Here is a 114,205-nt window from a genome sequence, read left to right as displayed (position 1 = left end):
CGTCGGCGGGCCGCCGCACGGTATTGCGCGGGTTGCTGGCCATCGGCGGCACGGCCTTCACCGGCTGGGCGGGCTACCGCCATGCGCCGTGGCAACGGCTGGCCGCGGACCTCAGCACCGGCGTCGGCGAACGTCTGGCCGTGGCGGTGGCCGATGGGCTGCACATCACCTTGAACAGCGACAGCGCGGTGCGCCTGCACTTGCAGGGCGATGCCCGTGGCATGGATCTGCTGCGCGGCGAAGTGCTGGTGCAGACCGAAATGCGGCCCGCCATGGCGGCGCTGCGCGTGGACACGGGGCATGGCGAGGTGCGCGCCGAACGAGCGCGCTTCGACCTGCGCCGCACCGCCGAAGGGGTGCGCGTGGGCGTGTACGAAGGCAGCGTGGTGTTGCTGCGCGCCGGCGTGGCCACGCATGCCGAAGCCGGTGAACGCCTGCAATTCTCCGAGAGCGGCGAGATTGGCCGTCACGCCTCCGATCCCGACAGGCTGGCCTGGACCGACGGGCTGGTGGTGGCCAAGGACTGGCGCCTGGACTACTTCGCGCAATACCTGGCGCGTCAGCGCCTGGGCATGATCCGCGTGGATCCGGCGGTGGCCGGCCTGCGGCTGTCGGGCGTCTTCCCGCTGGACGACGCCGAGCGCGCGCTCAAGGCGCTGGAGCCTGCCTTGCCCATCCGCGTCACGCGGCATACGCCGTACTGGCTGCAGGTGGGTCCGCGCGAGGCGTGAGCGTTACAAATTTTTCTGACCTGCGGCTTGCAGGTTTTCCGATCCCGTACGGAAGGCAGGGATAGATACCACCGTACAGGGAGAGTTTTGTGTCCGTTTCATCTCACCCGCGCTTGCGCGCCCCTTTGTTCGCCGGCCGCATCGCGGTGCTGGCCGCCCTATGCGCGGGCGGGCTTGCCGCTGGCATGCCGCAGGCCTGGGCCCAGTCGGCGCCCGCATCCGCGAATGCGCCGCGCGGCTACCAGATCGCTGCCGGCTCTTTGGCCGACGCCCTGACGCAGTTCGCGCGCAGCGCCGGCGTGGTGCTGTCGTTCGATCCGGCGTTGGTGCGCGGACGCCGCTCGGACGGGCTGGAGGGCGCCTACTCGGTGGGCGCGGGATTCGCCCGCATCCTGGCGGGCAGCGGCCTGCAGGCGCGAGCGCAATCGGGCAATACCTGGACGCTGGTGCAGGTTGCCGCGCCCGCGGGCGACACGCCCACGCTGGCGCCGGTGACGGTGTCGGGCATGTCCGACAGCGCAATCACGACGGTGGGCTATGTGGCCACGGTCAGCGCCAGCGCCACCAAGACCGACACGCCGCTGATCGAAACGCCGCAGTCGGTGTCGGTGGTCACGCGCGAACAGATCACGGAGCAGGGCGCGCAGACGCTGAACCAGGTGTTGCGCTACACCGCGGGCGTGGCCACGGAATCGCGCGGGGCCACCGCCACGCGCCTGGACCAGTTCAGCGTGCGCGGTTTTTCGGCATCGACCTATCTGGACGGCCTGCGGGTATTCGGCGGCCGCGACGCCTTGCCGCAGGTGGATGCCTATCGCCTGGAGCGCGTGGACGTGTTGAAGGGGCCGGCTTCCGTCATGTACGGGCAGGGCGGTCCGGGCGGCGTGGTCAACCAGGTCAGCAAGCGCCCGCTGGAAGAGACGCTGCGCGAGGTCGAGGTGCAGGTTGGCAACTATGACTACCGCCGCGCCAATTTCGATTTCGGCGGCCCGGTGGATGACGAGGGCAAATTCCTGTACCGCCTGGCCGGTTCGGGCTACATGTCCGACGGCCAGGTCAAAGACACCAAGGAACGCCGCTACTTCGTGTCGCCGGCCTTTACCTGGAAGCCCAGCAGTGACACGACGTTGACGGTGCTGACGAACTTCCAGCGCGATCCCGACATGGGTTCCTACGGCAGCGTGCCGGCCATGCGCACGCTGCTGTCCGCGCCCGACGGCATCCGCCTGCCGGCGGACTACTACGACGGCGACGCCAACTTCGAAAAGAGCGACCGTAAGAGCTACTCGCTGGGCTACGTGCTGGAACACCGCTTCAACGATACCTTCAAGGCCTCGCAAAGCCTGCGCTGGACGCGTTCGGAAGCGCAGTACCGCAGCATCTACGGCGCGATGACCAACAACTACGGCTACACCGACAAGACCTATCGCTACCAGCAGCGTGCGTCGATCGCGACCGACGTGGACGTGGGCGCGCTGGTCCTGGACAACAACCTGCAGGCGCGCTTCAACACCGGCCGTTTCGCGCATACCGCGCTGGTGGGCTTTGACTACCAGCACGTCAAGACCGACACGCTGTCCGGCTTTGGCACAGCGCCCGCGCTGGACGTGTTGAATCCGGACAATCACCAGAACATCCCCACGCCGGCGTTCTCGACGGACGCGACCAACAAGCAGTATCAGGCCGGCCTGTACTTCCAGGACCAGATCAAGATCGATCGCCTGTCGGTGTTGCTGGGCGGCCGCTACGACTGGTCGCGCACCGTGGGCGAGACCACCACGATCGCCACCGGACGGGTCGCGCCGTCTTCGCTGAATGCGGAGAAGTTCACGGGCCGCCTGGGCGTGATCTACAACTTCGACAACGGCGTGGCGCCTTATTTCAGCTACTCGGAGTCGTTCGAACCGCAGTCGGGAACGGGGTGGCAGAACGTGCCGTTCAAGCCGATCGAAGGCAACCAGTATGAGGTCGGCATCAAGTACCAGCCGCCGGGCAGCGCCACGCTGCTGTCGGTCGCGGCGTTCGACATCCGCCGCGAGAACATGACGACCACCGATCCGGATCCGACCCATATCTGCGGCACGGCCGGTGGACGCTGCTCCATCCAGGCCGGCGAGCTGCGCACGCAGGGGATCGAGTTCGAAGCCAAGACCGAGCCCCTGCGCGGGCTGACGCTGGTGGCCGCGTACTCCTTGATGGACAACGAGTACTCCAAGGGCTATCCCAACGCCGCGGGCCTGAACCTGAAGGGCAAGACGCCCGTGGGCGTGCCGTCGCAACAGGCGTCCGCGTGGGCCCGCTACCAGCTTCAGGAAGGTCCGCTGGCGGGCATGGGCGTGGGCGGCGGCGTGCGCTACATCGGTTCCTCGTATGGCAACGAGACCAACACGCTGAAGGTTCCGTCGGTCACGCTGTTCGACCTGATGCTGGACTACGACCTGGGCCGCGCATCGCCATCGCTCAAGGGCATGCAGGTGGCGCTGAACGTGCAGAACCTGTTCGACAAGGAATACATCGCGTCGTGCTCGGGCGATTCCTGGTGCTGGTACGGCTATCAGCGTTCCATCAAGGCCAGCCTGCGCTATCGCTGGTAAGGCTGTCCGCTATTTCGAAGTGAGAATGGTTATAATTTAAAACCCTCCGAATCGGGTCCTGGCCGCGGGGCTGGCCCGATCCGGTCCTCTAAAGGAAATCAACAATGACATTCGCAAGAACCTTGGCCGCCATCGCCCTCATGGGCGCGGCGGGCGCCGCGCAGGCGCATTTCGTTTGGCTGGAACGCAGCGCCGAGGGACCGGCCAAGGCGTATTTCGGGGAATGGGCGGACGACGTGCGCGAAAAGCGCGACGGCCTGCTCGGCAAGATCATGGTTGCGCCCGTCGTGACGGGCGCCGACGGCAAGGCGCTGAAGGCCTCGGGCGAGGGCGCGGACTTCCTCGAATTCGCGGCGGCGGGCAAGGGCGACGTGCGCCTGCGCCAGGCCTACCAGTTCAAGGACACCCTGGTGCAGTACGGCGCCAAGGCCGGCCGCGCCGACACCGAGGGCAAGCTGGACCTGGAACTCGTGCCGGTCGCGGCCGGGACCAACGCTTTCGTGCTGCAGTTCAAGGGCAAGCCGCTGGCCAAGACCGAAGTCACCGTGTTCGGCCCGCCCAAATGGGAAAAGCGCTTCCACAGCGATGAAAACGGCCGCATCGAAATCACCACGCCGTGGCCCGGCCAGTACGTGCTCGAAGCCGCCCACGTCGAAGACAAGGCGGGTGAGGCCGACGGCAAGGCCTACGCCAAGATCCGCTACGTTTCGACCACAACCTTCAACGTGTCCCAGTGAAAGCTCCCGCAGCCGGCGCAGGCATGATGCGCTACCGTCTGGCCGTCTTTTCCAGGGCGGCGGCCGCCATCCTGGGCGGCTACGTCCTGGCGTCGGCGGCCGCCGCCTGCCTGGCGATCTGGCTGCCCATGCGGCGGCCGGACGCCGTGGTCACGGCGCAGATGCTGTCCTTCGTGTTCTACGCCTGCGGCGTGATCTGGGTATTCGCCACGCGCAATGCCTGGCGCGCCTGGGCCGGCGTGCTATTGCCCGCCGCCTTGCTGGGCGCGCTGTTCCTGGCCGGCCGGACCATGGGGGCGGCATGAAGGCGAAAGTGGACAAGGCGCCGGGCGAAGAAGGCCTGCGCCAATCCATGTCCTGGCTGCACACCTGGTCGGGGCTGATCTTCGGCTGGGTGCTGTTCGCGATGTTCCTGACCGGCACGCTGGCATTCTTCCGCCCCGAGATCACGGCCTGGATGCAACCCGAGATCCAGGTGCGGCCCGCGCCTGCTGCGCAGTCCGTGGCCGCCGCGCAGCGCTACCTGAGCGAACATGCGCCGGACGCCACGCGCTGGTTCATCACGCCGCCGTCCGACCGCGAGCCGTCGATCCAATTGCTTTACCAGGTGCCCAAGCCCAAGCCCGGCGAACGCGGCTTCGTGCGCGTGAAGTTGGACCCGGCCAACGGCCAGGCCGTGACCGCGCGCGAGACGCGCGGCGGCGATTTCTTCTACCGTTTCCATTTCGAACTGGAAACCGCGTTTCCCTGGGGCCGCTGGCTCGCCAGCATCGCCGGCATGTTCATGCTGGTGGCCATCATCAGCGGCATCATCACCCACAAGAAGATCTTCACCGATTTCTTCACCTTCCGGCCCAGAAAGGGCGGACAGCGCGCCTGGATGGACGGCCATAACGCCTTGTCGGTGCTGGGATTGCCGTTCCATCTGATGATCACGTTCAGCGGGCTGGTGCTGTTCATGGCCATGCTGATGCCGGCCGGCATACTGGCCGTCTACGAGAGCCCGCGCCAGTATTCCGACGATGTCTTCAAGTCGTTCAAGATCACCCCCGCGCGCAACGAGCCCGCGCCGCTGCTGCCGCTGGCGCCGCTGGTGGAGCAGGCGCAGCAGCATTGGCAAGGCCGGGTGGGGCGCGTCACCGTCAACCATCCGGGCGATGCCGGCGCGACCGTGACCCTGGTGCGCGACGCCGCCGATGGCGTGTCGTTCGGCAAGCTGGCGCCATACATGCGCTTTGACGGCGTCACGGGCGCGCTGCAGGAAAGCGAGGACGAACTCGGCGCCACGGCGCGTACCGCCGGCGTCATCGTCGGCCTGCACCTGGGCCTGTTCGCCGAACCGTTCCTGCGCTGGCTTTATTTCCTGGTCAGCATGGCGGGCACGGCCATGGTCGGCACGGGCATGGTCCTGTGGATCGCCAAGCGGCGTCAGAAGGCCCGTCCGGGCGCGCGTGAAGCGTTCTCGCTGCGGCTGGTGGACGCGCTCAATGCCGGCACGATCGCAGGTCTGTTCATCTCGGTCGCGGCCTTTTTCTGGGCCAACCGCCTCTTGCCCGCCGATCTGCCGGGCAGGCAGTTCTGGGAGTCACGCGCCTTCTTCGCCGCCTGGGGGCTGTCGCTGGTCTACGCCTTCCTGTTCCAGCACCGCAAGTGGCGCGACCTGCTGGCCGTCGCGGCGGCCGCCTTGGCGCTGGTGCCGGTGGTCAACGCCCTGACGACCTCGCGCCATCTGGGCGTGTCGCTGCCTGCGGGCGACTGGGTCATGGCCGGTTTCGACCTGACCTGCCTGGTTGGGGCGCTGTTGCTGGCCTGGATGGCCCGCAAGGCCGCCCGCGCCGGCAAGGCGGCTGCCAGGGCGCCGATCAAGGGGGCAGCCAAGGCAAGCGCAGCCGCCAAGTCCGCCGTGCAGCCCCCGCCCCCGCCTGTCCAGCACGCCTACGAACCTAGAGGGGATACGCTATGACGCTAGCCGCCTTCTGCCTGGCCTATGCGGGTTTTTCCGCCCTGTGCCTGGGCATGGACCGTCACTACGAGGACCTGTTCGACCGCGCCTTGCCCCGGCGCCATCGCTTGCCCTTGCGCCTGTTCGGCTGGGTGGCGCTGGCCCTGTCCCTGTGCGCCTCGGCGGCGGTCTGGGGCTGGAGCTACGGCACGGTCGAATGGATAGGCATCCTCAGCATCGCCGGACTGCTGCTGATCTGGTTCCTGACGTTCCGGCCGCGCGCCGCGCTGACCGCCGGCGGCCTGTGCGCGCTGGCGGCGCCGGTGCTGGCCGTTCTGTAGCCGTCCGCCCGGCACGTTACACTGGGCGTTTCCCCTAGCAAACGCCTCTTCGCCTCATGAATACCCGCGTCCTTACCGGCATCACCACCTCTGGAACTCCCCACCTCGGCAATTACGCGGGCGCGATCCGTCCCGCCGTCCAGGCCAGCGCGCAGCCCGGCGTGGACGCATTCTTCTTCATGGCGGACTACCACGCCCTCATCAAGTGCGACGACCCGGCCCGCGTGGCGCGCTCGCGCCTGGAAATCGCCGCCACCTGGCTGGCGGTGGGCCTGGACCACGAGCGCGTGACCTTCTACCGCCAGTCGGACATCCCCGAGATTCCCGAGCTGACCTGGCTGTTGAACTGCGTCACGGCCAAGGGCCTGATGAACCGGGCGCATGCCTACAAGGCGTCGGTGGACCAGAACACGGAAAAGGGCCTGGAGCCGGACGATGGCGTGACCATGGGCCTGTTCTCGTACCCGGTGCTGATGGCCGCGGACATCGTCATGTTCAACGCCAACAAGGTGCCCGTGGGCCGCGACCAGATCCAGCATCTGGAAATGGCGCGCGACATCGCGCAGCGCTTCAATCACCTGTACGGCCGCGACTACTTCACGCTGCCGGAAGTCGTGATCGAAGAGGACGTGGCGACCTTGCCGGGCCTGGACGGCCGCAAGATGTCCAAGAGCTACAACAACACCATTCCGCTGTTCGAGGGCGGCGCCAGCGCGCTGCGCGCGGCGGTGATGCGCATCGTCACTGATTCGCGCGCGCCGGGCGAGCCCAAGGATGCCGAGAACTCGCACCTGTACACCATCTACCGCGCCTTCGCCACGCACGAGCAGGCCGCCGCGCTGCGCAAGCAGCTCGAAGAGGGCCTGGGCTGGGGCGAAGCCAAGCAGGCGCTGTACGACCACCTGGAGAACCTGCTGGCGCCCATGCGCGAGAAGTACGTCGACCTGATGGCCAACCCCGGCCGCATCGAAGAGATCCTGCAGGCCGGCGCCGCCAAGGCGCGCAAGTTGGCTACGCCGTTCATGCTGGAACTGCGCCAGGCCGTGGGCCTGCGCAATCTGGAAGCCGGTTCCGGCGCCAAGGCCGCGCAGCCCAAGAAGGAAAAGGGCAAGGGCGCGCGCTTCGTCAGCTTCCGCGATGAAGACGGCGGCTTCCGCTTCCGCCTGCTGGCCGCCGACGGCGAGGAACTGCTGCTGTCGCAGCGCTTCGCCGATCCGAAGGAAGCTGGCGCCGTCATGCGCCGTCTGCAGGCGGAACCGGCCGATGCCGCGCTGCAGGCCGACGGGCAGGGCTATGCGGCCTTGATCGACGGCGTGGCCGTGGCGACCGCGCCGGCGGGCGCGCAGGACGAATCCGGCGCCTTGCTGGCGCGCGCGCGCGCCGCGCTGTCGTCGCTGTCGCAGGAATAAGCCCAAGGGGCCGGCGCAACGCCGGCCCGGCTGCTTAGGCGGCGCGGGCGTTGGCCACGATGCGCCCGTCGCGTACCTGGAAGCGCTGGGCGCTGCCCTGGCCGGCGATTTCGAGCATGTCGCCTTCCGTGTAGCCCGTCACGTTCGGGCAGTCCAGCCATTCCGGATTGATGAACGGGAAGTACTTCAGCATGCCGCTGCCCTGGCTGGCGAAATCGAAAGTGGTGTTGGCGACCACTTCCGGATCCCATTGGCTGGCGTCGAAGGTCAGCGCGCAACCCGCGCCGATGCGGTAAGTGATGCTGGCCCCCATGCTGGCGAATCCCAGCGCGCCGACGTGCAACTGCGCGCCATTGCTCAACTCGATGACACGGCTGCCCAGCCGCTCCAGCGTGATGTGCTTGAAGCTCACTTCGGCGCCGTCGACTAGCAGGTGCGAATACTGGCCCAGGGTGATTTCGCTGTAGGCGCCGCTGGCGTTGGCTTGTTCGGCGGTGATGGTTGCCGTTTCATTGGCGGCAAGCGTGATGGTATGGGGCATGGCTGGGCAGATCTCCGGTCGTTCGGGGCAGGGCGCTGTCGTTCTTGTGCTGCTCCCCGGCAGGCGCTGCGCGCCATGGCTCGCCTGTTCGCGGGGGGCTTGTGTCGCTTTGCGGCCTGGCGCCGCCGGGTCTTATTATTTAGACACAATTAGATATTTTCTATCATTTTTGATAGTTGCGGCTTGAGCGAACACAAGTAAGGCATCGTTTTACGGGTAAGCCCTAGGTAAAAAAAACCGGCGCACCAGGCGCCGGTTTTTCGTGGAGCGACGGTCGCTCAGCGCTTGAGCTTGGCGAACGCGTCCGCCATGGCGCTGTTCATGCCGGCGGCGGCCCCGGAACCGCCGCGGCCGCCGTCGCCCTGCGGGCGGCGGTTGCGGTCGGCGCCCTTGGGCGCGTCGCCGCTGCGGCGGGCGGGAGCGGCGGTGTCGTTCATGCGCATGGTCAGCGCGACGCGCTTGCGCGCCGCGTCCACTTCCAGCACCTTCACGCTGACCGTCTGGCCCACGCGCACGACGTCGCGCGGATCCTTCACGAATTTCTCGGCCAGGGCCGAGATGTGGACCAGGCCGTCCTGGTGCACGCCGATGTCCACGAACGCGCCGAAGTTGGCCACGTTGGTCACGACGCCTTCCAGCACCATGCCCGGGTACAGGTCGTTCAGGGTCTCGACGCCTTCCTTGAACTGCGCCGTCTTGAACTCCGGACGCGGATCGCGGCCGGGCTTTTCCAGTTCGGCGAAGATGTCGCGCACCGTCGGCAGGCCGAAGCGCTCGTCGGTGAAGTCCGACGGCGACACGCCCTTGAGGGCTTCGCGCTGGCCGATGATCTGCTTCACCTCGGCCTTGATCTTGGCGACGATGCGCTCGACCACCGGATAGGCTTCGGGGTGGACCGACGAGGCATCCAGCGGGTTGTCGCCGTTGGGAATGCGCAGGAAGCCCGCGGCTTGTTCAAACGCCTTGTCGCCAAAGCGCGGCACCTTGCGCAGGATTTCGCGGGTGGGGAAGGCGCCGTTCTCGTCGCGCCAGGCGACGATGTTCTTGGCCAGCAGCGAATTCAGGCCGGACACGCGGGCCAGCAGGGCGGCCGACGCGGTGTTCACATCCACGCCCACGGCGTTCACGCAATCCTCGACCACGGCGTCCAGCGAACGCGCCAGCTCGCGCTGATTGACGTCGTGCTGGTACTGGCCCACGCCGATGGCCTTGGGATCGATCTTGACCAGTTCGGCCAGCGGATCCTGCAGGCGGCGGGCGATGGACACGGCGCCGCGCAGGGTGACGTCCAGGTCGGGGAACTCCAGCGCGGCGGTTTCGGACGCGGAATAGACGGAGGCGCCGGCTTCGGAAACCACCACGCGGGTGACCTTCAGGTCCGGGAAGCGTTCCATCATGTCGCCCACCAGCTTTTCGCTTTCGCGCGAGGCGGTGCCGTTGCCGATGGCGATCAGGTCGACCTTGTGGCGGGCCACCAGGGCGGCCAACGTGTTGATGGTGCCTTCGCGGTCGCGGCGCGGTTCAAACGGGTAGACGGTGGTGGTGTCCACGACCTTGCCGGTCTGGTCGATCACGGCGACCTTGCAGCCGGTGCGGATGCCGGGGTCCAGGCCCAGCACAGCCTTGGGGCCGGCGGGCGCGGCCAGCAGCAGGTCCTTCAGGTTGGCGGCGAACACGCGGATGGCTTCGGCTTCGCCGCTTTCGCGCAGGCGGCCGACCAGCTCGCTTTCGAATGCCGTCAGCAGCTTCACGCGCCAGGTCCAGCGGCAGACTTCGCCCAGCCAGCGCGCGCGCGGCGTGGCGTCCAGCGCGAATAGGCCATTGCCCAACTTGAGGAAGCCGGCGATGCGGGCCACGCAGGGATGCGGCGTCTGCGCTTCCAGCTCGGCTTCCAGCCCCAGGCGCAGCTCCAGCACGCCTTGCTGGCGGCCGCGCAGCAACGCCAGGATGCGGTGCGAGGGCAGGGTGCGCAGCGGTTCGTTGAAGTCGAACCAGTCGCGGAAATTGGCGCCCTCGGTTTCCTTGCCGTCGACCATCTTGGAATGGATCAGGCCGGTGGACCACAGGTGTTCGCGCATGTCGGCCAGCAGGTCCGCGTTTTCCGCGTAGCGCTCGGCCAGGATGTCGCGCGCGCCGTCGAGCGCCGCCTTGGCGTCGTTGATGGACGCTTCCGGATTGAGGTATTGCGCGGCCAGCGCCGCGGGGTCGCAGGCGGGATCGGCCAGGATGCCATCGGCCAGCGGCTCCAGGCCCGCTTCGCGGGCGATCTGGGCGCGGGTGCGGCGCTTGGGCTTGTACGGCGCGTACAAGTCTTCCAGGCGCTGCTTGGTGTCCGCCGTGGCGATTTCCTGCTGCAGCCCGGACGTGAGCTTGCCCTGCTGCGAGATGGATTCAAGAATGGCGCCGCGGCGCTCTTCGAGTTCGCGCAGATAGCCCAGGCGCACTTCGAGGTTGCGCAGCACGGTATCGTCCAGGCCGCCGGTGGCTTCCTTGCGATAGCGGGCGATGAAGGGCACGGTGGCGCCATCGTCCAGCAGTTCCACCGCCGAGGCGATCTGGGAGGCGCGCGCGCCCAGCTCGGTGGCGAGCTGCGCGACGATGCGGGCGTTGTCGACGCCGGCGGCGACGTACGTGATAGCGGAAGTTTCAGACATCTCGATACGACGACAAAAAGGAAAAACAAGGGGCGGATTGTGCCATAAGCCGCTGTTACAAAACGTGCCAGGGTGGGCGGATATGTCCCCCTTGCGGCGGCATGGCGGCCAATCCGCGGCCCGGCAGCAGGTATCATTTGGTCCTTTCCCACACAAGTGTCTGGCGCCCGAACCGCAACTGGCACCGGTTCACCGTTGACTCGCTATGCTGGACCTGGATATCTCCGAATTCTTCGACGCCGACGGCCCTTTGGCCACGGCCTTGCCTGGCTACAAGCCGCGACCTTCGCAGATCGAACTCTCGCAGGCCATAGGGCAGGCCATCCAGGACCGCTCCACCTTGGTGGCCGAGGCGGGCACCGGCATCGGCAAGACCTGGGCCTATCTTGTACCCGCCTTCATCCAGGGCGGCAAGGTGCTGATTTCCACCGGCACGCGCACGCTGCAGGACCAGCTTTTCGCCCGCGACCTGCCGCGCGTACGCGCCGCGCTGGCCGCGCCAGTGACCGCCGCGCTGCTCAAGGGCCGCGGCAACTACGTCTGCCATTACCACCTGGACCGTCTGCAGGGCGACGAGCGCGCCTTGAAGTCGCGCACCGAGATCCAGCAGCTGCGCCAGATCCAGGTTTTCGCCGGCATCACCAAGACCGGCGACCGCAGCGACCTGGCGCAGGTGCCTGAAGACGCCGACATCTGGCAGCGCGTGACCTCCACGCGCGAGAACTGCCTGGGCCAGGAATGTCCGCGCATCCGCGACTGCTTCGTGGTGAAGGCGCGCCGCCAGGCCCAGGAGGCCGACGTGGTGGTCGTCAACCACGCCCTCTTCATGGCCGACCTGGTGTTGCGCGAAGAAGGCGTGACCGATCTGCTGCCCGAAGCGGACACCGTGATCTTCGACGAAGCGCACCAGTTGCCGGACACCGCCACCCGCTTTCTGGGCAGCAGCGTGTCCACGCACCAGCTGCTGGATTTCGGCCGTGCGCTGGAAGCAGCCGGCCTGGCCTATGCGCGCGAAGCCGCCAAATGGAGCGACGTCAGCCGCCACGTGGAAACGGCGGCGCGCGAGCTGCGCCTGGTCTGTGCGCCGCTGGACCGGATGCCGGGCCGCAAGGCGACCTTCGAGGCCATCCCCAATCCCGAGGAATTCGACGAGGCGCTGATGGCGCTGCGCGAGGCCGTGGACGGCGCGGCGAAGGCGCTGGGCGCGGTGGCCGAAAAGCACCCGGACCTGATGGCCGCCGCGCGCAGCGGCGCCGAGATCTCGGTGCGCCTGAAGCGCTGGGCCACGCCGGGTCGGGCGGGCGCGGACTATTCCGAGGAAGGCTGGGGCCGCGACGACCAGGCGCCCGAGCCTGCGCTGCAATCGGCGCTGGGCGACGGGATGTCCACGCCTGTCGCCATCCTGGAGGGCGCAGCCGCGGCGGCACAATGGACCGGCCCGGCGGTACGCTGGGTCGAGCACGGGCAGCATCACGTGCGCCTGCATTCGGCCCCGCTGTCGGTGGCCCAGGCTTTTTCCAAGTACCGCAAGCCGGGCCAAGCCTGGATCATGACCTCGGCCACCTTGTCCGTGAACGGCGAGTTCACCCACTTCACCAGCCAGCTGGGGTTGGAAAAGGCGCGCACGGGCAAATGGGAATCGCCCTTCGACTACCCCGAACAAGCCCTGCTGTTCGTGCCGCGCGGCATGCCCGAACCGCAATCGCCGCAGTTCCTCGATCGTTTCGTGCAGACGTTGCTGCCCTTGCTGGAAGCCAGCCCAGGCGGCACGCTGGTGCTGTGCACGACGCTGCGCGCCGTGGACAAGGTTGCAAGCCTGCTGGCCGACGCCTTTGATGATGCCGGCCATGAATGGCCCTTGCTCAAGCAGGGCGAGGGCACGCGGCGCGACCTGCTGGACCGCTTCTGCAAGCTGGAGCATCCCGTGCTGGTGGGCAGCGCCAGTTTCTGGGAAGGCATCGACCTGCCCGGCGATGTGCTGACGCTGGTGGCGATCGACAAGCTGCCGTTCGCGCCGCCCGACGATCCGGTCATCGAGGCGCGGCTGCGCGCCTGCCGTGCGCAGGGCGGCAATCCCTTTTCGGAGTACCAATTGCCCGAAGCGGCGATTTCGCTCAAGCAGGGCGCCGGCCGTCTGATCCGCACGGAATCGGATTGGGGCGTGCTCATGGTGGGCGACGCGCGGCTGGTCGAAAAGCCTTACGGCAAGCGCCTGTGGCGCGGATTGCCGCCGTTCGCGCGGACCCGCGAACTGGAAGAAGTGCTGGCGTTCTACCGGCGCAAGCAGGAAGCGCAGGACTAGCAGCCGCCCGCGTCGGCGGGCGGCTCTGCCGGCCATGTCAGGCGGCCACCTGCTCCGTTCGACGCGATAGCGCCCACCATCCCGTCATCACCGCGGCCAGGCCTACGATGGGCAGCATGGCGGCATTCAGGGTTTCCCAGCCCATCCGCGCCAACGCCGGTCCGGCGGCCAGCGTGGCCAAGGCGGTGGTGGCATAGCGCAGCATTTCGGCGGCGCCTTGCACCCGCGCCCGTTCGGCGGGGCGGTAGGACTGGGCCAGCAGCGTGGTGCCGCCGACGAACATGAAGTTCCAGCCCACGCCCAGGCAGAACAGCGCCGCGTGGAAGGCCGCGAGCGAAGTCGATTGCATCGCGATCACCGAGCAGGCGGCGTTCAGCGCCATGCCCATGCCGAGCACGCGGGGCAACCCCAGCCGGTTGATCAGCGCGCCGGCGAAGAAGGCCGGCGCATACATGCCGATCAGGTGCCACTGCATGATGCTGGCGCCGTCGGCGATGCTGTGCTGGCAGGCCACCGCGGCCAGCGGCGCGGCCGTCATGACGAACATCATCGACACCGAACCCACGACGTTGTTGGCCAGCGCCGCCACGAAAATCGGCTGCCGCATGACCTCGCCCAAAGGACGTGCCGGCAGGCCCGCGGCCTGCGTGTCGGCGGGCTGGCCGCCATCGCCTTCCTGGTCGCGATAGGCGATGAGCAGCAAGGCGCTGGCCGCTCCCAGCAGGGCCACCATCAGATAGGCGCCGGAAAAGATCGCGGCGGGGAAAATGTCCTTGGCCCAGGCCGCCAGCGCCGGCCCCGCGATGGCGGCGATGACGCCGCCCGTCAGGACCACGGAAATGGCGCGGCTCTTGGCTTCGGCGGGCACCGCGTCGGCGGCGGCCAGCCGGTAGTACTGCGCGAAGGCCTGGAACACGCCGACCAGCGCCGTGCCCAGGCAGAAGAACCAGAAGTCGCTGGCGAAGACCGCGCCCACCGAAATCAGGCCGCCGGCCGCGCCCGCCAGCGATCCCAGCATGAAGCCCGCACGGCGGCCGATGCGCTGCATGAGCAGCGATGCATACCAGGTGACGGCGGCGCCCGCCACCGTGATCAGCGCGAAGGGCAGCGTTGCCAGCGCCGGATGCGGGGCCAGCATCTGGCCGGTCAGCGCCGTCAGGGTCAGGTCGATGGAGATCGCCGCGATGTACAGGCCCTGGCAGATGGCGAGAATGCGGGAATTGCGCAGGCCGCGCGAGGAGGAGGTCATGGCTGAGGGAGTCCGGAGGATTGACAGCCCCCACTCTAGCGTCGGACAATTTGGCAAGAATGACTATTTTCCCTCTTTTCATGCCATGACCCATCGCGTCTGCATCCTGCCCGTGCCCAACTTCCAGCTGCTCGACATGGCCGGGCCGCTGTCAGTCTTCCAGATCGCCGCCGAACTGGTGCCGGGCGCCTACGAGGTGGCGGTGGTGTCGGCCGAGGGCGGCCTGGTCCGCTGCTCGGCCGGCGTGCCCGTGCAGACGCGGCCCTGGCGTGGGCTGCGCGCCGATACCGTGCTGGTGCCTGGCGGGCAGGGCGCGCGCGAACCTCGGGCGGCCCCCGCCATGCTGGCTTATCTGCGCGCCGCGCATGCGCGCGGCCGGCGCGTGGCCAGCGTCTGCACTGGGGCTTTCGTGCTGGCGCAGGCTGGCATCCTGCAGGGGCGCCGGGTGACCACCCACTGGCGCCATGCCGCCGAATTGCAGCAACGCCATCCGGCCCTGGCGGTGGAGGCGGACCGCATCTATGTCGAAGACCGCGCGGTCTGGACCTCGGCGGGCATCACGGCGGGCATAGACCTGGCGCTGGCCATGGTGCAAGCCGACCACGGCGAGGCGGTTGCCCGCGCCACCGCCCGCGAGATGGTGGTTTATCACCGGCGCACGGGCGGGCAGTCGCAGTTCTCGGCGCTGCAGGATCTGGCGCCGGCCAGCGGGCGCATGCGCGAGGTGCTGGCCCATGTGGGCCAGCACCTGGACGAAGTCCTGGACATCGAACGCCTGGCCGGCGTGGCCTGCCTGAGTCCGCGCCAATTCTGCCGCCAGTTCAAGCTGGAAACCGGCCAGACCCCGGCCAAGGCCGTGGAGCGCGTGCGCGCCGAGGCTGCCCGCGAACTGGTCGAGGAGGGCGAGGCCGGCCTGGATGCGATCGCGCGCCGGGTGGGTTTTGGCGATACGGAGCGCATGCGCCGCGCCTTCATCCGCATTTACGGGCAGCCGCCGCAAGCCCTGCGGCGCGGCGCGCCGGCATAAAAAAAGCCCCTGCGCGGCAGGGGCTTTCTTCGATGCAGCGACCGTTACGTCAGTTGAACGGGTTCCACCAGCTCTTGTCGGCCTTCAGGCCCTTGGTCTTGAAGTCGCTGTTGGGGAAGTTCTTGTCGTACACGCGCTGCGAGTCGTTCTTCAGTTCGGTCAGGCCGAGCTTGTCGTAGGACTCGACCATCAGATAGAGCGCTTCCTCCGTGGCGGGGGCGCCTTCGAAGTCGGTGATGACGGTCTGCGCGCGGTTGGCCGCGGCCACGTAGGCGCCGCGCTCGTAGTAGTAGCGGGCGACGTGCACTTCGTTCATGGCGATGGTGTTGACCAGCCAGGCGACGCGCTTCTCGGCATCCACCGCGTACTTGCTGTCGGGGTAGCGCTTGATCAGCTCGTTGAACGCGTCGTAGGACGCGCGCAGGCCCTTGGGATCGCGCTCGGCGGGATCCTGGCCGGTGATGCTGCTCATGAAGGCGCTGGCCGGGGTGAAGTTGATCAGGCCCTTCAGGTAGAGGGCGTAATCGGTGCCAGGATGGTTGGGGTAGAGCTGCTGGAAGCGGTCGATGGCAGCCAGGGCCTGCTCGTTTTCGCCGTCCTTCCAGTTGACGTAGGCAAGCTCGAGCAGTGCCTGCTGTGCGTAGACGCCGAAGGGGTAGCGGCTTTCGATCGCGGTCAGGCGTTCGCGCGCTTCCTTCCAGCCGCCGGAAGACATTTCCGCCTTGGCGTCCGCGTAGAGCTGTTCGGCGCTCCAGTTGGTGGTCTTGTCATACTTGCTGTTGGTCGAGCCGCAACCGGCAATGACCATGGCGGCAAACAGCGCGATAACCACGCGCAAGACCGGCCCGCTTCGGGAGGCGGGATTCGAGGGAGCTGCGGAGTGGTGAATCACGAGAATCGTATCCTTGGTGTTAGCATGCAAGGCTGATTATATGATTTGTCTCCATGTCTGATATAGCCTCCGGCGCGGATCTCATTTCCGACGACGAACTCCTGGGTATTTCCGAAGAAAATCCCCGGGGGGAGCCGCAATTTGTAACAGTGCCTTCCGGCACGCGCGCCGACCGGCTGGACAAGGTGCTGGCCGGGTTGTTGCCCGAACATTCCCGCGGCCGGCTGCAGGGTTGGATCGAGGCCGGCAACGTCCACGTCAACGGCAAGCCCGGCAAGGTCCGCCAGACGGTCGGCCCCGACGATGAGCTCACCGTCTGGCCCCAGCCCGCACCCGAAGCCCTGGCTTTTGCGCCCGAACCCGTGGAATTCGCGGTCGTGGCCGAAAGCCCCGACTGGATCGTGGTGAACAAGCCCGCGGGCCTGGTGACGCATCCCGGCGCCGGCAACTGGAGCGGCACGCTGCTCAACGGCCTGCTGTACCGCTATCCCGAGCTGGCGCAGGTGGCGCGCGCCGGCATCGTGCACCGCCTGGACAAGGACACCTCCGGCCTGATGGTCGTGGCGCGCAACGAAACCGCGCAGACGCATCTGGTGCGCCAATTGCAGGCGCGCAGCATGGGCCGCGAGTACGTGGCGCTGGCCCATGGCTGGCTGGCCGCGGCCGGCAAGGTCGACCGTCCCATCGGCCGCGATTCGCGCGTGCCGGTGCGCATGAGCGTGGAGCGCCCGGTTGCGCCCAAGCCTGCCATTACCCATTACCTGCCCGCCCGCCGCGGCGAGGCGGATCCCGGAGGCCGCGTCACCGAAGTGGTGTGCCGCCTGGAAACGGGCCGCACGCATCAGATCCGTGTGCACATGGCCAGCCTGGGGCATCCGCTGGTGGCCGATACGATCTACGGCGGCAAGAACATTGCGGGCGCGCAGCGGCAGATGCTGCATGCGCGCGCGCTGCATTTCGAAGATCCGGGCGGCCGCGGCGAAGTCGAGTTCGCCGCGGCCGTGCCTCCCGACATGAGCTTGGTCCAGGAAGCGATTGCATGGAACGCGTAGCGGCCGGCCTGCCGGTGGTGACAGGCCCGGAATGGGCGGGCGTGAATTATTTCTGCACGACCCGGGCAGGGGGCGTCGGCGTCGCGCCGCACGACACCTTGAATCTGGGCCGCCGCGCCGGGGATGATCCGGACACGGTCGTTGAAAACCGGCGCCGCGTGCGCGCCGCGCTGCCGGCCGAACCCCTGTGGCTGCGCCAGGTCCACGGTAGCGAAGTGGTGGACGCCGATCAGGCGGACCTGCCGGACGAGCCGGCGGTCGATGCCAGCGTCACGGCGCGGCCTGGCCGAGTGCTGGCCGTGATGGTGGCCGACTGCCTGCCGGTGGTCATCGCCGATGCGCAAGGCACGGTGCTGGGCGCGGCGCATGCCGGCTGGCGCGGCCTCTCGGGCGGCGTGCTGGAACACACGCTGGCCGCCATGCGCGCCAAGGCGCCGCAGGCTTCCGGCTGGCGCGCATGGGTCGGGCCGGGCATAGGCCCGCAGGCGTTCGAGGTGGGCCAGGACGTGTTGGACGCCTTCTCCAAGGACGATCCGGCAACCCTGCGCTACTTCAACCCGAGGCCCGGACTTTCCGGAAAATGGCTGGCCGATCTCGCCGGATTGGCTGATTTCCGCCTGCGCCGCGCCGGGGTACAAGAGGTGTCCTTGAGCGGGATATGCACGGTGGCCGGGGCCGATCGGTTCTTCTCGTACCGCCGCGACGGCGAAACCGGACGCATGGCTTTGCTGGCCTGGCTCGGCCCGGTTTGATCTGACGCAAGGCCTGCGGCAGGCCTTGCGGCATACCCTGTCAGGCCTCCTTGTATACCCGCATTGACAGTCCCGGACCCGGAATGCAACATCAATCGCGTAGTTTCGATAACAAGGTGTCGAAGTGAATGCCAATCTCTCCGCAGGGCCCATTCCGGTGAGCGTGGCACCGGAAGTCCTGGCCGACATTCAGGCCGAATTTTCCCGCGAGTGGCAGCGCCTTTGCGATGACGCCCGCCGTGGCGCGCTTGCGCCGCTGTCAGACCGCCGCTTTTCGGGCGATGCCTGGGCCTCCCATCATTCGCATCTGTTGCTGGCGCATACCTATCTGCTGTCGGCCCGCGCCATGTCGCGCATGGTCGATGCGGCCCAGGTCAGCGAGCCCATGCGCGACCGCCTGCGCTTTTCCATCATGCAATGGGTCGACGCGCTGTCGCCGTCGAACTTCCTGGCGCTGAACCCGGATGCCCAGCAATCCATCGTCGAAAGCGCCGGACGCGCGCTCAACGAAGGGCTGGCCAATCTACTGGGCGACGTCAAGAAAGGCCGCATCACGCAGACGGACGAATCGCAATTCGAGATCGGCCGCAACGTTGCCGTCACGCCTGGCGAAGTGGTGTTCGAGAACCGGCTGTTCCAGCTCATCCAGTACGCGCCGTCGACCGCCACCGTGCACGAGCGGCCGCTGGTCATCGTGCCGCCGAACATCAACAAGTTCTACATCCTGGACCTGCAGCCCGAGAATTCCTTCGTGCGGCACGCGGTGGACCAGGGTTATACGGTGTTCCTGATTTCCTGGCGCAATCCGGTGTCCAGCGATACCGACGGCGTGGACCGCGCGACTTGGTCCGATTATCTGGACGACGCGGTGCTGCAGGCGCTGCGCGTGGCCAGCGACATCACCAAGCAGCCGCAAGTCAATGCGCTGGGCTTCTGCGTCGGCGGCACGATGCTGGCCTCCGCGCTGGCCCTGGCCGAGGCGCGCGGCGAGCATCCCGTGGCTTCGTTGACGCTGCTGACCTCGCTGCTCGATTTCCACGATACCGGCATCCTGAACGTCTTCGTCGACGAGGCCCACGCGCTGCTGCGCGACCACCAATTGGGCCAGGGCGGGCTGATGCCCGGGCGCGACCTCGCCACCACGTTCTCGTTCCTGCGGCCCAACGAACTGGTCTGGAATTATGTGGTCGGCAACTATCTGAAAGGCCAGAAGCCGCCCGCGTTCGACCTGCTATTCTGGAATGGCGACAGCACCAATCTGCCCGGACCGTTCTTCTCCTGGTACTTCCGCAATACCTACCTCGAGAACAACCTCAAGGTGCCGGGCCGTGCCCAGGCCGCGGGCCTGCCGCTGGACCTGACGCGCCTGGAAATGCCGGCGTACATCTTCGGGTCACGCGAGGACCATATCGTGCCCTGGGTCTCGGCGTATGCGTCCACCCAGGTGCTGCGCGGACCGCAGCGTTTCGTGTTGGGAGCATCCGGCCACATCGCGGGCGTGGTGAATCCTCCGGCCAAGAAACGCCGCAGCTATTGGGCGGCTGACAAACTCGAACAGTCGGGCCATCATCTGCCTGGCGACCCGAACACATGGTTCGCCCAGGCCGTCGAGACGCCGGGCAGCTGGTGGCCCGATTGGGCCGGCTGGCTGTCGGGACATTCGGGCAAGCAGGTCAAGGCGCGTGAAAAATTGGGCAATGCCAAGTACCGGCCGATAGAGCCGGCGCCTGGCAGGTATGTGAAAGTCCGGGCAGCCTGAAACCGCGATCAGCGGTGAGGCCCAGACAAGAAGAAGGTTAATCAACGAGGCGTCCGTCGCACACAGGAGGAAGTCCAATGAGCGGAAAACTGGCTTACGTTACAGGCGGGATGGGCGGTATCGGCACCTCTATTTGCCAGCGCTTGGCCAAGGATGGCTTTCGCGTGGTGGCAGGTTGCGGCCCTAGCCGCAACTACCAGCAATGGCTGGATGAGCAGGCAGCGCAGGGCTATACGTTCTACGCGTCCGTGGGCAACGTGTCCGATTGGGACTCCACGGTAGAGGCTTTCGAACGGGTCACGAAGGAACTGGGCCCGGTCGACGTGCTGGTCAACAATGCGGGCATCACCCGCGACGGCTTGTTCCGCAAGATGAGCGCCGACGATTGGCGCGCGGTTATCGACACCAACCTGAACAGTCTGTTCAATGTGACCAAGCAGGTCATCGAAGGCATGGTCGAGCGCCAGTGGGGCCGCATCGTCAACATCAGCTCGGTCAACGGGCAGAAGGGACAATTCGGCCAGACCAACTATTCCACGGCCAAGGCCGGCATCCATGGCTTCACCATGGCGCTGGCTCAGGAAGTGGCCAGCAAGGGCGTCACGGTCAACACGATTTCGCCCGGCTACATCGGCACTGACATGGTCCGCGCCATCCGTCCCGACGTACTGGAAAAGATCGTTGCCACCATCCCGGTTCGCCGTCTCGGCACGCCGGAGGAAATCGCGTCCATGACGGCGTGGCTGGCCTCGGACGAGTCCGGTTTTTCGACGGGCGCTGACTTCTCGCTCAACGGCGGCCTGCACATGGGCTGACGCATCGCGGGCCGCCCGCGGGCGGCCCGTCGGTACCGGAGGGCCTCAGGGAGAGGGCCCTCCGGATTACACTAACCCTATCCGAAGCCTTAGAGATCGCCCGATCCGGGGATGACCATGACGCAAGCACAAACCGGCGCCAGCCTGCGCCTGATTAAAAAGTACCCCAACCGTCGTCTGTACGACACCCGGACCAGCACCTACATCACCCTGGCAGATGTCAAACAACTGGTTCTGGCAAACGAGGAATTCCAGGTCGTCGACGCCAAGAGCAGCGAAGACCTGACGCGTAGCATCCTGCTGCAGATCATCCTCGAAGAGGAAAGCGGCGGCATGCCCATGTTCTCGTCGAACATGCTGTCGCAGATCATCCGTTTCTACGGCCATGCCATGCAGGGCATCATGGGTTCCTACCTGGAAAAGAACATCCAGGCCTTCATGGAAATCCAGCAGCGCATGGCGGAACAGTCCAAGGGCCTGTACGGCAGCCAATTCGGCCCCGAGGCCTGGACCCAGTTCATGAACGTGCAGACGCCCATGCTGCAGAACATGATGAACAACTACATTGACCAGAGCAAGAATCTGTTCGTGCAGATGCAGGATCAGATGCAGGATCAGACCCGCGCCATGTTCTCGACCTTCCCGTTCCAGCCGGGCGGACCGCAAGGTCCTGGACGCAAGTAGCGGCGGGGCTGCGCCAGGCGCGGCCTCATCGATCAGCACCCCAAAAGCCGGATAGCAATCCGGTTCTTGGGGTGTTTTTTCATCATCGCGCACCGGCCCTCGTTTGCGCGGCATTCAGAAGAACAGATTCCCAGGAGTGCAAGCATGAGACTGAACCAGGCTGTTTCCCGCTTGGCCTGCGCGGCATTGGCCGGACTGACCGCCCTGTCCGCGCCGTCTGCCGCTTGGGCTTGCACCCGCGTGGTCTTTCATGGCGCCAACGATCAGGTGGTCACGGCGCGTTCCATGGACTGGAAGAACGACATCACCAGCAACCTGTGGGTGCTGCCGCGCGGCATGGCGCGCAGCGGCGAGGCTGGTCCGAATTCCCTGCGCTGGACCTCGCGCTACGGCAGCGTCGTCACGTCCGGCTATGACGTCTCCACCACCGATGGCGTGAACGAAGCGGGCCTGAGCGCCAATCTGCTGTGGCTGGCCGAATCGCAGTACCCGCCATTCGATGCCAAGAGCAAGCCCGGCCTGACCATTGCCGCGTGGGCCCAGTACGTGCTGGACAACTACGCCACCGTGAAGGAAGCCGTGGCGGCGCTGGAGCAGGAGCCCTACACCATCGTCTCCGACAATGTGCCGGGCGAGGACCGGCTGACTACGCTGCATCTGTCCATTTCGGACGCCAGCGGCGACAGCGCCATCATCGAATACATCGGCGGACGCCAGGTGATCCACCACAGCCGCGACTATCAGGTGATGACCAACTCGCCTCAGTTCGAGCAGCAGCTCGCGCTCGATGCCTATTGGCAGCAGATCGGCGGCACCACCATGCTGCCAGGCACCAATCGCGCGGCCGATCGATTCGTGCGGGCCTCGTTCTACATCAACGCCATTCCCAAGGACCCCGATCCCAACAAGGCGCTGGCCAGCGTCTTCAGCGTCATCCGCAACGTGTCGGTGCCCTATGGCATCAGCACGCCCGGGCAGCCCAATATCTCGTCCACGCGCTGGCGCACCGTTTTCGACCACCAGCGCAAGCTGTACTTCTTCGAATCGGCCCTGACGCCCAACACATTCTGGGTGGATCTCAAGGCCCTGGATTTCAGTCCGGAAAGCGGCAAGGTGCTGAAGCTGGATCTTGGTCCGGACCAGCGCCACACGTTTGCGGGAGACGCCACGCGCGCTTTCCAGCCCTCGGCGCCGTTCAAGTTTCTCGGGCTCTGAAGGGGCGGGCCAAACCGCTTTCACCGCTTGATCAAACGCAATGATCCGCAGATTTTCCTGGCGTCAGGTTCAGGGTTCTGTCAGTTGATTTAGTTACATTAATGAAAACGGTTCTTGTTTGTATTTTACGAACCGTCGTCTCATTCGTGTCTCAAGGATTATGCACATGATCAAGAAAGCCTTGGCCCTGGCCATTGTCGCCCTGAGCGTTTCCGCCGCGAACGCGGCCGAATACCCCATCGGCAAACCGGTGGAAAAGGGCGGCATGGAAATCGGCGCGGTGTACCTGCAGCCGATCGAAATGGACCCCCCGGGCATGATGCGCCCGGCCAAGGATTCGGATGTGCACCTCGAGGCCGACATCCACGCCACCGCCGGCAACAAGACGGGCTTCCCCGAAGGCGAGTGGGTGCCTTATCTGGTCGTGAAGTACGAAATCCAGAAGGTCGGCAGCCAGAACGTGCAGAAGGGCACCTTCATGCCCATGGTCGCCAACGACGGTCCGCACTACGGCGAGAACGTCAAGCTGGAAGGCCCGGGCAAGTACAAACTGAAGTACACGGTGCTGTCGCCCACCGCGGACAAGATGAGCCACTTCGGCCGCCACATCGACAAGGAAACCGGCGTGGGTCCGTGGTTCGAACCCTTCGACCTCGAATATGAATTCGTCTACGCCGGCACCGGCAAGAAGGGCGGTTACTGATCGTGCGCAGCCTGCTACGCCTTGCCGCCGCGTTGCTGATCGGCCTGGCCGGCCTGGCCGGCGGGGCGCCCGCGCAGGCTGACGAACTGCCCACGTTCACGCTGAGGTTCAAGCCGGACGGCACGTTCGAGCCCGCCACGCTGGAAGTGCCGGCGGGCCGTTTCAAGATCGAGCTCATCAACGAGAGCAACGAGCCGGTGGAATTCGAAAGCATTCCGCTGCGCAAGGAAAAAGTCCTGGGACCGGGCGTGAAGTCCTTTGTCGTGATCACGATTTCCCGTCCCGGCGAGTATCCATTTTTTGATGACTTTCACCAGAGCGTGAAAGGCACCTTGGTCGTCAAGCCCAAGGACTAAGCGGTAGCAATATATGGAACAGGTCCTCTTTATCGTCTGGCGTGAAAGCGTCGAAGCCATGCTGGTGGTGGGCATTCTCTACACCTGGCTGCGCTCCACGCCCGAGGGCAAGCGCGGCCTGAACTACCTGTGGGGCGGCGTCGCGGCAGGCCTGGCGCTGGCCGTGGCGCTGGCGCTGGTGCTGCTGGGCGTGTCCAACTGGCTCAGCGACGAAGGCCAGGAATGGTTCCAGGCCATCATGTCGCTGGCCGCTTGCGCCTTGGTGGTGCAGATGGTCGTCTGGATGAAGAAGCACGGCCGCACGCTCAAGGGCGAACTCGAAGGCGGTGCGCGGGCTTCCGTCGCCAGCGACAACTGGTGGGGCCTGTTCGTGCTGGTGGCGATCGCCGTGGCGCGCGAAGGCAGCGAAACCGTCGTATTCCTGTACGGCACGGTGTCGGCGGGCGAGGGCGGCAGCGACATGCTGATGCTGGCGCTGGCCGGCGTGGCCGGTTTCGTGGTGGCGCTGCTGACATTCTGGCTGCTGCAATTGGGTGGCAAGCTCATCACTTGGCGCCGCTTTTTCCGCGTGACCGAAATCCTGTTGCTGCTGTTGGCCGGCTCGTTGCTGGTGGGCGGCCTGGACCATCTGATTTCGCTGGACGTGCTGCCGACCATCGTGGATCCGGTCTGGGACAGCTCCTGGCTCTTGAGCGACAGCACCGGCGTGGGCAAGATCCTGGCCGACTTCGCCGGCTACCGCGCCCTGCCTGCGCTGACCTCGGTGCTGTTGTGGGTGGCTTACTGGATCATCGTCTGGGCGCTGCTGCGCTGGGTGGGAGGCAAGCCTGCCAAGGCTGCCACCGCGGTCCGCAGCGCTTCCTGAACCCCGACTATCGCCGGACTGAATATTTGAAGGTTTGACCATGGCAGCTGCACTCGGGAGGGCAACCTCCCGTATCGCCGACTTCCTCCGTGACCATGCCCCGCTGTTGCGCAAGCTGCAGTGGGGCATTGTTGCGATGTACGCGTTCCTTTTGATCGTGCCCGCGATCCTGCCCTTGCCCGACAACGCGGCCTCGGTGTTCAACAACTTGACCATCGTTGCGCAGTTCGCGTTCTGGGGCGTGTGGTGGCCGTTCGTGCTCATCTCCATGCCCATCCTGGGCCGGGCCTGGTGCGGCTGGCTCTGTCCTGAAGGCATGCTGACGGAATGGGCCAGCGAACGCGGCCAAGGGCGCGCCATTCCGAAATGGATGCGCTGGGGCGGCTGGCCGTTCGTCGCGTTCGCGCTGACCACGGTCTATGGCCAGTTGGTCAGCGTGTACCAGTATCCGCTGGCGGTGCTGGCGGTGCTGGGCGGGTCCACGGTGGCGGCCATGATCGTCGGCTGGCGTTACGGCCGTAGCAAGCGCGTGTGGTGCAAGTACCTGTGCCCGGTCAACGGCGTCTTCAATCTGCTGGCCAAGCTGGCGCCCTGGCACTTCAAGGTTGACGAAGAAAAGTGGCGCCATCCGGTCATCCGCATCGAACCCATCAACTGTGCGCCGCTGGTGCCGCTGCGCCACATGAAGGGCGCGGGCGATTGCCATGTCTGCGGACGCTGCAGCGGCTATCGCGGCGCGATCGAACTGACGCCGCGCTCGCCCGAAGAAGAAATCGTGCATGTCACCCACGGCGACCCGTGGCAGACGGCGCTGCTGTGCTTCGGCCTGATGGGCATCGCGATCGGCGCCTTTCTCTGGAGCGCCAGCCCCTGGTATGTGACCGCCAAGCAGTGGGCCGCGACCTGGCTGGTCGAGCACGACATCATGTGGCCGCTGCTGGACAACGCGCCCTGGTTCATCCTGACGCACTACCCGGAAGTGAACGACAGCTTCTCGTGGCTGGACGGCGCGGGCATCCTGATGTTCGTCGTCGGCGCCACGATTTGCGTCGGCGGAGCGAGCTTCCTGTCGCTGTGGATCGCCGACCGCCTGGCGCCCGCCGCGCCCCTGCCCGGTGAGCCGGCCACGCGTTGGGGGCGTCCCGGCCTGCACAAGCTGGCGCAGGCCCTGATTCCTTCGGCCGGCATTGGCGTCTTCCTGGGCCTGTCGGCCACCACGGTCAATCTGCTCAAGCACGAAGGGATGCAGGCCGCCTGGGCCGCGCCCGTGCGCTTCACGCTGCTGAGCCTGGCGGTGCTGTGGACGCTGCGCCTGTATGCGCGCCTGCTCAAGCCGCGCGTGGCGAGCGGCTGGCGCAAGGGGCTGGCCTGGCTGGTGCTGGCGGCCGGCCTGGCGCCGTTCTGCCTGGCCTGGGTATTGTTTTTCGCGGTCTGGTAGCCCGGGTCCGAGGCTTGCGATAAAGTGAGGCGCGCGCCGGCCCAGGCCGGCGCAACGTTTTCAACTATCGCTACCGCCATGGCCTCCTACGCATTCCGACTGCTCAACGTCTTCGCTTCCTCCACCTTCAGTGGCAACCAGCTTTGCGTGTTCGAAGACGCGCGCGGCATGGACGACGCCACCATGCTGAACCTGGCGGCGCAATTCAATCTCTCCGAAACGACCTTCATTCTGCCTTCGACCAAGGCGGCGGCGCGGGTGCGCATCTACACGCCGGGTTTCGAGATGAAGTTCGCGGGCCATCCCACTATCGGCACGTCACAAGTCGTGCGGGACCTGCGGCAGACGGGCGACGCGTTGGCGCTGGAGTTCGCCGCCGGCGTGGTGCCGGTGACGGCGCGCGGCGATGCCTGGACCTTTACCGCGCCGTGTCCGGACGGCGTGCGCACCGCCGCGCCCGCGCTGGAACGTGCCGAGATCGCCAGCCTGCTGGGCCTGGATGCGAACGATCTGCTGGGCGATCCGATATGGCTGGACACCGGCGCCGACCAGTTGCTGGTGCCGCTGGCCAGCGTGCAAGCCGTGCGCCGCGTTGCCCCCGACGCGTCCCGGCTGGACCGCTGGCAGGCCAACAGCCTGGGCCGCAAGGTCATGTACGCGTTCGCTTTCGACGACAGCCGCCAGCAGGATGGCCGGCAGGTCGTGGTGGCGCGCTACTTTTACGTCAAGGCGGGTGGCGGCGTGAACGAGGACGCCGGCACGGGGTCCGCCTGCGCCAATCTGGGCGGGTGGCTGCGGCACCAGAAGCGTTCCTTGCCCGCCAGCATCCTGGTGGAGCAGGGCGACCAGATGGGCCGGCCCTGCCGTCTGCTGCTGGACGTCCTGGCCGATGGCCGGATCCAGGTGGGCGGGCGCGCGTTGGAGATAGGCAGGGGCGTGGTCGATATCTGAGTGTTGGGGCTACCGTCTGGAAGGCGGCCCAAAACCAAGCGGCGCCCGTGTCCGACACGGGCGCCGCTTGGTCTTTCAGGAAAGGGCTTGAGCAGCCCGGTCGGGCTTACTTCTTGTTCTTGGCCGGGTCGACCTTGATGTTGTTCATCACCTGTTTCACGCCTTCGACGCCGCGCGCCACGGTGGCGGCATGATCGGCTTCGGCTGCGGTGCCGACGGTGCCTGTCAGCTTGGTGACGCCCGCATTGGTCTCCACGGCGATGTCCAGCGCGCTCAGCTGTTTGTCGGCCACGATGGCGGCCTTGACCTTGGTGGTCACGGTGGCGTCGGACGCGTATTCACCCACGGATTGTTTCGGCTTGCCGTCGTCGGCGGCAAAAGCCATGGAAGTGAAGACGGCGCCCGTGCCCAGTGCGGCGGCGGCGATCAGCTTGCGGAATTCCATAGTCATGCTCCTTGTTAGTGGTTCAGCGCGTCGGGGCGCGAGGATTGCGTGGTGTCTTGGGTGCGAGTTCTATTTCTTGCGGAATGCGCCGCCGAGGATGGACAGCAGCGCCAGTACCAGAAAGACGAAGAACAGGATCTTGGCGATACCGGCAGCGCCGGCGGCGATGCCGCCGAAACCCAGGACAGCGGCGATGATGGCAATGACGAAGAAAACGACGGCGTAGTGCAACATGTCAGCTTCTCCTGGTGGTTGATCGGATCAAGGATTGCGGTCGAAGAAGTCGCGGACTTCCTTTTCCGCCTGTTCGCGGGTCTTGCCGTAGCGCTCCTGGATCAGGCCCGCCAGACGTTCGGCGTTGCCTTCGCTGCGGGTCAGCTCGTCGTCGGTGAGCTCGCCCCAGGCGACCTTGGCCTTGCCTGCCAGTTGCTTCCATTTGCCAGCGATGATGTCGTTGTTCATGGTGACCTCTCCTGTTGCTTGCGCCATCCGGTTTGCGGCCTGTAAACCGGGCTGTCGCGGTTGAGTGGGACACTGATCAGCTAGAGCCTGTCGATATAGAAGATGTCGTGCAGGCCATGCATTCACCGTACGAGCCATGCGGCATGGCCGTCAAACCAGGCTGTGGGCAAATGTAACGGCCGTCAGTCTGCAAAAAGCCCTGATTTCCGGCGAGGCGAGGTTGCAGGCGCACTAGATGTGGCAGTTACATTCCGGCAATGTCTTGTCCTCTTTTGAGTGGGGCTGGTAACCGGATCTGCGGCTGCCGCCGGGGCGGGCGCGGCTGGCTTGCGGGCGGGCGCGACGGTATAGTCATGGCGGAACCGGCAACCACGTTCGGCCGCAGAAAAAGGAAGAGGAACCCGCATGACGCAACGACTTTGCAGCGCTATCTTGCTGACGCTGGCCGCGATGACGGCGATGGGATGCACGCACGTGACGGACCGCTATCAGGCTGCCGCGCCCGTGGCGTCGTCCAGCAGCTGATCGGCGCGCGCTGACGCAAACGCAAACGGGGCGCCCAAGGGCGCCCCGTCTTCACTTCGGGAGCCGCGTACGGCTCAGGCTTGCGCGATGCGGCGCGCGATGTGATCCAGCGCCTCTTCGACCTGGTCGACCAGGATCAGGCAAAGGTCGCCGGCGCCCAGGCGCGTCAGCGCCGTGTCGATGGCGAGAAATTCGCCGTGGATCTCTTCGACATGCTTGCTGCGCGTGGCGTTGACCAGGCCCTGCTGCAGCAGCGCCAGCACTTCGCCATCGGCGCGGCCGCGTTGGCACTGGTCCTGGTAGAGCAGCACGTCGTCGAAGGCGTCGCCGAGGATCTCGGTCTGCATCCGGATGTCTTCGTCGCGCCGGTCGCCCGCGCCGCTGATGACAACGGAGCGCCGCTTGGCGGGCATGGCGTCCACCGCGCGCACCAGGGCCAGGATGGCGTCGGGATTGTGGCCGTAGTCGGCGATCACCGTGGCGCCGCGGTAGTCGAACACGTTGAAGCGTCCGGGCGCGGTCTGGGCATCGTTGACAAAAGTGGCCAGGCCGCGGCGGATGACGTCCGTGTCCAGGCCCAGGGCCCAGGCGGCGGCGATCGACGCCATGGCGTTTTCCACCTGGAAGGTGATGGCGCCGTTGCGCGTGAGCGGAATCGAGGCCAGCGGGTAGCGGGTCTCTTCGGCGCCTTGCGCGGTGACGATGGAGTCGCCGTCGCGGTACACGCAGCGCAAGCCTTGGGCGCGGTGCGTGGCCAGCACGGGATGGTTGCGGTCCTCGGCGAAGTAGGTGATCGAGCCCGGGCAGCTCGCGGCCATTTCGGCCACGATGGGGTCGGCCGCGTTCAGCACCGCGGTGCCGCTCGGATACACGTGCTGCACGATCACGCGCTTGACCACGGCCAGGTCTTCGACCGTGCTGATGTAGCCCAGGCCCAGGTGGTCGCCCATGCCGATGTTGGTGACGATGGCCACGTTGCAGCGGTCGAAGGCCAGGCCCTCGCGCAGGATGCCGCCGCGCGCGGTTTCGAACACGGCCGCGTCCACGTCGGGGTGCATCAGGACGCTGCGGGCGCTGCGCGGGCCGCTGCAGTCGCCCGTGTCGATGCGCAGGTTGTCGACGTAGACGCCGTCGGAGTTGGTCATGCCGACGCGGTTGCCGGCCACGCCCAGGATATGGGCGGTCAGGCGCACGGTGGTGGTCTTGCCGTTGGTGCCGGCGACGGCCACCACGGGGATGCGGCCGTCGTCGCCGTCCGCGTACATATTGGCGATGATGGCGTCGCCCACGGCGCGGCCCTTGCCGAACGAGGGATTCAGGTGCATGCGCAGGCCGGGCGCGGCGTTCACTTCCACCACGCCGCCGTGCTGGTCTTCCAGCGGATAGAGCACGCTTTCGGCCACCACGTCCACGCCGCAGATGTCCAGCCCGATCATGCGGGCCGCCGACACCGCGCGCGCGGCCATCTCGGGGTGCACCTCGTCGGTGACGTCGGTGGCTGAGCCGCCGGTGCTGAGGTTGGCGTTGTTGCGCAGGAAGATCAGGGTGCCGGACGGCGGCACGGAGTCGGCGTCGAAACCCTGCTTCTTGAGGGTCGCCAGGGCGATGTCGTCGAAGCGGATCTTGGTCAGCGAGGTCGCATGGCCATCGCCGCGCAGCGGGTCCGCGTTGACCTGGTCCACCAGTTGGCGGATGGTCTGCACCCCGTCGCCGGTGACTTGCGGCGGATCGCGGCGCGAGGCCGCGACCAGCGCGCCGCCCACCACCAGCAGGCGGAAGTCGTGGCCGGGAATGTAGCGTTCGACGATGACTTCGGAGCTGATTTCCTCGGCCACTTCAAAGGCCTGGATCACGCGTTCGCGCGTTTCGATGTTGACGGCGACGCCGCGGCCCTGGCTGCCGTCGCGCGGCTTGACCACGACCGGGCCGCCCAGCTCTTCGGCCGCGGCCCAGGCTTCTTCCGCGGTGGTCACCGAGCGGCCCATGGGCACCGGCACGCCGGCCGAGTCCAGCAGCATCTTGGTCAGGTCCTTGTCCTGGGCGATGGATTCGGAGATGGCGCTGGTCAGGTCGGTTTCGGCGGCCTGGATGCGGCGCTGCTTGCTGCCCCAGCCGAACTGCACCATGCTGCCCTGGGTCAGGCGGCGGTAGGGGATGTTGCGGGCGGTGGCGGCGTTGACGATGGAGCCGGTGCTGGGCCCCAGGCGCACGTCTTCGTCGAGCTCGCGCAGGCGCTTCAAGGCATCGGCGAGATCGAAGGGCGTGTCGTCCAGCGCGGCGCGCACCAGCACTTGCGCCAGTTCCATCGCCAGCATGCCGACTTCTTCTTCGCTGTACTCGACCACCACCTGGAACACGCCGGGCTCGATGGTGGAGGCGGTGCGGCCGAACGTGACGGGGCAGCCGGCGTGCGCCTGCATCGTCAGGGCCACGATCTGCAGCACGTGCGCGATGGAGACCGCGCCCTGATGGCCTTCCGGACGCAGCAGCCCGGTCTGGGGCAGCCGCGCGCGCAGGCGCGCTTCGAAGTCAGGCAGGTTGTCGATGGAGCATTCGGCGTCGGCGCAGGAAACAATGGCCTCGATCGCGGTGTTCTTGCTCCACAGATTGGGGCCGCGCAGTGCTCGGATACGGGAAACTTCCATGGCAGGTATTCCTGTCTAGCTCACGCGCGCCCGCGCTTGGGCGAGGGCGCGCGCAGATATTGTCAGTATTGCTGAATCCAGCGGCGGACCAGGTCGATGGTGGGACCGGAGAAGGCTTCGTCGGACTGCAGCAGGACGAAGTCGCCTGCGGCGATGCGGTCGAGCTGGCTCTGGATGGCCTTGCCGTGGTCGGGTTCGTCGTGGATGTCCTTGACGCGGGAGCCTTGCTCCAGGCCTTGGCGCAGCAGCGCGCGCGCCTCGCCCGCGGGGCGCTTGCTGCGCACGGTCAGGTCGTCGTAGAGCACCACGCGGTCGAAGGCGTCGCCCAGCAGCTTGCCCTGTTCGATCAGGTCCGCGTCGCGGCGGTCCGCGCCGGCCGAATAGACGGCGGCGCGCGTGGTCGACGGGAACTGGTCGATGGCGGCGATCAGGGGGCGCAGCGCCGAGGCGTTGTGCACATCGTCGACCACCACGGTGCTGCCGTTGCGTTCGAACAGCGTGAACTGCCAGGGCGCGTCGGCCTGGTCGATGTCGAAGGTTTCGATGCCGGCTCGGATCAGCTCCACCGGGATGTCCAGCGCCCAGGCGGCGCCCACGGCGGCCAGCACGTTCTCGACCTGGAAGGCCACGCGCCCGCCATGGGTCAGCGGGATCGAGGCCACCGTGGCCAGGCGTTCCTCGCGGCTGCCTTGCGCCAGCACGATGCCGCCGTCGCGCACGAACACGGCGCGGCCGTCCTGCTGCAGGTGGGCGGCGATGGCGGGCAGGGCGGGGTCGATGCCGAAGAAGATCACGGCGCCGTCGCTCAGCTCGGCCATTTCCACCACGCGCGGATCGCGCGCGTTCAGCACGGTGGCGCCGCCGGGCAGCACCACGTCCACCTGGGTGCGGAACACGTTGAACATGCGTTCCGTTTCGTTGATGTCGAAGTCGCCGAGGTGGTCGGCGTCGTCGATGTTGGTGACCACGCCCACCTGGCAGCGGTCATAGGCCAGGCCCTGGCCCAGGATCACGCTGCTGTCGTTCTCGATGACGGCGGCGTCCAGGTTGCGGTTCATCAGCAGGCGCGTGCCCGAGGCGAAATCGGCGCGGTCGCCCTTTTGCACCTGGCGGCGGTCCAGATAGAGGCCTTCGCTGCAGGCCAGGCCGGTGCGCTTGCCGGACAGGCTCAGCAGGCGGGCCACCAGGCGCGCCACCACGGTCTTGCCGTTGGTGCCGGTCACGCCCACGATGGGGATGCGGCCAGCGTCGCCTTCGGGGAACAGATGGTCGACGATGGCGCGGCCCACCGGGCGCGGGGTGCCGTCGGCCGGCTTCAGGTGCATCAGCAGGCCGGGGCCGGCATTGACTTCGACGATGGCGCCGCGCTGTTCTTCCAGCGGGCGGGAGATGTCTTCGGCCACCAGGTCCACGCCGGCGATGTCCAGGCCCACGATGCGCGCGGCCAGGGTCACCGTGGCGGCAATGCTGGGGTGCACGCGGTCGGTCACGTCGAAGGCGACGTTGCCGCTGCGCTGCACCAGCACGCGCTGGCCTTCGGGCGGAACGCTGTCTTCCGACAGGCCCTGGCGGGCGATTTCCAGCCGCGCGGCGGAATCCAGGCGCACCGGATTCAGCGGATGGTTCTCGGTGCGGCCGCGGCGCGGGTCGGTATTGATCTGGCTGTCGATGAGTTCGGTGATGGTGGACTTGCCGTCGCCCGTCACCCAGGCCGGTTCGCCGGCGGCGGCGGCCACCATGCGGTCGCCCACGACCAGCAGGCGGTGCTCGTTGCCCAGCACGAAGCGCTCGACGATCACGCCGCTGCCTTCGTCCACGGCCACGCGGTAGGCCGACACCACTTCCTCGCGCGTGGTCAGGTTGGTGAACACGCCGCGGCCATGGTTGCCGTCATAGGGCTTCACGACCACTGGCAGGCCGATGTCCTCGGCCGCTTCCCAGGCGTCGTCCTCGCTGCGCACGAGGCGGCCTTCGGGCACGGGCACGCCGCAGGTCGACAGCAGTTCCTTGGTCAGGTCCTTGTCGCGCGAAATGCCTTCGGCGATGGCGCTGGTGCGATCGGTTTCGGCCGTCCAGATGCGGCGCTGGGCCGAGCCGTAGCCGAACTGCACGAGGTTGCCCTCGAACAGGCGGATATAGGGGATGTCGCGGTCGTCGGCGGCGTCCACGATGCAGGCGGTGCTGGGGCCGAGACAGTGTTTGTCGATCAGGCTGCGCAGCTTGGCGATGGCGGCGGGCACGTCGAAGGGGCGGTCCTCGATGGCGGCCATGACCAGGTCGCGGGCTTCGTTCAGGGCGGTGCGGGTGACCTGTTCCTGCCAGGCGCGCACCACGACCTTGTAGACGCCGCGGGTGGAGGTTTCCCGGGCCTTGCCGAAACCGCCGCGCAAGCCGGCCAGGTTCTGCAGTTCCAGGGTGACATGTTCAAGTATGTGGCCGGGCCAGGTGCCTTCCTTCAGGCGCGACAGGAAGCCGCCCCGGACTCCCGGGCTGCAGCGGTGCTCGATCAGGGTCGGCAGCCATTCCGTCAGGCGTTCGTAAAAGCCGGGGATGGTGTTGGAGGGGTAGTCCTCCAATTCACCGATATCCACCCACGCTTCGAGTACCGGGCGATACGTCCAAATGTTCGGGCCGCGCAAAGCCACGACATCGAGAAATTCAATGTCTTTCTTTTTCATGTTTTAATTTACTGGAGAAGCAGGTTGGCACGCGCGGACGCCCCTATGCAAGACCGCGAATTTATTGGGGTTGCGCCCTTAGAATAATGCCAACGAGTGGGGGATCCCAGATATTCCTAATTAGAAAAATCGGCTGCTACTATACGACGCCTTCAAAGCGTGAAATCGTTATGTTGTAAGGAAGGGACACGTTTGCCGCCAGTCCAGGTTGCGAACCGGTTGCCGCCTAGTAGGGCAGAGTCCTGGCCCGGTATGCGTTCCAATGAAAAAACCAAACCTGCTTTCCGGCCTTGCCGAAGCCTTTCCTGCCCGCTGGCGGGATGAAATCCGCGCCGAACTGGCGGATGGCGAAACCTTGTTGGCCTGGGTTGAAATAGACCTGGATCAGCGCCTGAAGTTCCGCCCGGGGCTGGTCGCCGCTACCGACCGCCGGCTGTTGGCTCGCCATCCGGACGAGCCGCGCTGGGAATCCTGGGCATACGGCCCCCAATTAAAGCTGAGCCTGACCGACCACGCCGGCGCCGCGCTGCTGGAATTGCACGACGACGGCTCCCGCCTGGGCGCCTGGCGTTTCACGCTGGCGCGCAATCCGGCCGCGCTGCGCCTGCTGGCGCAGTTCGAGACCCAGCAGGCCATCCGTTTGTCCGGCCATCAGGACGAGGAACTGGCGGAGCGCACCTGCACCGTCTGTAATAACGTCATTCCGGCGGGCGAGGAAGAATGCCCGACCTGCAACCAGGAACAGGCGGCGCCATCCACCACGTGGGCGCTGCTGCGCCTGTGGCGTTTCGCCCGCCCCTACCGCGGGCCGCTGCTGGCGGGTTTCGTGCTGACCCTGCTGGGCACGGCCGCCACCCTGGTGCCGCCGTATCTGACCATGCCGCTGATGGACGACGTGCTGATTCCATTCCAGAACGGCGCGCCCATCGATTACGACAAGGTCCGCCTCTATCTGGGAGGGCTGCTGGCCTCGGCTTTCCTGGCCTGGGGCCTGGGTTGGGCCCGCACCTACATCCTGGCCTGGGTCAGCGAGCGCATCGGCGCGGACCTGCGCACCACTACCTATGAGCACCTGCAGCAGCTGTCGCTGGAGTATTTCGGCGGCAAGCGCACCGGGGACCTGATTTCCCGCATCGGCAGCGAAACCGACCGTATCTGCGTGTTCCTGTCGTTGCACTTGCTGGATTTCGCCAACGACATCCTGATGATCGTCATGACGGCGGTCATCCTGGTGTCCATCAACCCGTGGCTGGCGCTGGTCACGCTGGTGCCGCTGCCGTTCATCATCTGGATGATCCACGCGGTGCGCGACCGCCTGCGCCATGGCTTCGAAAAGGTCGACCGCATCTGGTCGGAAATCACCAACGTCCTGGCCGACACCATACCGGGCATCCGCGTGGTCAAGGCTTTCGCGCAGGAAAAGCGCGAAGTCGCGCGCTTTCGCGAAGCCAACAACCGCAACCTGGAAGTCAACGACCGCGTGAACACCACCTGGTCGCTGTTCTCGCCCACCGTCACGTTTTTGACCGAGGTGGGTCTGCTGGTGGTGTGGATCTTCGGTATCTGGCAGGTGTCGCAGAAGCAGATCACCGTCGGTGTGCTGGCCGCCTTCCTGGCCTATATCGGGCGCTTCTACATGCGCCTGGATTCGATGAGCCGCATCGTCTCGGTCACGCAAAAGGCCGCGGCCGGCGCCAAGCGCATCTTCGACATCCTGGACCACGTGTCCAGCGTGCCGGAGCCGCAGAACCCGGCCAAGCTGCCGCATATCAACGGCCGCATCGAATTGCGCGACGTGGGTTTCCGTTACGGCAACCGCCAGGTCATCCGCGGGCTGAACCTGAATATCGCCCCTGGCGAGATGATCGGCCTGGTGGGCCATAGCGGCTCGGGCAAGAGCACGCTGATCAACCTGATCTGCCGCTTCTACGACGTGTCCGAGGGCGCGGTGCTGGTGGACGGCGCCGACATACGCTCGGTGCGCGTGGCGGACTACCGGCGCAATATCGGGCTGGTGCTGCAGGAGCCTTTCCTGTTCTTCGGCACCATCGCCGAGAACATCGCCTACGGCAAGCCGGACGCCACCCGTGACGAAATCTTGGCCGCGGCGCGCGCCGCGCATGCGCACGAGTTCATCCTGCGGCTGCCGCACGGCTATGACTCGCTGGTCGGCGAGCGCGGCCAGGCCTTGTCCGGCGGCGAACGCCAGCGCATCTCGATCGCGCGCGCGCTGCTGATCGATCCGCGCATCCTGATCCTGGACGAGGCGACCTCGTCGGTGGACACCACCACGGAAAAGGAAATCCAGAAGGCGCTGGACAACCTGGTGCGCGGCCGCACCACGATCGCCATCGCCCACCGCTTGAGCACCTTGCGCAAGGCGGACCGCCTGGTGGTGCTGGACCGCGGCCAGATCGTGGAGCAGGGCCCGCACGAGGAACTGATGGCCCGCGAGGGCGCCTACTATCGCCTGTACCAGGCGCAGGCGCGCCAGGCCGAGGCCGACGCGCAGGCGTCGGGCAGCGAAGACATGGCCGCCGTGGCCTGACGCGGAACTGGAATTATCGTCATGACCTTGCCGTCTTTTCAGCTGCGCCGCAATGCCTTCGGGCGCCTGGAGTTCCAGTCCGCCGATGGCCAGAACCACGAGGGCGTGCTGCCCGTGCGGGCCTTTCCCATCAGCGAACCGGGCCGCGGCCTGTCGCTCGTGACGGCGGACGGGCGCGAACTGGTCTGGATCGAACACCTGTCCGATGTGCCGGCCCCGCAGCGCGCGCTGATCGAGGAAGAGTTGGCGAGCCGGGAATTCATGCCCGAGATCCGCAAGCTGGCCAGCGTCTCCACCTTCGCGACGCCGAGCACCTGGCAAGTCGATACCGATCGCGGTCCCACCTCGTTCACGCTGCGCGGCGAAGAGGACATCCGCCGCCTGAGTCCGCAGACCCTGCTGATCGCCGACAGCCACGGCATCTTTTATCTGGTGCGCGACATCCAGTCGCTGGACAAGCACAGCCGCAAGCTGCTGGACCGCTTCCTGTAGAGCTCAGCCTTCCTGCGGCCGCTTGAACGGGGAGTGCGTTTCCAGCTCTCCCAGGTAGTCCGTCACCGCTGCTGTTTCCTCATCCAGGAAGTTCTGGATCGCGTCCGCGAAGCCGGGGTGCGCGACCCAGTGGGCCGACCAGGTGGGCGTGGGCAGCAGCCCGCGCGCCATCTTGTGTTCGCCTTGCGCGCCGCCCTCGAAGCGCGCGATGCCGTGGGCGATGCAGTAGGCGATGGACTGCATGTAGCAGGTCTCGAAGTGCAGCCCCGGCACGTATTCGGCCGCGCCCCAGTAGCGCCCATACAGCGCGTCGCCGCCCGCCAGATTGAGCGCGGCCGCCACCGGCAGGCCGTCGCGCTCTGCTAGGATCAGCACGAAGGCCTCGGCCTGTTCGCGGTACGCGCGCCGGAAGAATTCGTGGCTCAGGTAGGGCGGATTGCCGTGGCTGAAATAGGTGCGGCAATAGCATTCGTAGAAGAAGTCCAGTTCGGCCGCGCCGATCTCCGCGCCGCGCAACCAGCGGTACGACAGCCCGGCGGCGGCGACCTTCTTGCGGTCCTGGCGGATCTTCTTGCGCTTGTCGTGGCTCATCGTGGCCAGAAAGGCGTCGAAGTCCGCATAGCCCGGATTGGTCCAGTGGAATTGCACGCTTTCGCGGATCATGAAGCCGGCGTCGCGCAGCACGCGCATATCGGTGTCCGAAGGGAACAGCAGATGCAGCGACGAAACCTTGAGTTCTTCGGCGAAGGCGATCAGCCCGCGCACCAGCGTGGCGCGGTCCTCATCGTTGCCTGCCAGCAGTCTGGGCCCTGTCACCGGAGTGAATGGAATGGCCGACAGCAGCTTGGGGTAGTAGCGCAGCCCATGGCGCTGGAAGGCGTCCGCCCAGGCGTAGTCGAACACATACTCGCCGCGCGAATGCGATTTCAGATAAAGCGGGGCGGCGGCGGCCAGCGCGCCGTCGCGCCACAGCGCCAGGTAATGCGGCGCCCATCCGGTCTGGGGCGCGGCGCAGCCGGTGTCGTGCAGCGCGCGTAGGAACGCATGGCGCAGGAAGGGCTGATCGCCCGCCAGCGCGTCCCATTGCTGGGCGTCGATGCGGGACAGGTCGGTTTCTATGGTCAGGCGCAGGGAATCCATGGCTGAATGATAAAGTCTCCGTGTATGCGCGAGGCTTGCAGCCACGGCGCTTTCACGGGATTTCGGGCTGGCGCGAGGCCGCCCGGCACAGAGAAGCATATGGACAGCAATACGATGCCCGCCGCGGCCGGGCATGGCCGGGATTGCCTGCGCGGGCAGGCGCTGGCGGCCCTGGCCGCCACGGCCTGGCAGGACAAGCTGGCGGCAGTGCGCGCCATGTCGGATGAGGCGCCGCTGGACTGCCAGCGGGAGTACACGCCCACGGCGGAGCTGCCGGGCCGCCCGGCACGGCCCGAGCTGGTGGCCCCCGCCCAGGTCAAGCAGCGCTCCATGGCCAGCGAGCAAGGGCGCGCGGCGCTGCTGCACGCGCTGGCGCACATCGAATTCAACGCCATCAACCTGGCGTTGGACATCATGTGGCGCTTTGCCGGCATGCCGGAAGCCTTCTACCGCGACTGGCTGCGCGTGGCGCGCGAAGAGGCCTACCACTTCGACCTGCTCAGGCAACGCCTGGCCGCGATGGGCCACGCCTATGGCGATCTCCCCGCCCACAACGGCCTGTGGGACATGGCGCAACGCACGCAAGAAGACCTGCTGGCCCGCCTGGCGCTGGTGCCGCGCACGCTGGAGGCGCGCGGCCTGGATGCCTCTCCCGCGATCCGCGCCAAGCTGGCGGGAGCGGGGGACGCGGAGAGCGCGGCCATCGTCGACATCATCCTGGCCGACGAAATCGGCCACGTGGCCATCGGCAACCATTGGTACAAGCAGCTGTGCGCGCAGACGGGCCACGATCCCGTTGCCTGCTATGCCGAACTGGCGCAGCGTTTTGATGCGCCGCGCCTGCGCGGTCCCTTCAACCTGGAGGCGCGCCGCGCCGCCGGATTCGACGATGCCGAGCTTGCCGCGTTGCAGGCCGGTTGATTGGAAAACATGAGCACCGACAATTTCATCAAAGCGCTGCGGACCCGCTGCCTGCGGCCGCTGACCATCCTCTTGGCCGGAGGCGCGCTCATTTCGCTGACGCCCGCCGCTTCGGCCGCCGACGCGTTCGCGGCCTGCCTGGCGCAACTGCGCGGCCCGGCGCTCAAGGCCGGCGTGTCGGGCGCCACGTTCGACACCCACACCGCGGGGCTCGTGCCCGACATGGCGGTGCTCGATCTGCTGGACGCCCAGCCGGAATTCAAGACGCCCATCTGGGACTACATGGCGGCCCTGGTCGACGACGAGCGCGTGGCCGACGGCCAGGCCGGCATGGCGCGCTGGCAGTCCGACCTGGACCGCGCCGCATCGCGCTACGGCGTGGACGCGGCCACCATCGCCGCAGTCTGGGGCGTGGAGAGCAACTACGGCCGCACCCTGGGCGGGCGGCCTTTGCTGACGTCGCTGTCCACGCTGTCCTGCTTCGGCCGGCGGCAGGCCTATTTCCGGGGCGAATTCTTTGCCACCCTGAAGATCATCCAGGACGAGCACATCGCACCCGAACGCCTGACGGGATCCTGGGCGGGCGCCTTCGGCCAGACCCAGTTCATGCCCTCGACCTACTTGCGGCTGGCGGTGGATTTCGACGGCGACGGCCGCCGCGACCTGGTCGACAGCGTGCCGGATGCACTGGCATCGACGGCCAACTTCCTCAAGCGCGCGGGCTGGAACAGCGCGCTGCAATGGGGTTACGAGGTCCGCCTGCCGGCGGGCCTGGACACCGCGGGCGCGGGCAGGAAGAACAAGCGTCCGATGTCGTACTGGGCCGGGCGGGGCGTCACGCGCGCCGACGGCCAGCCGCTGCCCGCGGGCGACACGCCGGCCGGCCTGCTGCTGCTGGCGGGCCGCGGCGGCCCCGCCTTCCTGGTCACGCGCAATTTCGACGCCCTGTATTCCTACAACGCCGCGGAAAGTTACGCGCTGGCCATTGCCCATCTGTCCGACAGGCTGCGCGGCGGCGGTCCCTTGGCGCAAGCCTGGCCGACCGACGATCCGGGGCTGTCGCGGGCGCAGCGGCGCGAATTGCAGCGCTTGCTGATTGCCCGCGGCTATGAGATCGGCGAACCCGATGGCATGATCGGCGCCCGTACCCGGCAGGCCCTGCAGGCGGTGCAGCGCGAACTGGGCCTGCGGCCGGACGGCCGCGCCGGCCTGAAGTCGTTGCAAGCCTTGCAGGCGGGGAAGGCCGCAAACTGACCGGACGCAATAGATAAGCTTTGTAAAGATCCCGGGTGTCATCCATTAGATGACAGGCAGCGCGGCGGGCATGGGCCTATACTGATTCTCCGATTTTTCAGGAGCACGATGATGAGCCTATTGGATACCTTGGCCTCGATGGCCGGCGGCGGTCAGCAAGGGGGCTCGGCTTCGCTGCTGCCCGCGCTGATCGAGCAACTGAACAAGTACCCGGGCGGCCTGACTGGCCTGATCGCAAGCTTCCAGAAGGGCGGCCTGAACGAGATCGTCGCTTCGTGGGTGGGCACCGGCCAGAACATGCCGGTCAGCGCCGACCAGCTCGGTTCCGTGCTGGATCCGGGCGTTGTCAATGAACTGGCCTCCAAGACCGGGCAGGACACGGATTCCGTGCTGGGCTCGCTGTCCTCGCTGCTGCCGCAGCTGGTGGACAAGGCCACCCCCAACGGCGAGGTCCAGGGCGAGCAGCAACTCAACCCGGCCGACCTGCTGGCGTCCTTGTCGGGCATCTTCGGCAACCGCGGTTAAGTCTTATCGCCAGGCAGCCCATGCAGGCATCGATGCCTGCTTCCACCGGCCGGCGGCGCTTGTTGCAAGGACTGGGCGCGGCGGCGCTGGCCGCCGGCCTGCCCGCGTGCGCGCCGGCGTGGTCGATGCAAAGCACCTTTTGGCAACTGTGGCCCAGCCATTTGGAATTGAGTCCAGAGGCCTGGCGCGAGCGCATCGCCGCCATGCATGCGCTGGGATTCCGCGAGATCATCATCCAATGGGTAGGGGCGAGCGGCGGTCCCCAACCGTGGCAATTGCCTGCGGCCACGCTGGCGCTGATCTTCGATGAGGCGCAGCGCCTGGGCATGGGATTGCAACTGGGCCTGCCCTACGACGAGCGCTGGTGGCGGCAACTGGGCAATCCGGATGACGCGGCGCTGGCGGCTTTCCTGCAGGCCGCGCAGGCGCAGGCGCTGGCCTATGCCCGGGCCTCGGGCGCAACCGGGCTTGCCGCGTTCCGCGGCTGGTATATCCCTTACGAGATCGAGCAGCACAGCTGGGCCGCGGCTGGCCGCCAGGCACGCCTTGCGCAATGGCTGCGCGAACTGTCCGATCCGCTCGCGCAACAGACCGGGCGCGCACCCGCCATCTCCACGTATCACAGCAAATTGCCGGGGTCGCTGAGTCTGGCAGATCTGTGGAGCGGACTGCTGGATGCCGCCAGGCTGAGGCCCATGCTGCAGGACGGGGTAGGCGTGTCCGGCATGGCGGCATACGAGGCGCTGGAGCCCTTGCACCGCATGCTGCTGGCGCGTCGCGCGCCGTTCGACCTGATCGTCGAACTGTTCGAGGAACTGCCGTCCGAACGCCAGGACGGCACCACCTTCAATGCCCGCTCCGCCGATGCGGCGCGCGTGCGGCGGCAGTTGCGCATCGCGCGGCGCTACCGCGCGCAAAGCGTGGTCGCCTTTGCCGCGGATCCCTGGCTGATCGGGCCCACGCCCGAGGCCGAGCGTCTCAGGCGGGAGTGGCCGCTTTAGGCGGCGGACTCGCGACCTGAAGCGGTGCCGCTATCGTGGTGGCGCAGCCGCCATGGCTTTGAGCTGCGCGCATCGTCGTCATGGGCGCTCAGTACGACAGCGTCATATTCATGAACCAACCCTTGGCGCGGTCGCTCTCGCCGCCGCCTATGCTGGTGCGGTACTGGACGCCGAAGTCCAGGTAGGAGCGCGGCGCGTTGTAGTGGTCCTCGCGGAACCAGTAGCGCACATTGAAGCCGGGCCCCACGCCCAGCGACCACGAGGTGTCATGGTCGGACAGGACCACCGACTGGCTGCCGTAGCCGGGCAGGTCGTCGAGCTTGGCCACGCTCTTCTGCCACAGCCAGTCCGCGCCCACCACCGCATAGGGAAACAGCACCAGCTTGTCGCTGATGCTGGTGGCGCGGAAGCTGCGGCCCACGCGCAGCTCGCCGGACAGGAAGGCCTGGTCGCGCTTGAGGCGGCCCGAGGAACTGCCCAGGTCCTGCTGGCGCTGGCCCTTGGAGTCCACCGAGTAGGCCGTGTAGCGGGCGCTGTTGTCGTCCCATGCGTAGCCGGCCTGCGCATAGCCTTCGATGGTGAGCCAGCTCGGCACGTCCACGCGCAACTCGCGGCCCTGGTAATAGCCGTAGGTGACGTAGGACATCCAGCCGCCGGCATTGCCGTTGAGCTTGTAGCGCGCCACGGCGCTCTGGTCCTGCAGATTGGGATAGGCGTTGTGGAAGGCCTGCTGCGCCGCGCATTGCACCGCGCTGGATTCGGGGTAGGCATAGCCCTGGCGGGTGGCGGACCCCAGGAAGAAACGGCGTTCGATGCCGAAGGTCACGCCGGTATCGGCCAGCAGATAGCGCAGGCCCAGCGCGCCGATGGTGCTGGGGATGCCGGATGCCGTGCTGTTGTTGCGGAAGCGTTCTTCGTTGGAGCGTTCGTCCGGGGTGCTTGCACCGGTGCAGGGGTCGACGTTCCTGCGCGACTCGTAGGTGCTGCCGCCGTCGTACAGCGTGTTGGAGCTGCGCGCATAGGCTTCGAGCATGCCCCAGCGGTTGTTCAGCTGCGGCGGACGCCAGAAGATTTCCGCAGTGCTGAATATCACGTCGCCAGGCGTGTTGATGGCGGCCCCGCCCAGGCTGGAGCTGGCCGGCCGCGCGCCGCGGTAGGACGCGGAGAACGAGCCGCCCCATTCGCGCGACAGGGCGGCGACGCCGCTGCGCGTGTTGTAGCGTTCCAGCGGCGTCAGGCCCAGTTGGCCGGCGTCGTCCATGTCGATGGCCTGCTTGAGCGAGTCCGTGGCGGCGCGGTTGTCGCCCATTGCGGACTGCGCATAGGCCTGGTCCAGGATCAGGCGCGGCGGCGCCTGGCCGGTCGCGCGCGCGGCCGCGAAGTCGGACGCCGCGCCCGCGGGCTGGCCCAGGCGCTGGCGCGCGTAGCCGCGCTGCGCCAGCAATTGGGCTGAGTCCGGCTGGCGAGCGATGGCGTCGCCGAGCCGGGCTTCCGCTTCGGCCGCTTGCGCCTTGGTGCCCGCGGCCAGCGTGGTCGTCAGCAGCTGGGCATGGCTTTCGTTGTCTGGCGCTTGCGCCACGGCCTGGCGGGCCAGCGCGATGGCTTCCTGGTAGGCGCCCCGGTCGTAGGCGGCGTAGGCGCCCGTGGCGGCCACGCTGCCCGGAGCCGGCGCGGCGGGCGCCTGGCTGGCGGCGATCTGCTTCTGAAAGGCCTGCTGCCTGGCGTGCAGCGCGGCTTGGTTGGGCGCGCCCAGCGCCAGCGCCGTGTCGACCGCCTGACTGGCGGCTTCATAGCGCTGCTGCGCGCCCAGCGATTCCACCCACAGCAAGGCCCATTCGTCTTGCCTGGGCGCGGCGCGGAAGGCGCGTTCGGCGCCTGCGGCGGCCGCGGCGTAGTCCTGGCGCGCATAGTCCGCATAGGCGCGCGCCGCCACGGGATAGGCCCGCTGGTACGGGGTTTGCGGCGCGGGCTTGCGGACCGGTGCGGGCGTTTGTGCTGGCGCTTGCTTGGAAGCTTGTTCGGGAGCGGGTTCGGACGCTTGCGCAGGTGTTTGCGCCGCGGGCTGCGCAGGCGTGGCGGCCACGGCCGGCGGGCGTTGCAGGTTGGCCCGGGCCTGGCGCAGCTCGGGCGAGCCCAGGCCGTCGGCGATGGCGGCGTCGGCGGCGCGCACGGCCTCCTGGCGCTTGCCTTGCTTCTCCAGGGCATAGACCAGCAGCAGCCGCAGGCGGGCCACGTCGGGCCGCAGCCGGATGGCGTTCTCCGCCATGACCTGGGCGGTTTCGTAATGCCCCGCGTCGTACTGCTTGTAGGCCTGGTCGGCCAGTTGGTAGGCGTCACCCTCCAATGGACGTTCGGTTGCGGCCGCGGCCTGGGCGGCGGCTTCGGGAGCCGCTGCCACGCACAGCAGCAGGGCGCTGAAAGCCAGCGAACGCGAAATGACGGTCATGGAGGAGAGGGCCTGTGCGATAGCGGGTCCGCGGGAGGTTCGGTTTGTGTTGGAGCGCCCTGCTGGAATGAAAGCGCTTCGCGCAGCGTCTTTTCATCGAGCCAGCCCCGTTCCATCAGGATTTCGCCCAGCGGCCGCTTTTCGCGCGCCTGGATCTCCAGCGCCTGCTCCAGCATCTGGTGGTCGATGGCCTGCCAGGACAGCAGCAGGTCGCCCAGGCGCTGGCGCTGCTGCGCCAGCTGGTCGGTGGAGGGGAAGTCATGCATGGTCTTGTCCCAGGCCAGCCGCTTGCCCGTGATCAGGTGGCCGATGAACAGGCGCCAGGCCCGCGCCGCCGCCATGGCGTTGATGAAGTTGCCGACGATCATGCGCGGCATGGACAGCAGGGCGTGCTCCCAGCCGTACATGTGGCCGACGAAATACGCGCGCTGCACCACGCGCAGCAGCAAGGCCCCCGCGTTCAGCCACATTAGCGTCACCAGCCAGCCGCCGGGGCGGAAGTAGGAGGGGTAGTAGACCTTCCACCAGCCGAAGCGGTCGGCCAGGAAGAAGAGAAAGAAGTTGGCCAGCAGCAGATAGGCCAGTATCGCGATGAACGAGGTGAACAGGCCCTTGCGGTCGCGGAACAGCAGATACTTGGTGGCCAGCGATCCCGTCCACCCCACCTGCTGCCAGCCTTGCAGGCCGATGCCCAGCGTCCAGCGGGCCTTCTGCCGGTAGGCGGTGCGGAAGGTGTTGGGGAAGTATTCGCGCACGCCCAGCGGCATCCTGATGGCGGAGATCTTCTCCGGACCCAGCCCGAACCAGGAGCGGCGCCGCGTCACGTACTCGACTTGGAACTTGCCGAAGATCTGGCGCATGCCGCGCTGGGCCAGGCGCGCGCCGATGTCGTAATCCTCGGTCAGCGTATCGGTATTGAAGGGTTGGTTGTTCGTCTCGGCCGCCAGCACCTCCAGCGCGTGACGCGAGAAGCAGGTGCCCACGCCGGCCGACGGCACCATCCTGGACAGGCTTTCGCGTACCACCAGGTCCTTGGTGTGCCATTCGGCGAATTCGTCCATGTAGGTGCCGGCGACCAGCTCGTGCCATTCCCGTTCCAGCGAGGTCACCGGCAGCTGGATGAAGTCGATGCGCGGCAGCAGATAGTTGTAGTACTTCAGTTCCAGCGGGTGCAGCACGTCCTCGCTGTCGTGCAGGATCACGCCGGCGTAGGGCTCGGGCTGAAGGGCGTTCTGCGCGAAGATGGCCTGCACGATCCAGTTCAGGCAGTCGGCCTTGCAGGTCGGCCCGTCGTGCGGCACTTCCACCCGTATCAGCTGGCGGTAGCGGCGCCGCATGCGCTCCACCTCCTTGATGGTGCGCTCGTCGTTCTGGTAGGTGCCCGCGAAGATCGTGTAGTTCTTGTATTCCAGCGTGGACACCATGTTTTGCAGCATGGGCGCGATCACGTCATATTCCAGCCAGGCGGGCACCATGATCGCCAGCGGCTGTTCCGGTTTGGCACGCAGCTGCTCCGCGGTCAGCGGCGCGTACTGGCGCTTGACCGTCAGCCCGCGGCGCAGTTCGCGCAGCCAGAACCAGCCGTCGATGAACAGGTCGTCCAGGCTGGACAGCAGGATGATGACGCCGACCACCGCTGTCACGATCTCCAGGCCGCGGTAGTAGTCGGCGATGAGGTAGGGCCAGTAAAGCGAGGACATGGCGCCTCCGGGTTACTTGCTTTCCTGGTTCTTCCTGCGCGTGACGCGCAGTGCGGCGATCAGGATCAGGAGCAGGACCAGCAGACCGACGCTCAGGGCCGGCACGCTCCACGACAGGTAATTGCGCCATTCGAAGAAGGCGCTTGCGCCCGCGCCCGGCGGCTGGCCGGCCGCGGGATTGGCGCTGTCGATCCAGGCCAGCGGCCCCGCCGCGCCGATGATGGCGATGTTGCCGCGGTTCAGCACGAAGGGCGCCTGCGGCATGACGGGACGCTGGCCCAGCGTGTGCCACAGCAGGCCGTCGTGGCCGCCCGCGCGCACGACTTCGGCCGTGCTCAGCTTGTCCAGGCCGGAAATGTCCAGCCAGGGCGCGCTCTTGCCGTCCACCGTCAACTGCTTGCGGTCCGTGACCTTGACCATGGGCTTGGCGCCGTCCACCGCCACTTCCATCGCCACGAAGGGGCCGGCGGGCTTGGCCGTCTGGCCCGCCGGCGTGAGCGACAGCGCCGCGCGCGTGGCCGACAGGCCGCTGGCCGTGGCGATGCCGATCACACGCTGCAGGTTGGCCGGCGCATCGGCCAGATAGGTGTCGGGGATGAGCAGTTGGGGACTGCCGGCCAGCAGCGGCAACAGTCCCACGAAGGTGCCGTCGGGCTGTGCACGGCCCGGCTTCACATAGCTGGTGGGCAGCACGTTGACGGGATAGCCTTGCGGGATCTCGTTGCAGTCCACCGATACCGGCTGGCGCTGGAAGGTGACGCGCACCGCGTTGGTGAGACCCAGCACATAGCCCGGCACGCGCGCCATCAGGCGTTCGGGATGGCCGTCGGCGTCCATCTGCTTGGCCGCCAGCAGGACGCCGTTCCAGAACACGGAGGCGACCGGGCGGGTCGCGGAGGCGCCCGGCGCGGCGGCCAGGTCCATGACCAGTTCGTCCGGCATGCTGCCGTCCGCCGAGACCGCGGCCAGCGGGAACGTGGCGTTCCAGTCGCCGCGCGCGACCACGTCGAAGCTGGCGGATGAGCCGCCCAGCGACGTCAGGCGCATGCCGTCCTCGTCGGAGGCCTGCGGCGGCTCGGCCGCCTTGACCTGCGCCTGGCGCGTGACCAGGATGCGGCGCCAGGCCGTGTCGAAGGCGCCTGCGCCCTGCGCGCCAGCGTCGGCGGCCACCGCGATCACCGCCTGCCGGCCCAGCGGCGCCAGGCGGATTTCCTTGGTTTGCAGGTCCTGGCCGGCCAAGGGCATGCGCCGCTGGCGCCAGGCCTTGAAGGCCTCGGCGGCATCGGCGTCCTGCGCCAACTGCGCCTGCAAGGCGTCCAGCGCCTCGTTGTAGCGGGCGCGCAGCGCGGCGTCCGCGATCACCACGTCGCCGCTGACCGCGGGAGCGCCCATCACCAGCAGCGCGCCGATCTCGGCGGGGCTGGCCAGCTTGTGCTTGTCGTTGCCCGCCAGGGCCGCGAACGCGGGCACCTGTCCGAGTCCGTTCGGGGCCTGCAGGCCGCGCGTGTCGATCTCGTCGCCGACGGCCGGGAAGGCTCGGACCGCGACCTGCTTGCCGCTGCGCGCCATGGCCACGCCCATGCGCCAGGCGCTGTCGAAGGCCTGCTGGTCGAGCTTGGCGCCCGCCACCATCAGCACGGGCTTGCCGGGCAGGGTGCTCCAGGCTTCGTCCAGGCTGCCGATGGCCGAGGCGTCGTAGCGGTAGCTCAGGCGCGTGCGCGGCGACACCATCAAGGCGTTGGCGGTGGCGCGGTTGCTTTCGCACTGACGCAGCGCGATCTCCGATTGCCAGTCCACCGCCAGCCGCACGAAGCCGGTGTCGCGCACGCGCTGTTCCACGTTCAGCTTGCGCGTGGCCGAGCCCTCGCCGTCGGCGATGCGCTGCGCGGTCTGCGGCACGCCGTCCACCCACAGCACCATGCTGGCGCGGCCTGGCTCGCCCTTGATGTAGCGGGCGTCAAAGTCCAGCGTGGCGTCGGCTATCGGCACGCCGCGGGGCACCGGCAGATAGAATTCCTGGCGCGCATCGCTATTGCTGAGCACCACCGGTTCGCGGATGCCCAGGTCTTCCAGGCTGGTGTCGCGCGTCACCCAGTCGTCGCCCAGCAAGCGCCGCAAGGCGTCGCCCGCGGGGCTGGCCATTGCTCCCAGGGGGAGCAGCAACCCGGCGGCGATGAGGGCGCGGCAGAGGCTGCGGGCGGCATGGGGATGCGGGACATGGGGCATGAGGGCTCCGGAAGGGGGGGGCGAGGGGCGGCTAGCGGACCGCGGCCGGCGCTTGAGGCGCAAACTCGGATAGGGCGCGGCCGCAGAGCGCATCGACGATGCGTTGGCTGGCGAGGCCGTCGCCATAGGGATTGATGCGGCGCGAGAAAGAGGCGTGCAGCTCCGGGTTGTCGAGCAGGCGGTTCACTTCGGCCAGGATGCGCTGCGTGTCGGTGCCGACCAGCGTCACGGTGCCGGCCTGCACGGCTTCAGGGCGCTCGGTGACGTCGCGCATCACCAGCACCGGCTTGCCCAGGTACGGCGCTTCTTCCTGCACGCCGCCCGAGTCGGTCAGGATCAGGTAGGCGCGCTGCATGAACCAGACGAAGTCCAGATAATCCAGCGGGGCGATCAGATGCACGCGCGACAGGCCGTCCAGCTGCGCCATCACCACGTTGCGCACCTGCGGATTCAGGTGCACGGGGTAGACGATCTGCAGATCCTCGCGCCGCGCCAGTTCGGCCAGGGCGGCGCAGATGTGCTGGAAGCCTTCGCCGAAGTTCTCGCGCCGGTGTCCGGTGACCAGCAGCAGGCGCCGCTGAGGGTCCAGCCAGCCGTAGCGCGCCGCCAGCTGCTGCGCGAGCGCGCCTTCGGCGGCGAGCTTGGCGCAGGTCATGGCCAGCGCGTCGATCACGGTATTGCCGGTGACCGTGATGCGTCCCGCCAGGTTTTCGCGCAGCAGGTTGGCGCGCGATTGCGCGGTGGGCGCGAATAGCCAGTCGCCCACCGCGTCGACCACGCGGCGGTTCATTTCTTCGGGGAAGGGCTGGGCCAAGTCGCCGGTGCGCAGGCCCGCTTCGACATGGCCGATGCGCGCGCGGCGGTGAAAAGAGGCCAGTGCGCAGGCCGATGCGGTGCTGGTGTCGCCATGGACCAGCACGCAATCCGGTTGCTCGGCCTCCAGCACGCTGTCCACCCGGCTGATCAGCCGCGCATACAGGCCGTTGAGCGTCTGGTTGGGCACCATGATGTCCAGATCGTGCTGCGCCCGCAGATCAAACAGGGCCATCACCTGATCCAGCATCTCGCGATGCTGGCCCGTCACGCAGACGACGCTCTGGATCCGGGGTTCGCCTTGCAGCGCGGACACCAGGGGCGCCATCTTGATCGCTTCGGGACGGGTCCCGAATATGGAAAGGACTTTCATCACAAGAGCGGGCCCCCTACGCCGGTGGCATTTTCTTGCGTAGATTATGGATTGAAAGTAATCGTAATATGTGACGGTTTATTTCAATAAAAGGGGGGTATCGGAAAATTTAGGGACAATCTGTTGCTTTCGCGCGATACCGGGGGCTATTTGCCCAAAGTCATGCCGCCATCGATAGTGACGACCGAGCCGGTCATGAACAGGAACGGTGGCCTGGTCAACGCGATGATCGACGCCGCGATTTCCTGGGTGGTCGCCAGGCGGTTCATCGGATGCATGGCCGCGAGCCGGGCTTCGTCCAGTTCGCCCGCATCGATCGAATGTTGGATCAGCGGCGTCTTGACGTAGCCGGGCGCCACCGCGATGACGCGGATGCCATCCTCGGCCCATTCGTTGGCGAGCGACCGCGTCAGCGTCGCCACGCCGGCCTTCGACACGGCGTAGTGGGCGCGGCCCTTCATCATGACCATGCCGGCGACCGATGCGATGTTGACGATGACGCCGCCGCGGGCGCGCAGCGCCGGATACAGGGCATGCGCGCAATGGAAGGTGCCGCTGAGGTTCACCGCCAGGACCTGGGCCCATTCCGCCGGGTCCTTTTCCGCGACCGGGGCACGGCTGCCGGCGATGCCCGCGGCGTTGATCAGCAGGTCTATTCCGTCCAGCTGCGCCGCCGAGCGGGCCACGCTGGCGTAGTCGGCAACGTCCACGGCCACGGCGCCATCCGCGGCGGTCCGGTCCCACACCACGACCTGCCAGCCTTCGGCGCGCAGCTGGCGCGCGCATTCCTGGCCGATCCCGCTTGCGCCGCCGGTGATGACGGCGATCTTTGCTTGAGTATTCGTGCTCATGTCTGACTCGCTTGTAGGTTGTATCGATTTCAGCTGTGCGAGGCCGCCGCTTGAGCGGCCGGCGCCGCGCGCCGGTTGCGCACGCACAGGATTGCCAGGCCCGCGCTCGCCAGCGTCGCCAGGGCGAACACCTGGGCCGCGAGTTTCCATTCGCCGCCGCTGGCCTGCATGACCGCGCCCGTCAGGGTCGGGCCGAAGAAGCCTCCCAGCGAGCCTATCGTCGTAACCAGCGCCAGCGGGCCGGCGTTGGCGCCGATGTAGTTCTGCACGGCGGCATTCAGGGGACCGTAGTAGGCGATGGTGTAGCCCGTGATGACGGACACCGCGGCCAGGAATGCGGCCAGGGATACCGTCGCCGCGCCGTGCAGCATCAGGAAGCCGCCCGCGCCCACCAGGCAGACGACCGCCAGGTGCCAGCGGATGTCGCCGCTGCGTTCGCTGCTGCGCCCGACCACATAGCTGAACACCAGCGCCGCCACGTTGGGAATCATCAGCAGCGTGCCGATCTCCAGCGGCGTGATGCCGTACAGCTGCTTGAGGATGGTGGGAAGGAAGTACGCCAGGGCGAAGGTCGCGGCGTAGGCAGCCAGCAGGATCAGCAGGATGCCCCACAGCATGGGCTGGCGGAAGACGGCAAATCCCTGCGTCCAGGAAGCGGATGGCGCGGCCGCGCGGGTGGGCGCCTCGTGTTCCATGAGGGCGCGCAAGCCCTGGCGCTGGCCATCGCTGAGCCAGCGGGCTTCCTGCGGCGTGCCGGGCAGGTAGCGCAGGATCAGCAAGCCCAGCAGCATGGTCGGCAGGCCTTCGATGATGAACAGCCAGCGCCAGCCTGGCATGCCGGCGTCGATCTTGAGCAGCGCGCCGGCCAGCGGCCCGCCGAAGATCATGGCCAGCGGCAGCGCCATGATGAAGATCGAATTGATGCGGCTGCGGTAGCGCGGCGGAATCCAGGACGCGATGTAGAAATTGACGGCGGGAATGAAGCCGCCTTCGGTCACGCCCAGCAGGAAGCGCAGCACGTAGAACGATTTTTCGCCATGCAGTGCGGCCATCAGGCAGGAGACCAGGCCCCAGGCCAGGAACATGCAGGCCAGCCAGCGCCTGACGCCGAAGCGTTGCAGCGCGAGGTTGGCGGGTACGCACACGCTGGCGTAGCCGATGAAGAACAGCCCCGCGCCGAAGCCGTAGGCCGCCAGGGAAATGTCCAGGTCCACACCCATTTGCAGCTGCGCGTAGCTGATGTTGGTGCGGTCCAGGAAGTTGAGCAGATATCCTGCGAACAGCAGGGGCAGGACGCGGTTGCGAAAGCCGGCGACGGCCTGTTCGGCGTTCGCCAGATCTTCATTGCGGATCATGGTTGGTCTCCTGTCGTCCGCCTTCGTGGCGGATCTCGCTAGGCTGGGATTGGAGCGGCGCCGGGCAGCGCACCGCCGGTCGTGGTGTCAGTGGCGCCCCGTTACCCGGGCGTACAGGTCGGCATCCGGCCAGGCGGCGCCGCGCCAGGCGACGTGCTGATCGGGCCGGATCAGGGTGAGCGGGGCGGGGTAGAGGTTGGCGACTCCGCCTTCGTCAGGGCGGATCAGAGTCAAGGGCACGCCCGCCGCCCGCGCCGCGGATACGGCGGCATCGATGTCGCGGGCGGCTGCCGCGGGCAAGGCCAGCAGCGTGAATCCCGGGCCGAAATGGTCGTACAGCGAGCTGCCGTCATGCAGCCAGGCATGCGGGGCGAGGGCCCCAGGACGAGACGTAGGGACATAGTTGATGAAGTCCCGGGCTGGCGCGGGGCTGCCGTCCGGCACGATGACGGGCGAGTCCGCGTACTGATAGCCCAGCACCACGCCCAGGGTGGAGAACTCGCGCATCTTGGCCGCGCGGATGCGCGCGCCGGTTTCCTGGCGCGCCCGCTCGCCCGCCGCGCCGGCCTCTTCCAGATGATCGGCCAGCAGGTGATTGCCGAGGATCGAATGGTTGTGCTCGGCCTCGTCCAGCACCCACTGGTGCACCGGCCGGCGCTCCCGTTCATAGCTGTCGATGAGGGCGGGGCCGCCCCAGCCTTGCAGCGCGGCCGCCAGCTTCCAGCCCAGGTCCACGCTGTCGGCCACGCCCATGTTCATCCCGTAGCCGCCGAAGGGCGGGTGCAGATGGCAGGCGTCGCCCACCAGGAAGACACGCCCCTGCCGGTAGCGGTCGCCCAGAAGCTTGCTGGCGGTCCACTCGTCGCTGCTGAGCACCTCGTAGGGCAGGTCGATGCCGGTGGCGCGGGCGATCATGGCGCGCGCATCGATGTCGCTGGCGCGCTGTTTCGGGTCCACGTGAGTGGGCATGAAGAACCAGGTGTCGCCACTGTCCATCGGGCCGATCAGGCTGGGCGCGTCGCCATTGATTTGCCAGTACATGATGGCAGGCCCGTGCGGATGGGCCTGGGCCAGTCCGGGGGCGCGGAATACGATGTTGTAGTTGCGGGACAGTCCATGGCTGCCTTCCATGCGCGTGCCGATCAGCTCCCGCACCAGGCTGCGGGCGCCGTCGGCGCCCACCAGGTAATCCACGTCCAGCTCGATGTCGCGGCCTTGCGCCAGGTCGCGCAAGCGGGCGCGCACGCCGTCGGCATCCTGCGTCAGGTCCAGCAGTTCGGAGCGGAACCGGATCTCGACGTCGGGCAAGGTAGCCGCATGGGCGCGCAAGACCTCTTCCACCGTGTACTGCGGAACCCATTGCGCGTGTTCCGAGTACAGCGGATTGCGGCCGGGGGCGCAATACATGGCGTTCTCGTGCCGTCCAAGTTCGAAGCCGGCCAGGCGGGTGCAGAACACCACGTTGGAGGGGTAGTAGGCGCCCAGCGGCGATGCCGCGCGCAGGCGGTCGGCGATGCCCCAGCGGCGCAGGTGTTCGCGCGTGCGCACGTTGGTCGTCTTGGCGCGCGGCGCGTATCCCACGCGGTCGTTGCGCTCGATGAGCAGGCACGGAATCTTCCTGTGCCCCAGTTCGATCGCCAGACTCAGTCCGGCCGGTCCGGCGCCCACGATCAGCACGCGGGGCGAGGCTCGCTTTTCCACCTTCGGTCTCCTCGGTTGCCTGCTTTCCTTGCAGGCTTTGGACGCATCCTAGGCCTATGCCACCGATGCTGAAAGATGGCAGAATTGGCTTACCGATATCAAATTTGATTCACTGCCATGAAGCTGAACACCCTGCGGGATTTCCTGGCCGTGGCCGAACGCGGCGGCGTCAGGGCTGCGGCCCGCCATCTGGACGCGCCGCAGCCGGCAATTTCACGCAGCATTCGCGAACTCGAGAAAGAGCTGGGGTGCGTCCTGTTCGAACGGCATGCCAAGGGCGTGCGCCTGACCCCCATGGGCGCCGTGTTCCTCAGGCGGGCCAACGCCATACGCCATGAGCTGCAGCGCGCACGCGACGAGATCGGCCAATTGAATGGCGAGTCCCGCGGGCGCGTCACGCTGTGCATGTCGACGGCGCCGCATCTGGGCCTGTTCGCCGAAGTGCTGCGCGAGTTCCGGGCGCGCTACCCGGACACCCATCTGGAGATCATCGACGGGGTCTACCCGCTGGTGGAAGCGTCCCTGCTGGACGGCACCGTGGACTTCTATATCGGGCCGGTGCCCGCGCGCACGCCTGGCGAACTACAGGTGGAAAAACTCTTCGACAACACCCGCGTGATCATCGGCCGCAAGGGCCATCCGCTGGCGCGCGCCCGCTCGCTGCGCGACCTGACCGGGGCGCAGTGGATCACGACCTCCATCACGCACAAGGCCGAAGAGGAACTGGGCCCGCTGTTCGACAAGCATGGCCTGCCGCCACCGCACCTGGCCCTGAAGGCCCAGTCCGCGCTGACCTTCATCACGGCGCTGAGTAATTCCGACCTGCTGATGATGTTGCCGGTGCAATGGCTGCGGTATCCGCTGCTGCAAGGCGTGTTCCAGGAAATCCGCGTCAAGGAGCCCTTGCCGGCGCCGCCGGTATGCATCGTGCAGCGCGCCGGCCTGCCGCTGACGCCGGCGGCCGAGTACTACTGCACGCTGGCGCGGCGGGCCAGCGCGCGGGCCCAGGGCTAGAGGCCGGCCGCCGGCCACTGGAAGCGTTGCGCCACCTTGTCGAGAAAGCGGCCGGCCGCCTCGCGGTGGTAGTCGGTGGACCGCGCCACGCCCTGGCCGGCCGCCTCCAGGTCCAGCATGGTGTTCAGGTCGCTGTTGAGCGAGGCGTTGAAGCCGCGCTTGGTGATCGCCAGCGCCGCCATGGGCAGCTCGGCCATGGACAGCGCGATCTGCCGCGCGCGCTCGTGGATCAATTCCTGCGGCTGGATCTCGAACACGATGCCCATGTCCCGGGCTTCCTGCGCCTGGAACTCGCGGGTAGAGAAGGCCAGTTCCTTGGCGCGCTGCAGGCCCACCATGCGCGGCAGGGTGTACAGGGTGGCGCAATCGGGGATGGCCCCCAGCCGCAGGAAGGACAGGCAGAAACGCGCCCGCGGCGAAGCCAGGATCAGGTCGGCGGTCAGGGCCAGGCCCAGCCCGGCGCCATAGGCCGGACCGTCGACCGCCGCGATCACCGGCCGGTCCAGCGTGATCAGGCCTTCTATCGTCAGCAGCAGGCTGGCCATGCGCTCGCGCGCTTCCTCGGCGGAGCCGCCGGAGCCCATGGTGGAGATGTCGCCGCCCGAGCAGAAGGCGCCGCCGGCGCCTGCCAGGATCACGACGCGCACGCCGCGGTCGCGCCGGATCTGGCCCACCAGGTGGGCCAGCTCTTCGCGCATGGCCATGTCCAGCGCATTGCGCTGGGCGGGGCGGTTCAGCGTGATCGTGGCGACGCCGCCCTCCACGGTATAGAGCAGGGTCTTGAACTCGCTAGAGATGACTTGCATCGTATCGGTCTCCATGTCTGCCTTCCAGGATGGCCGGGCCGCGCGATGCGGGCCAGGCCGCAAGCTGGCGCTGGCCCTCAGGCGATGGCGCCGCGTTCGCGCAGGGCCTGGATCTCGGTTTGCGCCAGACCCAGTTCCGCCAGCAATTCTTCCGTGTGCGCGCCCGGCGCGGACACCGCGCGGGCCTGCCCGGGCGTGCGCGAAAGCCGCGGCGCGGGCGCGGGGTGCAGGGTGCCGCCGGTTTCGATGAAGCTGCCGCGCGCCTGATGATGGGGGTGCCGCGGCGCTTCCTCGAAGTCCAGCACCGGCGCGAAGCAGGCATCCGTGCCTTCGAGTAGCGCGCACCATTGCTCGCGGGTCCGGCCGGCGATGATGCCCGCCAGCTTGGCGCGCAGCTGCGGCCATTGCGCGCGTTCCCATTGCTGCTGGAAGTCCGGATCGTCGATGCCGCAGCGTTCCAGCAGCAGGCGGTAGAACTGCGGTTCGATCGCGCCGATGGAGACGTACTTGCCGTCCGCGCAGGCATAGCAGCCGTAGAAATGGGCGCCGCCGTCCAGCATGTTGGACTGGCGCTGGTTGACCCAGCCGCCGTCCCGCAGCTTGCCGTGATAAGCGCTGGCCAGCAGGGACGCGCCGTCGCAGATGGCCGCGTCCACCACCTGGCCCTGACCCGTGCGGCCGGCTTCGAGCAGGCCGCAAAGCACGCCGAAGGCCAGCATCATGGCGCCGCCGCCCATGTCGCCGACCAGATGCAGCGGCGGCGCCGGCGGCAGTTCGGCATGCCCCATGGCGTGCAGTGCGCCGGTGATGGCGATGTAGTTCAGGTCATGGCCGGCCGCCTGCGCCAGCGGGCCGTCCTGGCCCCAGCCCGTCATGCGTCCGTACACCAGGCGTGGATTGCGCGCCAGGCACTCGTCCGGCCCCAGGCCCAGCCTTTCCATCACGCCCGGCCGGAAGCCTTCCAGCAAGGCATCCGCCCGGTCCAGCAGCCGCAGCACGATGTCGGTGGCGCCGGGCTGCTTGAGGTCCAGCGCAATCGTGCGGCGGCCCCGGTCAATGATGGTGCCGCCGCCGCCCAGGAACCCGGGCGTCAGCCGGTCGATGCGGATCACGTCCGCGCCCATGTCCGCCAACATCATGGCGCAGAAGGGGCCGGGCCCTATGCCGGCCATTTCCACCACCGTCAATCCGTTCAGGGGACCAGCCATGTCTATCGTCGCTCCATGATGTGTCGGGTTCTCAGGATTCGAAGAATTCGGCGCGCGCGTCCAGGATGACCTGGGTGTACTTCTCCATGTTGGCGTCCATGCGATGGGTCGGGCCGACGATGGACAAGGCGGTCAGCTGGCCGCCCACGCGCCCCGCGATGCCGATGGCGGAGACGCCTTCATTGCCTTCATCGCGGGTGTGGAAGTACTTCTTTTCCAGCTGCGACTCGATCTGCGTGCGCAAGGTGCCGGGATCGGTGATGCTGCTGGCCGTGACGTGTTCGAACGGCAAGGCATCGATCACGGCATTGCGTTCAGCGGCGTCCATCTCGCCCAGCAGGGCCTTGCCCAGCGCCGCGACCTGCAGGTCGAAGGTGGTGCCGGGCTGCACCACGTAGCGCAGGGCGCGCGGGCTTTCCTGGCTGGCGTAGATCTTCACCTTGTTGCCGTCGAGCAGGCCGCACATCGAGGACTCGCCGGATTGGCGCGTCAGGATTTCCAGCGCTTCGGAGGCGAAGGACTGCAGCGGGTCGGCCGCCGAGATGCCCTGGGCCACGTCGAGCAGCCTGCCCGTCGGATGGAAGTAGCGCGACTTCGGCGTGCGCAGCAGATAGCCTGCCTGGCGTAGCGTGTAGAGCAGGTCCGAGCAGCTGCTGTCGGCCAGATCGAGAAAGCGCGCCATTTCCGAATTCGTCAGGGGACGGCGTTCCCGCGCATAGACTTCGAAGACTTGCAGCACGCGCTGTGCGGTAGGGAGGATTTGCGGCATAGGATATCGGAGTGGATAGGGGAACCGGCCCGGGCGTTGGCGTAGTCGGTCATTTCAACGCGGAAATGCCTAGTACGCTCTGCGCCATGAGTAGGGCCTGGATCTGGTTGGTGCCTTCGGCAATGCTCAGGTGGCGGGCGTCGCGGTAATGACGCTCGACGGGGAACAGCGTGGTGTAGCCGGCGCCGCCATGCACCTGCATGGACAGTTCCGCCACGCGCAGCACGGCGTCGGTGGCATGGCGCTTGGCCATCGAACATAGCATCTGGCTGTCGGCGGCGTTGCGGTCCAGCGCGTCGGCGGCGCGCCAGCACAGCAGGCGCGAGGTTTCGACCAGCGTCATCATGTCGGCGATCATATGCTGCACCAGCTGGAAGCCGCCTATGGGCCGGCCGAACTGGACCCGGTCGCCGGCGTATTTTACCGCCGCCTCGTAGGCGGCCTCGGCGATGCCCAGCGCGGAAAACGCGACCACGCAGCGGCCGATGTTGAGGTACTTCTTGGCCAGCGCGAAGCCCTTTCCCTCGGCGCCGATCAGGTTGGCCGCGGGGATCTCCACGTCTTCGAACAGCAGCTCGCCCAGCGGGCAGCTCAGCATGCCCATCTTGCCGATGGGGCTGGACGAGAAGCCTGGCATGGCGCGCTCGAACAGCAGGCAGGACACGCCCCGTTCGCCGCTCTGCCGTTGGGTCTGCACGAACACCACGCCCAGCTCGCATACCGTGCCCAGGCTGATGTAGAGCTTGCGGCCGTTGACCCGCCAGCCGGTCGCGGTTTCCACCGCGCGGGTTTCGACGTTGGCGGCGTCGGAGCCGATGTTGGGTTCGCTGAGCGCGAAGCTGGCGATCGCATCGCCCGACAGGACGCGCGGCAGGTACTTTTCCTTGAGGTAGGGCGAGCCGCCGTCGCTCAGCACCGAGGCAGCGAGATTGCTGGTGCTGACGATGCTGCGCAGCGACGGCCAGACGCGCGCCAGCTCGGCTATCAGCATGCCGTAGGTGGTCATCGGCAGGCCGTAGCCGCCGTCCTTTTCCTGCAGCATGCCGCCCAAGAGGCCGAAGTCGCGCATGGCGCGGACCATGTCCTGCGGCACCACGCGGGCTTCGGCTTCGTAGCGGTTGACGATGGGCGCGACTTCGGCTGCCAGGTAGCGGCGCAGCGAATCGCGCAATTCGATCTGGGTGGAGTCCAGTGAGAAGTCCATGCGAGTCCTAGGCGGATAGAGTCGGAAAGAGCAGTCCGGCGGCGTTCATGGCTGGCGCAGCTCCAGGCCGGGATCGGCATTGGCACGCAAGCCGATCAGCGCGTCCAGCGGCATCGCGCCTTGCCCCGCGGCGCCGACCCAGACCGGGTTGAGCTCCATTTCCAGCAAGGCGTCGCGGTGGCTCCAGGCGAAGTCCGAGACTCGCAGGATCAGCTCCTCCAGGGCGGCACGGTCGGCGGGCGCCTGGCCGCGCACGCCGTCCAGCATGTCGGCGTAGCGGATTTCGCGCAGCAATGCGCGCGCATCGTCGCGCGACAGCGGAACCATGCGGTGGGCCACGTCGCGCAGCGTCTCGACGAAGATGCCGCCCAGGCCGAAGGTCAGCACCAGGCCGAAGGCCGCATCGTTGTGCACGCCGATCAACACTTCGCGGCCACCCGGCGGCAGCATGCGCTCCACCAGGATGCCGTCGATGACGGCTTCGGGATGATGGCGGGCAACGGACTCGTGAATGGCGGCATAAGCCTCGCGCGCCGCGCCGGCGCTGGCGATGCCCAGCTTGACGCCGCCCGCTTCGGTCTTGTGCGCGATCTGGGCGCTGACTACCTTCATCACCACGGGAAAGCCCAGGCGCTCGGCCTCATGAGCCGCCTGTTCGGCGCTGGCGGCCACCACGCCTTCGGGTATCGGCAGGCCGGCTGCGCGCAACATCGACTTGGCCACGGCTTCGCTAAGCATGCGGGCCTGGCCGGGCGCGGCATCCGCGTGCGCGGGCGCCGCCGCCGTTCCGCGTTCGGGCCGCTTCCACGGTATGGCCTTGGACAGGGCCGCGATCGCGTCCGACAACGACAGGAAGGGCAGCAGGCCGGCGGTTTCCAGCAGCTGGAAGCCGCCGCCCAGCCGCCGGCTCATCCATACCGGCACGATCAGGGTATCGGTTTCAGCCGCCACCGTGGCGATGGCCTGCGCCATGCCGTCGGTGATGGAACCGTAATCCATGGGTATGGGGAACAGCACCGTGCCCACCGCCGGGTCGGCGCATATGGCGCGCAGGCAGGCAGCCGAGGCCTCGGGGTTGCGCAGGATGTCGGCGGTGGTGTCTACCGGGTTGTCGATGCTGGCGAAATCCGGCAGCAGCTTGCGCAAGGCAGCCTTGGTTTCGGGCGCGAACACCGCCATCGGCAGGCCGGCGGCGCCGGCGATGTCGGCGGCCAGCGCGGCGGTGCCGCCCGAGAAGGTATGGATGCACAAACCGTTGCCGCTCTTGGGCGTGATGCGCGTCAGCAGGCGCGAGGCCGCCAACAGCTGGTCCAGATCGTCCACTTCGATCGCGCCGAACTGGCGGAACACGGCGCTGTTGACGGCGGCCGTGCCGGCCACCGACGCGGTGTGCGACTGCGCGGCGCGCACGCCGGCTTCGGATCGGCCCACCTTCAGCACCACCACCGGCTTGTTGCGGGCGCGCGCCAGCTCCAGCGCGGCGGTCAGGCGCCTGCCATCCTTCACGCCTTCCATCAGCAAGGCGATCACGCCGATCCTCGGATCGTTGGCCATGTGGGCGATGAAGTCCGGGATCTCCAGATCGACCTCGTTGCCGGCGGAAAACCACAGGCCCACGCCCTGGCCATGGGACAGGCCCTGCAGCAGGTTGCGGCCCAGCCCGCCGCCCTGGGTCGCCAGGCCGATGGAACCGGTGTTCAGATCGTCCTTGAAAGCAGGCGAGAAGGTCATGCCCAGGCGGTCGCGGACATTGACGAAACCCGGGCAGTTCGGTCCGTAGACATGCAGGCCGGTGGCCTCGCACAGCTGGGCGATCTCGCGTTCCAGGCGCTGGCCTTCCTCGCCCGCTTCCGAGAAGCCCGAGGTCATGACCACCGCGAAAGGAATCGCGCGCGCCGCGCATTGCCGCAAGGCATCCAGCACCAGCGAGGCGTTGACCATGATCAGCGCCACGTCGATCTCGGCCTGCCGAGGCAAGGCGCTGATGGAAGGCCAGCAGGGCCGCCCGCCGATCTCCTGGTAAGCGGGGTTGACCGCGTAAATCTCGCCCGGCACCGAGGAATGCAGTACCAGGTTGTCGTACAGGCGGCGCCCCTGGCTGGATTCGCGGGCGGACGCGCCGACCACGGCGACGTTGCGCGGATTGATGAAGCGCGTCAGGTCTGCGAAGGGTTTCATGCCGCGCCCTCCATGGACCGCAACACCATGGCGAAGTCGGCCTGGACCACCACCTCGCCGCGCTGGTTGACGGCTTCGCGCCGGAACACCACCTTGTCCTTGCCGGGCCGATACTGTCCGGTTTTTTCGGTCACCGTCACCCGCACGACGATGGTGTCGCCAATGAAGGTGGGCTTGGGAAAGCGGCAATTGATGTCGATCAGCGCCAGCACGTAGGGTTCCAGCTGGCGGTAGCCGCTGGACTGGGTGGTCAGTCCGGACAGCACGGACAGCACCAGCAGGCCGTGGGCGATGCGCTGGCCGAAAGGCGTGGCGCTGGCGTATTCATGGTCGACGTGCAGACGGTTGAAGTCGCCGGACAGGCAGGCGAAGTTGACGATGTCGCTCTCGGTAATGGTGCGGCCGGCGGATTCGAAGCAGTGGCCGACCTCCAGCGGCGGCTGGACGGGAAGCGGGGACTGGCTGGCTGGGCTTGCGCTTTGCATGGCTGATCGGATTCCGGATGGGAGGGGCGCTTTACGAAGCGTAGCGGCCGCCGGTCACGTGCAGCAGTTCGCCCGTGATGAAGGAGGACCGGCCCGAGGCCAGGAACACCACGGCGTTGGCGATATCCTCGACCGCGCCCAGGCGCGGCACCGGCTGGCGCGCCAGCGCGTTGGCGCGCAGGGTTTCGTAGGTGGACAGGCCGCGCACCAGCGGCGTTTCGATCAGGCCCGGGGCGATGGCGTTGGCGGTGATGTTGAACTTGCCCTGCTCCAGCGCCAGCGCGCGGGTGAAGCCGATCAGGCCGGCCTTGGCGGCCGAGTAGTTGGTCTGGCCGGGGTTGCCCCAGTGGGCGCGCGAGGCGATGTTGATGACGCGGCCCCACTTCCTTTCCATCATCGAGGGCAGGGCGGCCTTGGTGCAGTAGTAGGCGCCCTTCAGGATGGTGTCGACTACCGAATCCCAGTCCTCCACCGGCATCTTGAGCAGGTATTTGTCGCGCGTGAAGCCGGCGTTGTTGACCAGGATGTCGATGCCGCCGAACTTGTGCGCGGCCAGCTCGGCCATGGTCTGGACCTGCTCGGGATCGCAGACGTCGAGTACGGCGCCGATGGCCTCGTGGCCGGCCTGCTTCAGGCCGCCGACCGCCTGTTCCACCGATTCGGGGTTGATGTCGGTAATGACGATGCGGGCGCCTTCCTGCGCCAGGGCCAGTGCCGACGCATAGCCGATGCCGCGGCCGGAACCCGTGATGACAGCGACTTTACCGGTGAGTTGCAGGTCCATCTCCATTCCCCTTCTGTAGCTGATGGGTGCCCGGCGTCCTGGGCCCGAAATCCGATATCCCGGGATGTGCGCCTGGCAAATTTGAATTTATTCCGAGGTTCCGAACAAATATACACATCACCGGAAATCTTGACAATTAATATCGGCACGTCGTTATACTGTTCGGCATGTCGGAATAAGTTGGCCCGGCATTCCCATATCTCTAAAAAAATGGAAGGAGATCGACTCATGGCAATGTTGAAGGGATTGTTGGCCGCGGTACTGAGCCTGGCTGCCGCAGGCGCGGCCAGCGGGGCTGATACTTATCCGGACAAGCCGGTGCGGGTGTACGTGGGCTTCGCGCCCGGCGGTGCCACCGACCTGCTCGCCCGCCTCTACGCCAAAAAGCTCGGCGAACGTTTCAACCAGACATTCATCGTGGAAAACCGCCCGGGCGCCGGCGGCAATATCGCGGTCCAGGCGCTGACGCAGGCGCCGCCCGACGGCTACACCATCGCCATGGCGGCCAACTATGTGGCGGCCAACGCCGCCATGAAGCGCAACCCCTATGACTGGGAGCGCGACCTGATGCCCATCGGCATGGTGGCGTCCACGCCCAACATCCTGGTGGTGCCGCCCGGCTCCAGCATCCAGGGCGTTGACGACCTGATCAGCAAGGCCAAGGCCGGCGGCAACAAGCTGACTTTCGCCTCGGCCGGCATGGGCTCGTCCATCCACCTGGCGGGCGAGCTGTTCAAGGTCATGGCCGGGGTCGACATGACCCACGTGCCCTACAAGGGCGTGTCGCCGGCGGAGGTGGACCTGATGTCGGGCACCGTGGACATGATGTTCGGCAGCGTCTCCACCGCCATCCCGCTGGTGCAGTCCAAGAAGCTGAAGGCGCTGGCCGTGACCGGGCGCGAGCGCATGAAGGCGATGCCCGACCTGCCCACCATCGAGGAAGCCGGCCTCAAGGGCTACGACGTGGAAGCGGTGTACTTCATGGCGGCGCCCGCCAAGGTGCCGGCGCCAGTCCTGAAGAAGCTGGCCGACGCCGTGGCCGACATCAACAAGCAGCCCGATGTGCAGGAGTTCATGGACCGGATCTATGCCCGGCCCCTGACTGGTGGCCCGGACGAGGCGCGGGCCTTTCTGAAGAGCGAAGTGAAGAAGTGGCAGGGCGTGGTCGATGCCACCGGCATGAAGGTGGATTGACGCGCGGCAGCGGGTCCGCTCGCCGGATTCGAGACAGCGGGCGCCACAAGCCCGCGGGACACAAGACCAATCAGGAGACATACATGAACACACGCAGGCGATACACGCTGGCAGTGCTGGCCGGCCTGATGACCGCAGTAACCTTGGCGCCGATGTCGCACGCGGCCGATGGCTATCCGAACAAACCTCTGCGCCTGATCGCGCCCAGTTCGCCGGGCGGAATCCTGGACATCACCAGCCGGGTGATAGGCAAGAAGCTGTCCGAAAGGCTGGGTCAGCCGGTGGTGGTGGAAAACATGGCAGGCGCGGCCGGCATCCTGGGCATGCAAGGCTTGCTGCGCGCCGAGCCCGACGGCTACACGATGGTCATGGGCAGCAGCGGACCCAACGCGGTCAACTACACGCTGTACAGCAAGCTGCCCTACGCGATGTCCGACTTCGCTCCGGTGATCCGCATCATCACCATGCCGAACGCCCTGGTGGTCAACGCCAACGCGCCGGTCAAGACGCTGGCGGAGTTCCGCGACTATGCCCGCAAGAAGCAGGGCAGCTTGTCCATGGCCGTATCCATGATCGGCACGTCCGGCCATCTGGGCGGCGAGCTGCTGAAGAACCGCCTGGACTTCACCGCCGTCACCGTGCCCTACAAGGGCGCGGCGCCGGCGACCAACGACCTGGTCGCGGGCCAGGTCGACTTCACGGTCGAGAACGTCATCACCGTGGCGCCGCTGGTCAAGGCCGGCAGGTTGCGGGCGCTGGCGGTCACCACCCGCGAGCGCAGCCAGATCCTGCCCGACGTGCCAACGCTGGCCGAGCAAGGCTATCCCGATGTGGACGTCGGCGCTTGGTTGGGCGTGCTGGTCGCGGCGCGCACGCCGCCGGCCGTGGTCGCGCGCTTGAACACGGAGCTCAACGCAGTCCTGGCCGATGAGGAAGTGAAGAAGCAGCTGGCGCAGCAGGGCGGCATTCCGCTGGGCGGCACGCCGGCCGAGTTCGACAGCTTCATCCGGTCGGAAAAAGACCGTTGGGAAAAAATCATCAAGGCCGCCGGCATCAAGGCGGAATGATCCGCAAGCCGGCGGCCAGGCGCCGCCGGCTTGCACAGGGAGGCATGATCCATGGCAATCGATTATCAAAATCTGCGCAACTGGAAATTCGAGGACCGCGTCGACCGCTACAGCGCGCGCGACTGCATGATCTATGCGCTGGGACTGGGCTACGGCAGCGATCCGGCCGATGAAACCGAACTGCGCTACGTGCATGAAGAAGGGACAGCGGTGGTGCCGACCTTCCTGGCCACCATCGGCGCGCCCAACGGCTGGGCGGCTGATCCCGCCACCGGCATCGACTGGTTGAAGATCCTGCACGGCGAACACCGCATGACCTTCCATGCGCCGCTGGCCGCGGCCGGCGCGGTGCGCAGCCAGACCCGCGTCACGCGGGTGGTGGACAAGGGCGCCAGCAAGGGCGCGCTGGTGGTGACCGTGCGTGACATTTCGGATGCCGGCAGCGGTGCGCCGCTGGCCACGGTGGAGCACGTTTCGTTCTGCCGCGCCGATGGCGGCTTCGGGCCGGGCGACGAGCCACCCGAGGCCCTGCCGGCCACGCCGGAGCGCGAGCCCGATCAGATCGTGCTGCTGTCCACATTGGCGCAGCAGGCATTGCTCTATCGCCTGAACGGCGACCTCAATCCGGTGCACGCGCTGCCGCACATGGCGCGCGAGGCCGGCTTCGACCGGCCCATCCTGCATGGCTTGTGCACTTACGGCATGGCGGCGCGGGCCTTGCTGCAGGCCTGCGCGCCCGCGGCGCCGCAACGCCTGGGCGGCATCGCCGCGCGTTTTTCCGCGCCGTTCTTTCCGGGCGAGACGCTGCGCGTGGAAATCTGGCGCGACGGCGACCGCCTGCAATTCCGCGCACTGGCCCACGAGCGCGGCACGGTGGTGCTGAGCCACGGCGCCGCCAGCCTGGCGCATTGAGATAAACCAGAGGTGAACCATGTCTGTACTTGAAGCCCATGCACGGGAGATGCCCGATGGCATTGCCTACCGCATGATTCCGTCCGGCACCACGGTGACCTGGCGCGAGTTGGAACTGCGCAGCCGCAAATGCGCGGCGGCCCTGCTGGACGCCGGCTTGCAGCCCGGCGACGTGGTCGCGGTGTTCCTGGAGAACCACCCGCGCTTCTTCGAACTGTTGTGGGCCGCGCACCGCGTCGGCCTGTACTACACCACCATCAGCCGCCATCTCAAACGCGAGGAGGCGCGCTACATCATTGAAAACTGCGACGCGCGGGTGCTGTTCTATTCGGGCCACACCCAGGCCGAAACGGATGCGGACAGCCTGGATGCGCGCGGCGTGCTGCGCGTCAGCATGGACGGCGCGGACGCAAGCGCGATCCAATACGAGGCCTGGGCTGGCCGCTACGCCGATGACGTGGCCCTGCCTGAAACTCCGGAAGGCACGGACTTCCTGTATTCATCCGGCACTACCGGCCTGCCCAAGGGCATCAAGCGCCCGCTGTCGGTGGCCAACCGCTACTTCCGCGTCGGCGACGCGCCCAGCAGCGCCTGGAAGGCGTTCGACCGCGACACGGTTTATCTGTCCACGGCGCCGTTCTATCACGCGGCCCCGGTGCGCTGGAACATGGCGGCGCTGCGCGCGGGCGGCAGCTGCGTCATGATGGAAAAATTCGACGTGGCCGCGGCGCTGGAGGCCATCGCGGCCTATGGCATTACCCATTCGCAATGGGTGCCCACCATGTTCATCCGTCTGCTGCGCCTGCCGCCAGAAGAACGCGCCCGGCACGACCTGTCCACGCTGCGCTACGCGGTGCACGCGGCCGCGCCGTGCCCGGCCGACGTCAAGGAGGCGATGATCGCTTGGTGGGGGCCGATCCTGTACGAGTACTACAGCGGCACCGAACTGGTGGGGCGCACCTCGCTGGGGTCCGACGAGTGGCTGGCGCACCGCGGCTCGGTCGGCCGGCCGGAGTTCGGCCAGGCGCACATCATGAGCGAGGACGGGCTGAACGAATTGCCCCCGGGCCAACCTGGGGTCATCTACTTTTCCGGCGGCGGTTCCTTCGAATACCACAAGGATCCGGACAAGACGCGTGGCGCCTACAACGCGCGCGGCTGGGCCACCTATGGCGATATTGGCTACCTGGACCGGGACGGCTATCTGTACCTGACCGACCGCCTCTCCAACATGATCGTGTCGGGCGGCGTCAACATCTATCCCCAGGAAGCGGAGAACCTGCTGAGCACGCATCCCGCAGTGGCCGACGTGGCGGTGGTCGGGGTGCCGAACGCGGAGTTCGGCGAGGAGGTCAAGGCGGTGGTGCAACTGCGCGATCCCGCCGCCGCCAACCCCGACCTGGCGCAGCAGCTCATCGCCTACTGCCGCGACCGGATCTCGCCCATCAAGTGCCCCAAGAGCGTGGATTTTTCCAGCGACATGCCGCGCACCGAGACCGGCAAGCTGCTCAAGCGCCTGGTCAAACAGCGCTACTGGCCGCAAGCGTAGGCGGCCCGCCATGACAGATCAGGAGACAGCATGAACCGGCAGCGCAAGCTTTTCTCGGCGGAGCACGAACTGTTCCGCGACACCGTGGCGCGCTTCATTGCGCAAGAGATCACGCCCCACCACTACCAATGGGAACAGGAAGGACTGGTGCCGCGCGAGCTGTGGCGCAAGGCCGGCGCCGCCGGCATCCTGCTGCCCAGCACGCCCGAGGAGTACGGTGGGGGCGGCGGCGACTTCCTGCACACCATCATCGTGGTGGAAGAAATCGCCCGCGCGCTGGCCACCGGCGTCACGGGCTTCACGACCCATTCCGACATCGTCGCGCCCTACCTGCTGAACTTCGGCACCGAGCGCCAGAAACAGCGCGACCTGCCTGGCATGGCCCAGGGCGACATCGTGGCGTCCATCGCCATGACCGAGCCAGGCGCGGGCAGCGACGTCAAGGCGATACGCACGGCGGCGGCCCGCGCGCAGGGCGGCTACGTCATCAACGGCCAGAAGACCTTCATCACCAACGGCTTCCATGCCGACCGCGTGCTGGTGGTGGCCAAGACCGATCCCGCCGCCGGCGCGCGCGGCATCAGCCTGTTCTGGGTCGACACCGCGACGCCCGGATTCACGCGCGGACGTCTCCTGGACAAGATCGGGCAGAAGGCGCAGGACACGGCTGAACTCTTTTTCCAGGACATGTTCGTGCCGGACCAGGACATGCTGGGCGAGCCGGGGCAGGGCTTCGGCTATCTGATGAAGGAACTGGTGCGCGAACGCCTGATGATCGCGGTGCGCTGCGCCATGGCGCTGGAGAGCGCGCTGCAATGGACCGTCGACTACACCAAGGACAGGCGCGCCTTCGACCGTGCCTTGATCGACAACCAGCACATCCGCTTCAAGCTGGCCGACATCAAGACCCTGGCCGCCGCCACCCGCGCCTTCGTCGACGGTTGCGTGCAGCAGTACCTGGACGGCGAGCTCGACGCCGGCGGCGCGGCCATGGCCAAGCTGTGGGCTTCCGAAGCCACCAGCGCCATCGACGACCTGCTGCAGTTCCACGGCGGCTACGGCTACATGCGCGAATACCCCATCGCCCGCGCCTACACCGACGTGCGGCCCAACCGGATTTACGGCGGCGCCTCGGAGGTCATGCGCGAGCTGATCGCCCGGACGCTTTGAACCCTCTCTTCGACTTCGACAGGAACAGATCCCTACATGAGCAAGCATCTCTCGAAATCGGTCGCCATCGTCGGCGCCGCCGAATCGGACCTGGGGAAAGTGCCCGGGATGACCTCGCTGGACCTGCAGGCACAGGCAGCGGCCCGCGCCTTGCGCGATGCCGGGCTGACGCTCAAGGACGTCGACGGCGTGTTCGCGCACGTGGACGACAAGTTCGCCGGCCTGCACCTGGCGGAATACCTGGGCATACGGCCACGCTACGTGGATTCGACCAGCGTGGGCGGCATGTCCAGCGTCATGCACATCCGCCACGCCATGGCCGCCATCGAGGCCGGCATGTGCGAGGTGGCGCTGGTGGCTTACGGCAGTACCCAGCTGTCGGACGGCACGCGCAAGGTGGGCGGCACGCCCGAAGACATGCGCATGCCGCGCGGACAGTTCATCACGCCGTACGGGCAACTGAGCCCCATAGGCTATTACGCGATGGTGGCGCAGCTGCACATGCAGCGCTACGGCACCACGCACAAGGACCTGGCCGAAGTGGCGGTGGCGGCGCGCAAGTGGGCGCAGCTCAACCCCAAGGCCTACCGCCGCGAGGACACCTCGATCGAGGAAGTCATGGCGTCCAAGATGATTGCCGATCCCTTGCGCCAGCGCGACTGCTGCCTGGTGACCGACGCCGGCGGCGCCGTCATCATCACCTCCGCGGCGCGCGCCCGCGAGCTCAAGCGGCCGCCGGTCTACGTGATGGGCATCGCCGAATCCTTCTCGCACCACTACACGCCGTTCAATACCGCCGACTGGCTGGACACCGACGTGGCGCAAACCGCCGACGCTGCGCTGGCGATGGCCGGCGTCACGCGCGCCGACATCGACGTGGTGCAGATCTACGACCACTTCACCATCGGCGTGATCCAGTCGCTGGAGGAGCTGGGTTTCTGCAAGCGCGGGGAGGGCGGCGCCTTCGTGGCGGACGGACGCCTGGCGCCGGGGGGCGACTTCCCCATCAATACCTCGGGCGGGGGGCTTTCCTACAACCACCCCGGCCAGTTCGGCATGCTGCTGCTGCTCGAGGCCGTGCATCAATTGCGCAAGGAATGCGGCGAGCGCCAGCTGCCCCGCGCCGAGCTGGCCTTGGTGCATGCGCCCGGCCTGGTTTTTTCCTGCAATACCACCCTGATACTCGGAGTCTGACCATGGACCTAGCCCAACGCCCGCTGCCGCAACCGACCCGGATCACCCAGCCCTACTGGGATGCGGCGAAGGAAAGCCGCCTGGTCATCCAGCAATGCGGCTGCTGCAAGGCGCGCCAGTTCTTTCCGCGCGAATTCTGCACCGCCTGCCTGTCCGACAGCATCGAATGGATCGAGTCCGCAGGCCAGGGAACCGTCTATACCTACACCATCAACCGACGGGCGAGCAACGCGGCCCTGAGCGAAAAAGTGCCTTATGTCGTCGCCATGATCGACCTGGACGAAGGCGTGCGCATGATGGCCAACATCATCGATAGTCCGCCCGAGGCGGTCAGGATAGGAAGCCGGGTGCGGGTGTGTTTCGAGCGGGTGTCGGACGACATCGCTTTGCCGCAGTTCAGGCTGGAGGCTTGAATCCCGCGGAAGCTCTGCGGCCTAGCCTTCCGTATTAAAAAAACCGGTCCGACTTGAGGTCGGACCGGTTTTTGTCTTGCGTCTGCGGTATTTGGTGGAGCCGGGGGGAATTGAACCCCCGTCCGCAAGCCCTCTGCAATCAGTTCTACATGCGTAGTCGATTTATTTAGTTTTAACCTTGGACTTAGCCAACCGACAGGCCGGACCAAAGCGATTCACGTAATTTAAATTTGAACCGTGTGACCCCAGTTCAAACCGATTCCTTGTGAATGTCGCTGCTGCGGTTCGAGGGTTACCCCCCTAGGAAGTTGCCTTCCTCCGCCTGACCCAAGGACAGATCAGTGCAGCGGCTCACCGCTTAAGCGGCGAGAGCGAAACGCTCGTCGTTGGCGTTTGTAGTGTTTCCAGTGGTTTAACGAGCGAACTGGTGCTCGGCATGCCCTGAGTTGTTTCGCGACCCACGTCGAATCCGGATCGGCCCCAAGAACATCTATTGTACTGGTAAACGCCATAGCTTGCTGCGTCGTCTGCGCTGCCTTGCCCGGGCGTGGCGCAGACGATACATGCGGGCATCAGAGGGCGTTGGCGCAGACCGCCTTGGACTCCCGGCGCGGGCGCGAAGCCGCCATCAGCACGAAGGCCAGGATCACGGAGAGGCCGACGATGACGGCCGCGGCCCAGCCCAGCGAGGTCAGTCCGTAGTTGTCGATGACGTGCCCGCCGACCACGGCACCCAGGCCGATGCCGGTATTGGCGCCCGAGATATTCAGGGACGCGGCAAAGGCCGGCGCTTCGGGCGCGGATTTCATCAGCCGCACGTGGCAGACGATGAAGAGCGCGGCTTGTGCGATGCCCCAGGTGCCCAGCGCCACGGCCAGGAGGCCATGCGATTGCATCACGGGGGCGATCAGCGCCAATCCGGCCGCCATCAGCGCCGAAAAGAGCGCGGTCGCGCCCAGCGGGCTGCGGTCTACCATGCGGCCGCCCAGGGTATTGCCGATCAGGCCGACGGCGCCGAAGGCCATCATCGTCCAGCCGACGATCTGGCCGTTGAAGCCCGCCAGCCGCTCCAGCATGTCGGCCAGGTAGGTGTAGGCCGTGAACATGCCGGTGAAGACCAGCAACGACAGCAGCACGTGGCCCACCACGATCGGGTTGCGCAGGATGCGCAGCTGCGTGACGAGTCTGACGCTGTCGGCGCGGATGCGGGTGCTGGGGAAGGCGAACAGCAACAGCAGGGCCTTGGCGAACGCCACCGCCGACAGCACGCCAAAGGCGGCGCGCCAGCCGAATGCGTCCGAGATCAGCACGCCGATGGGGATGCCGAACACCGTGGCCGCGACGATGCCGAAGGCGACCATGGAGATGGCGCGGCCGGCGCGCGCCGGGCCGACCAGCTCCACGGCCGTGGCGCTGGCCAGCGACCAGAACACCGGCAGGGCCAGGGCAGGGACGAGGCGCGCCACGGCCATGACCCAGATGTTGGGCGCCGCAGCCGCCAGGGCGTTGGACAGGCCGAATAGCACCAGCACGCCGATGAACAGGCGCTTGCGCTCGATATTGGCCATGAGCGCCGTGAGCAGCGGACCGGTAGCCGCCACCGTGAAGGCGAACAGCGAGACCAGCAGACCGGCCTGGGACACGGTGACGTTCAGGTCACGGGCCAGGCCGGGCAGCAGCCCGATGATCAGAAATTCTGTCGTCAGGATGGTGAAACCGGCGGCGGAAAGTAACAGGATGGGCAATAGCATAGGCATTCCTCTGGCGCGACGCGGCAGGGCGGCGCGCGGGCGGCGTTGTGGGCGGTCTAAAAAGGTCAGGTGTGCGCCGGCTTGAGTGCCGGGCAGAGCAATGGGGCCGAAGGGCGCCGTTGCAGGGGATCAGTGGCGGACGGCGGTGTCCGCGACCTCCGGCTTCAGCCGGAAAAGGCAATCGGGAAGCACCCGCATGCCTTGCATAAGCCACACTTTAAATGGCTTTGGTTTCAGGATAAAGATCCTGACTCCGGAAAGATTGTTCGGGAAATTCAACTAATTTTCGCGAGCAAGCGCTAGGCGGGATGCGGGCCGCGCTGCGGCCCGGCCGAGCAGGATCAGCGCAGGTCGCTGGGCAGCAGCGGTTGGATGGCGGACCAGAGTTCCGCGGGGGAGTTGGCGCAGGTTTCCGCTTCCCAGGCCGTGATGTTGTCGTCTTCGCCGACGTAGCCGTAAGCAGCCGCCACCGCGGGCATGCCTGCCGCGTGCGCGGCCTGGATGTCGCGCAGGTCGTCGCCGACGTAGACGCAGCGGTCAACGGCGAAACCGGCTTCGCGCGCGGCGTGCTGCAGCGGCAGCGGGTGCGGCTTGGCATGCGCCGTGGTGTCGCCGCAGACCAGGACCGCGCTGTCGCGCGTCAGGTCCAGGTACTCGACGATGGGCAGGGTCAGGTAGGTGACCTTGTTGGTCACGATGCCCCAGGACAGCCCGCGGCCGCGGATGTCCGCCAGCAGCGCCTCGATGCCGGGAAACAGCTTGCTGTGGACCGTGGAGCCGGCGGCATAGTCTTCCAGGAACTGCAGGCGGGTGGGCTCGTAGTCGGCGTCGCCGGGTTTGAGGTCCAGCGCCACGCGCAGCAGGCCGCGCGCGCCTTGGGACGCGACCGGGCGCAGGGCCTCGTACGGCATCGGTTCCAGGCCCTTGCGGGTGCGCTGGCGGTTGGCCGCGGCGGCCAGGTCGGGGGCGGTGTCGGCCAGCGTGCCGTCAAAGTCGAACAGGATCAGGGCGCTCATTTGCGGGTAGCCATCAGGTAATTGACCGAGGTATCGGACGACAGGGTGTAGATCTGGGTGATCGGGTTGTATTCCATGCCGCGCATGCTGACCGGTTCCAGGTTGGCGCCGCGCGCGGCCGCCGACAGCTCGCTGGGCTTGATGAACTGGTCATAGCTGTGCGTGCCGCGCGGCAGCAGTCGCAGGACATATTCGGCGCCGACGATGGCAAACAGGAAGGACTTGGGATTGCGGTTCAGCGTCGAGAAGAACACCCACCCACCCGGTTTCACCAGGGTCGAGCAGGCGCGCACGATGGAGGCCGGATCCGGCACGTGCTCCAGCATTTCCATGCAGGTCACCACATCGTACTGACCGGGTTGTTCCGCCGCGAGTTCCTCCACGGGAACCTTGCGGTAGTCCACCTTCACGCCCGATTCCAGGCCGTGCAGGCGAGCCACCTTCAGGGATTTGTCGGCCAGGTCGATGCCGGTGACCTCGGCGCCGCCGCGCGCCATGGCTTCGGACAGGATGCCGCCGCCGCAGCCCACGTCCAGGACCTTCTTGCCCGCCAGGCTGCCCGCGCATTCCTGGATCCATTCCAACCGCAGCGGATTGATGGCGTGCAGGGGCTTGAACTCGCTTTCGGGGTCCCACCAGCGGCTGGCCAGGGCGCCGAACTTGTCGAGTTCGGCCTGGTCGGCGTTGATCGCGGGGCGGGTGGTGTCGTGCGTTTGCGTGGTCATGGGCAGGTCCAGCGTAAGGCGACTCTATATATATAGAGGGGGTCCGTCGCGCTAGGCGAGGGAAGGGCGCGGGGTTGCACCGCTTTGGTGCGTGGCCGGCGAAAAAAAGGGCCTCGCTATGCGAGGCCCCCTTATTGTAGCTAGTCCAGCAATTACTTGCGGCTACCCACGATTTCGATCTCAACGCGACGGTTTTGGGCGCGGCCTTCCTTCGTCTTGTTGGAAGCGATCGGATTCAGCTCACCCTTGCCTTCCGTGTAGATACGGTTCGGGTCGATACCCTTGCTGACCAGATAAGTCTTGACCGAAGCGGCGCGGCGCTCGGACAGCTTCTGGTTGTAGGCTTCGGTACCGATCGAGTCGGTGTGGCCCACAGCAATGATGGTTTCGAGATCGATACCGCGAGCTTGCTGGGCGACTTGGTCCAGCAGCTGACGGCCTTCGGGCTTCAGCGTCGACTTGTCGAAGTCGAAGAACGTGTCAGCATTGAACACGACCTTGGCCGCCATCGGGGCCGGCTTCGCCTTCTGTTGTGCAACCGGCACACCGTCGCAACCGGGGATACCGGTGGCCGGGGTCCAGAATGCATCGCGCCAGCACAGTTCGTTCGTGCCGTTCTTCCAAACGTCACCGAACGGGTTGCGCCAGTTGTCCACGGTTTGCGCGGAAGCTACACCAGAGGCCGTTACGGCGGCGAAGGCGAGCGCCAGAGCGAATTTGGAGGGTTTGTTCATGTTTCTCCTCGTTGAGCTTGAAGCTGGATAAGTGACTCGCAGCGAACCCCCGCCGCATATCAGGAAAACGGGGCCAGTATAGCAACGCCAAGAGCTGGTTCAAAGGAATAGCTACTGGGTTTCCTGCGTGCTGGAAACAATCTTAAGGCATTTGGGGGCCTTTGGCTTCCCTGGAGAGGCGCATTGGCGCTGGATATGACGTTTTCGGCGCTCCTTCCGTTTTCCCTGTTGGTTTTTGACAACAGGCCCACGGGACGGGGGCGGATACGCGGGTCCGTCGCCACCCCATATCTTCCGGTCCGGTCCGTCGAGGCGCTTCTTGGGGAGGACCTTCTGACCGCTCCGGGAATCGGATGATAGAATTTCCTGTTTACCCGGCCCGGGTTCCTCCTTACACGATTCTGTCGTTATATATATGGATTCCTTTGCCAAGGAGACGCTTCCGGTATCGCTGGAAGAAGAGATGCGCCGCAGTTACCTCGATTACGCGATGAGCGTGATCGTTGGGCGGGCGCTACCGGATGTGCGGGACGGCCTCAAGCCCGTCCACCGGCGCGTGCTCTACGCGATGCACGAACTGAACAACGACTGGAACCGCGCTTACAAGAAGTCGGCGCGTATCGTCGGGGACGTCATCGGTAAATACCACCCCCACGGCGACCAGTCCGTCTATGACACCATCGTCCGCATGGCGCAGGATTTCTCCATGCGCTACATGCTGGTCGACGGCCAGGGCAACTTCGGCTCGATCGACGGCGACAACGCCGCGGCGATGCGTTACACCGAAATCCGCCTGGCCAAGATCGCCCACGAATTGCTGGCCGACATCGACCAGGAAACGGTGGACTTTGGCCCCAATTACGACGGCAGCGAACAAGAACCGCTGCTGTTGCCGTCGCGCCTGCCCAACCTGCTGGTCAACGGCAGCTCGGGCATCGCGGTGGGCATGGCCACCAACATACCGCCCCACAACCTCCAGGAAGTGGTCGACGGCTGCCTGTACTGCCTGCGCAATCCGGCCTGCACGGTCGATGAGCTCATGGAGCTCATCCCGGCCCCCGATTTCCCCACCGGCGGCATCATCTACGGCATGTCCGGCGTGCGCGAAGGCTACCGCACTGGTCGCGGCCGCGTCATCATGCGCGCCAAGACCCACTTCGAGGACATGGAGAAGGGCAACCGCCAGGCCATCGTGGTCGACGCGATCCCCTATCAGGTCAACAAGAAGACGCTGCAGGAACGCATCGCCGAACTCGTCAACGACAAGAAGATCGAAGGCATCTCCGACATCCGCGACGAGTCCGACAAGGACGGGATGCGCCTGGTCATCGAACTCAAGCGCGGCGAGGTTCCCGAGGTTGTCCTGAACAACCTCTATAAGAACACGCAGCTGCAAGATACCTTCGGGATGAACCTGGTGGCGCTGGTCGACGGCCAGCCGCGCCTGCTCAACCTGAAGCAGATGATCGACTACTTCCTGCAGCATCGCCGCGAAGTGGTCACGCGCCGCACGGTGTTCCAGCTGCGCAAGGCCCGCGAACGCGGCCACGTGCTGGAAGGCCTGGCCGTCGCGCTCGCGAATATCGATGACTTCATCGCCATCATCAAGGCGGCGCCGACCCCCCCGGTCGCGCGCCAGGAACTGATGGCGAAGTCGTGGGATTCGTCGCTGGTGCGCGACATGCTGTCGCGTGCCGACGGCGACACGCCGGGAGGCCGCGCGGCTTTCCGTCCGGACGATCTGGGCACCGAGTTCGGCCTCCAGGGCGACGGCATGTACCGCCTGAGCGACACGCAGGCCCAGGAAATCCTGAACATGCGCCTGCAACGCCTGACCGGGCTGGAGCAGGACAAGATCGTCGGCGAATACAAGGACATCATGTCCACCATCGCCGACCTGCTGGATATTCTGGCCCGCCCCGAGCGCATCACCACGATCATTTCCGACGAGCTGCAGGCCATCAAGGCGGAATTCTCGACTGGCGTGAAGGACACGCGCCGTTCGGATATCGAACTGAACGCCACCGAACTCGACACCGAAGACCTGATCACCCCGACCGACATGGTCGTGACCCTGTCGCACGGCGGCTACATCAAGAGCCAGCCGCTGTCCGAATACCGCTCGCAAAAGCGCGGCGGACGCGGCAAGCAGGCCACGGCCATGAAGGAAAACGACTGGATCGACCAGTTGTTCATCGCCAACACGCACGACTTCCTGCTGTGCTTCTCGAACCGCGGCCGCGTGTACTGGCTGAAGGTCTGGGAAGTGCCGCAAGGCACGCGCAACTCGCGCGGCAAGCCCATCGTCAACATGTTCCCGTTGGCTGACGGCGAGAAGATCACCGTGGTGCTGCCGGTCAAGGAATTCAGCGAAGACCACTACGTCTTCATGGCGACCTCGCGCGGCACGGTCAAGAAGACCCCGCTGTCCGATTTCTCCAACCCGCGCAAGGCCGGCATCATCGCCGTGGACCTGGACGACGGCGACTACCTGATCGGCGCCGACCTGACCGATGGCAAGCATGACGTCATGCTGTTCTCGGACTCCGGCAAGGCCGTGCGCTTCGACGAGAACGACGTGCGTCCGATGGGCCGCAACGCCCGCGGCGTGCGCGGCATGATGCTGGAAGATACCCAGACCGTCATCGCGCTGCTGGTGGCTGGCGACGAAACGCAAAGCGTGCTGACCGCCACCGAAAACGGCTACGGCAAGCGCACGCCTATCATCGAGTACACGCGCCACGGCCGTGGCACCAAGGGCATGATCGCCATCCAGACCAGCTCGCGCAACGGCAAGGTCGTGGGCGCCGTGCTGGTCATGCCTTCGGACGAGATCATGCTGATCACGACCGGCGGCGTGCTGGTGCGCACCCGCGTCTCGGAAATCCGCGAAATGGGCCGCGCCACGCAAGGCGTCACGCTCATCAACGTCGACGACGGCAGCTCGCTGTCCGGCGTGCGCCGTGTCGTGGAAAGCGATGCGGACGATGACGGCGACCTGGGCGAAGATGGCCAGGACGCGGATGGCGGCGACGACAATGGCGCTGCGGACTCGACGGATTCGACGGAACCTACGGAGCAATAATGGCCCGCCCCTGGAACTTCTCGGCAGGCCCCTCGGCCTTGCCCGAGGTGGTGCTGCAGCAAGCCGCTGCGGAAATGCTGGATTGGCACGGCAGCGGCATGTCCGTGATGGAAATGAGCCATCGCGGCAAGCATTTCGTGCAGATCTGCGATGAAGCAGAGTCCGATCTGCGCGACTTGCTCGGACTGCCGGCGGATTACGCCGTCATGTTCATGCAAGGCGGCGGTTCCGGGGAAAACGCCATCGTCCCCATGAATCTCATGGGGCGCCGCGGCACGCCGGCGGCCGACTTCGTCGTGACGGGCCACTGGTCCAAGCGTTCGTACAAGGAAGCCGGCCGCTACGGCAGCACCCATGTGGCGGCAAGCAGCGAGCAGGCCATCCAGTTGGATGGCCGCGAGCAGGCGCCGCTGACCTGGGTGCCGCCGGTCGATACCTGGCAGGTGCGCCAGGATTCGGCCTATCTGCACCTGTGCAGCAATGAAACCATCGGCGGCGTCGAGTTCATGGACTGGCCCGACACCGCCGCGCTGGGCGCACCCGACGTGCCGCTGGTCGTCGATGCGTCCTCGCATTTCCTGTCGCGTCCGATGGACGTGACGCGCTGCGGCATGATGTATGCCGGCGCGCAGAAGAACGCCGGTCCGGCGGGCGTGACCATGGTCATCGCGCGCCGCGACCTGATCGGCCATGCCTTGCCGATCTGCCCGTCCGCGTTCGACTACGCCAACGTGGCCGCGGAGCATTCGCGCTACAACACCCCGCCCACCTTCGCCATCTACGTCGCCGGCCTGGTGTTCAAGTGGGTCAAGGCCCATGGCGGCGTGGCCGGCATGGAAGCCGCGAACAAGGCCAAGGCCGATCTGCTGTACGGCTACCTGGACAGCACCAGCTTCTACCGCAACCCCATCCACGCACCCGTGCGCTCGCGCATGAACGTGCCGTTCGTGCTGCGCGACGAATCGCTCAACGACGCCTTCCTGCAAGGCGCCGACGCGGCCGGCCTGACACAGCTCAAGGGCCACAAGAGCGTGGGCGGCATGCGCGCCTCCATCTACAACGCGGTGCCCCTGGCTGGGGTCGCCGCGCTGGTCGAGTACCTCAAGGAATTCGAGCGTCGCTATGGATGACGATCTGCAGCGCAAGCTGCTCCCCCTGCGTCAGCGCATCGACGCGCTGGACGCCCAGATCCTGGACCTTCTGACGCAGCGCGCGAGCGCCGCGCTGGAAGTGGGCGAGGCCAAGCACGCCGCGAATGCCGATGGCCCCGTGTTGCGCCCCGAGCGCGAAGCCGATGTCATCCGCCGCCTGCAGCAGACCAATCCCGGCCCGTTCCCGAACGCCGGGGTGGCCGCGGTCTGGACTGAAATCATCTCGGCCTGCCGCGGCCTGGAGCGCGGCATGACGGTCGCTTTCCTGGGGCCGCAGGGCTCGTTCTCGGAACAGGCCGCGCAGGAGCATTTCGGCCACGCCGTGCAGAAGCTGCCGTGCGCGTCCTTTGATGAAGTCTTTCGCGCCGTCGAGGCGGGGCAGGCCGACGTCGGCATGGTTCCGGTCGAGAACTCCACCGAGGGCGCGGTCAATCGCAGCCTGGACCTGCTGCTGAACACGCCGCTGAAGATCCTGGGCGAGCGTTCGCTGGTCATCCGCCATTGCCTGATGTCGCAGTCGGGCAGCATGGATGGCATCAAGACGATTTCCGCGCATCCGCAGGCGCTGGCCCAGTGCCAGGGCTGGCTGACGCGCAACTATCCCGACGTGGCCCGCGTGGCCGCGTCCAGCAATTCCGAGGCCGCGCGCGCGGCCGCGGGTGATCCGAGCATCGCGGCCATCGCCGGCGAAGTGGCCGCGCCCGCCTGGAACCTGCAGATCGTGGCTGCGGGCATTCAGGACGACCCGCACAACCGCACGCGCTTCCTGGCGATCGGCAACATCGAGCCGCTGGTCAGCGGCAAGGACAAGACCAGCCTGATCCTGGCGGTGCCCAACCGCGCCGGCGCCGTCTACGAAATGCTGGCGCCGCTGGCGGCCAATGGCGTATCCATGACGCGCTTCGAGTCGCGGCCGGCCCGTACCGGCCAGTGGGAATACTATTTCTATGTGGACGTCCAGGGTCACCGCAATGACCCGAACGTCGAACGCGCCCTTGCCGCCTTGCAGGCGCAGGTTGCCTACCTGAAAGTGCTGGGTTCCTACCCGGCGCCGTGAGCCCTTCCGACATGACCACCGCATCCAAGCCCCTCGTTGCTCCCGCGCACGTCAGCGCCATCGCGCCTTACCAGGCCGGCAAGCCCATCGAAGAACTGGCCCGCGAATTCGGACTGGATCCCGCCGGCATCGTCAAACTGGCGTCCAATGAAAACCCGCTGGGCATGCCCAAGTCGGCGCGCGAGGCGATGCTGGCCGCGGCCGAGTCGCTGGCGCGCTACCCCGATCCCAACGGCTTCGACCTGAAGGCGGCGCTGGCCGAACGCTATGGCGTGCCGATGAGCTGGGTCACGCTGGGCAACGGCTCCAACGACATCCTGGAAATCGCGGCGCTGGCGCTGCTGGAGCCGGGCGTGTCGGCGGTGTACGCGCAGCATTCGTTCGCGGTCTACCGCCTGGCCACCCAGGCGCGCGGCGCGCGCCACATCGTGGTGCCGGCCAAGGACTACGGCCACGACCTGGATGCGATGTTCGACGCCATTGCCGACGATACGCGGCTGCTGTTCATCGCCAACCCGAACAACCCGACCGGCACCTTCGTGCCGGGCGACCAGATCGCGGCCTTCCTGGAGCGCGTGCACGCCACCCACGGCGACCGCGTGACGGTGGTGCTGGACGAGGCCTATAACGAGTACCTCGATCCCGAGTTCCGCTTCGACAGCACCGCGCTGGTGCGCCGCTATCCCAACCTGATCGTGTCGCGCACGTTCTCCAAGGCCTACGGCCTGGCGGGCCTGCGCGTGGGCTTCGCGGTGGCGCAGCCCGTGCTGACGGACTTGCTGAACCGCGTGCGTCAGCCGTTCAACGTCAATACGCTGGCGCAGGCCGCGGCCATCGCCGCGTTGCGCGACGCCGCCTACCTGGAAGAGGCCTACGCCTCGAACAAGGCGGGCAAGGCGCAGCTGTGCGCCGCGTTCGATCGCCTGAAGCTGCGCTACGTGCCCAGCTACGGCAACTTCGTGCTGGTGCATGTGGGCGATGCCCCGCGCATCAACCTGGAGCTGCTCAAGCGCGGCGTGATCGTGCGTCCGGTGGCCGGCGACGGCTTGCCGGAGTGGCTGCGGGTGTCCATCGGGCTGCCGCAGGAAAACGAGCGATTCATCGAAGCTTTGACCGCCATCCTGTCCGCATGAACGACGCGTCACCGAAATTCGATCAGGGGGCCGCTGGCCCCCTGATTCCTGTATTGGCCGTCGTGGGCGTGGGCCTGATCGGCGGATCCTTCGCCGCGGCCTTGCGCCGGGCGGGGCAGGTGGGCCGGGTGCTGGGGGTGGGGCGCAATGCGCAATCGCTGGCCCGCGCCGTCGAGCTGGGGCTGATCGACGAGGCCGCTTCTCTTGAAGATGCCGCGGCGCGCGCCGATCTGGTCCTGCTGGCGACGCCGGTGGGCGGGCTGGCCGACGTGCTGTCGCGCATGCGCGCGCATCTGCGTCCTGCCACCGTGCTGACCGATGCGGGCAGTACCAAGGCGGAGGTGGTTGCGGCCGCGCGTGCGGCGCTCGGCGACCGGGCCGCGCAGTTCGTGCCCGGCCATCCCATCGCCGGCGCCGAACGCACCGGGCCCGAGGCGGCCGATGCCGATCTGTACCGCAACCGCACCGTCATCCTGACGCCCTTGGCCGAGAACGGCGAGTCTTCCCTGGGCCTGGTGCGCCACGCATGGCAGGCTTGCGGGGCGGACGTGATCGACATGGATGCCGACGCCCATGACCGGGTGCTGGCTTCGGTCAGCCATCTGCCGCATCTGCTGTCGGCGGTATACATGGAGCAGGTGGCCGAGGCCGCCGACGCCTCCACGCGCTTGGCTCTGGCGGGCAGCGGCTTTCGCGACTTCACGCGTATCGCCGCGGGTTCGCCGGAAATGTGGCGCGACATTTTTCTGTCCAACCGCGACGCGATGCTGGCCGAACTGGCCGACGTGCGCGCGGTGCTGGATCGTGCCGAACGCGCCATTGCCGACGGCGATGGCGCGGCTTTGCTGACGCTGCTGGACACGGCGGCCCGCGCCCGCCGCAACTGGCGCAAGGAGTAGCTGACATGGGCGCTTTGCCTTTTATCGACCTGCCGCGCGTGCGGCAAGCGCGGGGCGTGATCGCCCTGCCGGGTTCCAAGAGCATTTCCAACCGCGTGCTGCTGCTGTCCGCCATCGCCGAGGGCAGCACGGTCATCACCGGCCTGCTGGATTCCGACGACACTCGCGTCATGCTCGGCGCCTTGCGCCAGCTGGGCGTGCTGGTGTCGGAACTGGAGGCCGGCAGCGTCACGGTGCAGGGTGTGCGCCGCTTTCCCGTTGAAAGCGCCGACCTGTTCATGGGCAACGCCGGCACCGCGATCCGGCCGCTGACCGCCGCGCTGGCGCTGATGGGCGGCGACTACCGCCTGTCGGGCGTGGCGCGCATGCACGAGCGGCCCATCGGCGACCTGGTCGACGCGCTCAAGGGTCTGGGCGCCAGCATCGACTACCTGGGCCAGCCCGGCTACCCGCCCCTGCACATCGGCCGCGGCGACATCGCGGCCGACGCGGTCACGCGCGTGCAGGGCTCGGTGTCCAGCCAGTTCCTGACCGCCTTGCTGATGGCCGCGCCGCTGCAGGCTGGCCGCAGCGGCAAGCCGGTCACGATCGAGGTACTGGGCGAACTCATCTCCAAGCCCTACATCGAGATCACGCTGAACCTGATGGCGCGCTTCGGCGTGCAGGTGCGGCGCGACGGCTGGAGCCGCTTCGTCATCGACGGCGGGGCGGCCTATCGCAGCCCCGGGCAGATCGCCGTGGAAGGCGACGCTTCCACGGCTTCGTACTTCCTGGCGCTGGGTGCGATCGGCGGCGGGCCGCTGCGCGTGACCGGCGTGGGCGCCGACAGCATCCAGGGCGACGTCGCCTTTGCCGATACGCTGGCCGACATGGGCGCCACCGTGACCTACGGCCCCGACTGGATCGAAGTGTCTGGTGCGCGCGTCGCCCAGGGCGAACGCCTGAAGGCCTTCGATACCGACTTCAACCTGATTCCCGACGCCGCCATGACCGCGGCCGCCCTGGCGCTGTACGCCGACGGCCCGTGCCGCCTGCGCAACATCGGCAGCTGGCGCGTCAAGGAAACCGACCGCATCCATGCCATGCAGACCGAGCTGGAAAAGCTGGGCGCGCAGGTGGAATCGGGGCCGGATTGGCTGCGCGTGACGCCACCGGCACAAGATGCCTGGCGCGACGCGCACATCGGCACCTGGGACGACCACCGCATGGCCATGTGCTTCTCGCTGGCGGCTTTCGGGCCGGCGGCCGTCCGTATCCTCGACCCGGGCTGCGTCAGCAAGACCTTCCCGGGTTACTTTGATGTTTACGCGGGCCTGGTAGCGGCCTAGCGCAGAATTGCCCATGACTTCGATTCCCTCTGCAACTTCCTCTTCTGTCCCCGTCATCACCATTGACGGCCCCACCGCGTCCGGCAAGGGCACGGTGGCCCACCGCGTCGCCAAGGCGTTGGGCTGGGCCGTGCTCGACAGCGGCGCGCTCTATCGCCTGACCGCGCTGGCGGCGCTGAACCGCGGCTTGTCGGCCGAGGACGAGCCCGGCGTGGCGCGCGTGGCCGAAACCCTGGACGTGCGTTTCGAAGGCCCGCATGTCTACCTCGAAGGCGTGGACGTCGGCCACGAGATCCGCCGCGAGGAAGTCGGTAATTTCGCTTCCTGCGTGGCCGCCTTCCCGGGCGTGCGCCAGGCGCTGCTCGAACGCCAGCGCGCCTTCCGGGTGGCTCCGGGCCTGGTTGCGGACGGTCGCGACATGGGCACGGTGGTGTTTCCCGATGCGCCCCTGAAGGTGTTCCTGGTCGCCGATGTGGTCGCGCGGGCGCAGAGGCGCTGTAAGCAGTTGATCGAAAAGGGAATTTCTGCTAATCTTGATGACCTTCTACGGGATATGCGCGAGCGGGACGCCCGCGATACCGGGCGAACTACGGCTCCCTTGGTTCCCGCAGCGGATGCACACGTGCTGGATTCGTCTGATTTGACGATTGCGGAAACGGTGCAGGCAATACTGGATTTCTGGAAGAACGCCGCCGCGGACTGAGTTATCGGTCCCGGACTTTCCCCGCGAATCCTCCGCAGGTTTCTGTTTTTTTTATCGGCCCTGTTCAAGCCAGGCGCAACCCCCACGGGCCACCCCGCAAGGGCGAACCGGCAAACAGGCATTTTGACTCCACTGTGGCGGGCAATCCGCTGCGGTGTGTTTTTAACGGCCATTTCGGCCCAATGGATTTCAACCCCATGTCTTCCGTTTCCACTACCGTCGCCACCGGCGGCGAAAGCTTCGCCGACCTTTTCGCACAGAGCCTCAAGAGCCAGGACATGAAGTCCGGCGAGGTCATCAGCGCCGAAGTCGTCCGCGTCGACCACAACTTCGTCGTCGTCAACGCCGGCCTGAAGTCCGAAGCGCTGATCCCCCTGGAAGAGTTCCTGAACGACCAGGGCGAGCTCGAAGTGCAACCCGGCGATTTCGTCTCGGTGGCCATCGATTCCCTGGAAAACGGCTACGGCGACACCATCCTGTCGCGTGACCGCGCCAAGCGCCTGTCGGCCTGGCTGCAACTGGAAAAGGCCCTGGAAAACGGCGAGCTGGTTACCGGCACCATCACCGGCAAGGTGAAGGGCGGCCTGACTGTCATGACCAACGGCATCCGCGCGTTCCTGCCGGGTTCGCTGGTGGACCTGCGTCCGGTCAAGGACACCACCCCGTACGAAGGCAAGACCCTCGAATTCAAGGTCATCAAGCTCGACCGCAAGCGCAACAACGTCGTTCTGTCGCGTCGCCAGGTGCTGGAAGCCAGCATGGGCGAAGAGCGCCAGAAGCTGCTCGAAACCCTGCACGAAGGTGCTGTGGTCAAGGGCGTGGTCAAGAACATCACCGACTACGGCGCGTTCGTGGACCTGGGCGGCATCGACGGCCTGCTGCACATCACCGACATGGCCTGGCGCCGTGTGCGTCACCCCTCCGAAGTCCTGCAAGTGGGTCAGGAAGTCGAAGCCAAGGTGCTCAAGTTCGACCAGGAAAAGAGCCGCGTCTCCCTGGGCGTCAAGCAGCTGGGCGAAGATCCGTGGGTGGGCCTGGCTCGCCGCTACCCGCAAGGCACCCGCCTGTTCGGCAAGGTCACGAACCTGACCGACTACGGCGCGTTCGTTGAAGTCGAAGCCGGCATCGAAGGCCTGGTGCACGTCTCCGAAATGGACTGGACCAACAAGAACGTCGATCCGCGCAAGGTCGTGACCCTGGGCGAAGAAGTCGAAGTCATGGTCCTGGAAATCGACGAAGACCGTCGTCGCATCTCGCTGGGCATGAAGCAGTGCCGCCAGAACCCGTGGGAAGAGTTCGCCACCAACTTCAAGCGTGGTGACAAGGTCCGCGGCGCCATCAAGTCGATCACCGACTTCGGCGTGTTCGTCGGCCTGCCCGGCGGCATCGATGGCCTGGTTCACCTGTCCGACCTGTCGTGGGCGGAAACCGGCGAAGAAGCCGTGCGCAACTTCAAGAAGGGCGACGAGATCGAAGCCGTGGTTCTGGGCATCGATACCGACAAGGAACGCATCTCGCTGGGCATCAAGCAGCTGGAAGGCGACCCCTTCAACAACTTCGTTGCCACCTTCGACAAGGGCGCCGTTGTTCCGGGCACCATCAAGTCGGTCGAAGCCAAGGGCGCTGTTGTCACGCTGTCCGTGGACGTTGAAGGCTACCTGCGCGCTTCCGAGATCTCTTCGGGCCGCGTCGAAGATGCCACCACCGTTCTGAACGCCGGCGAAAACATCGAAGCCATGATCGTCAACATCGACCGCAAGACGCGTTCGATCCAGCTGTCGATCAAGGCCCGCGACAACGCCGAAACCGCCGAAACGATCCAGCGCATGTCCGACGCCAGCGCTTCGTCCGGCACCACCAACCTCGGCGCGCTGCTGAAGGCCAAGCTGGACCAACAGCGCAACGACGGTTAATTCGTGACCAAGTCGGAGCTGATCGCCGCCTTGGCGGCCCGCTATCCTCAGCTGGCCGCCCGCGACACCGATTACGCGGTCAAGACCGTACTCGACGCAATGACCCAGGCCCTGGCCTCGGGTCAGCGCATCGAGATCCGCGGTTTTGGCAGCTTCTCGCTGTCGCAGCGGTCTCCCCGCATCGGTCGCAATCCGAAATCCGGCGAACAGGTGCTGGTGCCTGGTAAACAGGTGCCGCACTTCAAGGCGGGCAAGGAACTGCGCGAGCGGGTGGACTTGGCCGGCGGCAATGACGAGGACGCTCAATCCTCTGGATCGAGTGAACCGATGCCGTCGATGGTGAGTCTGCACGCCATGCATTGACGGCACGGCAGTAAGGCCGCCTTCGGGCGGATCGGACCGAGAACCTAGCCCCTTGAGCAATCAAGGGGCTTTGTTTTTTGGCGCCAGGCGGGATCCGTCGCTTACAATTGACAGTCTTGAATTCTTTGGAGCATGCGCCATGCGCTACCTAGTCTGGGCCCTGCGATTGCTCGTGTTTGTTGCCGTATTGATGTTCGCATTGAAAAACACGGATCCGGTCGCCGTGAAGTTCTACGCCGATTACGTGGTGCAGGACGTCCCCCTCATCGTCGTGATGCTGGTCGTGTTCGTGTTGGGCGCCTTGTTCGGTCTGTTGCTGACCGTGCCCGCCGCCATGCGCCGCCGCCGCGAAGCCATGCGCCTGCGCCGCGAACTGGACCGCGTCCAGGCCGCCGTGGCCGGCACCACGCCTGCCGTGCCGCCGGAGGCCGTGGCCCCGATGTCGCCGCTGTAATGCGCGCCGGCCCTGTATCCCTTTCCGTACTGAATTACCGCAAGAGCCCGCACAGTGGATTTTGAACCTTGGTGGTTGATTTTCGTGCCGGTATTGTTCGCGCTGGGCTGGCTGGCCGCGCGCTTCGATATCCGGCAAATGCTGCGGGAAACCCGCAGCCTGCCCGACTCCTATTTCCGTGGGCTGAATTTTCTGCTCAATGAAGAGCCGGATCGCGCCATTGACGCCTTCGTCGAAGTGGCCAAGCTGGACCCGGAAACCACCGAGCTGCACTTTGCGCTGGGCAGCCTGTTCCGCCGGCGGGGCGAAATGGAGCGCGCCATCCGCGTGCACCAAAGCCTCCTGAACCGTTCCGACCTGCCCGCCGCCGAACGCGAGCACGCGCAGCACGAGCTGGCGCAGGACTTCCTCAAGGCCGGCATGCTGGACCGCGCCGAAAACGGCTTCGAGCAGCTCAAGGACACCCGCTACGCCTTGCCCGCGCTGCGTTCGCTGATCCGCATCTACGAATCCGAGCACGACTGGCCGCGCGCCATCGAGGCCGTGAAGACGCTGCAGGGCCTGGTCGACGAGCCGGTGCCGCAGCTCGTGCACTATTACTGCGAACAGGCGCAGACCGCGCTGTCGGCCAAGCCTGCCGACATCGAAGCGGCCCACAAGGCGCTGGACGCCGCCGATCATGCCCTGTCGACCATCGATCCCGGTGCGAGCAAGGGCGCCATGGTGCGCACCGCGATGCTGCGCGCTCGCCTGGCCCTGATCGAACAGGACCCGAAGCGCGAACGCCTGTACCTTGAATCGGTCATGACCGACGCTCCGGAGTACGCCGGCCTGGTGGCCGAGCAGGTGCTGGCGAACTATCGCGCCGCCAATCAGGAAGAAGCCGGGCTCGACGTGCTGCAGAAGCAGTATGCGCGCCACGCATCGCTGGACCTGTTCAACGTGCTGTTCCGTGAACTGCGCGCTCAGCAAGGCTCCGCGCCGTCATGGGCATTTGCCCGCAATGCCTTGCGCAGCCATCCGTCGTTGCTGGGGCTGGACCGCCTGCTGGAGGCCGAGCTGGCCAATCCGGAAGGCGGCGCCGAGCAAGCACCGGTGCCGGGCGCCGACCTGACGCTGTTGCGCAGCCTGATCCACAAGCATACGCAGCGGCTGGACCGCTACGCATGCCGCAGTTGCGGTTTTCAGGCGCGTCGCTTTTACTGGCAATGTCCCGGCTGCAACGCCTGGGAAACCTATGCGCCGCGCCGCTTGGAAGAACTTGAATGAATGCATTTCCCGCCGAAGCCATTTCGCATAGCCGCGTCCTCGTGGTGGGCGATGTGATGCTGGACCGATACTGGTTCGGCGAAGTCGAACGCATCTCGCCGGAAGCGCCGGTGCCCGTGGTGCGCGTGGCGCGTCGCGAAGACCGCCTGGGCGGCGCGGCCAACGTCGCGCGTAACGTGGCGGCCCTGGGCGGCCATGTGACATTGGTCGGCGTGCTGGGCGAAGACGAGGCGGGCGACAGCGTCCGCCGCCTGTCCGCCGAGGCCGGCATACAGGCCGAACTGGTCGCCGATCCGTCCTTGCACACCACCTTGAAGATGCGCGTGCTGGGCCGCCAGCAGCAGCTCTTGCGCGTGGACTTCGAGCAGCATCCGGCGCAGGCCGCGCTGGACAACGTTGAGGCCGCCTTTGCCCGCCATCTGGCCAACCACGACATCGTCGTGCTGTCCGACTACGCCAAGGGCGTGCTGACGCGGGTCGAATCGCTGATCGCCCTGGCCCGCAGCGCCGGCGTGCCGGTATTGGTGGACCCCAAGGGCCACGACTACGCCCGGTATCGCGGCGCCACCCTGGTCACCCCCAACCGCTCGGAAATGCAGGAGGCCGTGGGCCGCTGGAATTCCGAGGCCGAACTTACCGATCGCGCGCAGCGCCTGCGCGCCGACCTGGATCTGGAAGCCTTGCTCGTGACGCGTTCCGAGCAGGGCATGACTTTGTTTACCGACGCGGGGCGCGACCACATCGACGCCCAGGCGCACGAAGTGTTCGACGTGTCCGGCGCGGGCGATACCGTGCTGGCGACGCTGGCCGTGTCGCGCGCCATCGACCTGCCCTGGGTCGACGCGATGGGCTGGGCCAACAAGGCCGGCGGCATCGCCGTGGGCAAGCTCGGCACGTCCATCGTCACCGCCGCGGAATTGGCAGGAGAACTCTCATGATCGTCGTTACCGGAGCCGCCGGCTTCATAGGCAGCAACCTGGTGCGCGGGCTCAACCGCCGCGGCATCCAAGACATCATCGCGGTCGATGACCTGACCGAAGGCGATAAGTTCGTCAACCTGGTCGATTGCCAGATCGCCGACTACATGGACAAGGACGACTTCCGCCGCCGCGTCCTCGACGGCAGCCTGCGCGAAGTGCGCGCCGTGCTGCACCAGGGTGCGTGCTCGGACACGACCGAGCGCAACGGCCGCTACATGCTCGACAACAACTACCGCGTCACGCTGGAGCTGTTCGAGTTCTGCCAGGAGCGCCGCATTCCGTTCCTGTACGCCTCGTCGGCGGCGGTCTATGGCGGTTCCTCGATCTACGTGGAAGATCCCGCCAACGAAGGCCCGCTGAATGTCTACGGCTATTCCAAGCTGCTGTTCGACCAGGTCCTGCGCCAGCGCATGGACAGCCTGACCGCACAGGTCGTGGGCCTGCGCTATTTCAACGTCTATGGCCCGCACGAACAACACAAGGGGCGCATGGCCTCGGTGGCGTTCCACAACATGAACCAGTTCCTGGAGCACGGGCACGTGCGCCTGTTCGCGGGCTGGGACGGCTACGTGGACGGCGGCCAGAGCCGCGACTTCATCTCCGTCGAGGACGTGGTCGCGGTCAATCTGCACTTCCTGGACCACCCCGAGCAGTCGGGCATCTTCAACTGCGGCACGGGCCGCGCGCAGCCCTTTAACGACGTGGCGTCCGGCGTGGTCAATGCCTTGCGCGCGGAGCGCGGCGAAGCCGAGCTGACGCTGGCGCAACTGGTCGAACTGGATCTGATCCGCTACATCCCGTTCCCGGACGACCTGAAAGGGCGCTACCAGAGCTACACGCAGGCCGACGTCACGCGCCTGCGCGCGGCGGGGTTCCAGGCGCCGATGCGCGACGTGCGGACCGGCGTCACCGAGTACGTGCGCTACTGGCGCGCCCGCAAGTAAGTCCGGTACGTTGCGCAACCGCGCCGTGTCCGCAGGAAAGCCACCGTTCGCGGTGGCTTTTTTTCGCCCGGCGGTTTGCCGGGGCGGATGTTTGCGTTCACTGTGCCGCCGTGGATGGGCGTGCCGCCAGCATGATCCGGGCGTGGCGTGACAGCCGTTGCGCCAGACTCCAGGGAGACCTTCCATGAATCCGTTTCTTCAATCGGCCGCCGCTCGGCCAGTACCTTTTGCAAGATGGCGCAGGCCTCGCGCCGCCAGCGGCTCCGGCACCCCGTCGCACCCTTTGCGGCAGGCGTTGGGCGCGCTGCTGGTGACGGCGGGCCTGAGTCTTGCCGCGCCCCTGGCGCACGCAGTCGACGTCAACCAGGCCAACGTCCAGCAGCTGGAGGGCGTGCGGGGCATAGGTCCGCGCATGGCGGAAATCATCGTCAAGGAACGCGAGCGGGGCGGCAAGTTCGAATCGCTGAACGATCTGGCTGAACGTGTGCGCGGCATCGGTCCGAAAAAGGCGCAGGCCCTGCAAGAGGCAGGCCTGCAGGTGGGCGGTGCGGGCCCGCAGGCCGCGGCGGGCGATACGGCGGCCAAGCCGGCGCAGGGCAGGGCGGCGGCCAAGGCCGAAGCCAAACCCGAAACGAAACCGGCGGCGTCCCAGTCCGCGGCCCGCGCCCGGCCCTGAGACGGCCGGCGCGGGTAGCCATGGCGGGAGCGCGGCTTTTGGCGCCGCGCGCCGTCAGGCGAGGTTATTATCGTCCGCATGACTACTACCTATCCCACTATCGAGCAAACCGTCGGCAACACGCCGCTGGTGCGTCTGCAGCGCATTCCCGGGGCCGCGGGCGCAGCCCGGGGCAATGTCATCCTGGCCAAGCTGGAGGGCAACAATCCCGCCGGCTCCGTGAAGGACCGTCCGGCCCTGTCGATGATTGCGCGCGCCGAAGAGCGCGGCGACATCAAGCCGGGCGACACCCTCATCGAGGCCACGAGCGGCAATACCGGCATCGCGTTGGCCATGGCCGCGGCCATGCGCGGCTACCGCATGATCCTGATCATGCCGGACAACCTGTCGGTGGAACGCCGCGCCGCCATGACGGCCTATGGCGCCGAGCTGATCCTGACGCCGGCGGACAAGGGCGGCATGGAATATGCCCGCGACCTGGCTTCCGCCATGCAGGCGGACGGCCGTGGACTGGTGCTGGACCAGTTCGCCAATCCCGACAATCCCCGCGCCCACATCGAGACCACCGGGCCGGAGATCTGGAACCAGACCGAAGGCCGCGTCACCCACTTCGTGAGCGCCATGGGCACCACCGGCACCATCATGGGCGTGTCGACCTACCTGAAGTCGCGCAATCCCGCCGTGCAGGTGGTGGGCGCGCAGCCCGCCGAAGGATCGTCGATCCCGGGCATACGCAAGTGGCCCGAAGCCTATCTGCCCAAGATCTTCGATCGCAGCCGGGTGGACGCGTACGAATCCATCGAGCAGGCGGAGGCCGAGCAAATGGCGCGCCGGCTGGCGGCGGAAGAGGGCATCTTCGGCGGGATTTCCTCGGCGGGCGCGCTGGTCGCGGCCCTGCGCGTGGCCGAACGCGTCAACGACGCCACCATCGTGTTCATCGTGTGCGACCGCGGCGACCGCTACCTGTCGACGGGCGTGTTCAACTGAACGCCTGACCACGTTGCGCTGAACAAAACCGCCATGCCGGGTTTTCCGGGCATGGCGGTTTTTCATTGGAAGGGCGCAGCGAGCGCCCCGGCTTGTTGCGTGCTTACTCGGGCTGGATGCCCGCGTCCTGCATCACCTTGATCCAGCGCTTGCTTTCCGCGAGGTTGAAGGCTTCCGCTTCCTGGTAGCTCATGGCGCTGGGCAGGGTGCCTTGCGACTTCAGCGCTTCCACCACCTTGGGCGATTGAGACGCTTCTAGCATGGCCTTGTTCAGCTTGGCGATGATGGGCTGCGGCGTGTCCTTGGGCGCCCACATGCCGTACCAGGTGACGATGTCGAAGCCCGGCAGGACGCTTTCCGCGATGGTCGGCACGTCGGGCAGTTCGGCCAGGCGCGTCTTGGTCGTCACGGCGATCGGGCGGATCTTGCCGCTCTGGATCAGCGGCAGGGCCGGCGCCAGCGGCGCGTACATCAGGTCCACATGGCCGCCGGCGACGTCGGTCAGCGCCGGGCTGCTGCCACGGTAGCCGACGTGGGTGATCTTGGCCTTGGTGGAGGTGTTGATCAGCTCGCCCGCCAGGTGCGGCAAGGTGGCGACGCCGGGCGAAGCGAAGGTCAGCGAGCCGGGCTGGGCCTGGCCCTGCTTGATCAGTTCGCCGAAGGTCTTGAACTTCGAGTCGGGCGGCACGACGGCCACCATGGGCACCGTTCCCAGCACGCCCACCATCTGGAAGTCCTTGATCGGGTCAAAGCTCAGATTCTTGAATTGGGCCGGATAGATGCCCTGCACCGAAGGGTTCATCAGCAAGGTATAGCCGTCGCCAGGCGCCTTGGCGACCTGGGCCGTGCCGATGGTGCCGCTGGCCCCCGCGCGGGTTTCGATCACCAGCGGCTGGCCCAGGATTTCCCCCATCTGGACCGCGATCACGCGGCCAACCACGTCCGTCGGTCCGCCTGCCGCCCACGGCATGATCACGCGGATGGGCTTGTCCGGATAGGCCGACTGCGCGTAGGCGTTTGCCGCCGGCAGGGCCGCCGTGGCGAGCGCCGAGCATGCCGCGGCGAGGAAGGTGCGTTTGTTCATCTACTGTCTACTCCTACAAAGGTGAGATTGGCCGAGGGCAGCGCTGCCTGCAGCATCGCCTTGACCTCGGCCAGCTGTTTCCCCGTGGTGGCTTCGTTCTTCAGCATCCGGCTCAGCGGGCCGGCCACCACGATGGCAAAGGGTTGTTCGTATGCCCGGAATCCGAGCGAAATGGACATCACGTCCTCGACGTTCTCGCCCACCGAGCGCTGCCAGCCGCGCGCCACGCCCGCTTCCAGGTCGCGGTCGAAGGCCTCCTGGCTGGTGAGCGTGCTGTCCGTGTAGGCGGCAAAACCGCTGTAGGCCTTGAACCACTTCTGCCGTTCTTCCTGGGGCAGTACCGACAGCAGCGCCTTGCCGGAGCTGGTCGCATGCACCGCCTTGAAGCCGCCCGGCTGGTGCGAGAAGCGGATCGTCTGCTTGGACTCGGCGACGATCAGGTACACGACCTTGTCGTCGGCCAGCTTGGCCAGCAAGGCCGTTTCGCCCGTGAGGTCCCGTACCCGGGCCAGCACCGGCTCGATCACCGCGTTCAGCGGGTCGCTATGGCAGATCAAGGTGGCCACGTGGATCAGTTTCTGGGTCGGGTAATAGCCGTGCTTCTTGCCGATTTCATAGAGATAGCCGCGCGCCACCATGGTCTTCAGGAGCCCGTGGCAACTCGACAGCGGTATCCCCATCTGGGCCGCGATTTCGCTGTACAGCAAGGGCTTCTGCGCCTCGGCGAAGAGGTTCAGCACATCCAGCACTCGGCCTGCGGTTTTCACATCCATGATGTTAGTATCCTATACGTGATAAATTTATGTCAAACAGCATTCAATCGGCCAGGAGTTGCAACGCATGAGATGGAAGAACCGTCCTGAGGGATCGAACTGGGGAGATTTCGGGCCTGATGACCAGCGAGGTTGCCTGAATTACATCACCCCCGCGAACGTGCTGAGCGGCATACGCGAAGTCCGCGAGGGACTGAGTTTCTGCCTGTCGCTGCCGCTGGATTACCCAGGCGGGAACGGCGTGAACGTCCGGCGTCATCCGCCCAAGCTGCGTCCCACCGAAAGGGATGGCGACCAGTACCTGAATTTCCCGTTGGGGCGCCTGCGTCCGGGATGCGTCGACGTGCTCAGCGACGACATCGTCGAAATGAGCTTGCAGTACTCAACGCAATGGGATTCGCTGGCGCACGTGGGCGCGCTGTTCGACGCCAATGGCGACGGCTTGCCCGAACGCGTCTACTACAACGGCTACCGGCCCAACGAGCATGTGGTGGGGCCGGTGGATTACGACGTGGACAATGGCTACGCCAAGACCGACCTGGGCCAGGGGCCGGCCTCCAACGCCAAGAAGCTGGACATTACCCAACTGGCCGAATCGTGCCTGCAGACCCGTGGCGTGATGGTTGACCTGGCGCGCCATTACGGGCGGGAGCAGAAGTCGGTCGGCTACGACGACCTGATGCGCATACTGGAAGCAGACCGGATCGAGATCGAGCGCGGCGATATCGTGCTGTTCCATACGGAATTCGGCGACGCGCTGCTGGAAAAGAACCGCGAGCCGGACCCCCATACGCTGCACGAGATCTGCGCCGGCCTGGACGGCAGCGACGAGAAGCTGCTGCAGTGGATCACCGACTCGCAGGTGGCGGCCATGGCGTCGGACAACCATGCGCTTGAAATCTATCCCACGCAGAAGCCCAATGCCTGCTGCGCGGCGCTGCCCTTGCACCACCATTGCATCTTCAAGCTCGGCATGCCGATAGGCGAGATGTGGTACCTGGGGGCGCTGGCGCGCTGGCTCACGGCCAACGGCCGCAGCCGCTTCCTGCTGACGGCGCCGCCGTTGAACCTGCCTGGCGCCGTGGGTTCGCCCGCGACGCCGGTCGCGACGGTGTAAAGGCGTGCCGCGGCGTTGAACGCCGCGGCTTCAAGCGCTGTCAGCGGCCCACGCGCGCTTCGATCTCGTTGGCCAGATCCGCCACGGACGTCGCGTAGAAGTAGCTGCGGTTGTACTTCGTCAAGGCGAAGAAGTTGGGTGTGCCGACACGATATTGCGCCGTGCCCCTGGCTTCCTCGACCAGGTCGACGACCCCCAGCGGCTGGCTGCCCCAGCCAGCGGCAGAGGCGCCCGCCTGCAGGCGCGCGCCGGCCGCCGTGAGCGTGCCCCAGCTTTGCTTGGGTTCCAGTCCGCCGTCGACCAGCGCGGTAGGATCGGCGGGCAGCACCACGGGCGCGAACACCGGCAGGCCGCGCTGCCAGCCATGCTGCGACAGGAAGCTGCCCACCGACATGATGGCGTCGCGGGTGTTGTTGCTCAGGTCGATATGGCCATTGTCGTCGCCGTCCACGGCGTAATGCATGACGCTGGTGGGCATGAACTGAGGCATGCCGATGGCGCCGGCATAGGAGCCGCGCGTTTCCAGGTCCAGCTTGTCTTTCATGACCAGGGTCAGGAAATCGGCCAGTTGGCCGCGGAACATGGTGGCGCGCTCGGGCTTGGCGGGGTCCGGATAGTCGAAGGCCAGCGTGGTCAGCGCGTCCAGCACGCGGAAATTGCCCATATTGCGGCCGTACAGCGTTTCCACGCCGATGATGGAGGCGATCACCGGCGCCGGAACGCCGAAGCGCTGCGCCGCCTGGTTGAGCAGGTCGCGGTTCTCGTTGTAGAACTCCACGCCCCAGCCGATGCGCTTGGGTTCGACGAAGCGCGAGCGGTAGGTCAGCCAGCTGCGCCAGATCTTCTTGCCCGGCGGCGACGGCGCGATCAGGCGCGCGACGGTGGCGTTGTAGCGTGAACCGGCCAGCGCGGCGACCATGGGATCCAGCGGCAGCTGGCGCTCGGTGGCCAGGTTTTCCACGAAGGAGCGGACTTCAGGCCGCAGTGCACCATTGGCGCCCAGCGCGGCGGGAGCGTCGTCCGCCAGTTCGGATCCAGGTGTCGGCGCGCTGGGTCCGATGCGGATGGGGGCCGGGGTTGATTCGGCGGCCGGCTGGCCGGCGACGGTATTGGGGGCAGAGGGGGCGGTGGTGGAGCAGCCCGCCAGCAGGGCGGAGAGCGTTCCGAGTTGCAGTAATCGCCGACAGATGAACATAATCTTCCTTATGGAGACCATGTATCTTACCCACCCGGCATGCCGCCTGCATGAAATGGGCAGCTGGCATCCCGAAAGCCCCCAGAGGCTGGACGCCATTTCAGACCAGTTGCTGGCCAGCGGATTGATGCCTTACCTGGATGACCGCCAGGCGCCGCAGGCATCCCGCCATGACATATTGCGGGTGCACACTGTCCAGTATCTGAACAGTTTGCGCGAACATTTGCCGGAGCAAGGGTATTTCCCTATCGATCCGGATACCTTGATGAACCCCCACACCTACGAGGCCGCTCTGTACGCGGCCGGGGCAGGCGTGGCGGCTGTGGATGCCGTGATGGGCGGGGAAGCCCGCACGGCGTTCTGCGCGGTGCGGCCTCCGGGGCACCACGCCTGCCGTTCCCAGGCCATGGGGTTCTGCTTTCTGAACAACGTCGCCATTGCAGCGCAACATGCGCTGGACTTCCACGGCCTGTCGCGCGTGGCCATCGTCGATTTCGATGTGCACCACGGCAACGGCACCGAAGACATCTTCGCCGGCAACGACCGGGTGCTGATGTGCAGCTTCTTCCAGCACCCGTTCTTTCCCAACAGCGGCGCCGAGCATCCGGCCTCGAACATGCTGAACGTTCCCGTGGCCGCCTACACGGGCGGGGCCGCGGTCAGGACCATCGTCACCGACACCTGGCTGCCGGCGCTGGAAGCGCACCGGCCCGAGCTGATCCTGGTATCGGCCGGCTTCGACGCGCACCGCGAGGACGACATGGGCCAGATGGGCCTGGTCGAGGCCGATTACGCCTGGATCACCGAACAACTCGTGGCGGTGGCCGAGCGCCATTGCCAGGGGCGGATCGTCAGCACGCTGGAGGGCGGTTACAACTTGTCGGCCCTGGGCCGCAGCGTGGTCGCCCATATACGAGCGCTGGCGAAGCTGTAGAATCAAGAAAAAATTGTGCAATGCGATCCCGGCGCATGCCGGGTAATTATTTTTCCATTTGGAGGCAGCGGGATGAAGGTTTTGGTACCTGTCAAGCGCGTCGTTGACTACAACGTCAAGGTGCGCGTCAAGTCTGATCAAACCGGCGTGGATATCGCCAATGTGAAGATGTCCATGAACCCCTTTGACGAAATCGCCGTCGAAGAAGCGACCCGCCTGAAGGAAAAGGGTGCTGTCGCTGAAGTCGTGGCGGTTTCTTGCGGCGTTGCGCAATGCCAGGAAACGCTGCGCACGGCCATGGCCATTGGCGCCGACCGCGGCGTGCTGGTGCAGACCGACGCCGAACTGCAGCCGCTGGCCGTGGCCAAGCTGTTGAAGGCGCTGGTCGACAAGGAACAGCCGCAACTGGTGATCCTGGGCAAGCAAGCCATCGACGACGACGCCAACCAGACCGGCCAGATGCTGGCCGCGCTGCTGGACTGGCCGCAAGCCACGTACGCCAGCAAGGTCGAGCTGGCCGACGGCAAGGTCACGGTCACGCGCGAAGTGGATGGCGGCCTGGAAACGCTGACGCTCAAGCTGCCGGCCATCGTCACCACCGACCTGCGCCTGAACGAGCCGCGCTACGTCACGCTGCCGAACATCATGAAGGCCAAGAAGAAGCAGCTGGACACCGTCACGCCAGAAGAACTGGGCGTGGACGCCGCGCCGCGCCTGAAGACGCTGAAGGTCAGCGAGCCGCCCGCCCGCAAGGCCGGCATCAAGGTGGCCGATGTCGCGGCCCTGGTGGACAAACTCAAGAACGAAGCGAAGGTGGTCTGAACATGACGACGCTGGTTATTGCCGAACACGATAACGCCCAGCTCAAGGGCGCAACCCTGAACGCCGTCGCCGCCGCCGCCAAGATCGGAGGCGACGTGCACGTGCTGGTCGCTGGCGCCAACGCGCGCGCCGTGGCCGACCAGGCCGCCGCCGCCGCAGGCGTCGCCAAGGTCCTGCTGGCCGACGCGCCGCAGCTGGCCGACGGCCTGGCCGAAAACGTCGCCGCCCAGGTGCTGGCCGTGGCCTCGGGCTACAGCCACATCCTGTTCCCGGCGACCGCCTCGGGCAAGAACGTGGCCCCGCGCGTGGCCGCCAAGCTGGACGTGGCGCAGATCTCCGACATCATCGGCGTGGAATCGGCCGACACCTTCCAGCGCCCGATCTACGCCGGCAACGCGATTGCCACGGTGCAGTCGGTCGACGCCGTCAAGGTCATCACCGTGCGCACCACCGGCTTTGACGCCGTGGCCGCGCAAGGCGGTTCGGGCGCGGTGGAAGAAATTGCCGCCGTGGCCGATTCGGGCCTGTCCACCTTCGTGGGCCGCGAAGTCGCCAAGAGCGACCGTCCGGAACTGGCCGGCGCGCGCGTCGTCGTCTCCGGCGGCCGCGGCCTGGGCAGCGCCGAGAACTTCAAGATCCTGGATCCGCTGGCCGACAAGCTGGGCGCGGCGCTCGGCGCCTCGCGCGCCGCGGTTGACGCGGGCTACGCGCCTAACGACTGGCAAGTCGGTCAGACCGGCAAGATCGTCGCCCCGCAGTTGTACGTGGCGGTTGGTATCTCGGGCGCCATCCAGCATCTGGCCGGCATGAAGGATTCGAAGGTCATCGTGGCCATCAACAAGGACCCGGAAGCGCCGATCTTCGGCGTGGCCGATTATGGTTTGGTGGGCGATCTGTTCCAGGTCGTACCCGAACTGACCAGCGCGCTGTAAGCCGCAACGCGCAGCACGATTGAAGGCCCGCCAGCTTTGCGCTGGCGGGCTTTTTTTATTTTTTGACGCCAGGACTACACATCTTGTGATGTCGGTGTTCCAAATCTTTTGATTTCTCGAAAGATTCTGATAATGTGTTCCGCGCGCAGCTAGATTCGCGCAAGTGCTCGACCTGTACAGAACGAAGGAGATTCGGGATGGAATGGTTCTTTGACACTCTGCGAAAATATCCGGAACTTGCGATCTTCCTTACCCTGGGTGTCGGGTATTGGATAGGCGCCAAGAAGATTTTCGGATTCAATCTGGGAGCCGTGACCGGCACGCTGTTGGTGGGCGTGCTGGTGGGACAGCTCAATATCACGATCGCTCCCATCCTCAAGCAGGTTTTCTTCCTGCTGTTCCTCTTCGGTCTGGGTTACGGCGTCGGACCGCAGTTCTTCCGAGGCATGAAAAGCGATGGCCTTCCCCAGGTCATCTTCGCCGTCCTTCTATGCGTGATCTGCTTGTTGGTGACATGGGCGACAGCCGTGGGCTTCGGCTTCGATGCCGGCACCGGCGCAGGCCTGCTGTCCGGGGCTCAGACCATTTCCGCGGTCATGGGCGTGGCGACGGACACCATCAACGGCTTGGGCATAGACGCAGCCACCAAGAAGAAATGGATCGACAGCATTCCGGTCGCCTATGCGGTCTGCTACATCTTCGGCACGGTGGGAAGCGCCTGGATACTGGCTTCCCTGGGCCCGAAGCTCATGCGCGTGGACATCGTCAAGGAGTGCCAGGAATACGAGGCCAAGATGTCCGGCGGCGCCGATTCGATGGAATTGTCGGGTTACCGCAAGTTCATCGCGCGCGCTTATAAGCTGGACCGTCCGGAGTTCGCCGGCAAGACGGTGGGAGAGCTGGAGTCCCGCTTTGTCGAAGCCCGCGTGTTCGTGGAACGCATCCGGCGCGGCGACCAGATCATCGACAGCGATGCCAAGACGGTGCTGCAGCAAGGCGACGTGCTGGGCGTGACCGGCAGGCATGATGCGCTGGTCACGCAGGCCGCCGGCATCATCGGCACCGAAGTCGAGGACCGCGACCTGATCAACATGCCCGCCGAGGTCGTCGAAGTCGTCCTGACCAACAAGAACATTGCTGGCAAGACCATCAAGGAAATCGCGGACAGCGAAGCGGGCCGTGAGCTGGGACGCGGCGTGTTCCTGCGCAAGGTCGTGCGCGGCGGCCACGACATGCCGATCAACTGGGGCCTGAAGCTCGACCGAGGCGACCGCCTGTTCGTGCTGGGCGCCAAGCGCGATGTTGAACGCGTGGTTGGCAGGCTGGGCTATGTGGATCGCGCCACCAGCCAGACCGATATGGTCTTCGTCGGTTTCGGCATCCTGCTGGGCGGCCTGTTCGGCTCGTTGGTGATGACCGTGGGCGGCGTTCCCATCACCTTGTCGACCTCCGGGGGCGCGCTGATTTCCGGGCTGATCTTCGGCTATCTGCGTTCGGTGCATCCGACCTTCGGCCGGGTGCCGGAACCGGTGCACTGGTTCCTGACATCCGTGGGCCTTACGACCTTCGTCGCAGTCGTGGGCATATCGTCCGGGCCGGGATTCGTGCTGGGCTTCCAGCAATTGGGCGCCAAGCTCTTCATCGCGGGCATCATCGCGACAAGCGTGCCGATGATCGTGGGCGTATTCATCGCGCGCTATGTGTTCAAGTTCCATCCCGCCATCGCGCTGGGAGTCTGCGCCGGCGCCCGAACCACCACGGCGGCCATCGGCCAGATCACTGAAACGGCGAAGAGCCAGGTGCCCGCCCTGGGCTACACGGTGCCTTACGCCATCGGCAATACCCTGCTCATCATCTGGGGGATTGTCATCGTCATGCTCATGTCCTAGCAATGCGCCCCGCAAGCCCCGCTGCTTGCGGGGCGCATTGCAGGCGCGCCGGCCCGGCCGGCGACGCCCGCCTAGCGCTTGTCACCACGCAAACCAGGAGTACAGAACAATGGCTTCCACCGCGCCTCTTACCGTCAACCTGGCCTCGGCCCTGAAAACAACCCGTTCGCGCCAGCGCGACCTCGAACAGCTTTCCCCCTTCGAACTGAAGGACTATCTGATCACGCTGGCCAAGGACAACCAGCACACCGCCGCGATCACCATGCTGAACGCGGGCCGCGGCAACCCGAATTGGATCGCCACCGAACCGCGCGACGCCTTCTTCCTGATGGGCCAGTTCGCGATGAAGGAGGCGCGCCGCGTGCGCGACGAGTCCATTCTGGCGGGCATGCCAGCGAAGAAGGGCTGCGCCGACAGATTGCGCAAGTTCCTGTCCAAGCACAAGGGCATGGACGGCTATGACTTCCTGGCCGGCGTGCTGGAGTACGGCGTCAAGGTCAAGGGGTTCGACCCCGACGCCTGGATCCACGAACTGACGGACAGCATCATTGGCGACAACTATCCCGTGCCGCCGCGCGCGCTGGTTCACCTTGAACAGATCGTGCACGATTATCTGATCAAGGAAATGTGCGACGGCCGTCCGCCCAAGGGCAAGTTCGACCTGTTCCCGGTCGAAGGCGGCACGGCGGCCATGTGCTACATCTTCGACTCGCTGATGCAGAACGGTCTACTGAAGCAGGGCGACACCATCGCGCTGTTCCTACCGACCTTCACGCCCTATATCGAGATCTCGCATCTGGAGCGCTTCCAGTTCAAGATCGTGCCCATCAACGCCAGCAGCTTGCGGGCCGACGGCACGCACGACTGGCACTATCCGGCTTCGGAAATCGCCAAGCTGGAGAATCCCAAGATCAAGCTGGCGGTCACGGTCAACCCCAGCAACCCGCCGTCGGTGGCGTTCAGCCCCGTCGAGATGAAGCAGATCGTGCGCCTGATCCGCAAGAATCCGGACCTGGTGCTGGTGACCGACGATGTGTACGGCACCTTCGTGCCGAACTTCCGCTCGCTGATGGCTGAAGTGCCGCACAACACGATATGCGTGTACTCGTTCTCGAAGAATTTCGGTTGCACCGGATGGCGCCTGGGCGTGATCGCGACCCATGAAAAGAACACCATGGACCGCCGCATCGCCGAACTGCCGGCGTCCTGGAAACAGCGCCTGAACAAGCGCTATGGCGCCATGACGATGGAGCCCGAAAAGCTCAAGTTCATCGACCGGCTGGTGGCCGACAGCCGCAACGTCGCGCTGAACCATACCGCGGGCCTGTCCCTGCCGCAGCAGGTGCAGATGGGATTCTTCGCGCTGTCGCACCTGATGGACCTGAAGGACTCCTACAAGCACCTGACGATGAAGATCGTGCGCGCGCGCCGCGATGCGCTGTGGCGCGGCCTGGGCATACCCATGCCGCCCGAGGATCCGATGCGCGCCTGGTACTACGTCGAGCTGGACTTCATGGTCTGGGCCAAGATCACGTACGGCGAAGCGTTCTGCAAGTACATGATGTCCAACTACGAACCCGTCGACTTCCTGTTCCGCCTGGCCGAGAAATCCGGCGTGGTGCTGATGGACGGCGGCGGCTTCGGCGGCCCGCCGTGGTCGATCCGCGTGTCGCTGGCGAACCTGGACGACGGCGACTACGCCAAGATCGGCAAGCACATGGTCGAAGCCGCGACCGAGTACGTCGAAGCGTGGAAGGCCGGCGAGCTGGTGCGTTCGGGTCCCAAGGCCGGCAAAGGCCAGACGACGAAGGCGCCTGCGGCCAAGCGCAAGGCGGCGGGCAAGACCGCGGCGGCCAAGAAGGCGGTCAAGAAGACAGTGAAGAAGGCCGGCACGGCGGCGAAGTCCGCCAAGAAGGCCGCAGCGCGCAAGTAGGCAAGCCTGCCAGCAACCTCCAAGGCGACATGACGACATGACTTGCACGGTCGGGTTTTTCAATAGCGTTCCCATCGCAGTGCTGTTTGTGACGGTGGGATTGGGATACCTGATCGGCAAGCTCAAGGTCGGGCCGATCCAGCTGGGCGGAGTGTGCGGAACACTCATCGTCGCCTTGCTGATCGGCCAGACGGGTTGCCAGATGCGCGGCGACCTGAAGGAAGTCGCGTTCGCCCTGTTCATTTTCGCGATGGGGTACTCGGGCGGGCCGCAGTTCTTCGCCAATCTGAACCGCTCCAGCCTGCGCTACATTGCGCTGCCCGTCATCGAAGCCTTGCTGGTGTTGACGATCGTGTTGGCGGCGGTGCCGCTGTTCGGCCTGGATGCGGGGACGGCGGCGGGCCTTGCGGCCGGCGCGGCCACCGAATCGGCCGTGGTCGGCACGGCGGCCGAGGCGCTCAAGCACCTGGGCCTGGCCGACGCCGAGGTCCAGCGCATGGAAGCCAACATCGCCACGGCCTACACGCTGACCTACCTGGTCGGCCTGATCAGCATCGTGTTCTTCACCAGCCAGATCGCGCCGGCGCTGTTGCGCATGAACCTGCGCGAAGCCTCCAAGGCCCTGGAGGAAAAGTTGGGCGTGGCGGCCGGCGAAGGCGAAGAATCGAACATGCCCACCTTGCCGCGGCTCGTGGGGCGCTCGCATGTTGTCAAGGATGCGGACGGCAAGCGCGTGGCCGAGGTCGAGGCCGCGCTGGGCGGACGCACGGTCATCAGCCGCATCCTGCGCAACGGCGAGGCGGTGGACGCCACGCCGGACGACATGCTGGCCACGGGCGACATCGTGGTGGTGCTGGGCCTGCGGCGCTTCGCACTGCGGGCGGGCACGGTCATCGGGCCGGAGATCCAGCTGCCGGAGGCGCACGCCGACGACCTGCAACTGAGCGAACTGGCCGTCATCGTCAACAAGAAGGCCGTCAACGGCCATACCGTCGGCGAGCTGGCGAAGCGGCCGAACGCCCAGCGCGCGCGCGGCGTTTTCCTGCAATCGATCGTGCGGTCGGGGCATTCGCTGCCGATCACGCCGGCCACCGTGGTGCAGTACGGCGACCTGGTCACGCTGGTCGGCGCCGAACCTGAACTCTCCCAGGCCGGCGCGGCGCTGGGCAACGAGCTGCGGCGCAGCGGCGTGACCGATCTGGTGTTCCTGGCTTTCGGCATTCTGGCCGGCCTGCTGATCGGCAGCCTGAGCGCGCGGCTCTGGGGCATCCCCGTGTCGTTGGGCAGCGGCGGCGGCGCGCTGGTCAGCGGCTTGGTCTGCGGCTGGATCAACGCCAAGCGGCCCTCGATAGGCCACATGCCGGATCACGCCGTGCAATTGCTGAAGGACTTGGGGCTGGCGGTGTTCGTGGCCTGCGTCGGCTTGTCGGCGGGGCCGGAGGCTATCTCGCTGATCCGGGAGCATGGCGCGGTCTTGCCCCTCATTGGCTTGCTGGTTTCGCTGGGGCCGGCCTGCCTGTCGTTGTGGGTGGGCCACAAGATCCTGAAGATCGAAGGCCCCTTGCTGGTCGGCGCGATCGCTGGCCAGCATGTCAGCACGCCGGCCATCAGCGCCATCCTGACCTCCAGCGGCAGTTCCGTGCCGCTATTGGGCTACACGGTGACGTACGCCATCGCCAACGTGCTGCTGCCGGTGCTGGGGCCGATCATCGTGTCGCTGGCCCACCACCTGGGTTAGCGCGGACTCTGCTTCAGCAGCGCGCATCCCTGCCACGCCTGATCGTCGATCAGGCGTTTTATTTCGTCTTTGCACAAGGCCATGATCTGGCTCACCGCTGGCGTGGGAGGCAGGCTTTCGCTGGCGCATAGCACCAGTTCGCGTGACAGCGTGCCATCCAGCGCATGGGCCACGATCGACCCTTCCGCGATTTCGGGCTGCGCGGCCGAACAGGGCAGGATCGTGGCGGCCATGCCGCTGCGCACCGCGGGGACGAGGATGGCCGAGGTGCTGGCTTCGGCAAACAGATTGCAGGTCAGGCCGGCGGTCAGGAAGGCATGGTCCAGGCGCGCGCGCAGCGTGTTGGGCAGGCTGGGCAGCACCAGGGGCAAGGCGGCGAAGTCCGCGATGGTCAGGGTGCGGCGCGGCAGCGCGACGCTGGCGTGCGCCAGCAGGAACAGGCTCTCCCGCAGCAGCGGCGTGCGCAGCAGGCCCTGCATGGGCTGCTGGTCCGGCGACAGGGAAAAATCGATGCGCCCCTGCAGGACCAGCTTGGTCAGGTCCGCGCTGGGCACATCGACGATTTCCAGCACTACCGAAGGCAGCTCTGCCTTGGCCCGGCGCATCAGCGGCAAAGCCAGCATGCGCGCGGTGCTGGAAGCCAGTCCTATCGATACCGTGCCGGTGACCTGGTCCCCGGTCTTGGACAGCAGGCTGCGGGTGCTGTCGACCTGACGCAGGATGGTTTGCGCGTGCCGGTACAGCAACAGGCCTTCCGCGGTGGGCTGGGCGCCCTTGACCCCACGCACCAGCAATGCGACGCCCAGGTTTTCCTCCAGCAGCGCCATCTGCTGGCTCAGCGCGGGTTGCGCCACATGCAGGCTTTCGGCGGCCCGGGTCATGTTGCGCATTTCAACCACCCGGACGAAGTACTTGAGCTGACGCAGATTCATTGAATAAGAAAATCTTATGAATGGATCGGAAAACAGTATTTTCGGGACCTGTGAGGCGCTGCCTAGAATGGGCTTCGCATCACGGGAGGACGAACATGAGTCTGCCATTGGCAGGGCTGAAGGTGCTGGATCTGACTCGGGCCCTTTCTGGGCCTTTCTGCACGATGATTCTCGGAGACCTGGGCGCCGAGGTCGTCAAGGTGGAGCCCATGCCGGCGGGCGAGATGGCGCGGCAATGGGGCCCCTTCGATGATGACATAAGTGTTTATTATCTTAGCGCCAATCGTAGCAAGCAAGGCATAGGCGTGGACTTCCGCAAGCCGGAAGGGGTCGCGCTGCTGCGCAAGATGGCCCTGGCTTCCGACATCGTGGTCGAGAACTTCAAGGTCGGAACGATGGAGGCGATGGGCCTGGGATACGAGTCGCTGGCGCAAGAACACCCGGGCTTGATCATGGCGTCGATTTCCGGCTTCGGCAGCAAGGGGCCGGCGCGGGACTGGGCCGGATTTGATCAGGTCGCGCAAGGCTATTCGGGCTTCATGAGCCTGACCGGCACGCCGGAGTCGGGGCCGACGCGGGTGGGCGTGGCCGTCGGCGACCTGAGCGCGGGCATGTGGCTGACGATAGGGATCCTGTCCGCCGTCGCGCAGCGTGCGTCGACCGGCCGCGGGCAGCATGTGGAAACCTCGTTGCTGGCAGGCCTCATGGCGTTGCTCAGCGTGCAAGGCCAGCGCTATCTCAGCAAGGGAGAGATCCCGGAACCCTGCGGCAACGTGCATCCGGTCATCGCGCCCTACGGCACCTTCGAGACCGCGGACGGGCCGCTCAACCTGGCGCCCGCGACCCAGGCGATGTGGGTCAGGCTTTGCGGCATTCTCGGACTCTCCCATCTGGTGTCGGACGAGCGGTTCCTCACGAACGCGGAGCGCATGCAGCACCGCTATGCATTGAAGCAGGAGCTGGAGGCGGGGCTCAAGCGCAAGACGCGCATGGAGTGGACCGCGCTGATGATCGAGGGCGGCATTCCCGCCGGGCCCATCAATACCCTGGAGGATGTGTTCGCCGATGCTCAGGTGCAGGCTTGCGGGTTGGTCCGTTCGTTGACGCATCCGGTGCTGGGCGAATTGCGGCAGGTGGACCTGCCCCTGGGCCTGAGCGGCGCGCAGACGGCGAGCCGCCGCGCCCCGCCCGTGTTCGGCCAGCACACGCGCGAGGTCTTCGCCCGCTACGGGATGGCGGATGCCGAGATCGACCGGCTGCTGGCCGAGGGCGTGGCGCATCAGGCGGAGACGTACGCATGACGGCACCCGCAGAGACGCCCAGCCTTTCCGTCGACGGCCACGTGGCGACCATCCGCCTGCGCAGGCCCGGCCATGCCAACCGGCTCGGGCCGCAGGACCTGGCGGTCCTGAGAGAGCACCTGGACAGGGTGAACGCGGACGACGCGCTGCGGGTGCTGCGCTTCCAATCCGATGGCAAGTATTTTTGCAGCGGCTATGACATTTCGTCCTTGGCATCCGATAGTGCGCCCAGCTCTCTTTATTTTGGCCAGACGATGGACCTGATCGAGGCGGCGCGGCCGGTGACGATCGCGGCGGTGCAGGGCGGAGCCTATGGCGGCGGCACGGACCTGTGCCTGGCCTGCGATTTCCGCATCGGCACGCCGCAGTCCGACATGTTCATGCCGGCCACGCGCCTGGGCCTGCACTTCTACGCGGGCGGCATGTCGCGCTATGTGACGCGCCTGGGCCTGGACCAGGCCAAGCGCCTGTTCCTGACGGCGGAAAAAATCCAGGCCGAAGAAATGCTGCGCATCGGATTCCTGACCGAGCTGGTGCCGCAGGAAATGCTATCGGCCCGGCTGGATGCCTTGAGCGCGCAGATTGCGGCAATGGCCCCGATTCCGCTGTTCGGCGTGAAAGCGCACCTGAACCGCATCGCGCGGGGCGAACTCGATCTGGCCGGAATCGAACAGGCGGTGTTGCGTTCCGAGCAGTCCCGCGACCTGGCCGAGGGCGCGCGGGCGTGGAAGGAGAAGCGCGCGCCGGATTTCACCGGCCGCTGAAGCGGCCGGCGCATGTACCGAGAGCCGCGCCACAAGCGGCTCCGATTCCATCAAAGGAGACCCTGATGAAACCTGCTATTGCCGTCCGTGGTGTTTTGCTTGCTGCCATCGCCTTGTCCGCGACGCCGGGCGGTGCGCATGCCGCCGACCCTTATCCATCCAAACCCCTGACCCTGGTAATCGGATTCCCTCCCGGCGGCGGGGCGGATCAGGTGGGCCGGGTCTATGCGAATGCGCTGGCCAGGCAGTTGAAGCAGCCGGTGGTCGTGGAAAACCGCCCCGGCGCCGGTTCCACGATCGGCGCCAGCCTTGCCGCGCGCGCCGCCGCCGACGGCTACACGCTGTACTTGGGGAATTCCAGCGTCATGGGCAGCGACAGCGCCTTGTACAAGGTGGATTACACGCCGGACAACTTCGTGCCCGTGGCGCAGCTCACCACCGGTCCCATGGTCTTGATCGCGAATGCGAAGCTGGGGCTGAAAAGCGTGCAGGACTTGATAGACCGCGCCAAGAGCAAGCCAGGGTCCATCAATGTCGCCTCGTCCGGCAACGGCGTCATCACGCACCTGGCCGCGGTCGAGTTCATGACGCTTGCCAACGTGAAACTGATGCACATTCCGTTCAAGGGGGGCGCCGCGGCGGCGCAGTCCGTGGCGGCGGGCGACACCGATATCTCGTTCGCCACGGCGCCCTCGGCCAAGTCGGTGATCGATACGGGCAAGGTGGTGGCGCTGGCGGTGACGTCCGGGCAGCCCTCGCGCCTGTTGCCCTATCCGACTATCGCGCAGACCGTGCCCGGTTACGACGTGTCCAACTGGTGGGGAATCTTTGCTCCCAAAGGCACGCCGCCGCAGGTGCTGGACACGCTGTTCAAAGCCAGCAACGACGTGCTGGCGCTGGCCGATGTGCAGCAGGGCATGGCCGCCGGATACGAGGAAGTGACGCCGTCCGCGTCCCTGGCCGCGTTCGGGGACTATGCCCGCAAGGAGGGAAGCAAGGGTTTAAGATTGGCCAAAGAAAGTCTGGAAACGGCCAATTGATGGAGACCCCATGCCCTACGTAACCCCGCTGCAGGACTTCCGCTTTGCCTTGAAGGAGCTGGCAGGACTCGATGAAGTCTTGAAACTGCCCGGCTTCGAAGAGGTCACGCCGGATCTGGTGGACGCCATCCTGGAAGAGAACGGCCGCTTCGTCGAGCAGGCCGTGGCGCCGCTGAACGTGCCGGGCGACACGCAGCCGCCGGTCTGGAAGGATGGCCAGGTCACCACCACGCCGGGTTATGCGCAGGGCTTCAAGGACTACGCGGCGGGCGGCTGGCAGGGCTTGCAGCATCCCGCGCAGTGGGGCGGGCAGGGCTTGCCCAAGCTGGTCGCGGCGGCGCCGGGCGAAAACATCCAGGCGGCCAGCCTGGCGTTTTCCTTGTGTCCCATGCTGACGGACGGCGTGATCGAGGCCTTGCTCACCGTCGGGTCGGAAGCGCAGCGCAAGCAGTACGTGCCGCAACTGATCGGCGGCAAGTGGACCGGCACCATGAACCTCACCGAGCCGCAGGCTGGCTCGGACCTGGCGCAGGTCGCGACCCGCGCGGTGAAGCAGGGCGATGGCAGCTACCGGCTGACGGGCCAGAAGATCTTCATCACCTATGGCGACCACGACCTGGCCGAGAACATCATCCATCTGGTGCTGGCGCGCACGCCGGACGCGCCTGCCGGCGTGAAGGGCATCTCGCTCTTCATCGTGCCCAAGTTCCTGGTGCAGGCCGACGGCAGCCCGGGCAAGCGCAACGACGTCTGGTGCGCCTCCCTGGAGCACAAGCTGGGCATCCATGGCAGCCCCACCGCCGTGCTCATGTACGGCTCCGACAAGGGCGAAGTGGGCGAGGGCGCCATCGGCTATCTGGTCGGCGAGCAGAACCGCGGCCTGGAGTACATGTTCATCATGATGAATGCCGCCCGCTATTCGGTGGGGCAACAGGGCATAGGCGTGTCCGAACGCGCCTACCAGCATGCCCTGGCCTATGCGCGCGACCGCGTGCAGGGCCGCGCCGTCGAAGGGTCGGCCGGCCCCGTGGCCATCGTGCGCCATCCGGACGTGCAGCGCATGCTGATGACCATGAAGGCGCTGACCGAGGCGGCGCGCGCCGTGTCCTACGTGACCGCGGCCGCGCACGACAAGGGCACGCATCATCCGGATCCGGAGCAGCGCTCGCGCAACCGGGCGTTTTACGAATACATGGTGCCCATCGTCAAAGGCTACTCCACCGAAACCGCGGTCGAGGTTGCGTCCCTGGGCCTGCAGGTGCATGGCGGCATGGGCTACATCGAGGAAACCGGCGCGGCGCAGTATTACCGCGATGCGCGCATCCTGCCCATCTACGAAGGCACGACCGCGATCCAGGCCAACGACCTGGTCAGCCGCAAGACGCAGCGCGACGGCGGCGCCACGGCCCATGCCGCGATCGCGGCGATGCGGGAAACGCTGCGCGCGGTCGAGGCCGAGGCGACGCGCGCGTCGGCCGGCGAGCGCGACGGGCTGCGCCTGTTGCGCGACAACCTGGACAGCGCCATCCAGGCCTACGAGGCCGGGGTGGAGTTCATCCTGGAACAATCGCCGACCAATATCAGGGCGGTCTATTCCAGCAGCGTGCCTTATTTGATGCTGGCCGGCGTGGTGCACGGCGGCTGGCAGATGGCGCGCGCCGTGCTGGTCTGCCGGCGCCACCTGGCTGCCGGGTCCACCGATCCGTTCCATGCGGCCAAGCTGGCGACCGGATTGTTCTACGGCGCCCATATCCTGCCGCGCGCGCTGGCCCTGTCGGCCGCCGTGCGCGCGGGCGTGGTGGCGGACGCTTGCGGCGCAGGTTTGAATATTGCATAAGGTTATATGACTTGCGTATTTCCCCGGCTGCAGGTTTGATGGAAGAATCGTTTCATAGGCGGTAGCGTCCGCCAAGAAACGCTGTTCCTGCGCCGCCCGCCGCGACGGGCGGACAGCCCCCAACCTGCTTCCGCACACAGGAGACACCATGAGTCATCTACGCCTGGGCGACACTGCCCCTGATTTCGAACAGGAATCCTCGGCAGGACCGATCCGCTTCCATGAGTATCTGGGTAACAGCTGGGGTGTACTTTTCTCGCACCCGGCCGATTTCACGCCCGTCTGCACCACCGAGCTGGGCTACACCGCCAAGCTGGCCGATGAATTCGCCAAGCGCAACGTGAAGGTGCTGGCGCTGTCGGTCGACGGCACCGATTCGCACACCAAGTGGATCGAGGACATCAACGACACGCAGTCCACCAAGGTCAACTTCCCGATCCTGGCCGACAAGGACCGCAAGGTGTCCGAGCTCTACGACATGATCCACCCGAACGCCAACGCCACGCTGACCGTGCGTTCGGTGTTCATCATCGATCCCAACAAGAAGGTGCGCCTGACCATCACGTATCCGGCCAGCACCGGCCGCAACTTCAACGAGATCCTGCGCGTCATCGACTCCCTGCAGCTGACCGACAGCCACAGCGTGGCCACGCCGGTGAACTGGGAAGACGGCGACGACGTGATCATTGTTCCGTCGCTGCAGGACGAAGCCGTGATCAAGCAGAAGTTCCCGAAGGGCTACAAGGCCGTGCGTCCCTATCTGCGCATCACGCCGCAGCCGAATAAGTAAATTCGGAAATCGAAGGGGCGGGCCCCCGTTCGCAGCCGCCGCCTTCCCCCTGGGGAGGCGGCGGTTTTTCATTGGCGCGCGCATGGGGCCAGGGCAAATTCCCATTGCTGGGACACTGGTCCTATATGCCTGCGAGCGATGAGCAACCAAATAATGATTCGTTCCGTTCAGAACGCCCAGCCAGCACACTTGCTCCCACATTGCCGAACACAGGGAGCATGGGATGTCTTTCAGGAAAGCCGGTTGGTTGGCCGCCTTGGCCGCAGTGACGATGTCGTTTGCCGCGATTGCGCCCGCTCAGGCGCAGCAGAAGCAGACGCTGTTGAATGTCTCGTACGACCCGACCCGCGAGCTGTATCGCGCCATCGACGACGCGTTCATCAAACAATACAAGGACAAGGCGAACGTCGATCTGACCATCCGCCAATCGCATGGCGGTTCCGGCCGCCAGGCGCGCTCCGTGATCGACGGCCTGGAAGCCGACGTGGTGACCCTGGCTCTGGCCTATGACATCGACGCGGTCGCCGACCGCGGGCTGCTGCCGGCCGACTGGCAGGCCCGCCTGCCGCAGAACAGCTCGCCCTATACCTCCACCATCGTGTTCCTGGTGCGCAAGGGCAACCCCAAGCAGATCAAGGACTGGGACGACCTGGTCAAGGACGGCGTGCAGGTCATCACGCCCAACCCCAAGACCTCGGGCGGGGCGCGCTGGAACTACCTGGCCGCCTGGGCCTATGCCTTGGAGAAGAACGGCGGCAGCGAGGAAAAGGCCCGCGCCTTCGTGGGCGATCTGCTCAAGCACGTGCCGGTGCTGGACACCGGCGCGCGCGGCGCCACCACCACCTTCGTGGAGCGCGGCGTGGGCGACGTGCTGCTGGCCTGGGAAAACGAAGCCTTCCTGGCGCTCGAAGAGCTGGGCCCGGACAAGTTCGACATCGTGGTGCCGTCGCTGTCCATCCTGGCGGAGCCGCCGGTGGCCGTGGTCGACAAGGTCGTGGACAAGAAGGGCACCCGCGCCGCGGCGCAGGCCTACCTGGAGTTCCTCTACACGCCCGCCGCGCAGGAAATCATCGCCAAGAACTACTACCGGCCCATCGACAAGACCGTGGCCGCCAAGTACGAAAGCAAGTTCCCCAAGGTCAAGCTCGTGACCATCGACGACAAGATCTTCGGCGGCTGGCGCAAGGCGCAGAAGGACCACTTCAGCGACGGCGGCACCTTCGACCAGATCTACCTGCCGCAAAAGAAATAAGCACTTGACGATCGGACGACGGCCATGACGACAGCCTCGAACCCGGCGGCAAGCGGCGCGCAAGCGCCTTTTGCCTTTCGGCGCAACAGCCCGGGCGTGCTGCCCGGATTCGGCATCTCGATGGGTTACGCGGTGCTGTACCTCAGCATCCTCGTGCTCATTCCGTTGGCGGCCCTGCCGATCAAGAGCGCGGGGCTGGGCTGGCAGGGATTCTGGGACACGGTGACCGCGCCGCGGGTGCTGGCTTCGTACCAGCTGACCTTCGGCGCGTCGCTGATCGCGGCGCTGGTGAATCTGGTGTTCGGCACGGTGGTGGCCTGGGTGCTGGTGCGCTATCGCTTTCCGGGCAAGAAGATCCTGGACGCGCTGGTGGACCTGCCGTTCGCGCTGCCCACCGCCGTGGCTGGCATTGCGCTGACTGCGCTGTACTCGCAGAAGGGCTGGCTGGGTGGGCCCCTGGCCGACTGGTTCGGCTGGAAGGTGGCGTTCACGCCGCTGGGCATCGTCATCGCCCTGATCTTCATCGGCGTGCCCTTCGTGGTGCGCACGGTGCAGCCGGTGCTGGAAGACGTGGAGCGCGAGATCGAGGAGGCCGCGGCCAGCCTGGGCGCCAACCGCTGGCAGACCATACGCCGGGTGCTGCTGCCCATCATCATGCCGGCCTTGATGACCGGCTTCGCGCTGGCCTTCGCGCGCGCGGTGGGCGAGTACGGCTCGGTGGTGTTCATTGCCGGCAATATGCCGATGGTGTCCGAGATCACGCCGCTCCTGATCATCGCCAAGCTCGAGGAATTCGACTACGCCGGCGCCGCGGCCATCGCCACGGTGATGCTGGTGCTGTCCTTCGCGCTGTTGCTCGTCATCAATCTGCTGCAGGGCTGGCAGGCCCGCCGCAACCTCGGGAGGCTCGCATGAGCGCCGCGGACCGTCCCGCCCATTTGACCGAGCCGCGCTGGGTGCGCGGCGTGCTGCTCTTCATCGCGCTGGGATTCCTGACGCTGTTCCTGCTGGTGCCGCTGGCGGCGGTGTTCGCCGAGGCCTTCAAGAAGGGCTGGCAGCTGTACCTGGACGCCATCGTCGAACCTGATGCGCTGGCCGCCATCCGCCTGACGCTGCTGGTCGCGGCCATTGCGCTGCCGCTGAACCTGGTGTTCGGCGTGGCCGCGGCCTGGGCGATCACCAAGTTCCAGTTCCGCAGCAAGCAGTTCCTGATCACCCTGATCGACCTGCCGTTCTCGGTGTCGCCGGTGGTGGCTGGCCTGGTGTTCGTGCTGCTGTTCGGCACCCAGGGCTGGTTCGGCGGCTGGCTCCAGGCGCACGACATCAAGATCGTCTACGCCGTGCCGGGCATCGTGCTGGCCTCGCTGTTCGTGACGTTTCCGTTCGTGGCGCGCGAGCTGATTCCGCTGATGCAGGCGCAGGGCAGCGAGGAAGAGCAGGCGGCGCTGACCCTGGGCGCAAGCGGCTGGCAGATCTTCTGGCGGGTGACGCTGCCCAACATCAAGTGGGGTCTGCTGTACGGCGCCATTTTGTGCAACGCGCGGGCCATGGGCGAGTTCGGCGCGGTGTCGGTCGTGTCCGGGCAGATCCGCGGCCTGACCAACACCATGACCCTGCACGTCGAGATTCTCTACAACGAATACCAGTATTCCGCGGCGTTCGCCGTGGCGTCGTTGCTGGCCTTGCTGGCGCTGGTGACGCTGGTGGCCAAGAACGTCGTCGAGTGGCGCAACGCGCGCTTTCAGCAAGCGGCCGACCTGCCGGTCGAGTATCCCGGCCAGCCGGCCGCCATCAAGCCGGCCCTGGCCTGACGCGGCGGCCTGAAAGGAGACAAGCTATGAGTATCGAAGTCCGCAATCTATCCAAGCGCTTCGGCCAGTTCCGGGCGCTGAACGACGTCTCGCTGCACATCGAGACGGGCGAGCTGGTCGCGCTGCTGGGGCCCTCGGGCTGTGGCAAGACCACGCTGCTGCGCATCATCGCGGGGCTGGAGTCGGCCGATTCCGGCAGCGTGCTGTTCGCGGGCGAAGATGCCACCGCCGTGGACGTGCGCCAGCGCCAGGTCGGTTTCGTGTTCCAGCACTACGCGCTGTTTAAGCATATGACGGTGTTCGAGAACGTGGCCTTCGGCCTGCGCGTCAAGCACCGTTCGCAGCGCCCCTCGGAAGACGTGATCCAGCGCAAGGTGCATGACCTGCTGGGACTGGTGCAGCTGGACTGGCTGGCCGACCGCTATCCCGCGCAGCTCTCCGGCGGCCAGCGCCAGCGCATCGCCCTGGCGCGCGCGCTGGCGGTGGAGCCGCGGGTGCTGCTGCTGGACGAGCCGTTCGGCGCGCTGGACGCCAAGGTGCGCAAGGAATTGCGGCGCTGGCTGCGCCGCCTGCATGACGAGCTGAACGTGGCGAGTGTGTTCGTCACGCATGACCAGGAAGAAGCGCTGGAGGTGTCGGACCGCGTGGTGCTGATGAACTCGGGCCGCATCGAGCAGGTGGGCACGCCGCGCGAGGTCTGGGAAGAGCCGGCCACGCCCTTCGTCTACGGCTTCCTGGGCGACGTCAACCAGTTGCAGGGCTTTGCCACGCGCGGTGTCTGGAGCGGCGCCGGCCTGTCCTTGCCCGCGCCGGAACTGGCGCAGGCCGAAGCCCAGCGCGCTACCGCCTATGTGCGGCCGCACGAGTTCGAGGTCGAGCGCTACCGCGACGGCGCGGACGGCATTCCGGTGCGCCTGGCGCATGCCTTCCTCGCCGGTCCCAGCGCCTACCTGGAACTGACCAGCGAGGATTCCGACGCCATCATCGAAGCCGAGGTGCCCGAGTCCCTGTACCGCGAGCTAGGCCTGCGCGATGGCGAAATTCTGTTGGCGCGTCCGCGGCGGGCGCGCATTTTTGCGACGCAATCATGAGCACTACCGATCTTTTGCCTGAACTCGAACCGGGCCTGGCTGCGCGCTGGCGCGAGCTGGGCGCGCGCCTGGCCGACGTGCAGCAGCGCTACCCGGACGCCGCGCTGGCCTCCTCGCTGGCGGCCGAGGACACACTGTTGACGCATGCCATCTACAGCGCCGGCCTGGACCTGGAAGTCTTCACGCTGGACACGGGCCGATTGCACGCCGAGACCTTGGGCGTGCTGGACGCCGTGCGCGAACACTATGGCCGCGAGATCACCGTGTACCGGCCGGTGGCGGCCGCGGTCGAACAGCACGTGGCCGAACACGGCGCCTATGCGTTCTATGAAAGCGTGGAATTGCGCAAGGCCTGTTGCCAGATCCGCAAGGTCGAGCCGCTCAAGCGCGCGCTGGCCGGACGCGGCGCCTGGATCACCGGGCAGCGGCGGGCGCAATCCACCACCCGCGGCGTACTGCCGCTGGAAGAAGACGACCCGACCTTCGGCCTCTACAAGTTCAATCCACTGGCCGAGTGGAGCGAAGAGGAAGTCTGGTCCGTCATCCGCGCCCTGGGCATTCCGTACAACCCGCTGCATGACCAGGGCTACCCGTCCATTGGCTGCGAACCCTGTACCCGCGCCATCCGTCCCGGCGAGGACCTGAGGGCAGGGCGTTGGTGGTGGGAGTCGTCGGACTCCAAGGAATGTGGCCTGCATGCGGGCAACCGGGTCATCAGCATCGCGGCGCGCGCCGATTGATGCGG

General features: G+C 66.6%; 98 protein-coding genes and 1 other RNA gene (1 of these 99 only partly in view). 66 read left to right on the top strand and 33 right to left on the bottom strand.

What is annotated here, in order from left to right; translation table 11 throughout:
- The 7 genes from FOC84_RS04345 to FOC84_RS04315 form a co-directional block, all read left to right on the top strand.
- A protein-coding gene (locus FOC84_RS04345) for a FecR domain-containing protein (RefSeq protein ID WP_173143342.1) crosses the window boundary here: on the top strand, positions 1-731 show its 3' portion. 214 nt of this gene lie to the left of the window's left edge; only the last 731 of its 945 coding nucleotides appear in the window; its start codon lies off the left edge, out of view; the stop codon is at positions 729-731.
- Between the two features lie 185 nt (positions 732-916).
- A complete protein-coding gene (locus FOC84_RS04340; RefSeq protein ID WP_254241996.1) occupies positions 917-3,325 on the top strand; it encodes a TonB-dependent siderophore receptor in 2,409 nt (802 codons plus the stop codon).
- Positions 3,326-3,429: 104 nt separating this feature from the next.
- A complete protein-coding gene (locus FOC84_RS04335; protein ID WP_173143340.1) occupies positions 3,430-4,062 on the top strand; it encodes a DUF4198 domain-containing protein in 633 nt (210 codons plus the stop codon).
- Positions 4,063-4,085: 23 nt separating this feature from the next.
- Positions 4,086-4,367, top strand: a complete 282-nt coding sequence (locus FOC84_RS04330) for a DUF3649 domain-containing protein (protein ID WP_173143339.1) — start codon at positions 4,086-4,088, stop codon at positions 4,365-4,367.
- Positions 4,364-6,025, top strand: coding sequence for a PepSY-associated TM helix domain-containing protein (locus FOC84_RS04325; protein WP_173143338.1), 1,662 nt, complete (start codon positions 4,364-4,366; stop codon positions 6,023-6,025). The genes FOC84_RS04330 and FOC84_RS04325 overlap by 4 nt, the downstream gene beginning before the upstream one ends.
- Entirely contained in the window at positions 6,022-6,345 is a 324-nt protein-coding gene (locus FOC84_RS04320; RefSeq protein WP_088139125.1) for a DUF3325 domain-containing protein, read from the top strand. The genes FOC84_RS04325 and FOC84_RS04320 overlap by 4 nt, the downstream gene beginning before the upstream one ends.
- Before the next feature lie 56 nt (positions 6,346-6,401).
- Positions 6,402-7,754, top strand: a complete 1,353-nt coding sequence (locus FOC84_RS04315) for a tryptophan--tRNA ligase (protein WP_173143337.1) — start codon at positions 6,402-6,404, stop codon at positions 7,752-7,754.
- A 34-nt stretch (positions 7,755-7,788) separates the two neighbouring features.
- Here FOC84_RS04315 and FOC84_RS04310 read toward each other — a convergent pair whose 3' ends face one another.
- Both FOC84_RS04310 and tex read right to left on the bottom strand, forming a co-directional pair.
- Positions 7,789-8,295: a hypothetical protein gene (locus tag FOC84_RS04310; RefSeq protein WP_173143336.1), complete on the bottom strand. Its 507-nt coding sequence runs from the start codon at positions 8,293-8,295 to the stop codon at positions 7,789-7,791.
- Positions 8,296-8,573: 278 nt separating this feature from the next.
- Complete coding sequence (tex, locus tag FOC84_RS04305; protein ID WP_173143335.1) at positions 8,574-10,949, bottom strand: RNA-binding transcriptional accessory protein Tex; 2,376 nt, start codon at positions 10,947-10,949, stop codon at positions 8,574-8,576.
- 205 nt (positions 10,950-11,154) lie between these two features.
- Between tex and FOC84_RS04300 the strand changes: the two genes are divergently transcribed.
- Positions 11,155-13,251: an ATP-dependent DNA helicase gene (locus FOC84_RS04300; protein ID WP_173143334.1), complete on the top strand. Its 2,097-nt coding sequence runs from the start codon at positions 11,155-11,157 to the stop codon at positions 13,249-13,251.
- 37 nt (positions 13,252-13,288) lie between these two features.
- Here the strand turns inward: FOC84_RS04300 and FOC84_RS04295 are convergent, their stop codons facing one another.
- A complete protein-coding gene (locus FOC84_RS04295) occupies positions 13,289-14,500 on the bottom strand; it encodes an MFS transporter (protein ID WP_173143333.1) in 1,212 nt (403 codons plus the stop codon).
- 85 nt (positions 14,501-14,585) lie between these two features.
- Here FOC84_RS04295 and FOC84_RS04290 point away from each other — a divergent pair, with 85 nt between their 5' ends.
- Positions 14,586-15,527, top strand: coding sequence for a GlxA family transcriptional regulator (locus FOC84_RS04290; RefSeq protein ID WP_173143332.1), 942 nt, complete (start codon positions 14,586-14,588; stop codon positions 15,525-15,527).
- Positions 15,528-15,576: 49 nt separating this feature from the next.
- Here the strand turns inward: FOC84_RS04290 and FOC84_RS04285 are convergent, their stop codons facing one another.
- The gene (locus FOC84_RS04285; protein WP_254241995.1) at positions 15,577-16,335 is read right to left on the bottom strand and encodes an outer membrane protein assembly factor BamD; all 759 of its coding nucleotides are present in this window, start codon (positions 16,333-16,335) and stop codon (positions 15,577-15,579) included.
- Positions 16,336-16,472: 137 nt separating this feature from the next.
- On the opposite strand from FOC84_RS04285, the gene FOC84_RS04280 reads away from it, so the two are divergent.
- From FOC84_RS04280 to FOC84_RS04230, 11 genes are all read left to right on the top strand, one after another.
- Positions 16,473-17,471, top strand: a complete 999-nt coding sequence (locus tag FOC84_RS04280; RefSeq protein ID WP_173143331.1) for an RluA family pseudouridine synthase — start codon at positions 16,473-16,475, stop codon at positions 17,469-17,471.
- Complete coding sequence (pgeF, locus tag FOC84_RS04275) at positions 17,459-18,223, top strand: peptidoglycan editing factor PgeF (RefSeq protein ID WP_173143330.1); 765 nt, start codon at positions 17,459-17,461, stop codon at positions 18,221-18,223. Before FOC84_RS04280 ends, pgeF begins: the two co-directional genes overlap by 13 nt.
- A gap of 124 nt (positions 18,224-18,347) precedes the next feature.
- Positions 18,348-19,982 (top strand): class I poly(R)-hydroxyalkanoic acid synthase, encoded by a 1,635-nt coding sequence (gene phaC, locus FOC84_RS04270; RefSeq protein ID WP_173143329.1) that lies wholly within the window; start codon positions 18,348-18,350, stop codon positions 19,980-19,982.
- A gap of 77 nt (positions 19,983-20,059) precedes the next feature.
- Positions 20,060-20,797 (top strand): acetoacetyl-CoA reductase, encoded by a 738-nt coding sequence (gene phbB / locus FOC84_RS04265; protein WP_173143328.1) that lies wholly within the window; start codon positions 20,060-20,062, stop codon positions 20,795-20,797.
- Positions 20,798-20,914: 117 nt separating this feature from the next.
- Positions 20,915-21,481, top strand: a complete 567-nt coding sequence (gene phaR / locus FOC84_RS04260; RefSeq protein ID WP_173143327.1) for a polyhydroxyalkanoate synthesis repressor PhaR — start codon at positions 20,915-20,917, stop codon at positions 21,479-21,481.
- 144 nt (positions 21,482-21,625) lie between these two features.
- Positions 21,626-22,696: a linear amide C-N hydrolase gene (locus FOC84_RS04255; protein WP_173143326.1), complete on the top strand. Its 1,071-nt coding sequence runs from the start codon at positions 21,626-21,628 to the stop codon at positions 22,694-22,696.
- Between the two features lie 166 nt (positions 22,697-22,862).
- Positions 22,863-23,399 carry an iron transporter gene (locus tag FOC84_RS04250; protein WP_173143325.1) on the top strand — a complete coding sequence of 179 codons (537 nt, stop codon included), beginning with the start codon at positions 22,863-22,865 and terminating at the stop codon, positions 23,397-23,399.
- Positions 23,400-23,401: 2 nt separating this feature from the next.
- Positions 23,402-23,755 carry a cupredoxin domain-containing protein gene (locus tag FOC84_RS04245; RefSeq protein WP_173143324.1) on the top strand — a complete coding sequence of 118 codons (354 nt, stop codon included), beginning with the start codon at positions 23,402-23,404 and terminating at the stop codon, positions 23,753-23,755.
- Between the two features lie 13 nt (positions 23,756-23,768).
- Positions 23,769-24,620, top strand: coding sequence for an FTR1 family iron permease (locus FOC84_RS04240; protein ID WP_173143323.1), 852 nt, complete (start codon positions 23,769-23,771; stop codon positions 24,618-24,620).
- A 40-nt stretch (positions 24,621-24,660) separates the two neighbouring features.
- Positions 24,661-26,058 (top strand): 4Fe-4S binding protein, encoded by a 1,398-nt coding sequence (locus FOC84_RS04235; protein ID WP_173143322.1) that lies wholly within the window; start codon positions 24,661-24,663, stop codon positions 26,056-26,058.
- A gap of 78 nt (positions 26,059-26,136) precedes the next feature.
- Entirely contained in the window at positions 26,137-27,009 is an 873-nt protein-coding gene (locus FOC84_RS04230; RefSeq protein ID WP_173143321.1) for a PhzF family phenazine biosynthesis protein, read from the top strand.
- Positions 27,010-27,115: 106 nt separating this feature from the next.
- Here FOC84_RS04230 and FOC84_RS04225 read toward each other — a convergent pair whose 3' ends face one another.
- The 5 genes from FOC84_RS04225 to cphA (FOC84_RS04205) all read right to left on the bottom strand — a co-directional run bounded on the left by FOC84_RS04225 (position 27,116) and on the right by cphA (FOC84_RS04205) (position 33,764).
- The gene (locus FOC84_RS04225; protein ID WP_013392352.1) at positions 27,116-27,454 is read right to left on the bottom strand and encodes a BON domain-containing protein; all 339 of its coding nucleotides are present in this window, start codon (positions 27,452-27,454) and stop codon (positions 27,116-27,118) included.
- Positions 27,455-27,523: 69 nt separating this feature from the next.
- Positions 27,524-27,688 (bottom strand): DUF1328 domain-containing protein, encoded by a 165-nt coding sequence (locus FOC84_RS04220; RefSeq protein ID WP_006389411.1) that lies wholly within the window; start codon positions 27,686-27,688, stop codon positions 27,524-27,526.
- Positions 27,689-27,715: 27 nt separating this feature from the next.
- The gene (locus FOC84_RS04215) at positions 27,716-27,916 is read right to left on the bottom strand and encodes a CsbD family protein (RefSeq protein WP_173143320.1); all 201 of its coding nucleotides are present in this window, start codon (positions 27,914-27,916) and stop codon (positions 27,716-27,718) included.
- 599 nt (positions 27,917-28,515) lie between these two features.
- Entirely contained in the window at positions 28,516-31,086 is a 2,571-nt protein-coding gene (gene cphA / locus FOC84_RS04210) for a cyanophycin synthetase (protein ID WP_173143319.1), read from the bottom strand.
- A 62-nt stretch (positions 31,087-31,148) separates the two neighbouring features.
- Complete coding sequence (cphA, locus tag FOC84_RS04205) at positions 31,149-33,764, bottom strand: cyanophycin synthetase (protein WP_173143318.1); 2,616 nt, start codon at positions 33,762-33,764, stop codon at positions 31,149-31,151.
- A gap of 262 nt (positions 33,765-34,026) precedes the next feature.
- On the opposite strand from cphA (FOC84_RS04205), the gene FOC84_RS04200 reads away from it, so the two are divergent.
- Complete coding sequence (locus FOC84_RS04200; protein ID WP_173143317.1) at positions 34,027-36,312, top strand: ABC transporter ATP-binding protein; 2,286 nt, start codon at positions 34,027-34,029, stop codon at positions 36,310-36,312.
- A gap of 21 nt (positions 36,313-36,333) precedes the next feature.
- Positions 36,334-36,804 carry a DUF1854 domain-containing protein gene (locus tag FOC84_RS04195; RefSeq protein ID WP_173143316.1) on the top strand — a complete coding sequence of 157 codons (471 nt, stop codon included), beginning with the start codon at positions 36,334-36,336 and terminating at the stop codon, positions 36,802-36,804.
- Between the two features lie 3 nt (positions 36,805-36,807).
- Here the strand turns inward: FOC84_RS04195 and FOC84_RS04190 are convergent, their stop codons facing one another.
- Positions 36,808-37,944: a GNAT family N-acetyltransferase gene (locus tag FOC84_RS04190; RefSeq protein ID WP_173143315.1), complete on the bottom strand. Its 1,137-nt coding sequence runs from the start codon at positions 37,942-37,944 to the stop codon at positions 36,808-36,810.
- A gap of 99 nt (positions 37,945-38,043) precedes the next feature.
- On the opposite strand from FOC84_RS04190, the gene FOC84_RS04185 reads away from it, so the two are divergent.
- The 4 genes from FOC84_RS04185 (at position 38,044) to FOC84_RS04170 (ending at position 41,645) form a co-directional block, all read left to right on the top strand.
- Positions 38,044-38,865 (top strand): ferritin-like domain-containing protein, encoded by an 822-nt coding sequence (locus tag FOC84_RS04185; protein WP_173143314.1) that lies wholly within the window; start codon positions 38,044-38,046, stop codon positions 38,863-38,865.
- Positions 38,866-38,874: 9 nt separating this feature from the next.
- A complete protein-coding gene (locus FOC84_RS04180) occupies positions 38,875-40,119 on the top strand; it encodes a lytic murein transglycosylase (protein WP_173143313.1) in 1,245 nt (414 codons plus the stop codon).
- 111 nt (positions 40,120-40,230) lie between these two features.
- Positions 40,231-40,644, top strand: coding sequence for a YidB family protein (locus tag FOC84_RS04175; protein WP_173149946.1), 414 nt, complete (start codon positions 40,231-40,233; stop codon positions 40,642-40,644).
- Positions 40,645-40,676: 32 nt separating this feature from the next.
- Positions 40,677-41,645: a DUF4434 domain-containing protein gene (locus FOC84_RS04170; RefSeq protein WP_254241906.1), complete on the top strand. Its 969-nt coding sequence runs from the start codon at positions 40,677-40,679 to the stop codon at positions 41,643-41,645.
- Positions 41,646-41,733: 88 nt separating this feature from the next.
- On the opposite strand, the gene FOC84_RS04165 is transcribed toward FOC84_RS04170, so the two are convergent.
- The 7 genes from FOC84_RS04165 to FOC84_RS04135 all read right to left on the bottom strand — a co-directional run bounded on the left by FOC84_RS04165 (position 41,734) and on the right by FOC84_RS04135 (position 53,110).
- Positions 41,734-44,091: an NfrA family protein gene (locus tag FOC84_RS04165; protein WP_173143311.1), complete on the bottom strand. Its 2,358-nt coding sequence runs from the start codon at positions 44,089-44,091 to the stop codon at positions 41,734-41,736.
- Positions 44,088-45,791 carry a glycosyl transferase family protein gene (locus tag FOC84_RS04160; protein ID WP_173143310.1) on the bottom strand — a complete coding sequence of 568 codons (1,704 nt, stop codon included), beginning with the start codon at positions 45,789-45,791 and terminating at the stop codon, positions 44,088-44,090. Before FOC84_RS04160 ends, FOC84_RS04165 begins: the two co-directional genes overlap by 4 nt.
- Before the next feature lie 12 nt (positions 45,792-45,803).
- Positions 45,804-48,017 (bottom strand): cellulose biosynthesis cyclic di-GMP-binding regulatory protein BcsB, encoded by a 2,214-nt coding sequence (locus tag FOC84_RS04155; protein WP_173143309.1) that lies wholly within the window; start codon positions 48,015-48,017, stop codon positions 45,804-45,806.
- Positions 48,018-48,048: 31 nt separating this feature from the next.
- The gene (gene wecB, locus FOC84_RS04150) at positions 48,049-49,203 is read right to left on the bottom strand and encodes a non-hydrolyzing UDP-N-acetylglucosamine 2-epimerase (protein WP_173143308.1); all 1,155 of its coding nucleotides are present in this window, start codon (positions 49,201-49,203) and stop codon (positions 48,049-48,051) included.
- A 146-nt stretch (positions 49,204-49,349) separates the two neighbouring features.
- Positions 49,350-50,054 (bottom strand): SDR family NAD(P)-dependent oxidoreductase, encoded by a 705-nt coding sequence (locus FOC84_RS04145; protein WP_173143307.1) that lies wholly within the window; start codon positions 50,052-50,054, stop codon positions 49,350-49,352.
- A gap of 29 nt (positions 50,055-50,083) precedes the next feature.
- Positions 50,084-51,409: an MFS transporter gene (locus tag FOC84_RS04140; RefSeq protein ID WP_173143306.1), complete on the bottom strand. Its 1,326-nt coding sequence runs from the start codon at positions 51,407-51,409 to the stop codon at positions 50,084-50,086.
- Positions 51,410-51,496: 87 nt separating this feature from the next.
- Positions 51,497-53,110: an FAD-dependent monooxygenase gene (locus tag FOC84_RS04135; RefSeq protein WP_173143305.1), complete on the bottom strand. Its 1,614-nt coding sequence runs from the start codon at positions 53,108-53,110 to the stop codon at positions 51,497-51,499.
- A gap of 117 nt (positions 53,111-53,227) precedes the next feature.
- Here FOC84_RS04135 and FOC84_RS04130 point away from each other — a divergent pair, with 117 nt between their 5' ends.
- Entirely contained in the window at positions 53,228-54,124 is an 897-nt protein-coding gene (locus FOC84_RS04130; protein ID WP_173143304.1) for a LysR family transcriptional regulator, read from the top strand.
- On the opposite strand, the gene FOC84_RS04125 is transcribed toward FOC84_RS04130, so the two are convergent.
- The 7 genes from FOC84_RS04125 to fabG form a co-directional block, all read right to left on the bottom strand.
- Positions 54,121-54,945 (bottom strand): enoyl-CoA hydratase/isomerase family protein, encoded by an 825-nt coding sequence (locus FOC84_RS04125; RefSeq protein ID WP_173143303.1) that lies wholly within the window; start codon positions 54,943-54,945, stop codon positions 54,121-54,123. The two genes, FOC84_RS04130 and FOC84_RS04125, sit on opposite strands and share 4 nt — an antisense overlap.
- A 62-nt stretch (positions 54,946-55,007) precedes the next feature.
- Positions 55,008-56,138, bottom strand: coding sequence for a CaiB/BaiF CoA transferase family protein (locus tag FOC84_RS04120; RefSeq protein WP_173143302.1), 1,131 nt, complete (start codon positions 56,136-56,138; stop codon positions 55,008-55,010).
- 31 nt (positions 56,139-56,169) lie between these two features.
- Positions 56,170-56,907: an IclR family transcriptional regulator gene (locus FOC84_RS04115; protein ID WP_173143301.1), complete on the bottom strand. Its 738-nt coding sequence runs from the start codon at positions 56,905-56,907 to the stop codon at positions 56,170-56,172.
- A gap of 49 nt (positions 56,908-56,956) precedes the next feature.
- Entirely contained in the window at positions 56,957-58,111 is a 1,155-nt protein-coding gene (locus FOC84_RS04110) for an acyl-CoA dehydrogenase family protein (protein WP_173143300.1), read from the bottom strand.
- Between the two features lie 45 nt (positions 58,112-58,156).
- Positions 58,157-60,289 carry an acetate--CoA ligase family protein gene (locus tag FOC84_RS04105; RefSeq protein ID WP_173143299.1) on the bottom strand — a complete coding sequence of 711 codons (2,133 nt, stop codon included), beginning with the start codon at positions 60,287-60,289 and terminating at the stop codon, positions 58,157-58,159.
- A complete protein-coding gene (locus tag FOC84_RS04100) occupies positions 60,286-60,774 on the bottom strand; it encodes a MaoC/PaaZ C-terminal domain-containing protein (protein WP_173143298.1) in 489 nt (162 codons plus the stop codon). Before FOC84_RS04100 ends, FOC84_RS04105 begins: the two co-directional genes overlap by 4 nt.
- Before the next feature lie 31 nt (positions 60,775-60,805).
- The gene (fabG, locus tag FOC84_RS04095) at positions 60,806-61,558 is read right to left on the bottom strand and encodes a 3-oxoacyl-ACP reductase FabG (protein WP_173143297.1); all 753 of its coding nucleotides are present in this window, start codon (positions 61,556-61,558) and stop codon (positions 60,806-60,808) included.
- 228 nt (positions 61,559-61,786) lie between these two features.
- Between fabG and FOC84_RS04090 the strand changes: the two genes are divergently transcribed.
- The 7 genes from FOC84_RS04090 to FOC84_RS04060 all read left to right on the top strand — a co-directional run bounded on the left by FOC84_RS04090 (position 61,787) and on the right by FOC84_RS04060 (position 69,057).
- Positions 61,787-62,752 (top strand): tripartite tricarboxylate transporter substrate binding protein, encoded by a 966-nt coding sequence (locus tag FOC84_RS04090; protein ID WP_173143296.1) that lies wholly within the window; start codon positions 61,787-61,789, stop codon positions 62,750-62,752.
- Positions 62,753-62,835: 83 nt separating this feature from the next.
- Positions 62,836-63,819, top strand: a complete 984-nt coding sequence (locus tag FOC84_RS04085) for a Bug family tripartite tricarboxylate transporter substrate binding protein (RefSeq protein WP_173143295.1) — start codon at positions 62,836-62,838, stop codon at positions 63,817-63,819.
- Positions 63,820-63,870: 51 nt separating this feature from the next.
- Positions 63,871-64,731, top strand: coding sequence for a MaoC/PaaZ C-terminal domain-containing protein (locus tag FOC84_RS04080; RefSeq protein WP_173143294.1), 861 nt, complete (start codon positions 63,871-63,873; stop codon positions 64,729-64,731).
- 19 nt (positions 64,732-64,750) lie between these two features.
- Positions 64,751-66,280: an AMP-binding protein gene (locus FOC84_RS04075; RefSeq protein ID WP_173143293.1), complete on the top strand. Its 1,530-nt coding sequence runs from the start codon at positions 64,751-64,753 to the stop codon at positions 66,278-66,280.
- Positions 66,281-66,310: 30 nt separating this feature from the next.
- On the top strand, positions 66,311-67,450 hold the full coding sequence (locus FOC84_RS04070) for an acyl-CoA dehydrogenase family protein (protein WP_173143292.1): 1,140 nt from the start codon (positions 66,311-66,313) through the stop codon (positions 67,448-67,450).
- Positions 67,451-67,486: 36 nt separating this feature from the next.
- A complete protein-coding gene (locus FOC84_RS04065) occupies positions 67,487-68,644 on the top strand; it encodes an acetyl-CoA acetyltransferase (protein WP_173143291.1) in 1,158 nt (385 codons plus the stop codon).
- Positions 68,645-68,646: 2 nt separating this feature from the next.
- Positions 68,647-69,057: a Zn-ribbon domain-containing OB-fold protein gene (locus FOC84_RS04060; protein WP_173143290.1), complete on the top strand. Its 411-nt coding sequence runs from the start codon at positions 68,647-68,649 to the stop codon at positions 69,055-69,057.
- Positions 69,058-69,149: 92 nt separating this feature from the next.
- Here the strand turns inward: FOC84_RS04060 and ssrA are convergent.
- From ssrA to ompA, 5 genes are all read right to left on the bottom strand, one after another.
- Positions 69,150-69,539, bottom strand: a transfer-messenger RNA (tmRNA) gene (gene ssrA / locus FOC84_RS04055).
- A gap of 90 nt (positions 69,540-69,629) precedes the next feature.
- A complete protein-coding gene (locus tag FOC84_RS04050) occupies positions 69,630-70,808 on the bottom strand; it encodes an MFS transporter (RefSeq protein WP_173143289.1) in 1,179 nt (392 codons plus the stop codon).
- A gap of 341 nt (positions 70,809-71,149) precedes the next feature.
- A complete protein-coding gene (locus FOC84_RS04045; protein ID WP_173143288.1) occupies positions 71,150-71,824 on the bottom strand; it encodes an HAD-IA family hydrolase in 675 nt (224 codons plus the stop codon).
- Positions 71,821-72,549, bottom strand: coding sequence for a bifunctional 2-polyprenyl-6-hydroxyphenol methylase/3-demethylubiquinol 3-O-methyltransferase UbiG (gene ubiG, locus FOC84_RS04040; RefSeq protein ID WP_173143287.1), 729 nt, complete (start codon positions 72,547-72,549; stop codon positions 71,821-71,823). The genes FOC84_RS04045 and ubiG overlap by 4 nt, the downstream gene beginning before the upstream one ends.
- Before the next feature lie 152 nt (positions 72,550-72,701).
- Complete coding sequence (gene ompA / locus FOC84_RS04035) at positions 72,702-73,283, bottom strand: outer membrane protein OmpA (RefSeq protein ID WP_013392385.1); 582 nt, start codon at positions 73,281-73,283, stop codon at positions 72,702-72,704.
- 415 nt (positions 73,284-73,698) lie between these two features.
- Between ompA and gyrA the strand changes: the two genes are divergently transcribed.
- From gyrA to cysM, 15 genes are all read left to right on the top strand, one after another.
- Complete coding sequence (gene gyrA, locus FOC84_RS04030) at positions 73,699-76,368, top strand: DNA gyrase subunit A (protein WP_173143286.1); 2,670 nt, start codon at positions 73,699-73,701, stop codon at positions 76,366-76,368.
- The gene (gene serC, locus FOC84_RS04025; protein WP_173143285.1) at positions 76,368-77,498 is read left to right on the top strand and encodes a 3-phosphoserine/phosphohydroxythreonine transaminase; all 1,131 of its coding nucleotides are present in this window, start codon (positions 76,368-76,370) and stop codon (positions 77,496-77,498) included. The genes gyrA and serC overlap by 1 nt, the downstream gene beginning before the upstream one ends.
- Positions 77,491-78,576 (top strand): prephenate dehydratase, encoded by a 1,086-nt coding sequence (gene pheA / locus FOC84_RS04020; RefSeq protein ID WP_088139176.1) that lies wholly within the window; start codon positions 77,491-77,493, stop codon positions 78,574-78,576. The genes serC and pheA overlap by 8 nt, the downstream gene beginning before the upstream one ends.
- 11 nt (positions 78,577-78,587) lie before the next feature.
- Entirely contained in the window at positions 78,588-79,709 is a 1,122-nt protein-coding gene (gene hisC / locus FOC84_RS04015) for a histidinol-phosphate transaminase (protein ID WP_173143284.1), read from the top strand.
- The gene (locus FOC84_RS04010) at positions 79,706-80,608 is read left to right on the top strand and encodes a prephenate dehydrogenase (protein WP_173143283.1); all 903 of its coding nucleotides are present in this window, start codon (positions 79,706-79,708) and stop codon (positions 80,606-80,608) included. The genes hisC and FOC84_RS04010 overlap by 4 nt, the downstream gene beginning before the upstream one ends.
- 5 nt (positions 80,609-80,613) lie before the next feature.
- Entirely contained in the window at positions 80,614-81,936 is a 1,323-nt protein-coding gene (gene aroA / locus FOC84_RS04005; protein WP_173143282.1) for a 3-phosphoshikimate 1-carboxyvinyltransferase, read from the top strand.
- Positions 81,937-81,949: 13 nt separating this feature from the next.
- Positions 81,950-82,639 (top strand): (d)CMP kinase, encoded by a 690-nt coding sequence (cmk, locus tag FOC84_RS04000; protein ID WP_173143281.1) that lies wholly within the window; start codon positions 81,950-81,952, stop codon positions 82,637-82,639.
- Positions 82,640-82,836: 197 nt separating this feature from the next.
- Positions 82,837-84,552, top strand: coding sequence for a 30S ribosomal protein S1 (gene rpsA / locus FOC84_RS03995; RefSeq protein ID WP_173143280.1), 1,716 nt, complete (start codon positions 82,837-82,839; stop codon positions 84,550-84,552).
- Between the two features lie 3 nt (positions 84,553-84,555).
- Positions 84,556-84,915 (top strand): integration host factor subunit beta, encoded by a 360-nt coding sequence (locus FOC84_RS03990; RefSeq protein WP_013392394.1) that lies wholly within the window; start codon positions 84,556-84,558, stop codon positions 84,913-84,915.
- 139 nt (positions 84,916-85,054) lie between these two features.
- A complete protein-coding gene (locus FOC84_RS03985; protein ID WP_013392395.1) occupies positions 85,055-85,369 on the top strand; it encodes a LapA family protein in 315 nt (104 codons plus the stop codon).
- Positions 85,370-85,423: 54 nt separating this feature from the next.
- Positions 85,424-86,638 carry a lipopolysaccharide assembly protein LapB gene (gene lapB / locus FOC84_RS03980; RefSeq protein WP_173143279.1) on the top strand — a complete coding sequence of 405 codons (1,215 nt, stop codon included), beginning with the start codon at positions 85,424-85,426 and terminating at the stop codon, positions 86,636-86,638.
- Positions 86,635-87,576, top strand: coding sequence for a D-glycero-beta-D-manno-heptose-7-phosphate kinase (gene rfaE1 / locus FOC84_RS03975; RefSeq protein ID WP_173143278.1), 942 nt, complete (start codon positions 86,635-86,637; stop codon positions 87,574-87,576). Before lapB ends, rfaE1 begins: the two co-directional genes overlap by 4 nt.
- Complete coding sequence (gene rfaD, locus FOC84_RS03970; protein WP_173143277.1) at positions 87,573-88,562, top strand: ADP-glyceromanno-heptose 6-epimerase; 990 nt, start codon at positions 87,573-87,575, stop codon at positions 88,560-88,562. The genes rfaE1 and rfaD overlap by 4 nt, the downstream gene beginning before the upstream one ends.
- Before the next feature lie 184 nt (positions 88,563-88,746).
- Positions 88,747-89,238: a ComEA family DNA-binding protein gene (locus tag FOC84_RS03965; RefSeq protein WP_173143276.1), complete on the top strand. Its 492-nt coding sequence runs from the start codon at positions 88,747-88,749 to the stop codon at positions 89,236-89,238.
- Positions 89,239-89,316: 78 nt separating this feature from the next.
- Complete coding sequence (cysM, locus tag FOC84_RS03960) at positions 89,317-90,225, top strand: cysteine synthase CysM (RefSeq protein ID WP_041655288.1); 909 nt, start codon at positions 89,317-89,319, stop codon at positions 90,223-90,225.
- Between the two features lie 103 nt (positions 90,226-90,328).
- Here the strand turns inward: cysM and FOC84_RS03955 are convergent, their stop codons facing one another.
- Both FOC84_RS03955 and FOC84_RS03950 read right to left on the bottom strand, forming a co-directional pair.
- The gene (locus tag FOC84_RS03955) at positions 90,329-91,309 is read right to left on the bottom strand and encodes a Bug family tripartite tricarboxylate transporter substrate binding protein (protein WP_173143275.1); all 981 of its coding nucleotides are present in this window, start codon (positions 91,307-91,309) and stop codon (positions 90,329-90,331) included.
- Positions 91,306-92,082 carry an IclR family transcriptional regulator gene (locus tag FOC84_RS03950; RefSeq protein ID WP_173143274.1) on the bottom strand — a complete coding sequence of 259 codons (777 nt, stop codon included), beginning with the start codon at positions 92,080-92,082 and terminating at the stop codon, positions 91,306-91,308. Before FOC84_RS03950 ends, FOC84_RS03955 begins: the two co-directional genes overlap by 4 nt.
- A gap of 67 nt (positions 92,083-92,149) precedes the next feature.
- Here FOC84_RS03950 and FOC84_RS03945 point away from each other — a divergent pair, with 67 nt between their 5' ends.
- Positions 92,150-93,199, top strand: coding sequence for a cyclase family protein (locus FOC84_RS03945; protein ID WP_173143273.1), 1,050 nt, complete (start codon positions 92,150-92,152; stop codon positions 93,197-93,199).
- 40 nt (positions 93,200-93,239) lie between these two features.
- Here the strand turns inward: FOC84_RS03945 and mltB are convergent, their stop codons facing one another.
- Positions 93,240-94,394: a lytic murein transglycosylase B gene (gene mltB / locus FOC84_RS03940; protein ID WP_173143272.1), complete on the bottom strand. Its 1,155-nt coding sequence runs from the start codon at positions 94,392-94,394 to the stop codon at positions 93,240-93,242.
- A gap of 10 nt (positions 94,395-94,404) precedes the next feature.
- Here mltB and FOC84_RS03935 point away from each other — a divergent pair, with 10 nt between their 5' ends.
- The 6 genes from FOC84_RS03935 to aspT (FOC84_RS03910) all read left to right on the top strand — a co-directional run bounded on the left by FOC84_RS03935 (position 94,405) and on the right by aspT (FOC84_RS03910) (position 102,642).
- Entirely contained in the window at positions 94,405-95,328 is a 924-nt protein-coding gene (locus FOC84_RS03935) for a histone deacetylase family protein (RefSeq protein ID WP_173143271.1), read from the top strand.
- Between the two features lie 72 nt (positions 95,329-95,400).
- Positions 95,401-96,150 (top strand): electron transfer flavoprotein subunit beta/FixA family protein, encoded by a 750-nt coding sequence (locus tag FOC84_RS03930; protein ID WP_173143270.1) that lies wholly within the window; start codon positions 95,401-95,403, stop codon positions 96,148-96,150.
- A 2-nt stretch (positions 96,151-96,152) separates the two neighbouring features.
- On the top strand, positions 96,153-97,082 hold the full coding sequence (locus FOC84_RS03925; RefSeq protein ID WP_173143269.1) for an electron transfer flavoprotein subunit alpha/FixB family protein: 930 nt from the start codon (positions 96,153-96,155) through the stop codon (positions 97,080-97,082).
- 197 nt (positions 97,083-97,279) lie between these two features.
- On the top strand, positions 97,280-98,971 hold the full coding sequence (gene aspT, locus FOC84_RS03920; RefSeq protein WP_173143268.1) for an aspartate-alanine antiporter: 1,692 nt from the start codon (positions 97,280-97,282) through the stop codon (positions 98,969-98,971).
- A gap of 109 nt (positions 98,972-99,080) precedes the next feature.
- Complete coding sequence (locus FOC84_RS03915; protein WP_173143267.1) at positions 99,081-100,904, top strand: bifunctional aspartate transaminase/aspartate 4-decarboxylase; 1,824 nt, start codon at positions 99,081-99,083, stop codon at positions 100,902-100,904.
- A gap of 37 nt (positions 100,905-100,941) precedes the next feature.
- Complete coding sequence (aspT, locus tag FOC84_RS03910; RefSeq protein ID WP_173143266.1) at positions 100,942-102,642, top strand: aspartate-alanine antiporter; 1,701 nt, start codon at positions 100,942-100,944, stop codon at positions 102,640-102,642.
- Here the strand turns inward: aspT (FOC84_RS03910) and FOC84_RS03905 are convergent.
- Entirely contained in the window at positions 102,639-103,574 is a 936-nt protein-coding gene (locus tag FOC84_RS03905; RefSeq protein ID WP_173143265.1) for a LysR substrate-binding domain-containing protein, read from the bottom strand. The genes aspT (FOC84_RS03910) and FOC84_RS03905 overlap by 4 nt on opposite strands.
- A gap of 95 nt (positions 103,575-103,669) precedes the next feature.
- Here FOC84_RS03905 and FOC84_RS03900 point away from each other — a divergent pair, with 95 nt between their 5' ends.
- The 10 genes from FOC84_RS03900 to FOC84_RS03855 all read left to right on the top strand — a co-directional run bounded on the left by FOC84_RS03900 (position 103,670) and on the right by FOC84_RS03855 (position 114,200).
- A complete protein-coding gene (locus tag FOC84_RS03900) occupies positions 103,670-104,875 on the top strand; it encodes a CaiB/BaiF CoA transferase family protein (RefSeq protein ID WP_173143264.1) in 1,206 nt (401 codons plus the stop codon).
- Positions 104,872-105,639 (top strand): enoyl-CoA hydratase/isomerase family protein, encoded by a 768-nt coding sequence (locus tag FOC84_RS03895; RefSeq protein ID WP_173143263.1) that lies wholly within the window; start codon positions 104,872-104,874, stop codon positions 105,637-105,639. The genes FOC84_RS03900 and FOC84_RS03895 overlap by 4 nt, the downstream gene beginning before the upstream one ends.
- A gap of 65 nt (positions 105,640-105,704) precedes the next feature.
- Entirely contained in the window at positions 105,705-106,679 is a 975-nt protein-coding gene (locus tag FOC84_RS03890) for a tripartite tricarboxylate transporter substrate-binding protein (protein WP_173143262.1), read from the top strand.
- A gap of 10 nt (positions 106,680-106,689) precedes the next feature.
- On the top strand, positions 106,690-108,516 hold the full coding sequence (locus FOC84_RS03885; protein ID WP_173143261.1) for an acyl-CoA dehydrogenase: 1,827 nt from the start codon (positions 106,690-106,692) through the stop codon (positions 108,514-108,516).
- Positions 108,517-108,664: 148 nt separating this feature from the next.
- Positions 108,665-109,306 (top strand): peroxiredoxin, encoded by a 642-nt coding sequence (locus tag FOC84_RS03880; RefSeq protein WP_042792543.1) that lies wholly within the window; start codon positions 108,665-108,667, stop codon positions 109,304-109,306.
- 271 nt (positions 109,307-109,577) lie between these two features.
- Positions 109,578-110,558, top strand: coding sequence for a sulfate ABC transporter substrate-binding protein (locus FOC84_RS03875; RefSeq protein ID WP_254241993.1), 981 nt, complete (start codon positions 109,578-109,580; stop codon positions 110,556-110,558).
- Positions 110,559-110,582: 24 nt separating this feature from the next.
- The gene (gene cysT, locus FOC84_RS03870) at positions 110,583-111,473 is read left to right on the top strand and encodes a sulfate ABC transporter permease subunit CysT (RefSeq protein WP_173143259.1); all 891 of its coding nucleotides are present in this window, start codon (positions 110,583-110,585) and stop codon (positions 111,471-111,473) included.
- Positions 111,470-112,369: a sulfate ABC transporter permease subunit CysW gene (cysW, locus tag FOC84_RS03865; RefSeq protein ID WP_173143258.1), complete on the top strand. Its 900-nt coding sequence runs from the start codon at positions 111,470-111,472 to the stop codon at positions 112,367-112,369. The genes cysT and cysW overlap by 4 nt, the downstream gene beginning before the upstream one ends.
- A 26-nt stretch (positions 112,370-112,395) precedes the next feature.
- On the top strand, positions 112,396-113,460 hold the full coding sequence (locus FOC84_RS03860; protein WP_173143257.1) for a sulfate/molybdate ABC transporter ATP-binding protein: 1,065 nt from the start codon (positions 112,396-112,398) through the stop codon (positions 113,458-113,460).
- Positions 113,457-114,200 carry a phosphoadenylyl-sulfate reductase gene (locus tag FOC84_RS03855; RefSeq protein WP_173143256.1) on the top strand — a complete coding sequence of 248 codons (744 nt, stop codon included), beginning with the start codon at positions 113,457-113,459 and terminating at the stop codon, positions 114,198-114,200. The genes FOC84_RS03860 and FOC84_RS03855 overlap by 4 nt, the downstream gene beginning before the upstream one ends.
- The last annotated feature ends 5 nt before the right edge of the window (positions 114,201-114,205 follow it).

The sequence above is a fragment of the Achromobacter pestifer genome, assembly GCF_013267355.1.
In the GTDB taxonomy this organism is placed as follows: domain Bacteria; phylum Pseudomonadota; class Gammaproteobacteria; order Burkholderiales; family Burkholderiaceae_B; genus Achromobacter; species Achromobacter pestifer_A.
This window is presented reverse-complemented; position numbering and strand designations above follow the sequence as displayed.

Bases quoted from the DNA above. Each gene is read 5' to 3' on its own strand.
- FOC84_RS04340 (WP_254241996.1), top strand. From the start codon at position 917: ATGCCGCAGGCCTGGGCCCAGTCGGCGCCCGCATCCGCGAATGCGCCG.
- FOC84_RS04335 (WP_173143340.1), top strand. From the start codon at position 3,430: ATGACATTCGCAAGAACCTTGGCCGCCATCGCCCTCATGGGCGCGGCG.
- FOC84_RS04330 (WP_173143339.1), top strand. From the start codon at position 4,086: ATGATGCGCTACCGTCTGGCCGTCTTTTCCAGGGCGGCGGCCGCCATC.
- FOC84_RS04325 (WP_173143338.1), top strand. From the start codon at position 4,364: ATGAAGGCGAAAGTGGACAAGGCGCCGGGCGAAGAAGGCCTGCGCCAA.
- FOC84_RS04320 (WP_088139125.1), top strand. From the start codon at position 6,022: ATGACGCTAGCCGCCTTCTGCCTGGCCTATGCGGGTTTTTCCGCCCTG.
- FOC84_RS04315 (WP_173143337.1), top strand. From the start codon at position 6,402: ATGAATACCCGCGTCCTTACCGGCATCACCACCTCTGGAACTCCCCAC.
- FOC84_RS04310 (WP_173143336.1), bottom strand. From the start codon at position 8,295: ATGCCCCATACCATCACGCTTGCCGCCAATGAAACGGCAACCATCACC.
- tex (WP_173143335.1), bottom strand. From the start codon at position 10,949: ATGTCTGAAACTTCCGCTATCACGTACGTCGCCGCCGGCGTCGACAAC.
- FOC84_RS04300 (WP_173143334.1), top strand. From the start codon at position 11,155: ATGCTGGACCTGGATATCTCCGAATTCTTCGACGCCGACGGCCCTTTG.
- FOC84_RS04295 (WP_173143333.1), bottom strand. From the start codon at position 14,500: ATGACCTCCTCCTCGCGCGGCCTGCGCAATTCCCGCATTCTCGCCATC.
- FOC84_RS04290 (WP_173143332.1), top strand. From the start codon at position 14,586: ATGACCCATCGCGTCTGCATCCTGCCCGTGCCCAACTTCCAGCTGCTC.
- FOC84_RS04285 (WP_254241995.1), bottom strand. From the start codon at position 16,335: ATGGTCATTGCCGGTTGCGGCTCGACCAACAGCAAGTATGACAAGACC.
- FOC84_RS04280 (WP_173143331.1), top strand. From the start codon at position 16,473: ATGTCTGATATAGCCTCCGGCGCGGATCTCATTTCCGACGACGAACTC.
- pgeF (WP_173143330.1), top strand. From the start codon at position 17,459: ATGGAACGCGTAGCGGCCGGCCTGCCGGTGGTGACAGGCCCGGAATGG.
- phbB (WP_173143328.1), top strand. From the start codon at position 20,060: ATGAGCGGAAAACTGGCTTACGTTACAGGCGGGATGGGCGGTATCGGC.
- phaR (WP_173143327.1), top strand. From the start codon at position 20,915: ATGACGCAAGCACAAACCGGCGCCAGCCTGCGCCTGATTAAAAAGTAC.
- FOC84_RS04255 (WP_173143326.1), top strand. From the start codon at position 21,626: ATGAGACTGAACCAGGCTGTTTCCCGCTTGGCCTGCGCGGCATTGGCC.
- FOC84_RS04250 (WP_173143325.1), top strand. From the start codon at position 22,863: ATGATCAAGAAAGCCTTGGCCCTGGCCATTGTCGCCCTGAGCGTTTCC.
- FOC84_RS04240 (WP_173143323.1), top strand. From the start codon at position 23,769: ATGGAACAGGTCCTCTTTATCGTCTGGCGTGAAAGCGTCGAAGCCATG.
- FOC84_RS04235 (WP_173143322.1), top strand. From the start codon at position 24,661: ATGGCAGCTGCACTCGGGAGGGCAACCTCCCGTATCGCCGACTTCCTC.
- FOC84_RS04230 (WP_173143321.1), top strand. From the start codon at position 26,137: ATGGCCTCCTACGCATTCCGACTGCTCAACGTCTTCGCTTCCTCCACC.
- FOC84_RS04225 (WP_013392352.1), bottom strand. From the start codon at position 27,454: ATGGAATTCCGCAAGCTGATCGCCGCCGCCGCACTGGGCACGGGCGCC.
- FOC84_RS04220 (WP_006389411.1), bottom strand. From the start codon at position 27,688: ATGTTGCACTACGCCGTCGTTTTCTTCGTCATTGCCATCATCGCCGCT.
- FOC84_RS04215 (WP_173143320.1), bottom strand. From the start codon at position 27,916: ATGAACAACGACATCATCGCTGGCAAATGGAAGCAACTGGCAGGCAAG.
- cphA (WP_173143319.1), bottom strand. From the start codon at position 31,086: ATGGAAGTTTCCCGTATCCGAGCACTGCGCGGCCCCAATCTGTGGAGC.
- cphA (WP_173143318.1), bottom strand. From the start codon at position 33,764: ATGAAAAAGAAAGACATTGAATTTCTCGATGTCGTGGCTTTGCGCGGC.
- FOC84_RS04200 (WP_173143317.1), top strand. From the start codon at position 34,027: ATGAAAAAACCAAACCTGCTTTCCGGCCTTGCCGAAGCCTTTCCTGCC.
- FOC84_RS04195 (WP_173143316.1), top strand. From the start codon at position 36,334: ATGACCTTGCCGTCTTTTCAGCTGCGCCGCAATGCCTTCGGGCGCCTG.
- FOC84_RS04190 (WP_173143315.1), bottom strand. From the start codon at position 37,944: ATGGATTCCCTGCGCCTGACCATAGAAACCGACCTGTCCCGCATCGAC.
- FOC84_RS04185 (WP_173143314.1), top strand. From the start codon at position 38,044: ATGGACAGCAATACGATGCCCGCCGCGGCCGGGCATGGCCGGGATTGC.
- FOC84_RS04180 (WP_173143313.1), top strand. From the start codon at position 38,875: ATGAGCACCGACAATTTCATCAAAGCGCTGCGGACCCGCTGCCTGCGG.
- FOC84_RS04175 (WP_173149946.1), top strand. From the start codon at position 40,231: ATGAGCCTATTGGATACCTTGGCCTCGATGGCCGGCGGCGGTCAGCAA.
- FOC84_RS04170 (WP_254241906.1), top strand. From the start codon at position 40,677: ATGCCTGCTTCCACCGGCCGGCGGCGCTTGTTGCAAGGACTGGGCGCG.
- FOC84_RS04165 (WP_173143311.1), bottom strand. From the start codon at position 44,091: ATGACCGTCATTTCGCGTTCGCTGGCTTTCAGCGCCCTGCTGCTGTGC.
- FOC84_RS04160 (WP_173143310.1), bottom strand. From the start codon at position 45,791: ATGTCCTCGCTTTACTGGCCCTACCTCATCGCCGACTACTACCGCGGC.
- FOC84_RS04155 (WP_173143309.1), bottom strand. From the start codon at position 48,017: ATGCCCCATGTCCCGCATCCCCATGCCGCCCGCAGCCTCTGCCGCGCC.
- wecB (WP_173143308.1), bottom strand. From the start codon at position 49,203: ATGAAAGTCCTTTCCATATTCGGGACCCGTCCCGAAGCGATCAAGATG.
- FOC84_RS04145 (WP_173143307.1), bottom strand. From the start codon at position 50,054: ATGAGCACGAATACTCAAGCAAAGATCGCCGTCATCACCGGCGGCGCA.
- FOC84_RS04140 (WP_173143306.1), bottom strand. From the start codon at position 51,409: ATGATCCGCAATGAAGATCTGGCGAACGCCGAACAGGCCGTCGCCGGC.
- FOC84_RS04130 (WP_173143304.1), top strand. From the start codon at position 53,228: ATGAAGCTGAACACCCTGCGGGATTTCCTGGCCGTGGCCGAACGCGGC.
- FOC84_RS04125 (WP_173143303.1), bottom strand. From the start codon at position 54,945: ATGGAGACCGATACGATGCAAGTCATCTCTAGCGAGTTCAAGACCCTG.
- FOC84_RS04120 (WP_173143302.1), bottom strand. From the start codon at position 56,138: ATGGCTGGTCCCCTGAACGGATTGACGGTGGTGGAAATGGCCGGCATA.
- FOC84_RS04115 (WP_173143301.1), bottom strand. From the start codon at position 56,907: ATGCCGCAAATCCTCCCTACCGCACAGCGCGTGCTGCAAGTCTTCGAA.
- FOC84_RS04110 (WP_173143300.1), bottom strand. From the start codon at position 58,111: ATGGACTTCTCACTGGACTCCACCCAGATCGAATTGCGCGATTCGCTG.
- FOC84_RS04105 (WP_173143299.1), bottom strand. From the start codon at position 60,289: ATGAAACCCTTCGCAGACCTGACGCGCTTCATCAATCCGCGCAACGTC.
- FOC84_RS04100 (WP_173143298.1), bottom strand. From the start codon at position 60,774: ATGCAAAGCGCAAGCCCAGCCAGCCAGTCCCCGCTTCCCGTCCAGCCG.
- fabG (WP_173143297.1), bottom strand. From the start codon at position 61,558: ATGGACCTGCAACTCACCGGTAAAGTCGCTGTCATCACGGGTTCCGGC.
- FOC84_RS04090 (WP_173143296.1), top strand. From the start codon at position 61,787: ATGGCAATGTTGAAGGGATTGTTGGCCGCGGTACTGAGCCTGGCTGCC.
- FOC84_RS04085 (WP_173143295.1), top strand. From the start codon at position 62,836: ATGAACACACGCAGGCGATACACGCTGGCAGTGCTGGCCGGCCTGATG.
- FOC84_RS04080 (WP_173143294.1), top strand. From the start codon at position 63,871: ATGGCAATCGATTATCAAAATCTGCGCAACTGGAAATTCGAGGACCGC.
- FOC84_RS04075 (WP_173143293.1), top strand. From the start codon at position 64,751: ATGTCTGTACTTGAAGCCCATGCACGGGAGATGCCCGATGGCATTGCC.
- FOC84_RS04070 (WP_173143292.1), top strand. From the start codon at position 66,311: ATGAACCGGCAGCGCAAGCTTTTCTCGGCGGAGCACGAACTGTTCCGC.
- FOC84_RS04065 (WP_173143291.1), top strand. From the start codon at position 67,487: ATGAGCAAGCATCTCTCGAAATCGGTCGCCATCGTCGGCGCCGCCGAA.
- FOC84_RS04060 (WP_173143290.1), top strand. From the start codon at position 68,647: ATGGACCTAGCCCAACGCCCGCTGCCGCAACCGACCCGGATCACCCAG.
- FOC84_RS04050 (WP_173143289.1), bottom strand. From the start codon at position 70,808: ATGCTATTGCCCATCCTGTTACTTTCCGCCGCCGGTTTCACCATCCTG.
- FOC84_RS04045 (WP_173143288.1), bottom strand. From the start codon at position 71,824: ATGAGCGCCCTGATCCTGTTCGACTTTGACGGCACGCTGGCCGACACC.
- ubiG (WP_173143287.1), bottom strand. From the start codon at position 72,549: ATGACCACGCAAACGCACGACACCACCCGCCCCGCGATCAACGCCGAC.
- ompA (WP_013392385.1), bottom strand. From the start codon at position 73,283: ATGAACAAACCCTCCAAATTCGCTCTGGCGCTCGCCTTCGCCGCCGTA.
- gyrA (WP_173143286.1), top strand. From the start codon at position 73,699: ATGGATTCCTTTGCCAAGGAGACGCTTCCGGTATCGCTGGAAGAAGAG.
- serC (WP_173143285.1), top strand. From the start codon at position 76,368: ATGGCCCGCCCCTGGAACTTCTCGGCAGGCCCCTCGGCCTTGCCCGAG.
- pheA (WP_088139176.1), top strand. From the start codon at position 77,491: ATGGATGACGATCTGCAGCGCAAGCTGCTCCCCCTGCGTCAGCGCATC.
- hisC (WP_173143284.1), top strand. From the start codon at position 78,588: ATGACCACCGCATCCAAGCCCCTCGTTGCTCCCGCGCACGTCAGCGCC.
- FOC84_RS04010 (WP_173143283.1), top strand. From the start codon at position 79,706: ATGAACGACGCGTCACCGAAATTCGATCAGGGGGCCGCTGGCCCCCTG.
- aroA (WP_173143282.1), top strand. From the start codon at position 80,614: ATGGGCGCTTTGCCTTTTATCGACCTGCCGCGCGTGCGGCAAGCGCGG.
- cmk (WP_173143281.1), top strand. From the start codon at position 81,950: ATGACTTCGATTCCCTCTGCAACTTCCTCTTCTGTCCCCGTCATCACC.
- rpsA (WP_173143280.1), top strand. From the start codon at position 82,837: ATGTCTTCCGTTTCCACTACCGTCGCCACCGGCGGCGAAAGCTTCGCC.
- FOC84_RS03985 (WP_013392395.1), top strand. From the start codon at position 85,055: ATGCGCTACCTAGTCTGGGCCCTGCGATTGCTCGTGTTTGTTGCCGTA.
- rfaE1 (WP_173143278.1), top strand. From the start codon at position 86,635: ATGAATGCATTTCCCGCCGAAGCCATTTCGCATAGCCGCGTCCTCGTG.
- rfaD (WP_173143277.1), top strand. From the start codon at position 87,573: ATGATCGTCGTTACCGGAGCCGCCGGCTTCATAGGCAGCAACCTGGTG.
- FOC84_RS03965 (WP_173143276.1), top strand. From the start codon at position 88,747: ATGAATCCGTTTCTTCAATCGGCCGCCGCTCGGCCAGTACCTTTTGCA.
- cysM (WP_041655288.1), top strand. From the start codon at position 89,317: ATGACTACTACCTATCCCACTATCGAGCAAACCGTCGGCAACACGCCG.
- FOC84_RS03955 (WP_173143275.1), bottom strand. From the start codon at position 91,309: ATGAACAAACGCACCTTCCTCGCCGCGGCATGCTCGGCGCTCGCCACG.
- FOC84_RS03950 (WP_173143274.1), bottom strand. From the start codon at position 92,082: ATGGATGTGAAAACCGCAGGCCGAGTGCTGGATGTGCTGAACCTCTTC.
- FOC84_RS03945 (WP_173143273.1), top strand. From the start codon at position 92,150: ATGAGATGGAAGAACCGTCCTGAGGGATCGAACTGGGGAGATTTCGGG.
- mltB (WP_173143272.1), bottom strand. From the start codon at position 94,394: ATGTTCATCTGTCGGCGATTACTGCAACTCGGAACGCTCTCCGCCCTG.
- FOC84_RS03935 (WP_173143271.1), top strand. From the start codon at position 94,405: ATGGAGACCATGTATCTTACCCACCCGGCATGCCGCCTGCATGAAATG.
- FOC84_RS03930 (WP_173143270.1), top strand. From the start codon at position 95,401: ATGAAGGTTTTGGTACCTGTCAAGCGCGTCGTTGACTACAACGTCAAG.
- FOC84_RS03925 (WP_173143269.1), top strand. From the start codon at position 96,153: ATGACGACGCTGGTTATTGCCGAACACGATAACGCCCAGCTCAAGGGC.
- aspT (WP_173143268.1), top strand. From the start codon at position 97,280: ATGGAATGGTTCTTTGACACTCTGCGAAAATATCCGGAACTTGCGATC.
- FOC84_RS03915 (WP_173143267.1), top strand. From the start codon at position 99,081: ATGGCTTCCACCGCGCCTCTTACCGTCAACCTGGCCTCGGCCCTGAAA.
- aspT (WP_173143266.1), top strand. From the start codon at position 100,942: ATGACTTGCACGGTCGGGTTTTTCAATAGCGTTCCCATCGCAGTGCTG.
- FOC84_RS03905 (WP_173143265.1), bottom strand. From the start codon at position 103,574: ATGAATCTGCGTCAGCTCAAGTACTTCGTCCGGGTGGTTGAAATGCGC.
- FOC84_RS03900 (WP_173143264.1), top strand. From the start codon at position 103,670: ATGAGTCTGCCATTGGCAGGGCTGAAGGTGCTGGATCTGACTCGGGCC.
- FOC84_RS03895 (WP_173143263.1), top strand. From the start codon at position 104,872: ATGACGGCACCCGCAGAGACGCCCAGCCTTTCCGTCGACGGCCACGTG.
- FOC84_RS03890 (WP_173143262.1), top strand. From the start codon at position 105,705: ATGAAACCTGCTATTGCCGTCCGTGGTGTTTTGCTTGCTGCCATCGCC.
- FOC84_RS03885 (WP_173143261.1), top strand. From the start codon at position 106,690: ATGCCCTACGTAACCCCGCTGCAGGACTTCCGCTTTGCCTTGAAGGAG.
- FOC84_RS03880 (WP_042792543.1), top strand. From the start codon at position 108,665: ATGAGTCATCTACGCCTGGGCGACACTGCCCCTGATTTCGAACAGGAA.
- FOC84_RS03875 (WP_254241993.1), top strand. From the start codon at position 109,578: ATGTCGTTTGCCGCGATTGCGCCCGCTCAGGCGCAGCAGAAGCAGACG.
- cysT (WP_173143259.1), top strand. From the start codon at position 110,583: ATGACGACAGCCTCGAACCCGGCGGCAAGCGGCGCGCAAGCGCCTTTT.
- cysW (WP_173143258.1), top strand. From the start codon at position 111,470: ATGAGCGCCGCGGACCGTCCCGCCCATTTGACCGAGCCGCGCTGGGTG.
- FOC84_RS03860 (WP_173143257.1), top strand. From the start codon at position 112,396: ATGAGTATCGAAGTCCGCAATCTATCCAAGCGCTTCGGCCAGTTCCGG.
- FOC84_RS03855 (WP_173143256.1), top strand. From the start codon at position 113,457: ATGAGCACTACCGATCTTTTGCCTGAACTCGAACCGGGCCTGGCTGCG.